Raw genomic sequence first — 112,700 nt, 5'->3', positions numbered from 1 at the left:
GAGCTGCGGCACGTAACCAGCTTCAGGAGTGGGGTGGACGCAACCAGGTTGACGTTATTACTCAAGAAGGTGGTGATGCAGCAGCCGTTGCACACGATGCCATTCATGCTGCCATCTCTCGCAAGAACGATATTCTCATCATTGACACTGCAGGCCGTCTCGCCACCCAGGACAACCTCATGGAAGAGCTCAAGAAAGTAAAACGTGTCATTGGTAAAGCACTTCCTGGGGCGCCTCACCACACCCTGCTTGTTTTAGATGGCAATACTGGGCAGAACGGCTTGAGCCAAGTAAAGGCATTTCATGCCGCTCTTGGCCTGACTGGAATCATCGTTACCAAGCTTGATGGCACCGCTAAGGGCGGCGTGATCTGTGCCTTAGCCCACACCCTACAGGATGGCCCAAAACCCGCTGTTCTAGCCCTAGGCAAGGGCGAAGGAATTGAGGATTTAGCCCCCTTCACCGCAGGGCAATATTCATCTGAATTATTCAATTAAATCAATAGCTTACAGTTCATTAAAACCATTAGCACTCTCTTGACAAGAGTGCTAAAATAGATCTCTATTAACACCTCACCTTTATAAGAAAAAATGGTTCAAAAGAAATCCGACAACCCGAATTTGCAAACGCTGCCAGTCGCGCAGACTGCGTCTGCGCCTGCATTTCAGATGTTGCCAACTCTTGGGGTTGGCACTCTCGATTCATACATTTCGTATGTTAATCGAGTGCCGATGCTTAGTGCTGCGGAAGAGTTACATCTTGCGCAGGAATTTCGTCGTACTGAAAATGTCGATGCCGCCAAAACTTTAGTGCTCTCTCATTTACGCTTAGTCGTTTCTATTGCTCGCCAATATCTTGGCTATGGAATCCCGCATGCTGACTTAATTCAAGAAGGCAATATTGGCTTGATGAAAGCTGTTAAACGCTATGACCCAGACAATGGCGCACGTTTAGTGTCATATGCAATACATTGGATCAAAGCAGAGATTCATGAGTACATTCTCAAGAATTGGCGCCTAGTAAAAACTGCAACCACCAAAGCACAACGCAAATTATTCTTTAACTTACGCAGCAACAAGCCTACCTTGAGTGCGCTTACACCTAGTGAGGTTGACGCCTTGGCTAAAGCACTTGATGTCAAAGGTTCTGATGTTAAAGAAATGGAAATGCGCCTTGCTGGTGGCGATGTCGCTCTAGAGGGCGATGACAGCGATGATGAATCTGCTTACGCCCCTATTCAATGGCTAGCGGATAACTCACAAGAGCCTACTGCTCGCATTGCCAGCGCTGAAGCAGATGCCTTGCAAGGTCCCAAACTAGACCAGGCACTCATGGCTTTAGATGAGCGTAGTCGCAATATTGTGCAATCTCGTTGGCTGGCTATGGATGCCGAAGGCAATGGTACTAAGACGTTACATGATCTTGCTAGCGAATATGGCATCTCCGCAGAACGCGTTCGTCAAATTGAAACCGCTGCTCTAAAAAAGATGCGCGGCCTGTTGCAAGCAGCTTAATCAATCAAGAAGTTTGCAGGTAGAAAACTTCTTTAATTCCCTCACTTTAATAGTTCTTTTAAATCATGCGCCAAGGTCTCTGGACCTTGAGCGTGCTTGATATACAAACGTAGATGACCCTCAGGATCAAATGCATAGCTACCCGCTGTGTGATCCATGGTGTAAGAGCCTGGCTTAGATCCTGGAACCTTCTTGTAATAAATCTTGAAGTCTTTCGTCACCTTCTCCAAAGCTGCCTCATCTGCGGGACGCAAACCCAAGAAACGAGGATCAAAGGCAGGGACATACTGCTTGAGAATCTCTGCAGTATCGCGCTCAGGATCTACAGTGACAAAAAGTACTTGCACCTTATCGGACTGAGACCCCAAGAGCGTCATAACTTGCTGCATTTCAGTTAAGGTGGTCGGGCAAACATCAGGGCACTGGGTATACCCAAAAAACATCACCACTACTTTTCCCTTAAAGTCCGCCAAGGTTCTGACCTTGCCGTCGGGATCCACCAAACTAAAGTCTTTTCCGAAAGCGGTGCTGCCAGTGATATCAATATTTTTAAACTCTGGTTTTGGGCTGCAAGCAGTCAATACGAAACAAAGAATTGCTAAAAAGCAAATGCGCAGAAAATTCATATGATTCTCAGAGGAAATAATGGTCTATCAAAAGCGCCGCAAAGAGTAGCGAAAGATAGGTAATAGAAAAGCGGAAGGTCTTTTTGGCTAAAGCATCGCTATAGGAAATAAACAAGGCAATGACATAGGCCAGGAACATTAAGCCCAAGATGATTGCTGAAACTAAATAGACCATACCGCTCATGCCATAGATATAAGGCAGCATCGTAGCTGCAATTAATATAAGGGTATAGAGAACGATATTCAGCAGTGTGAAACGCTCGCCATGAGTCACTGGCAGCATTGGTAAACCCGATTGAACGTAGTCATCACGACGATACAAAGCAAGTGCCCAGAAATGTGGAGGGGTCCACACAAAAATAATCAGAACCAAAAGCCAGGCTTCTGCAGAAAGGGTATTGGTCACTGCAGCCCAGCCCAAGGCTGGTGGCATCGCACCAGATAAACCGCCAATCACAATATTCTGTGGCGTGGCAGGCTTTAGTAACCAGGTATAAATCACTGCATAACCAACGAAGGTAGCAAGTGTTAACCACATCGTTAATGGGTTACAAAAATTCCACAAAATAATCATTCCGAGCGAACCCAGAACAATTGAGAAAATAATGATGTGAAAAGGCGTCACTTCGCCGGTGGCTGATGGACGCCAAGCAGTGCGCTTCATCTTGGCATCAACGGCTTGCTCAATCAAACAGTTCACTGCAAATGCAGCGCCAGCTAAAAGCCAGATCCCAACAATGCCACCAAAGAGCACTGGATACGGAACCATGCCAGGCGTTGCCAAGAACATACCAATCACTGCACAAAAAACGGCGAGCTGAGTCACTCGGGGTTTAGTTAAAACCCAATATTGACGCCAACGTGGCATAGCCACTGGTGCGCTTGTTTTAGAGTCGCTCATATTTACGCCATCTTCTTTTGAATGAAAGGCTTCCAAGAAGCCCAATAACTCATTCTGACCAAACAGAATACCAAAGCCGCAGAGCCGGCAGTGTGCAATAAAGCCGCCAATAACGGCCACTGAAACACCACATTAGAAATACCAGTGATGACTTGCAATAAAAGCACTCCTAGCAATAGCTTGGCCACTTGACTAAGGCCTGATAGAACTGGGGTTGCCAGTGCGAGAGCACTCCAGCCCAGAGTACCAAGCACGACCAATACCAGCATGGCAAAAAGGCGGTGCGCCCAGTGGATTGTTTGCAAGGCCTCTGGAGAGATGAATTCTCCTTGCGCATTCAGGCCTAACTGACGCCAAAGAGTAAAGCCCTCACTCCAATTGGTCTCAGGCCAAGCACCTCCTAAACACATCGGGAAATCAGGGCACGCTAATACAGCGTAATTAGTACTCACCCACGCACCTAGAAAAATTTGGATGAATAAAACCATAAAAGAAAGGGTGAGGAGTTGCGCAGAAAGCGGCCGTACCCGAATGGTGCGAATTGCAGAGGACCTACCCTCCCATGACTGCTGCGCATACGCCGTTAAGCAAGCCAACAAGACTAAGGCCAACATCAGGTGTGTTGTAACAATGATTGGCTGCAATTTCAGGGTGACAGTCCAAGCACCAAAGGCGCCTTGAATGCAGACCAATAAAAGCAAGCCCAAGCTGCCGAGCAAAGGATTTTTTCCCAAGGACTTTAGTTTAGAAAATGCAATAGCCACTTGTACCAAAATCAATGTACCTACTGTCATGGCTAAATAGCGATGAATCATCTCAATCCAGGCTTTAATAATTGTGACCGGCCCAGTAGGCCAAGCAATCTGTGCCTGTTGTATATCGGTTAGCGCATGAAAAGGATTGGAAGTACCGTAGCATCCAGGCCAATCAGGGCAGCCCAGCCCAGAGTCAGTGAGGCGTGTAAATGCGCCAAATACAATTAGATCAAAGGTCATGAAGACCAAGACCCAATTGAGTTTTTGCAACAAGCTATAGCCAGGCTTTTTCCAAATGAAGAAGAGTGGTAGGCCAGCAAAAATAATAGCGATGGCTGCCAGTTCCAGAAATAAAAGGAAACTGGGCATTACAAATTCTCGCCTTTGTGATTTAACTTCAGAAGCTTTTCCAAGTCTTTCTTCATACTAGAAAATTCTTTAGGTGAATTGGTCACTGGGAAATACATCATCTTTGCCGGGCTTGGATCAATCAACTGAATTTGCTGTCCTACGCCCTCTTTATTTAACCAAGCCTCAAAATCCGCCTTTTGCTTTGGGTCTGAAGGCAATGTAAGCACCTTAAGCCCTGCCGTCTTTTCGTCATAAATCTTGAGAACTTGAGGGTCAACAGGCTTACCATCTGTATTAACCCAGATTAACTGCAAGCGTTCGCTTTCTCTACCCATGGCAACTTTGGTTTGGCGCATCAGAAATAAAGCTTCAATACATTTCTCATCTTTGATGTGGCATTCACCAGCTGGACGAGCAACCAAGAGAGTCCATTTACCCTGGAGGGGGGCGTCAAGCCACGCCGCATTGAACTCTTGGGCTGGATATACGAGTGTTCCGAAATTGGTTTTTCCACCCTCAGGTTTGATTACGTAATAAGCAAAGTAAGAGGCGAGAACTGGTGAGGCACAGGCAAGCAATAACAACAACATCTGAATACGGCCACGACGCGTACGCGCATTAATCTCAGATGCATCCACCTGTGAAGCTGGAATTAATAACTCTTTATCACTCACTCTTGATCCCCATTCACTAATCCCTGTCGTTTGTATTGCCGCAGGCCACTTAGCAACCAAAATAAAAATCCAGCAAAAGCCAAAGCAAACCACTGGAATGCATAAGCATAATGGCGATCGACCCCACTTGTCAGAGGCGCCCAATCGCGGATTAAGCCATCCTCTATGCCAATCTCAATCTCACGCAAGATAAAGGGCGCTTGACTCCAGCCATGTAACTTGCCTTCAGTTGTTAAATCAAAATTTTGCTCAATTCTTGGTTTGTTTATATCAGCAGAAATCTTGCTGCTCCCAAGCTCATAGACTTTTCCGGGATGAGCAAATACAACGCCTTCAATATTGACTACTGTATTTGGGGTTTGCACGGGTGGAAGGGTTTCGCGATTTTCATTGTTGCGCGGCGCCCAACCCCGATTCACCCAAAGAACCTTGTCTTTCCCCTCAAGCCTCAATGGCATCATCAGGTAAAAGCCGGACTGTGCAGTGGCGCTACCAACAGGAGGAATGGGTCTTGGCCTGTTATCCAGCCAAATTGCTGCCTCAGGAACATATCGCCCACGAGCAATCATACGGCGCTCACTAGCCTCTTCCAAAGTCCATGGTGTTGCATTGGCACTTAAGATGGGCATTTGTTGGCGAGCCTGTAAATTCGCTGCCAAGGCAATTTTGGTATCAGCCCTGCTTAATTGCCAGACCCCAGCACCACAGCCGATCCCAATCACCAGCAAGGCTGATAAAGTAGCGACTATGCGCTTGGCAACGAGGGCAAAAAACAGCTTATTCAATTGAGGGATTTGAGATGAAGTGGATTATTCCTATTGTCCTACTAATGATTGTTTTTAGCTTAGGATCGGCTTTGTATTACATGATGAAAGATAGGGGGAATAGCTCCCGTATGGTTCATTCACTGATGCTACGCATTGGGTTGTCCGTCGCGCTATTTTTAGGAATTTTGCTAGCCCACTACTTTGGCCTCATTGAAGCTACCGGCATCAGGGTGGGAACAAACTAGTCGCTAGCGAACAACACAAGAGCGCTGAAACAAATCGGGGCTTTAAAGCCCCGATTTTTTATTCAAACTACATCCAGTAAACAGCGATGTACAGTCCAAGCCAGACTACGTCAACGAAGTGCCAGTACCAAGCAGCGCCTTCAAAAGCAAAGTGGTGTTTAGCAGTAAAGTCGCCACGAATCATACGGCGCAATACGATGGCCAGCATAGTGCCGCCAAGGAATACGTGGAAACCATGGAATCCAGTCAACATAAAGAATGTAGAGCCGTAGATACCTGATGTGAGCTTCAAATTGAGCTCATGGTAAGCGTGGTAGTACTCAAAAACCTGGAAGCACAAGAAGATAAAACCCAGGCCAACAGTTGCAGCCAAGCCAATAATGGCCTTCTTCATGTGGTTCGCTACCAATGCATGGTGAGCAATAGTAATCGTCACGCCAGAGCTCAATAACAATAATGTGTTGATAGTTGGAATCGGCCATGGGCCCATGGTGGTGAACTTCTCAACCAATCCAGCAGGACCATCATTTGGCCAGACAGCCTGGAAATTAGGCCAAAGTAATTTGCTCGTAACGTCACCCATCCAAGGCATTGCAATATTGCGTGCGTAAAAGAGGGCCGCAAAGAATGCGCCGAAGAACATGATTTCTGAGAAGATGAACCAAGCCATTGACCAGCGATAAGAAATATCAACGTTGATACCATTCTTACCAGCATTGGACTCAGCAATCGTATCGCCGAACCAGTTATACAGCACGTATATAACAAATACCACGCCCGCAAGGGTAAGAGGGGCGCCCCAAGAAGCATGATTTACCCATCCAGAGATACCAAAGCCAAAAGCAACTAAGCCAAGTGCGGCCATTGCTGGATGTCTAGATAGTCCAGGGACGAAATAGTATGGGGTTGAATTGGATGACATCTTATTCTCTCTATTCAATCAAAAAATAATCAATGGGAAACAACTGCTTTCACTATCAACAGGAGAACACCCATAAAAATCAAGGCGCCAACAACACCTGCAATGATAATGTGAACAAAACTAAGTGAAGCGACATCTTCCTGCAAACCTGATTGTTTACGCACCCCCAAGAAACCCCACATTACGGCTTTCATAGACTGCATAAAACTACTTTTTTTCTTCACGACACCACCTTTGATTTTGGAGCCGGTGGTGTACCACCCGCGCCCAACTCAAAGAAGGTATACGACAAAGTAATGGTTTTCACATCTTCCGGGAGACCCGCATCGATCACAAAAACTACCGGCATCTTTTTTGTCTCATTTGCCGCTAATGTCTGCTCTTGAAAACAAAAACACTCTAACTTTGTAAAAAACTCTGTTGCGCTTTTAGGCGCATAACTTGGTATTGCCTGTGCTCGCACTTGGCGATTTTGATTATTGGTGACTTCATAAACAATCTCAGTCATTTCACCAGGATGCACTTCTAAAAAATTTTTTACTGGTTTGAAAGTAAACGGGCCACGGCTATTGGAGTCAAACTCAACCATCACCGTGCGAGCATACTTAACCTGGGTATTACCAACCCTATTTGGGCTGAAAGCTCTAACGCCATAGTCATTTTTGCTCGTTACAACATTAATCCCGGTAGCTTCACACAAGGCTTTATACATTGGGACTAGTGCGTAACCAAATCCAAACATCATTACCGCTGCAATTAAGAGCTTTAATAAAATCTGGCGATTTAGTGATTGAGTTGAAACCATCGTCATTGCGGGATTAACCCAACATACTCCGTTTAATCACAATACCAATAAAAAATATCAGTGACACACTCAAAAGAATGAGGCCCATCCTGCGATTCTTCGCAGCAAGGGCTTGTTTCTCTGAAGAATTAAATTCCTGCTTCATGCATTTGCTCAGCACTAGGCGGAGTTTCAAAAGTGTGGTGTGGTGCTGGAGAAGGAATAGTCCACTCCAAACCTTTAGCTCCATCCCATGGCTTCATTGGTGCTTTTTCACCTTGACCACGGTATGCAGGAAGCACAACGAAGAACAAGAAATAGACCTGCGACAAGCCAAAGCCCAATGCGCCGATTGAAGCAACCATATTGAAATCAGCAAACTGGGTTGGATAGTCGGCATAGCGACGTGGCATACCAGCTAAACCCAAGAAATGCATCGGGAAGAATGTGATGTTAAAGAAAATCATGGAAGTCCAGAAGTGGATCTTGCCGCGAGTTTCACTAGCCATGCGACCTGTCCACTTGGGGCACCAGTAGTAGAAACCGGCGAACATGGCAAACAATGAACCTGCTACCAGTACATAGTGGAAGTGAGCCACAACATAGTAGGTATCTTGCAAACCGATATCAATTGGCGCCATTGCTAAGATCAAACCAGTAAAGCCACCCATCGTAAATACGAAGATGAAACCAATGGCCCACAACATTGGGGTTTCGAAAGTCATCGAACCTTTCCACATTGTTGCTACCCAGTTAAAAATCTTTACACCAGTTGGAACAGCGATCAACATAGTTGCGTACATAAAGAAAAGCTGGCCAGTGACAGGCATACCAGTTGCAAACATGTGGTGAGCCCAAACGATGAATGACAAGATCGCAATAGATGCGGTTGCATAAACCATTGAGCTGTAACCAAACAATGTTTTTCTGGAGAAAGCAGGAATAATTTCACTCACGATTCCAAATGCTGGAAGAATCATGATGTAAACCTCTGGGTGACCAAAGAACCAGAAAATATGCTGGAACATGATTGGGTCGCCACCGCCAACTGCGGAGAAGAATGAGGTACCAAAGTGACGATCAGTCAAAGTCATCGTGATCGCACCAGCCAGTACAGGCATCACAGCAATCAACAAATAAGCAGTAATCAACCAAGTCCAGCAGAACATTGGCATCTTCATCAAAGTCATGCCCGGAGCGCGCATATTCAAGATGGTCACGATGATATTGATCGAACCCATAATGGAAGAAGCACCCAATAAGTGGAGGGCAAAAATTGCCATGTCCATGCCAGGACCCATTTGTGAGGTCAGCGGAGCATACATAGTCCAACCGCCTGCTGGAGCACCACCAGGGACAAGGAATGAGCTCAATAACAAGGTTGCAGCCACCGGCAGAATCCAGAAGCTAAAGTTGTTCATACGAGCAAATGCCATATCGGATGCGCCAATTTGCAAAGGCACCATCCAGTTCGCGAAACCAACGAATGCCGGCATGATCGCACCGAATACCATTACCAAGCCATGCATGGTTGTCAGCTGATTAAAGAACTCAGGGCGGAAGAATTGCAAACCAGGCTGGAATAATTCCAGGCGAATACCCAAAGCCATCGCGCCACCAGCTAATAGGCTGATGAATGAGAAGAGCAAATACATCGTGCCAATATCTTTGTGGTTGGTTGCAAACAACCAACGACGCCATCCGTGTGGCATATGATCATCATGCGCGTGGTCGTGTGCGTGATCGTGGGTAGTAGAGACTGTACTCATGGATTACTCCGGTTTCGTTTTTATCTGTATTAGTTAATCTGGATTACTTGCCGCCATGTGCGGTCATGATTTCTTGGGTCTGAATCACTTCGCCTGTCTTATTGCCCCAGGAGTTACGGGTATAAGTAATTACAGCAGCAATATCGGCATCAGAAAGAACACCACCCCATTTCGGCATTGCATTTTTACCATTGAGCAAGATATTGAACTGACCCTCCTTAGGACCGTTCACTACTTTACTGCCATCCAATGCAGGGAATGCACCCGCGCCCTTACCATTCGGCTGGTGACAAGCTGCACAGTTTGCTGCATAAACTTTAGCGCCGCGCTCTTTTTGTTCATCCAAGGTATAAACCTTTGATGGATCGTCACCGCCAGCACCCATTGCTTTTTTCTTCTCAGCAACCCAAGCGGTGTAGTCCTCTTGTGACACTACTCTCACAACGATAGGCATGAATGCATGCTCTGCACCGCATAGCTCAGAACACTGACCGCGAAATGTACCAATCTTGTCAGCTCTAAACCAAGTGTCACGAACGAAGCCCGGGATCGCATCTTGCTTTACGCCAAATGCTGGGATAGTCCAAGCATGAATAACGTCGTTAGCAGTAGTAATTAAACGAATTTTTTTGCCAACTGGCACAACCATTTCGTTATCCACTTCCATCAAATAAGTATCTGACTTAGGTGCTAAGTTATTGATTGCTTCACGTGATGTTGCCAAAGTGGAAATAAAATTGATGCCTTCACCCTCACCCTTAATGTAATCGTAACCCCACTTCCACTGATAACCAGTGGTCTTAATAGTGATGTCAGAGTTGGTAGTGTCTTTCATCGCCACAACAGTTTTTGTTGCTGGCAATGCCATGCCGATAACAATCAGCAATGGAACAACTGTCCAAATAATTTCAACAGTTGTGCTCTCGTGAAAAGAAGCGGATTTGTGACCCAATGATTTACGGTGCTTCAAGATGGAATAAAACATCACCCCAAAAACGCCAATAAAAATCACTGCGCAAATGACCAGCATCATCCAATGCAACCAATGGATTTCTTGCATGATTTTGGTAGCAGGAGGCGCAAAATTCAGCTGATTAACAGCTGGGCCACCAGGCATATTCTCTGCTGCATGAGCAAATGCAGTACCAAAAGCTACTGCGAAATAGAGCGAAGCCCTAGTGACTTTTCCAAATAAATTCATCTTATTCTCTGTTTATTGTCGTGAGCAAAGCAGCAAAAATGCCACAAAATGCCCAAAAAACGGTCTTAAGCTAATACTTACAGCCGTGATTATAGGGTGAATTAAGCGCAAGAACAAACCGGGTTAACCCAGCTTGAACCAATCTTGGTCGAGGTTTAAATGATAGTAAGCACTTACACTTAGGCAGAATCTGGCCTAGTCTTGTGCCCAATTTGATTTAGATCAATGTAGGCGACGTTGTCCTTTGCCTTTGCGAGGTGCTTTCCGAGTGCCCATGCATGCCCATAAACCACCTCTAAGGTGATTTTTTGCGGCAAAACCTCTTTTTCAGTGACTTCAGGAGGGGTGGAATGCACCAATTTCAGCGCACTCATATCGGCCAGCAATAAAGCAGGCTTCTCGTAATCCAAAGTGAGGCACTCCATGTCCATTACAGGATCAGAAAACCGCTCGCCAAGCAAAGCATCTCCCATATCGTGCATATCCCAAGGACTTAATAAATTCTTCAGCTTTACGTCCGAAAGCTCTAAGGCGCGCAACTCTTTTCCGGTATCAGGCCCTAAATAGCTAAATGTGATTAAGCCGCCCTCGCGCAGAACGCGCCAACACTCCTGCAAAAAATGCTTCGGATCAGGCAAATCGTGCAGCAAAAGATCGCTGAACACTAAATCAACAGAATTATCGGGAATATCGAATCTTCCAGACGAGGCATAGCTTGTCAAGGAGCTAGTGTTACTCGCAAATAAAGAACGCCAATTACTCAGCGCTTTAGCGCGCCACATTTGAAATCCTGAAACACCTTTTTCGGTGATGCTAAAAATGCGCGCCTTTGGATAGCGCTGAGCGAGCGTATCTAAATGCTTACCAGCAAAATCGGGCACCACTAAGATGTCTTTTACATCAAGCTTAACAATGTCTAATTTCTGCAGCATGCGAGCTGCAATTTCGTCTTGTAACCATCTAAGGGGCTGGGTCATTGACTCAGTATACTCAGCGCCCCATGCGATTTCCAGAGAACATTTTTCAAGCCATTTGTGAACAGCTTTTGCCGACAGCTTGTATTGCTTGTCAGGGGTTCCAAAAATCATCCCTATGCGATCGCTGTCTCAATCAATTACGCGATGAAGGTTTATTGAACTATCAATGTTGCTACCAATGTGGCATAACACTTCAGGTTTCAGAAATTGCACAACAACGCTGTATGCAATGCCAAACCTTTCAACCATGCTTTGATGAAACCTATTGCTTAGATCGCTACGATGGATTGTTACAAACTCCGCTACATGAATTGAAGTATCAAAAACGCATTGCATTTGCTAATGCCCTTGGCAGAACATGGAACTTAATTTTTAGTCGGGAATTTGAAGATATCTCTGCTGATTATTTACTGCCAGTGCCGCTTAGTATTGAGAAGTTAGCGCAGCGTGGTTTCAATCAAAGTTGGGAAATTGCTAAACGGATTCAGTGTGGAGTGCATATTCAAAAATCACCTTATGTGCTGCAGCGCCATCATTATGCAGAGCGACAGGCCGGAAGCACCTTAAGCAATCGCCACCTAGCCATTCAGGGAATGTTTTACCTTGAAGAGCGTTATATTGATCAGCTCGCAAACAAGACTGTGATTGTGTTTGATGATGTGATGACAAGTGGCGCAACTCTTAATGAAATTGCGCGCGTTCTGAAGGACAATGGTGTATCTCGCGTCATTAATTGGGTAGTACTTCGAGCTGCGCGACCAATCTAAAGAGTGCCGTATGTTTAATATTGTTTTATTCGAACCCGAGATTCCACCTAACACTGGAAACATTATTCGTTTGTGTGCAAACACTGGCGCCAAGCTGCATTTAATTGAGCCGCTTGGGTTTCCGATGGAAGATGCTAAGTTGCGTAGAGCGGGCCTGGACTACCACGAGTTTGCACGAGTCAAAGTACATAAAAATTGGGCACAGTTTTTAAAGGATGAGCAACCCGATCCTCAGCATCTCTTTGCATTGACTACCAAGGGCTCGGGCAAGTTTCATGAAGGCAAATACGGGCCCGATGATTACTTTGTATTTGGCTCTGAAACCAAAGGTATTGCGGATGAAGTCAGAGACTCGATTCCGAATGAGAATCGCATGCGTCTGGCAATGCAAGATAGTAGTCGCAGTCTGAACCTATCAAATACTGTAGCAATCGTAGTTTATGAAGCATGGCGCCAGAATGGCCTTGCTGGCGGTCAATAAGAAATTGACCCAGATGCTGTAATTACGATTCGATTTTAGGATCACGCCCCATAAGTTTTTTAACGGCAACATGTGGCTTCAATTTTCCAGAGAGCACTTCACCCATCATCGTAGTGATCGGCATGTCAACCCCTAAGCGTTTTGCCAAGTCGCCAACCGCCTCTGCACAAAGCACACCCTCAGCAACGTGACCAAGACTGGCAAGAACCTCAGGCAGCGACTTACCAGCAGCAAGCTCAAGACCAACGCGCCGATTACGCGATAGATCTCCAGTGGCGGTCAAGATCAAGTCCCCAACCCCAGTAAGACCCATGCAAGTTTCGGATTTACCGCCTGCGGCTTTCACAATTCGCATCATCTCTGCTAAACCGCGTGTGAGAACAGCAGCGCGTGCGTTCAAGCCCAAATCTAAGCCATCACCAATACCTGCAGCAATCGCCAAGACATTCTTAATAGCGCCGCCTAACTCCACACCAATCAAATCATCACTTGAATACACACGCATATTGCCGTGATGGAAAGCGGTTTGCACTGCTTCACATAACTTAGGAGATTTGCTAGCAACAGTTAAAGCGCAAGGCATACCCGCACCAACCTCACGTGCAAAGCTCGGGCCGGATAAGGCACCATACGAATGCGTTATTCCATGAGAATGCATCTTGCTCTCACGCTCTACTACCTGGTGGGGCAATAGGGCGGTATTCGGCTCAAGCCCTTTGCAGAGCCAAATAATATTAAGTGGGTGCTCAGCAATCTTTAAAGCTTGGGCGATTGTTTCTGAAAGCCCTGACATTGGTGTAGCAATGACCAATAAATCATTGCTCGAAAGTCGCTTGATGGCAGCAGAAAAGTTGCTCTCAAACTTAAGGCTTGCAGGCAACTGAATGCCTGAAAGATAAGCGCGATTTTCAGCGCTCTCTTCAATTTCTTTTAGCTGTTGTTTGCTACGAGACCATAAAACAACATCACCTTCTTGGAGAAAGCGAGCTGCTTGTGCAGCCATCGCCGTTCCCCAGGCACCAGCACCAAGCAGCGTCACCTTCATGATCTGTGGGCTCGCTCGTTGATCTTAGTGAGGCTTGCTCTCAGCGGCTGCGCCATCCTTGGCGGCAGCTTCTTGTTGAGCTTGCATCAAACGATGTTCGTACATGCCGTGGAAATTAATCTCATTCAAATGAATTGGCTGGAAGCCTGCGCGACTAATAATATCGGCAATATTTGAACGTAAATACGGATACAAAATTGTTGGGCAAGCAATGCCAAGCATAGGATCAATTTGCTCAACCGGAATGTTGCTAAATTCAAAGATGCCGGCTTGTTTTGCTTCTACCAAGAATAGTACTTTGGTATCGACTTTAGCAGTCACAGTGGAGCTTAGAGCTACCTCAAAGATACCTTCACTTAAGGGTGCAACGGAGATATCAATCTCAACCTGGACTTGTGGCTCAGACGCAACCAACAAAATTTGCGGAGCATTTGGTTGCTCAAGAGATACATCTTTTAAGTAAATTCGCTGAATACGAAATCCAGGTTCTTTAGCTTGATCGGTGCCTGCCTGAGGTGCTGGGGTTTGTTCAGTCATTGCTAACTTTCTTTGAATGTTAAATCTATTAAGCTAATAAAGGATCAAGCTTTCCAGCGCGATCTAATGCCACTAAGTCGTCGTAACCACCAACATGCGTATCACCAATATAGATTTGTGGAACAGTGCGGCGGCCAGTGCGTGTCATCATAACTTCGCGTTGGGCCGGATCACGATCAATCAAAATCTTTTCGAGATTAGCAACGCCTTTTTTAGTCAGCAACTTTTCCGCCATGACGCAGTAAGGGCAAACTTGGGTGCTATACATTGTTACTGGAGGCATCGATTTCTCCTTATTTCACTAATGGCAGAGCTGCTGCTTTCCAAGCCTGCACACCGCCATCTAAGGCGCCTACTTCGGCAAAGCCCAACTTTTGAGCTTCGGCCACGAGTTTGCGTGACTGAGATCCGGTTTCACAAACCAGGACTACTGGGTGCTTACGGTCAAGCTTGAGCCTTTCAATCGCTGCCGTTAAACCAGCAGCATTAGCGAATTTGGCGCCAGGTAAATGACCCGATTTAAAGGCCTCTTCCGAGCGCAGGTCCAAGACATAGGCTTTGCGTCGATTAATCCAAATCGTCGCTTCGGTAGGCGACAAGCCTTTTCCGCCAATAAGCGTAGATAATGAGGGTAGGAAAAGCGCTATGCCTGAAACCAACAACAGGGCAATAAGCGCTAAATTATCAATTTGCGTGAGAAAGTTCATCACCGGATTATAGAATGGCTCTATGAAACAACTTGTCCTTATTCGTCATGGCGAATCCGCCTGGAACCTTGAAAACCGCTTTACTGGCTGGGCGGACGTTGACTTAACCCCTAAAGGCGCAGAACAAGCCATCGCAGCAGGTGAAAACCTCAAAAATGCAGGTTATGAATTTGATATCGCCTATACCTCTGTTTTAAGGCGTGCCATTCGCACTCTTTGGCACGTTCAAGATGCCATGGATTTGATGTGGCTTCCTGTTGTTCATAGCTGGCGCTTAAATGAACGTCACTATGGCGCACTCACCGGATTGAATAAAGCTGAAACGGCAACTAAATATGGCGATGAACAAGTTCATATTTGGCGTCGCTCCTATGATGTACGTCCACCGCTACTTGAGCATGATGATGAGCGTCACCCCAAAAATGATCCCCGTTACTCAAAGCTCAATCCTTCCGATATTCCTTTGGGCGAATGCCTGAAAGATAATGTTGAGCGAGTATTACCCTTGTGGAATGAATCTATTGCACCCGCACTCAAAGCTGGCAAACGCGTTTTATTAGTGGCGCACGGCAACAGTATTCGCTCACTCATTAAGTATTTAGATCAAATGTCTGATGAAGCCATCATGGAAGTGAATGTACCTAATGGTGTGCCACTTGTTTATGAGTTAGACGACAACCTCAAACCCATTCAACACTTTTATTTGGATTAAAGCAAAAGAGATATGCGCCAATTTCTAAAGAATTTCGCCCTGATAGCCGTTGGCCTTATCGCCGGCGTAGCAGCCACGATCCAGCTCTCCGCGACCGCCCAGCAAAGCCCTCAGCTACCGCTGGATGAGCTCCGCACGCTCTCCAATGTCTTTGCCCAAATTAAGCGTGAATATGTTGAGCCCATAGAAGATAAGCAACTACTAACAGATGCCGTTAAAGGAATGGTCAGTAGTCTTGATCCTCATTCCACTTTCTTAGATAAAAAAGATTTTGCAGAAATGCAAGAGATGACCTCTGGAAAGTTTGCTGGACTTGGCATTGAAATCACTTCTGAAGATGGTGTAGTGAAAGTACTCAATCCAATTGAAGATAGTCCTGCTGCTCGCGCAGGCCTTCAAGCTGGAGACCTCATTACACGCCTTGATGACAAACCTGTTCGTGGTATGTCTCTAGACAAAGCTGTGCGGACTATGCGCGGCGAACCTGGAACCAAAATTACTTTGACGGTATTTCGTAAGAGTGAGGAGCGTAGCTTTCCGGTCACAATCACTCGCGCAGAGATTAAAGTTCAATCAGTCAAAACAAAAATTCTGGATAACGATATTGCTTGGGTACGCATCACAAGCTTTCAAGAGCGCACCGTTCCCGATCTTGCCAAGAAACTAACTGATATTGCCAATCAAGATCCAAAACTCAAAGGTATCATTCTTGATCTTCGCAACAATGGCGGCGGTCTATTACAAGGAGCTGTGGGTGTGGCTGCAGCATTCTTGCCTGCTGACGCAGTCATTGTCTCCACTAAGGGCCAGTCCCCAGATTCAAAACAGGTATTTAATGCAACGCCAGCGATGTATCGCCTAAATGAGTCTGGCGACCCTTTGGCGGGTGTTCCAGCGATATTTAAGAAATTGCCTATGGTGGTCTTGGTAAACGCTTATTCCGCCTCAGCTTCCGAGATTGTGGCTGGCGCACTCCAAGACTATAAACGCGCAACCATTATTGGAAAAACGACCTTTGGTAAGGGCTCTGTCCAAACCGTTCGCCCCCTGACCAATGATTCAGCACTGAAGATTACTACCGCTTATTACTACACCCCAAGTGGCAAGTCGATTCAGGCTTTTGGTGTGAAACCAGATATCCCAGTAGATCAAAACAAAGATGGTGATCCAGATGATGTATTAATCACTCGTGAGATTGATAGCGAAAAACATCTCCGCAATAAGCAGTCTGCCGAAGATAAGTTGATTAAAGATCGGGAACAACGTCGTATCGAAGAGTTGCAGCGCATTGAAGAAAAAAATGCCAAGAAGACTCCTGAAGAAAAAGAGAAAGATAAAAATAAGAAGCCTACAGAACTAGGTAGTGCGGATGACTTCATGCTTTCTCAAGCGGTGGCCTTTATTAATGGCCAGCCTGTGAAGCGCTCTTCATCCAAACTCGAATAACCTTTTAATCTCTGCGGCTGGCACATGAATGACGAGCAGTTACTTCGATACTCCAGGCATTTACTGCTTGACGAGATTGATGTTGCTGGCCAAGAGAAGCTTCTCCAATCACATGCTTTAGTCATCGGTGCCGGCGGCTTAGGTAGTGCTGCCGCCCCCTATTTAGCTGCTGCCGGAGTTGGACTCATCACCTTAGTAGATCATGATGATGTAGAGCTCACCAATTTGCAGCGCCAAATCATGCATGCCGAAAGTAGCGTTGGCAAAAGTAAAGTTGTCTCAGGAAAAGAATTTTTACAACGTCTTAACTCCAGCATTCAGATTGAAACCATTCAGGCTAAAGCCACAGCTTCGCTATTAGATGGAATATTGCCAAGCGTTGATGTTGTTCTCGATTGCACGGATAACTTTACAACTCGGCACCTCATTAATGCCGCCTGCGTTAAACATCAAATTCCTCTAGTTTCTGGATCAGCACTCAAGTTTGATGGTCAAGTGAGTGTCTTTGATCTGCGAAATCCAAGCTCACCATGCTATGCCTGCATCTTTTCTCCAGATGAATTATTTGAAGAAGTCAGTTGCTCCAGCATGGGCATCTTCTCGCCTCTAGTAGGGATCATTGGAGCCATACAAGCCGCTCAAGTCCTGCAGGTATTAATTGGTTTTGGAGAGCCCTTGGTGGGCCGCATGTTGCTTTGGAATGGGCGTACGACCCAAATCGATGAAATCCGTATTAGCCGTAATTCCGAGTGCTCGGTATGCGGCTCAGCCCACTAAGCAACGCGCTAAGTAGTTAAGACAGCAGTCGCTCTAGAGCCTTTGCCTGCTCTTCGGGCTCATACGCCTTCAAGACCCTATTAACGCGGGCTTTTAATAAACCGACATTGGCCTGAAGAATTTCCCGCTTGACCAGCAATAACTGGCTGAAGTGCATTGAGAAATCCGTTAAGCCCAAGGCAAGCAATAACTTCGTTAATGCAGGATCACCAGCCATCTCGCCACAAACAGCCACAGGTACATTGGCGCGTTTAGCTTGCTCAATGATATTAGCCAATAAATTCAATATCGCTGGATGTAATGGGTCGTATAAATGGGCAACTGCATGATCTGCGCGATCAATCGCCAGCGTGTACTGGATTAAATCATTCGTTCCAATAGAAAGAAAATCGAATCGATTAATAAACAAAGGCAAGACTAAAGCGGCAGCCGGAATCTCAATCATCGCGCCAATCTGAATATTCGGATTAAATGCTTTGCCACGCTGATGCAACTGTTGTTTGGCTTTTTCAATCAGCCTAAAAGTTTCATCGATCTCTTTAGCATGCGCCAACATAGGAATCATGATGCGCGCTTGACCATGGGCTGATGCGCGCAAGATTGCTCTGAGCTGCGTTAAAAAGATTTCAGGCTCCGTTAAAGACCAGCGGATTGCCCGCAATCCCAGTGGTGAAGTTCCTGTTTGAGAAATATCGCCACCGCCGCCCAATGCTTTATCTGCACCAACATCAATGGTTCTAATGTTGACAGGTAAGCCCTGCATTAAATCGACTACGCGACGGTATTCTTGATATTGCTGCTCTTCATCTGGCAAAGCCTGTTTACGGTCCATGAATAAAAATTCAGAACGGAATAAACCAACCCCTACAGCCCCTAGCTTTACCGCCTGAATAGCATCTTCTGGTAATTCAATATTGGCAAACAACTCAATCTCAACACGGTCAGCTGTTTCTGTTTTTGCATGCTTTAACTGCTGGAGCTTACGAGCTTCTTTCAGAACCTGCGTTTGTAGTTTGCGATATTCGGCTAGCAGTTGCTCATCTGGGGCAACTACTACAACTCCTCGATCGCCATCTAGTACCAACCAATCGCCATGGCGAATCATTTCGCTCGCGTGACGTACGCCAACTACTGCGGGTATTTCCATGCTGCGCGCCACGATAGCAGTATGGGAGGTCTTGCCGCCAAGATCCGTTACAAATCCGGTAAACGCATGCTCTTTAAAACGCAGCATGTCGTGCGGAGCAATATCGTGAGCAACAATAATTGACTCAATACCAATATCGCTTGTTGGCAAAAAATCAGAATCATTTAATGGATCTTTTTTCTGGGAATTTAATGCCTTAATGACTCGTTCAGCAACCTGCCGAATATCGTTAGCACGCTCCTTTAAATAAGCGTCCTCAATATCTGCAAATTGCTCTAGAAGATCATTGAGCTCAGTGGTTAAAGCCCATGCTGCATTTAATCGTTGCGTACGAATGAGTTTAATGGGCTTCTCAGCCAATGCTGGATCCGCCAATATCATACCGTGGACGTCTAAGAATGCAGCCATCTCTTGTGGGGCATCTTTTGGCAACCCTTGGCGCAATTGTTCAAGCTCTAGGCGAACCTGATCAAATGCGTCTAATAGCTTTTGTGCTTCAGCCTCTTCTTTACCAGCTTCAATCAGGTGATGACTCACTTCTAATGCTGCACGAGAAATCAGTACCGCCTTGCCAATGGCAATGCCTTTCGATACTGGAATTCCGTGCAATGCAAAAGTCATGCTATTTACTCACCCTCACCAAATCGGTCATTAATTAAGGCAGTGAGTGCCTGCATAGCTTCATCCGCTTTTTCGCCCACAGTCTCAAGGGTCACAGTGCTGCCGATACCGGCCGCCAACATCATCACACCCATAATGCTCTTCGCATTAATTTGACGCCCATTACGTGACAACAATATTTCACAAGGAAACTGAGCCGCTAATTGAGACAGTTTGGCAGATGCGCGCGCATGCAAGCCTAATTTATTGATGATTTCGATTTCTGCCGAAGGCATAGTGTGCTGGACCTTATCTATTCTTGATTTACTTTTGTACCTAAGCGTAAGATGCCATTCTGCCCACCGGCAAGGGCTTTTTGCGCTAACTCTTCTAGATTCTCACCGCGATGAGAAATGCAACGCATCAGCATAGGAAGGTTTAATCCCGCTAAGACGATGACAGGAGCATTTAGGCCTGATAAAGGCCCTAAGGCCTCAAGCTTAGAGGCCACATTAGCGGGGGTTGCGCCCATAACATCTGTCAGGATCAGGACGCCATTGCCTGTGTTCACAGCATAAGCCGCCTTCATTACGCGATCAAAGCTTGCCTTGGTATCTTCATGAGGAGGGATATCCACTGCTCGAACACGCTCAGGCAATACACCAAAAGTATGCTCAGCAAACCCCAGCATTGCGCTGGCAACCGGTGTGTGAGCAACGATGACAATTCCAACCATATTTATGCCAATGCTTTCTCTAGCGCTGCTAACCAAAATTGCGCAACATTAAAGTTGCTTTGGTCAGTAATTTCTACAAAACAAGTAGGGCTCGTCACATTAATTTCAGTGAGATAACCACCAATTAAATCCAGCCCAACTAAGAATAATCCACGCTGATTTAAAACAGGTGCTAATTTTTCAGCAATCCTTTTTTCAGTCTCGGTTAAAGGCATCGCTACGCCTTTGCCGCCGGCAGCCAAATTACCCCGAATTTCGCTACCCTGCGGAATGCGGGCTAGCGCAAATGGCACCACCTCTCCACCAATTAAAAGTACCCGTTTATCACCCTGGGCAATTTCTGGAAGAAAGCGTTGAACCATCAGGGTTCTTGCGCCATTCTCACCAAGGGTTTCTACAATGCTCGCAAGGTTAAGGCCATCAGCCCCAACTCTAAATACACCCATGCCGCCCATGCCGTCTAACGGTTTAATCACGATATCGCGATGTTCTTGATGAAAAAGCTCTACTGCAGCTAATTCACGCGTGACTAAGGTAGGCGGAATCAGCTCTGGAAACTCTGTGATGGATAGTTTTTCTGAATGATCTCGAACAGCGCTTGGCTCATTAAATACTTTCGCGCCCTGACGTGCTGCGGCCGATAACAACCAAGTGGTATTGAGATATTCAATATCAAAAGGAGGATCTGTGCGCATAAGCACAGCAGAAAAAGACTTGAGTGTTCGAGACTCAATATCACCTAACTCAAACCAGTGAGTGGAGCTGGGCTTAATCACTAAAGATTGGCAATCAGCCACTACGAAATCATCTCTCCACAACACATTGCGACTTTGACAAAACCACAAATGGTGGCCTGCCTCTTGCGCTGCTCGCATCATTGCGAGTGTGGAATCTTTTTGAATCTTAAAAGATTCAAGGGGATCTGCAATAAAAAGAAGGTTCATTATTTCTATTGAGAGATTAGTGATTTATTTATGCGGTTTCAGCATTGGGATCAGTTCGCTCTAGCTCCAATGATGCAGCAAGCAGCGCTAAGCGAGCAACCACACCATATAGATAGAAGCGATTTGGAGCGGCACTACCCGGCTTAGCTCCGAGATCAGGCATCGAGTTTTGCTCGAAGGCTAGAGGCACAAAATGCATACCTGGAGCATTCAGGTTCTCATCTGGTCCACGGTCAGTATGAACGCGATAGAAGCCGCCAATGACATAACGATCGATCATGTACACCACCGGTTCAGCAACCGCTTCATTGACCTTCTCGAAGGTATACACACCCTCCTGAATCAATACATCGCTGACCTCAAGACCTTCCTTGACCACACTCATCTTATTGCGGTCTTTACGATTCAAGCCCTTTAACTGCGAGGGATCATTCACTACCATCACGCCCATGCCGTAAGTACCGGCATCAGCTTTTACGACAACATAAGGCTTCTCTTTAATACCGTATTCACGATACTTCTTAGCGGTCTTTTTTAAAACTTGCTCTACAGCAGTTTGAAGTTTGTCTTCACCCTTACGCTCGTGGAAATTAATATTGGAGCAACTAGTAAAGTAAGGATTAATCATCCATGGATCGATATCCACTACTTTGGCAAATTTCTTTGCCACCTCTTCATATGCGGCAAAGTGATTAGATTTACGACGCACATGCCAACCAGCGTGTAAGCCTGGCAGCAAGTACTGCTCATAGATATTTTCCAAAATCGGAGGGATGCCTGCGGATAAGTCGTTATTTAATAGGATCGAGCAAGGATCAAAATCTTTTAGGCCTAAGCGTTGCTTCTTGAGACCCAATCGAGAAAGCGGCTCCATCAACAAGCGATTGCCATCAGGCAAGTCAATCCAGGTTGGCTTTTTAATTTCTTCGGAGAAGGTACCTAGTCGAACATTCAATCCAGCTTGACGCAAAATCGAAGACAAGCGCGCAATATTCTGCAAATAGAAAGTATTGCGTGTATGTCGTTCTGGTATCAGCAATAAGTTTTTAGCCTCAGGACAAATCTTCTCAATGGCAGCCATGGCAGCTTGAACAGCAAGCGGCAACATCTGTGGTGAAAGGTTATTAAACCCTCCAGGGAAAAGATTGGTGTCAACTGGGGCTAACTTAAAACCAGAATTGCGTAAATCGACAGAACAGTAGAAAGGCGGGGTATGTTCTTGCCACTCCAGCCTGAACCAACGCTCAATGGTTGGGGTCGCTTCTAGAACCTTTGACTCTAATTCGAGCAAAGGGCCGGTAAGTGCAGTAATGAGATGTGGAACCATTCCACCATTGTAAGATTATTAAAAGAAAGACGCGGGATCCGAGGATCCCGCGCTTAAAACTAGGCAGCCAACTAGGGCAGCCCAGTGAGGGGTAAATCTACTGATTAAGACTCGTAAGCAGTCTCACCGTGTGAGCTGATGTCCAAGCCTTCGCGCTCTTCTTCTTCCTTAACGCGCAAACCAATCACGATATCGATCAATTTGAAGGCTACGAAAGAAACTACGCCAGACCAAATTACAGTGGTAATCACGCCTTGAGCCTGGATCCACAATTGGCTAGCAATTGAGTAATCAGGAGCAACAGCGTTAGCCACATAATCCCAAATACCAGATCCGCCTAATGCTGGGTCAGCAAATACACCGGTCAACAATGCACCAGTAATACCGCCTACGCCGTGAACACCAAATACGTCCAAACTGTCGTCTGAGCCCAAAATCTTCTTGAGACCAGTAACACCCCAGAGGCAAACTACACCAGCAACTAAGCCAATGATGATTGAACCCATTGGGCCAGCAAATCCAGCCGCAGGAGTAATTGCAACCAAACCAGCTACGCAACCAGATGCAGCACCTAACATTGATGGCTTACCTTTGAGAACCCACTCAGCAACTGACCAACCCAATACAGCAGCAGCAGTAGCTAAATAAGTATTCACGAATGCCAAGGCAGCACTACCGTTTGCTTCAAGAGCTGAACCAGCATTGAAACCAAACCAGCCGAACCACAAGAGAGCAGCGCCAGCCATTACATAAACTAAGTTATGTGGCTTCATTGCTTCTTTGCCGTAGCCCAAACGCTTGCCGATAACAAAGGAGCCAACCAAACCAGCGATCGCAGCATTGATATGCACAACAGTTCCGCCAGCAAAGTCGAGAACACCTTTTTGCCACAACCAACCAGCACGAGCAGTAATTGCTTCGAGTGATGCAGCATCTTTGATGTCATCTGGACCAGGCCAGAACCAAACCATGTGAGCGATTGGTAAGTAGCTGAAAGTAAACCAAATCACCATAAACACTAAGATTGCAGAAAACTTAGCGCGTTCAGCAAAAGAACCAATGATCAAGCAGCAAGTGATTGTTGCGAACACTGCTTGGAAAGCCATAAAGACATACTCAGGAATCACAACACCCTTACTAAAGGTTGCCGCTACTGAGTCTGGATTCATGCCGCCCAAGAAGAGACGATCTAATCCACCGATGAATGCTCCGCCTTCCGTGAATGCAAAGCTATAGCCATAAATCGCCCATAGCACTGAAATCAAAGAGAAGACCATGAAACATTGCATACAGATAGACAAGATGTTCTTGCTACGTGTCAAACCGCCGTAGAACAACGCCAAGCCAGGAAGAGTCATCAACAGCACTAATGCTGTACAGACCATCATCCAAGCAGTGTCACCTTTATTGCACTTTTCAGAGCAAAGAACAGGAGCAGGTTCTGTAGCAGCAGGAGTAGCAGCAGGAGCTGTTACAGCTGGTTTTTTTACTTCATCAGCATGCGCTGGCGAAGTAACCATTACACCAGTAGCGCCAATAGCCAAAGCCATAGCACCACCAGCAACGAGTCGTTTCATCCAAGTTAACATTTTGAACCTCTCTTTAAAGTGCTGACGCGCCGGTTTCACCGGTACGAATACGAATGACGTGCTCAACTGGAGAGACAAAAATCTTGCCATCACCAATTTTGCCAGTACGTGCTGATTTTTCAATTGCTTCAATCGCACGCTCCAAGATGCCATCTTCAACAGCAGCTTCAATTTTTACTTTAGGTAAAAAGTCGACAACATACTCAGCACCACGATACAGCTCGGTGTGGCCTTTTTGACGACCAAAGCCTTTAACTTCAGTGACGGTAATGCCCGAAACTCCCACTTCCGAGAGAGCTTCGCGCACTTCGTCAAGCTTGAAGGGCTTGATGATTGCGGTAATTAATTTCATGTGTTTCTCCGTTCAGAGTGGAAATTAGAAAGTTTTTGTAAGGTTAAGTACGCCTGTTGAGCCACCCAAGTTTTTACCTGATGGGCTTGAGTAAGCGTATGTGCTTCCGCTCTTGGCTGCATTGGTGCCAATATATGCAGCAGCCAAAGATAAACCGCCGCCGAAGTCTTTAGTTAGGCCTAACTTCCAGTCTGTATAGCTAGCAGTTGGGACACCAGCAACAACTTGTTGACCGGCAATCTTCTGGTAGCCAACGTGCGCGTTTACTGCAAGACCCCAAATTCCTGTGTCATAGTTTGCAGTCAAATCAGGATAGTAAGATCCGCTACTTTGGTTGTATCCAAATGTATTGGTCACTGCATAAGAAAATTTCAAGAAACCAGTAACTGGGCCAAATGTATAGTTCTGAGCAGCATAGATCTCAGTAGTATTTGGATTAACGTTAGGGCTTACGAAGTTGCCACTAGTTGGATAGTAATATTGCAGTACGCCGATATCGCTAGCAAAACCTTCTGCAATCAACTCTTTCTTAAAGCCAGCATAAAAGTCCATCTCGATGCCAGAAGAAACTGAAGGGCTAAGGTTATTAACCCAGGTAATGGAGCTATTCCAGTTACCAATGTACAAACCGCTCTCATGTGCGTAGTCAAATCCACCTTGAATAGCTGGTCTTAAATTTGACTGAGAAATACCACGATAGCGATAGTCACTTACAAGACTTACGTTCGCTGTAATTGGGCTTACTTCTACCTCAGCTGCTGGCTCATCAGCCGCGAATGCTACAGTCGAAAGACCTGCCAACAAAGCTACTGCTGCTGCAGAGATTGCTGTCTTTTGCAAAGTTTTCATGAACTACTCCTTACTGGTTGTAATAAAAAATGGGTTGAATGCTTATTGCATGGGGTGATATTGAATCCCCAGGGGTTCATAGCTTTGCCACAAATCCCCCAAATAAGGCAAATGCCCTTTTTTGATGCTAAATAATGCACCTCAAAGGTGAATATGGGGCATTTATCGGGCTTTAACCCCTTTTTGGGCAGTTTTACGCATACAACTTAAAATACGAATGTGTATCTTTTCTGCAACTCTCAATAGAACTGCGATCTCTCATCATGCAAAAACCAGGCGAAATCCTCGAACAAATCCAACGTATCGCTAACGATATGCAGAACAAAGTTGGTGATGCGATCCGCAATTCGCCAGCTCAAGAAATTGAAAAGAATGTACGCGCCATGATGAACCAAGGATTTCAGAAAATGGACTTGGTTACACGCGAAGAGTTTGAGCTACAAACTAAAGTGCTCGCCAAGACACGTGAAAAGTTAGAAGCGCTTGAAGCTAAAGTTACTGCACTAGAAAAACAATAATTAAATGATCTTCTCTTCAGACTACTCTGGAGAAAAATCACTAAAGAAGTTTTCATACTCTTCTTTAGACAACAAAGTTTTTGCATTCTCCGTGCCTGCATTCATATGCAGCACTGATATTTGATAAACCCAGATATCACCATTCGGCGCAACTCGATTGATCCAACGAACGCGCATGAGTTGCTGTGATGTACCGCTGGATTTCAAATCCAGAAAATAATCTTTGATCGGCAAACGCTGTCGGTCTGCTATTTTATAAAAAGCATCCTCAACAGTGACAACGCCACCAGATGCTTTTGCCCTGTCAATTAAGTTAGCCTGTAATTGTGAAAGTAACTTACTTAGTGAGGCACTTTGATTGGCCGGCAACTGGATAGTGCTAACCGAGTAAATATCATCATCAATTTTTACCGCCTCAAGTGTCTGTAAGAGTTCTTGATCAAGATAAGGAATGCGGCGCTCTAATTTATCTGGCTTGCCAGGAAATAAAGCGGTATATCTTTCTTGCGGCGCTTGGACTGTACGCCAATCTAATTTAGGACTACATGCAATGAGAAAAATGAAAGCCGCTAGTACGGTGGCGGCCTTAGAAACCCGTCTAAACAACCCCAGCTCCGTGCGCCTGTTGATCTGCGTGATAGCTTGAGCGCACCATAGCGCCTACAGCCGCATGAGAGAAGCCCATTTCATACGCCTTTTCCTCAAACATCTTAAAGACGTCGGGATGAACGTAACGCGTAACAGGTAGATGATGTCCTGACGGGGCCAGATACTGACCAATAGTGAGCATGTCGATATTGTGCTCACGCATATCGCGCATCACTTCTAAGATTTCTTCATCTGTTTCACCAAGGCCAACCATCAAACCGCTTTTAGTAGGGACATGTGGGAAACGCTCTTTAAAGTCTTTCAAGAGCTTCAACGAATGCAAGTAATCTGCACCCGGTCTAGCCTGTTTGTATAAACGAGGCACCGTTTCGAGGTTGTGATTCATCACATCAGGCAACCCACTAGGTGCATGCTCAGAAAAAATATCTAACGCTTTATCTAGGCGGCCACGAAAATCTGGGACCAATACTTCAATACGAGTATTCGGGGAGAGTTCACGTGATTGAGAAATGCAATCAACATAGTGCATTGCACCGCCATCACGCAGATCATCACGATCTACGCTCGTAATCACCACATAGTTCAGTTTGAGCGCAGCAATAGTACGCGCTAAATTAGCAGGCTCTTTTGTATCAAGAGGATCTGGTCTGCCATGGCCTACGTCACAGAAAGGGCAGCGACGCGTGCACTTGTCACCCATAATCATGAATGTAGCAGTTCCTTTACCAAAGCATTCACCAATATTGGGACAGCTGGCTTCTTCGCAAACGGTTACCAACTCGTTCTCGCGCAAAATCTTTTTGATTTCAGAAAAGCGGGAGTTATTTGAGGCCGCCTTCACCCGAATCCAATCAGGCTTTTTCAATACCTCTGTTAAAGGAATGATTTTGATCGGAATGCGCGCAGTCTTCTCGCTCGATTTTTGTTTACGTGATGCGTCGTAATTGAGGTCTTGGCGCGCCTCGATGGGTGTCTTGGTGTCAGGCTTATTTGTGGTCATGATGGCATCAGTTGCTTTTGTAAATGCTGCAAAAGCCTTTGGCTAATAGTGTCTACATTGTCCTTGATCCCAAGAGTTTGCATGTCGACTGTCTTTAAACCCTCATACCCACAGGGGTGGATACGCTGAAAGGCCTCTAAATCGGTAGCGACATTCAGGGCTAGACCATGATAGGAGCAGCTTTTGGAGACTTTGAGGCCCAAGGCCGCCACCTTAGCGCCAATCCATTCTGAGGGTACTCCTGGCTGCTGAGAGACGTAAATTCCTGGAGCCCCCTGATGCCTTTCAGCCTTAATCCCAAAATCTGCGAGCGTATCTATCAGCGCTTGCTCTATACGAGAGACCAATTCTTTTACGAAAATCCCCAAACGCTTTAGATCTAGCAAAAGATAAACCACGATTTGGCCTGGCCCGTGATAGGTGATCTCTCCACCCCGATCTACTTGCACGAGTGGAATTTGATTGCTGGGTGAATGCAAGTTACCCGCATCACCCGCCAAACCTAAAGTGAAAACAGGAGGATGCTCTAGGACCCAAATTTCATCGGGCGTTTCGTTAGTGCGCTCTTTAGTAAAGAGTTTCATCGCCTCATACGTAGAGGCGTAATCTGCTAAACCCAATTGTTTTACTAAAGCTGCCATGAATTAATTACAGAACAACACTAACCAATGGATGGGTAGACAAGGTTCTGTACAGCTCATCTAACTGTTCACGACTAGTCGCAGTAATTGGCAAAGTAATGCCGAGGTAATTTCCATCCTTAGAAGGGCGCTGCTCAACTTTACTCTCATCAAACGTAGGATCAAATTGTTTGGCAATATGCACTATCGCTGGAAGATATTCTGGGTTTGCTTTACCCATGACCTTGATGGGAAATAAGGATGGGTACTCGATTAATGATTTTTCTTCGGCCATATTGTCTTTCTATTTCTAATTACTTACGATGATCTGGCATGCCCAACCACGCGCCAGTAATGATGTTGCGAATGCAATGCAAGCGGCGATGGAAAAAGTGATCTGCGCCAGGCACTACTTGCACAGTCAACTCTTGCGGACGCGCCCAATCTAAAACATCAATCAAAGGAATGGTTTCATCCAACTCCCCATGAATCAAAATCGTATCCGCGGGCACTGGCGCCAGAGTCCATTTGCCTGCGGCGCTACCCACCATTACCAGGCGCTCAGCTGGACGGCCTAATTCTGAAAGCCTTTGCACTAAGTGACTACCAACAAAGCTTCCAAAAGAAAAACCTGAAACTACTAGCGGCAGAGTATTCGCCCCTCCTATCCAGGATTGATTCGCAGTTGCTTCAAATTGACTCCAGCTTGATGGTGTTCGCATCCAATCGGTTACATGAAGCAAGTCCTCTAACTCACCAACGCCATCGTCATGAACGCCTTCGGTTCCGCCTACACCACGAAAGTTTGGGCGCACGCTCACGTAACCCAACTGGTTAAAAGCACGTGCCATGGTTTGCGCTACCTTGTTATCCATCGTTCCACCCATCAATGGATGGGGATGTGCAATAAGGGCTAAGCCACGAACGGCAAATGCAGGATCATTTTTTAATTCATCTGGCAGATCAATAGACATTTCCATTGATCCAACAATCCCTTCAATCTGAATTACTTTTGTACGGCTATTCATAAAAAACTTTCAACTCTCTGTAATGGCTAGACTAATTGCAAGCGCTCTACTGGACGCCCTGCGATTAAATGAGACTGGATGATTTCTTCAACATCATCCACATCAACCATGGTGTACCAGACGCCGTCTGGGTAGACGACCATGACAGGACCGTCAGCACAGCGATCTAGGCAACCCGCCTTATTCACGCGTATTTTCCCTGGGCCCGCAAGACCAAGCTCTTTCACTCTTTTCTTGGCATAGTCAAATAAGGCAAAAGCATTGTGCTGATCACAACAATCCTCACCATTGGCGCGCTGATTGAGACAAAAAAATAGGTGGTGTGAAAAACTCATAGAAAAATTATATTCATCAATGTTTCGGTTTAAATTCAACGGCACTTCGAACCATCCAAATCAGCGCCAAAGGTAACCATACTACGGAAACCCATTGCATCAACTCATTAAAGTGCAATAGGCGTCCTTGATACCAGTGTCTGAGCGTCAGAATGAAATATGGATTGTCTGGCAAAACATTGACCGCTATTGTGGTTCCCAGCAAGCAAATCAAAGCTAACCAAAACTTAGTCATTTGCTTGAGCCTTAAGGTCCATCTTAGTAAGATGCTGCCCAGTACCATTCCCCATAGAGCTCCAGCGGTAAACCAGATCAAACTAAACTCAGTGCCAAATTGAAGGGCGGTAAATAAAGTCTTTACCATCACTGTTAGGCCAAGCAGTCCATTGAGAATGCGCCACTGGGGAGCTTTGGTGCGCAAACCCAGAGAGAGCAACAAGGCCACTCCAAGCCAGCTTAGCGAGGTAATTGCCGCCTCTTGAATGACCTGATTAATCACCACAGTACCCCAATCAACGGAGCCAAAGATGGCATGCCCCCATACGCCCGTGCCAAGCCAAGAGCTTTGTGGATAAATTTGTGACCAGGGAAATAATAAGAACAGGGCACATGCTGCCCAATTAAGGCCAAACCATTGATCAAAGCGCCGACGAATTGCGCTTCCAGAAAGCCATTGTGGCCCCAGAGGAATCGCTAATAAGCCGCCTAACAGTCCTCCCAATATATTGGCCCACCAGTCCATCTGACTCGGTATGCGAGTAGGCAGCCAAGACTGCAGAGTTTCTACACCTAGTGCCAGGCCAGCACTCAAGCTAAGGGCCATTCCAAGAGCTACGTAGTTACGCCAACGAGGATAGGCAGCAAACACTACCAAAAATCCAAAGGGAATATAAGCCAAGATATTGACCGATACATCAAATAAAGTCATAAAACGTGGCAAGGGAGCATCCAACCACGCCCAAGCAGAGATCCCATTCTGAAAATCAAAGTCAAAGGGGTTCAAGCTTACATAGATGATCAAAAGTGCGTAGCTTAAGCTCATAGCCCTCGCTAAAGGCATAGCCTGTAGTGGCCATACTAGCTTCCGAGGTCGTTGGTCTTTTTGATCCATCCCACAATTCTAGGTCAGACCTTTCTACAATGGCGGAATGACTGCAAATTGCATCCTTGAGCGCGTTACCGAGACTAGATCCACCAATGACGATCTGATGAGTCGCTGGCGTGCAGGGGAACTCATTGATCCGGTGGCTCGGATTGCCCACAAACAAACTGCGGGCAAAGGCAGGGCAGGCCGAGCATGGCTAGCCAACCCCGAGGACTCTCTTTGCTTCTCTCTCGCATTTTCATTTAAAAGAACTCCGGCCGAACTCAGCGGACTCAGCTTATTAGTTGGCCTTGCAGTGATAGAAGGTATTGCACAAGCTTGCAACCTGAGCGAGGAAGAACTTCAAGAGGCTGGCCTGCAACTGAAATGGCCCAATGACTTATTGCTGAACATGCACAAACTCGGCGGCATCCTGATTGAAGGCGGCCAAGCAAAAGCGGGTGATCCTACTTGGATGATTATTGGGGTTGGTATTAACTTGCGCAATCCAGAAGCAATTGAAGCAAATCTAGACACTGGCCTGAAAGTGGGCTCACTTGCTCAACTGACGCATTCACTCCCCGATACCGAATATCTCTGGCTCAAATTGATCGCCTCACTCGAACACAGTCTTGCCGAATTTGATCTGCATGGATTTAAGCCTTGTAAAGAACGTTGGATGGACTGGGATGCGTATCGAGATCAAGCGGTGTGTATTTCGGGCGCTGGCAAAGATCCTATTCATGGCATTGCAAAAGGTGTAGATGGGACGGGGGCATTACTATTGCAAAAAGAAAACAAAATCATCGCCATTCATGCGGGTGATGTTTCATTGCGGATTCAATCATGAGCCTTTATTTATTTTTTGATGTTGGTAATACGCGCCTGAAGTGGGCGGCTGTGGAGTCAACACAAAATCCTAGCGCTCAACAAAAAAAATTGTGGGCATACTCGGGCTCCATTAGTAGCAAGTCTTTGCAATCAGCAGAACATCGAGCTGAGTTGGCTGACTATATTGCTAAAACCTTACCGAAACCTACAGCTATTGGTTTTGCCTGCGTTGCTGGCCAAGCAGCCATGGCCAATCTCAAATCACTATTTCCGCAATGGAGTGATTTGGATTGGAGGCAGCTCAAAGGGGATAGCGCTTATGCTGGGATGCGTAGCCTGTATCAAGATCCCAGAAAGCTCGGCGCTGACCGCTGGGCCGCGCTGATTGGGGCACGCGTCTTATCGAATAAAAACACCTTGCTTGTGAATACCGGTACTGCTACTACCATTGATTTACTCGGTTCTAACGGCGTACATTACGGTGGATGGATTTTGCCTGGTCTTGGATTAATGCAAGAAAGTTTGGCAAACAATACTGCGCAGCTAGGCTTGGCTACACGCGCAGAACATCATGGGTTTGGACTCTCCACTAACGACGCAATCATTGGAGGTTGCGATGCAGCGCAAATTGGTGCAATTCTGTATGGCATACAACATGCAAAAGAGTTAAATTTTCCCATCGAAAAAATTTGGCTTGATGGCGGTAATGCCAAGGTCCTAGCGCAAGAAATTACAAAAAATAATTTACCAATCAAGCGGGCCGTGGAAGTAACCGAAGGATTAGTACTTCGAGGTATTTGGGCGTGGTTACTGCAAAACCTTTAAGAGCGGATCTTACCCAATAAGCTTGTAGTTGAGCGCTCGTATAGGAAAGGGATCGCAACTGCTTTACCACCCCAACTTTTTACCAGATGGGTTTCTGCCAAAGTATCGATATCGTAATCACCACCCTTGACGTAAATATCAGGACGAATTTTTTCAATCAAATTGACTGGTGTTTGTTCAGTAAACAACATCGTCATATCCACGCTTTCCAATGCAGCCAATAATGCCTGGCGATCAGCCTCTGAATTAATAGGCCTGTCGTCGCCTTTACCCAACATTTTCACTGAGGCATCAGAATTCACACCCACGACCAAGCTAGCCCCCAAGGCGCGGGCCTGGGCCAAATAGCTGGCATGGCCACGGTGCAGGATATCGAAGACTCCATTAGTAAATACCAATGGTCTAGGAAGATTTTCCAGGCGAGCAGCAAGCTGTTCTGGTGAGCAGACTTTTGCTTCAAAAGAGGGGGGTGGCAAATGACTCATAACCCAATATTAATGGCAATCTTGCGAGGCCAGCGATATTACCCAGAATGTCTTAGACTTGGCTTCTCACTCGTGAATAAAAAAGGTGCAATATGCCTCGTTTTGTAATGAACTGCCTATTTGGTCTATTTGCATTCTTGCCTGGATTTCAGCTTGCCAATGCTGCGCCCACTTGCAGCCCCCTGCTCTCCCATACTTTTCCTCGCTTGCAAGATGAAGCGCCGCAAAACCTTTGCCAATATCAAGGAAAAGTCATATTGGTAGTAAATACTGCCAGCTTTTGCGGCTTTACAAGCCAATATGAAGGTCTTGAGAAGATTTACGCCAAATACAAAGATCAAGGCTTTGTCATTCTGGGCTTTCCTTCTAATGACTTCGGGCAACAGGAGCCTGGCAGCAATAAAGAGATTGCCGATTTCTGCAAGAACACCTATGACGTGAAATTTCCAATGTTTGCTAAGAGCACGGTTTCTGGCGGTAACCCAAACCCCCTATTTAAGATGTTGATTGCTAAAACTGGCACAACTCCAAAATGGAATTTTTATAAATATTTAATCGATCGAAATGGTAATGTGGTTGATTCGTTTGGAAGCGTTACCAAACCCACCAGTAGCAGCATTACAAATGAAATTGAAAAGCTTTTAGGAGAAAAAGCTCAGTGAGTAAAAAAAGAATTGCCATTATTGGCGCAGGCATCTCTGGATTAGGCTGCGCCTATGCCTTAAGACAACATCCTGAATTTGAAATTACCTTATATGAAGCTGGCGATCACATTGGCGGCCACAGTAATACCGTTGATATCACTTGCAATATCGATGGAAAAGAAATCACACACGGTGTAGACACTGGGTTTCTGGTATTTAACCGTAAGACTTATCCACGTCTCGTTCGTTTATTCGAAGAAATTCAAGCACCAGTAGCCCCCTCAGAAATGTCTTTTTCTGTATCGATTGATACCGCCAGTAAATCTGGGGCGGGGAAAAAGATTGAATGGGCTGGCAACGACATCAATTCTTTTTTTGGACAAAGATCCAATCTGCTGTCTCCATCATTTTGGAGAATGGCCTATGACATCATGCGTTTTAATCGTTTGGCCACTCAGTTAGCGCATGACCAAATTGAAGCTGGTCATCAATACAAAGAGCCTGATGAAAAAATTGCCGATTTTTTAAAGCGCCATCGCTTTAGCCAAAGCTTTAAAGAAAATTACTTTCTACCGATGATCGGCGCCATCTGGTCTTGTTCAGTCGAACAGATGCTCGAGTTCCCTATTCAAACCATGGTGCGCTTTTGCCATAACCACGGCCTTTTGCAAATCCAAAATCGTCCGCAATGGTTGACTATCAAGGGTGGTTCACGAGAATATGTAAAGCGCCTTGTGACAGCACTAGAAAAGCATGGGGTGGCCATTAAAGGGGAATGTGTCCTGAGAGTGAATACAGGTCATGATGGCGGGCCAGTTGAGGTTATCAGTCAGGCTGGTTCGGCCCATTTCGATGAAGTCATCATGGCTTGCCATAGCGACCAAACATTAGATCTGGTTCATGGCATTGACCAACAATCAAGAAATATCCTGGCATCAGTTCCATACCAAAAGAATCGAGCAATATTACATACCGATATTCGTTTCTTGCCAGATGCAAAACGTTGCTGGGCTGCCTGGAATTACACCGCTAAATCCGGTGCCAAAACAAACACAAAGCAACATGTCAGCGTTAACTACTTAATTAATCGTCTACAACCTCTACCAGCTCAACTTCAAGCTACCCAGATTATTGTGAGCTTAAATCCCTCGGAAGAGCCAGATCCAAAATTTGTACATCAAGAGATTCACTATTCACACCCTGTCTTTGATATGAGTGCGATACAAGCTCAGAAGGAGCTACCCTTAATTCAGGGCACATCCTCCATTTGGTATTGTGGTGCCTGGACAGGATTTGGGTTTCATGAAGATGGTTTACGCTCCGGAGAATTAGTGGCAGAAGCTTTAATTGAAAGCATTCGTCAACCGATCAAAACCAAACAAGATGTGTAGTTGATGTCAGGCGCCAAGATTAACTTTGGAGTAGTAAAACACCAGCGCTTAAGGCCGGCTAAGAATGCCTTTGGTTATGGGGTTTTCACCATCTCCATCCCTATGCGTACTCGCAATGCCAACCCGAATTTACTGAATCAAAATGGCTTAAGTGATAACCGTTGGGGTCTTTGTGCATTTTTTGATAAAGACCACGGCCTCGGAGAATCCAATAGCCTTGCTTGGATCGAAAAGATTCTTGCAGACAATCATGTGCAACATGTCGATGGAGAAATTTGGCTACAGACCTTTCCTAGGGTATTGGGTTACGTCTTTAATCCAGTGAGCTTTTGGATCTGCACGCGCGCCGATGGCAAAGTACAGGCGGTACTGGCTGAAGTTAACAATACCTTTGGTGAGCGTCATTGCTATTTACTTCACAAAGATTCGGGTGAAGCATTGCACTCGGGCGAAACACTCAGTAGTAAAAAGGTATTTCACGTTTCACCATTTTGTGCAGTACGTGGTGATTACCATTTCCGCTTTTTATTTCCGCAAGATAGTAGTAGCGGCAAGAATAATGTCTGTCGCATTGAGCTTCATGAGGACGGCCAACCCCTCATTAACACCAGCATTAGCGGCACCAGCCGCCCACTCAGTCGCACCAATATCATGCTGGCGCTACTACGCTACCCATTAATGAGCTTGGGTGTCATTTTCCGAATACATTGGCAAGCATTGAAATTGTGGGTAAAAGGTGTACCCTTTCACTCAAAGCCTAAACCACCAGAACTTGAAGTTAGCAGATGAATCGCCCAGGACAATCCCTTCTCTCCAGACTCAATTTTTCTCGTCCACAAGGGCGGGATAGCGCTTCGCCGCAACACCAAATTAAGGCTAAGGCACTCCTAACTCTTCTGACGAAGCTCAGCAGTGGCCATTTAAAACTTACCCTTCCCAATGGCGAGAAGCGCGAGTTTGGTATTCAAAGTGATCAATTACATGCTGAAATTCATATCTTGGAATGGTCTGTATTTAAGGAGATCATGTCCCATGGTGATATTGGTTTTGCCGAGAGCTATATTCAAGGCAAATGGAATACTCCCGACCTCAAAGCGCTGCTTGAGTTAGCCATACGCAACCGAACTATTTTAGAAAAAGCCATTTATGGCAATTGGTATGGCTCGATTTTTTATCGACTAAAGCATTGGTTGCGTGATAACAGCAAAGCAGGAAGCCGCAAGAATATTCATGCGCACTATGACCTAGGCAATGCTTTTTATACGCTGTGGCTAGATCCTACGATGAGCTACTCGAGCGCCTGGTTTTCTGAAGGTAATCAGCAAGTCTTAACTGATGCTCAGCGTGCAAAGATTGGACGCATTCTAGATTCCTTAAAGACGGCGCCAGGGGAGCACATACTTGAAATTGGTTGTGGCTGGGGTGGCGTTATGGAGGAATCTCTTCGTAATAAGAGATCCATTACTGGCCTAACTCTATCTACAGAGCAAAAAGCATTTGCAGAGAAACGTTTACTAGCAGTGCAAGGTCAAATTGCTAACCCTCCTGGATTTGAAGTGCGCCTTCAAGACTATCGCGATTGCCAAGAAAAATTTGATGGCATTGCTTCCGTCGAAATGTTTGAAGCAGTTGGTGAGAAACATTGGCCAGAGTATTTTGAAACGATTGCCCACTGTCTAAAATCGGGCGGCAAAGCTTGCATTCAGACGATTGTAATTGCTGAAGATCTCTTTGATCGCTACAGACGCAACACTGACTTTATTCAACAGTATGTATTTCCTGGAGGTATGCTGCCCTCTAGAGCAAGCTTTAAAGCAAGCGCTGCTAAAGCTGGATTGCGAATTGATGACGAGTTCGCCTTTGGCGGAGATTACGCAAGAACTCTTTGCTTGTGGCGCGATAGCTTTAATCAAAAACTGCAAGAAGTACGTCAGCTTGGCTTTGATGAAGCATTCATACGCCTTTGGAACTTCTACCTCATGTATTGCGCCGCCGGCTTTACTGAGCGTAATATCGACGTAGTGCAATTCACTCTGAGTCATCAACCATCACCAGCATCTTCTGATGCACTAGGCACATGAAACAAAGCGGAATGGACCACTTTTCAGGCAAAAGAGTCTGGGTCATAGGCGCATCCAGCGGCATTGGCGAAGCTTGTGCGAAAACCCTTCTTCTCAAGGGCGCTAAAGTAGCACTTTCCAGCCGAAGAGCTGAACGATTAAATGAAATTGCCCTCACTGGAACGATTGAACAAAGCCTAGTCATTCCTATCGACGTTACCGATGATGCGCAACTCCAGGATGGCTATAAAACAATTTTGAACGCCTGGGACGGAATTGATCTCCTGCTCTTTGTATCGGGCGTATACACCCCATTGCGAGCAGCTTATTTTGATTTCAAGATTGCTGAAAAAACAATCGATGCAAATCTTCTGGGGCCTATGAGAGCAGTTGCATTAGTAATGCCAGAGATGCTAAAGGCTCGCTCGGGACATATTGCCATCGTGGGTAGCGTTGCAGGGTATAGCGGCCTGCCAAAAGCCTTGGCATATGGCCCAAGTAAAGCCGCCATCATTAATTTTTGCGAGAATTTATATTACGACTTGTTGCCGACAGGAGTCAGTGTGCACATGATCTCGCCAGGATTTGTGGCTACTGAGGCTACTGCAAAAAATGACTTTGAAATGCCAGCCTTAATTAGTGCCGAGGAAGCAGCCAGTGAGATATTGGCCGGCATTCAGAAGGGAGAGTTTGATATTCACTTCCCTAAGCGATTCACAAGATTCTTAAAGTTTCTGAGAATCTTGCCTTACCCAATCTACTTTTGGATTGTGCGCCGCTTCGTCAAAATTTAAGCGGCGCTAAAGTGTTAAGTAGCAAGCTGTTTCGAATTTACTACTTGTACTTATCTTTACGAATTTTCTCTTCTAGATAACCCATTACTGCGATTGCTTTAGCCTTAGATCCAGCAATGGATGGTGATGTTACGTACTTGCCTTGCATCACAACGGTTGGCACTCCATCAATACGATAGGCTTCCGTCAATTGCTTGGCAGCACGTGCTTTAGAAACTACTGCAAAAGAGCGATAGGTCGCCAAGAAGGTATTGCGATCAATGCCTTGAGACGCAACCCAATCTGCGATCTCCGTCTCCGTGAGGAGATGTTTATTTTCTTTGTGTATTGCGTACATGACTTTTTCATTTAGAGCATCAGCTTTGCCCATCGACTCTAGAGCGTAGTACATCTGACTATGCGGCAAAAAGTCATCGCGAAAGGCTACAGGGACTCTTTTGAAAACAACGTCTTTAGGTTGACGCTTTACCCAGCTACTGAGCTCAGGCTCAAAGTCATAGCAATGTGGGCAGCCGTACCAAAAGAATTCAATAACTTCTACTTTTCCCTTGGTTTCGACCGGCTGTGCAACAGGCAATATGCGGTAATCAAAGCCTTCTTCGATTTTTTGAGTTTGTGCACTAACAAAGCCACTTAAAGAAAGCAGCGCTAATAAAGTAATGAATCTTTTGCTGAATGAAATCATGATTTACTGGATTTGATTAAAGTTGGTTTAATGCCAATGCTACTCAATTTGTCTCGCACTGAGTTGCTCTCTTCAACGCTGTTATATGGACCTACCCGCACGCGCCAGAGGGTATTGCCATCACTCGTAACTTCGCTAAGCTGAGCCTGAATTCCCTGGATTGCTAAATTCGCTTTTTGCGCATCTGCATCAGCACGCTTTGTAAACGCGCCCACTTGCAAGAAATACATGGCGTCTGATTTGCTTGCAGGGGATGCGTCCGCTGGCTTATCAGCAGTTTTCTTGCCATTTACCAAATCTCCAATCGGATCGGGTGACGCAGGGGCGGGTGATTTACCCTGGAGCGGCTTATTCAAATCTACAGGCTCAGCAGGGGCGCCCGCTTCACCCTCCGCAGGTGCTGTAGAAGGCTTAATCATCAAAGGCAGACTTGGGGCACGCATCCCCGGTCTTTCTTGAGGGGTATTTTTAGAAAGATAAAAGGCAATGACAAAGGCGATTCCAAGGCCGACGCCCAAACCCAAAATAAAGCCGAGAATAGTGCCGCCGTATTGGGAGTTTTGTTGATTCGGTGTTTTCATCATTTCCTCATCTTACATCTTCACTTAATACCTCGCTATTACATCTTTATTGGCGCAGATACCCCGAGTACTTTTAAGCCATTTTGTAGAACTTGTCGGGTTGCTAGCAGCAATGCAAGACGCGCTTGCTTTAAGTTTTGATCGTCAACCAAGACACGATCCGCGTTATAGAAGGTATGGAAATCACCAGCCAAGTCACGCAGGTAAAAAGCCAATGCATGGGGCGCTAATTCTTCGGCAGCGGCCGTCAGAACCTCTGGGTATTCTGCCAAACGACGCAGCAAATGATCCGATGCTTTACTTTGTAAGAGCGATAAATCAGCCGTAGCCAAATCCGATACTTGGCCACCCCACTGTTGCAAGATTGAATTAATTCGCGCATGCGCATACTGAACATAGAACACTGGGTTCTCATCGTTTTGCTGCAAGGCTAAATCAATATCAAAGACGAACTCGGTATCTGCTTTACGCGAAATCAAGAAAAAGCGCACGGCATCGCGACCGCGCTGCAAAGCCAATTCCTTCTTTTCTGGCGTCATCTCTGGAGTAACGCCGCCTGACCATTCAACCAAATCACGCACAGTGACATATGAGCCCGCACGCTTAGAAATTTTGACTTCTTCACCATGGCGCATAACCGTAACCATCTTATGCAGCACATACTCTGGATACGTTTTAGGAATATCCCAGCCACGCTTCTGTGCTACGCCTTGCAGGCCTGAGCGGACACGGGCAATGGTGCCGTGGTGATCGCTACCCTGCACATTAATTACTTTCTGAAAGCCGCGATTCCACTTGCTGGTGTGATAGGCCACATCAGGCACAAAGTAGGTAAAGCTACCATCAGACTTACGCATCACGCGATCTTTATCATCGCCATCATCCGTACTCTTCAACCAGAGCGCACCTTCGGATTCATAGGTCTTACCAATGCTCTGTAAATCGCTAACGATTTGCGCAACGCTACCGTCGGTATATAGAGAAGACTCTAAGTAATAGCAATCAAATTTCACACCAAAAGTTTTCAAATCAATGTCTTGTTCATTACGCAAATAAGCAACCGCAAATTGGCGAATGGCTTCAAGATCATCTTTAAATTCTGGAGAAGTTTTAAATGCGCTAGCAATCTCCGCAATATATTCACCGTTATATGCCTGCTCAGGCCACTTGGCATCACCAGGCTTCAAACCCTGTAAGCGAGCTTGAACAGACAAGGCTAAATTCGCAATCTGCACACCGGCATCGTTGTAATAAAACTCACGATGAACTTTGATTCCCTGGGTGGCTAATAAATTAGCTAAGGCATCACCCAGGGCAGCCTGCCTTCCATGCCCGACATGCAATGGGCCGGTTGGATTGGCAGAGACAAACTCAATCATGGCGTTTGGAACAGACTCACCGGCTTGCACAGACTCGCCAAAATGGGTGCCTGCGGAAAGAATCTCCTGAACTACGGCAGTCTTAGCAGCATTACTAAGACGGAAATTAATAAAGCCTGGGCCAGCGATGTCAAAAGATGCAATGAGTTCATTGAAGCCAGTTTGTTGCTGAAGACGCTCGACCAAGGCTTGCGCCAGCTCGCGCGGATTCAACTTCCAAGCCTTTGCTAGCTGGAGAGCGATATTGCAAGCGACATCTCCATGATCAATAGCCTTAGGACGCTCTAGACGGGGGGTGGGAGCCTCTCCTAGACCGCGTTCCTGAGCCAAGCCCGCAAGTGCAGCACTCAGCATTTGAATTAAACGATTTTTATTGGTTAACAACATAGATTAGTGAGTTTATCAGGTGGTAAGCTATCGAAATGATCTATCAATTTCGCTCAAAGGCTGGTCCAGATGTCATCATGCTGGCGGATCTGACTAAACGAATTTTTGATATTTTGGGGCGCCCCCTGGAGCCTCGCGGAATTTTGACCGTTGAGCAACTTCCTGACCTCATCACTGCCCTAGAAACTGCCATCCTCAAAGATCTTGAGGAGCGGGCTAAAGCAAATGACGAGTCCGAGAAGGGTGCTGAGAAGCCTAAGCTGGCCGATCGCCTTGGACAGCGAGCCTACCCATTCCTGGAGTTGATGAAGCAATCCAAAGCCACAGACGAACCCGTCATGTGGGGCGTCTAATCTAGCAAGCTCGCCAGCTGGCGACGGGTGTCTTCAATACTTTGACCGCGGCGTTTAGCCAAGTCTTCAACCTGATCATCCGATAGCTTGCCCACATTAAAGTAGCGCGCATCCGGATGGGCTAAATAGAAACCGCTCACGCTTGAAGCTGGATTCATGGCCATTGACTCGGTCAGAGTCATGCCAATATCTTCAGAGCCAATGACTCGTAATAGATCTTCTTTAACTTCATGTGCAGGACAGGCTGGGTAACCAGGTGCCGGACGAATACCGCGGTATTCCTCATTAATCATCTGATCATTGGTCAAAATCTCATCTGTTGCATAGCCCCACAGATCAGTGCGCACACGATGGTGCATGAGTTCAGCAAACGCTTCTGCCAATCGGTCAGCTAAGGCCTTCAACATAATGGCACTGTAGTCATCGTGCTTTGCCTGAAACTCAGCTACTTTCTTTTCAACACCATGACCGGTGGTCACTGCAAAACAACCCAGGTAATCAGCAACGCCAGAATCTTTTGGCGCAACGTAATCAGCCAGACAACGATTAGGTCTGCGCACACCCTCTACAACTGGACGCTCGGATTGTTGACGCAAGTTATGCCAAACAAACAAAGGATGCTCGCGTGCTTCATCGCTATACAAAACGATATCGTCGCCAACGGTATTAGCGGGATAGAAAGCCACCACCGCATCGGCTTGTAGCCATTGCCCTTTAATCAGCTTATCGAGTAAGGCTTGGGCGTCAGCAAATACTTTGCGAGCTTCTACACCAACAATTTCATCATCCAGAATTGCTGGGAATTTACCTGCAAGGTCCCAAGTCTGAAAGAATGGTGTCCAGTCAATATATTTAGCAATATCACTCAATGCAAAGTTTTTAAATACACGACGGCCAATGAACTTTGGCTTCTCTGGAACATAAGCAGACCAGTCGATCATTTCGCGATTCTTGCGCGCCGCCTCTAAAGAAATCGTTGGCGCCGCCTTCTTATTGGCATGCTGTTCACGAATGCGTACATAGTCATCGCGCAAATCTTGAATAAATTTCTTGGCACTCTCATCAGACAGTAAGCTGGAAGCTACTGAAACTGAACGAGATGCGTCAGGCACATACACCACAGGGCCATCGTAGTGTGGGGCAATCTTTACCGCTGTATGAACGCGCGAAGTCGTTGCGCCACCAATCATCAGCGGAATTTGGCGTTCGCGGAACCAATCATCGCGTTGCATCTCTTGCGCAACATAAGTCATCTCTTCTAGCGAAGGTGTAATCAATCCAGATAAACCAACAATATCTGCATTCTCTTCTTTGGCACGCTTGAGAATCTCTGCACAAGGAACCATCACACCCATATTGGCTACTTCAAAGTTATTACATTGCAGAACAACAGTCACAATATTTTTACCGATATCGTGTACGTCGCCCTTCACGGTTGCCATGACAATCTTGCCCTTAGCTTTGGCTTCACCGCCTGCTGCAATATGTTGGCGCTTTTCTTCTTCGATATACGGAATCAAGATGGCAACTGCTTGCTTCATCACACGCGCACTCTTAACCACTTGAGGTAAGAACATCTTGCCCGCACCAAACAAGTCGCCCACGACATTCATACCATCCATCAGCGGGCCTTCAATGACCTCAATCGGCCTGCCGCCAGCGCCCATAATTTCTGCGCGCAACTCTTCGGTGTCTTCTTCGATAAAGGTGGTGATGCCATGCACTAGGGCATGCGTTAGACGCTCACGTACAGGCGCTTCACGCCACACTAGGTTCTCGACCTGCTTAGCGCCACCACCCTTAAATTGGTCAGCAATATCGAGCAAACGCTCGGTAGGTGTTTTGCCATCTTTTTCTTTAAAGCGATTGAGAACAACGTCCTCAACACGCTCACGCAACTCTGGATCTAAATCAGCGTACACACCTAATTGACCAGCATTCACAATGCCCATATCCATACCAGCTTGGACAGCGTGATACAAGAACACTGTATGAATTGCTTCACGAACACGGTCATTACCGCGGAACGAGAAGCTCACATTGGAAACGCCGCCGCTAACCTTAGCACCCGGTAGGTTTTCTTTAATCCAGCGGGTGGCATTAATAAAGTCGACCGCATAGTTGTCGTGCTCTTCAATGCCGGTAGCAATTGCAAAAATATTCGGATCAAAAATAATGTCTTCTGCTGGGAAGCCAATCTCGTTTACCAAGATCTCATAGCAGCGCTGACAGATTTCTGTCTTACGCTTAAAGGTATCAGCTTGCCCTACCTCGTCAAAAGCCATCACCACTGAGGCAGCACCATAACGACGGATTAAACGCGCTTGCTTTCTGAAGGACTCCTCACCCTCTTTTAAGGAGATCGAGTTCACAATTGGCTTACCTTGAATACACTTCAGACCCGCTTCAATCACGCTCCACTTGGAGGAGTCGATCATGATGGGAACACGAGCAATATCAGGCTCAGAAGCGATTAAGTTGAGGAAGCGTGTCATAGCCGCCTCAGAATCCAACATCGCTTCATCCATATTGATGTCGATGACCTGTGCGCCATTCTCAACCTGCTGACGCGCCACTACGAGCGCCTCATCAAATTGATTATTCAAAATCATTCTAGAAAATGCTTTTGACCCAGTGACATTGGTGCGCTCACCAATATTGACGAAGCCAACATCTGCTGTAACATTAAATGGCTCAAGACCAGAAAGCTTCATTGCTGGCATCGCTTTTTTCTCTATCTTGCTCATGCTGGTACCTCCGCATTCTCGCGATAGAAAGCGCGTGGCTTCCGTTTGGCAACCGCATTAGCAATTGCACGAATGTGATCGGGTGTCGTGCCGCAGCAGCCGCCTACTAAATTAACTAAGCCATCTTTAGCAAAACCATCTACTAGGCTAGAAGTGATTTCTGGGGTCTCATCAAAACCCGTATCACTCATCGGATTAGGCAAGCCCGCATTGGGGTAACAAGACACTGCCGCATCGCAAATTCTTGCTAGCTCTGCAATATAAGGGCGCATTAAAGCAGCGCCTAATGCACAGTTCAAACCAAAGGTGAGTGGCTTGATGTGACGCAAACTATTCCAGAACGCCTCAACTGTTTGACCAGACAAAATACGTCCTGATGCATCTGTCACCGTTCCAGAAATCATTACCGGCAAACGCTCACCGGTCTCTTCAAAAAATTCATCGAGGGCAAAGAGTGCCGCTTTAGCATTGAGCGTATCGAAAATGGTTTCAACCAAAAATAAGTCAACGCCACCCGCAAATAATCCTTCAATCTGCTCACGATACGAAGCACGTAATACATCAAAGGTCACATTGCGTGCACCCGGGTCATTAACATCCGGCGAAATACTCGCTGTCTTTGGTGTAGGGCCAATTGCGCCAGCAGCAAAACGAGGTCTTTCTGGGGTGCTGTATTTTTCACAAGCTGCGCGCGCTAATTTGGCGGAGACTTCATTCATCTCACGAGCCAAGCCAGCCATTTTGTAGTCCTCTTGCGCCACTGAGGTTGCACCAAAAGTATTGGTTTCAATAATGTCAGCGCCAGCATCCAAATACTGCTCATGGATCTTGCTAATAATTTGTGGTTGCGTCAGAACTAGCAGCTCGTTATTGCCTTTGATGTCGCCGGGATGATCGGCAAATCGGGTATTTCCCGGCAAACCACGATAGTCGGCCTCGGTCAACTTATATTGCTGAATCATGGTGCCCATGGCGCCATCCAAAATGAGGATGCGCTGCTTCAAAAGCTCGGGAAGCTTTTGACCACGGGTATAAGGCTGGGACAAACCATTAGATTGCATTGTTAAACCGGGATTAATCTCTAGAATCCCTTATTCTATTGGAAAAGCCACTTTTCATTCACCCCGGAGCCCTTATGTTTGGAACCATTCCAGAATTCAATCAAAGCCTAGATATGTTTAAAACCATCTGGGGACAAGGCGCTGCAGGTCAGGCCGGACAGTTCCCCTTCACGGCAGACGCCTCTAAGGCTGCTGGCGGCTTTGCATCGGCTTTTCCTGGCTTGGATGTAGATGAGCTTGAAAAGCGCATCAAGGACCTGAAAAGCGTTGAAAACTGGCTCAATTTGAACCTCAACATCCTCAAATCAACTATTCAGGGTCTTGAAGTTCAGCATGCCACCATGATGGCGCTCAAATCCTTTGGTGATGCCGTCTCAGCGGCTGGCGCTGCAGCCAGCTCAACAAGCGCCCCAAAGGAAGAATCCAAGACTAAAACGACTAGCGCTAAACCACGGAAAACCGCAACACGCCGTCCTCGCAAAGCTGGCGACGCAACTTTCCTCGACGAAGTAGGTAATTCAGATGAGCAATAGCCTCACCCATTGCAAATGTGAGTTGATGAATATCTAATTCACGTTTAAACAAGACCGGCACAATCTCTCTGGCATGTGCCGGTTTTTTACATGCGGCCAAAGTATCCGCCAAGCGATCATCATGATGCGCTTTGAGTTGCGCAACACGCGGCCTAATTCCAGTAAATGGTTTGCCGTGTGAAGGAAGTACCAATGCATCCTCAGGCAATACTAAATATTTTTCAATAGAATCAAGATATAAGCCTAGCGGATCTGCATCTGGATCTGCATCATAGACACTTACATTGGTAGAGATGCGAGGCAACAACATGTCTCCAGAGATTAATACTCCAAGCTCTTTACAGAAGAGAGAAGCATGCTCTGGGGCGTGTCCATAACCCATGATGACTTGCCACGCACGACCACCAATTAAAATAGACTCGCCATCAATAATGCGACGATATTGACGCGGCACTCCAGGAACCATATTGCTGTAGTAATTGGAGCGCCCGCGAATTTTTTCTAAATCTTCTGAGCCCGTTAAACCATGTCTTTGAAAGTGATCTGCAGAACCGCCACTGCCAGCGCGTGAACCAACTGCAGCACCACCCTCTTTGCAACTTAACCATTGAGCAGTTAAGTAATCTGTCATGGAAATCCACATAGGGACCTTCCATTTTTCACAGAGCCATTGGGATAGACCCACATGGTCAGGATGCATATGCGTCACTATCACGCGCAAGACTGGTAAGCCTTCAAGCTGAGTAGCAAACACTTGCTCCCAAGAGTTTCTTGTCTCTTCATTAGCAATACCGCAGTCCACAATCGTCCAACCCGCAACGCCATCAATTTCATCGCGCAGCAGCCAAAGATTGATGTGATCTAAAGCAAAGGGCAGGCGCATTCTGATCCAGCGAACACCTGGCGCAACCTCTAAGCTGCTACCCACTTCCGGAAGATTGTCTCCTAAGGGATAATGAATTGCAGCTTCAGCACTTGCTTTGTTTTGAGTATTCATGGCTTAGTGTTATTGATTGATTTTTTACTTCTAGGTTTGCTTTGACAACAGTTCCATCGCCTTGCATTAATTGGTGTGACATTAATCCTGAAAATGGTTACTGTCGTGGCTGCTATCGTACCTTGACTGAAATTGCTGATTGGTCAGATCTCACGAATCCTGAGAAGCTTGAGGTTTGGACACAACTTCCAAGTCGCAAACCCCAAGCACCGCAGTAATACCAATCTTTACTTCTTTTTTATTTATTGACGTCGACAATCAAACGTCCACGTACGTTACCCGCCATTAATTCTTGCGCGTATTTGATTGACTCCTCAAGCGTGATCTCATGAGAGATTTCATCTAAGGTATTCAGATCCACTAACTTGCTCAATTGCTCATAGGCAGCAATGCGTTTTGCACGTGGCACAGTCACACTATTAATGCCGTACAAAGTAACGCCGCGCAAAATAAATGGTGCAACACTTGAAGGAAAATCCATGCCCTGAGCCAAGCCACAAGCAGCTACAGCACCATCGCTCTTGGTCTGTGCACAAGCATTAGCCAAAGTATGGCTACCTACGCTATCGACTACCGCAGCCCATCGTTCTTTTGCCAATGGCTTACCAGGAGCAGATAAAGTAGCACGATCAATTACTTCAGTTGCACCCAATTTCTTCAGGTAATCCGCTTCAGCCATACGGCCAGTGCTCGCGACAACAGTAAAACCTAGCTTGCTGAGAAGTGTGATGGCAAAGCTGCCAACGCCGCCTGCAGCACCAGTGACCAAAACCTCACCATCACTTGGCTTAAGCCCATGCTTTTGTAGTGCCATGACGCAGAGCATAGCGGTATAACCTGCGGTGCCAATGGCTAATGCTTGTTTAGCAGTAAATCCCTTGTGTAGCGGAATCAACCAATCGGCCTTCACACGAGCCTGCTGACCTAAGCCACCCCAATGCCCTTCCCCAACTCCCCAGCCGTTGAGAAGCACCATGTCGCCAGTCTTGAAGTCGGGGTTGGTACTCTCCATCACTTCACCGGCAAAATCGATGCCCGGCACCATTGGGAAGCTGCGAACCACCGGACCTTTGCCCGTGATAGCCAGGCCATCCTTGTAATTGAGGGTGGAATACAGGACCTTTACGCGAACATCTCCCTCTGGGAGGTTAGCCTCATCGACCTGGGCTAATTCTGCGCGATACCCTTGGTCATCCTTATTTACCAATATTGCTTTAAACATGTCTCTTCCTTTTAGAGCGAGGTATTTCCCCGCAGCAATTGCTTAATAGGTTTATCCTAACGAGCATTGCTGATTATGGAGGTTTCCATGAAAAAAATTCTACTATTAACTACGATTTCTGGCTTGGCGCTGTCTGGCTGCTATTCCACCCAAATTAATATGTCCATGGGCAATATGCGTCTGATCACCTCTAGCGCTGCACCGCAGGATGTCATGGATTTCGCCACTAAGACCTGTAAAGATGATTTTTATGAAGGCGCCAGCTTTCTGTCCAAGGCAGGCAAAGAATATCGCTTCAAGTGCGTAAAAGCTGAAGAGAATGAAGTTTTAAATCCCGTTCCCGGCACAACACTGACCGCTACAGCAAAAGCTGAAGCTAAATAAGTAAAGATTAATGACCCCATTTACTTCACAAGAGCTACGCAAAGGTTTCGCATCATTTGCAACTGGGGTCACTGTTATCACCTGCCTGGATGAGGAAAACAATTCTCACGGCATTACGATTAGCTCCTTCAACACTGTCTCACTCGAGCCACCACTCATTCTTTGGAGTCTCAAGAAGCATTCACGTCTAATGCCTTGGGTTGAGCTTGGCAAGAAACATCTGATTCATGTGCTAGAGCGCTCGCAAGAGAATCTGGCAATGCATTTCGCTACCGTGAAGACAGATCAATTCAAGGGAATTGATCACAAGCCAGCAGCTAGTGGACTAACGCAAATAGATCATTGCGTTGCTTACTATGAATGTGAAACTGTATGTGTTCATATAGGCGGCGATCACAACATCATTGTTGCCAAAGTAATTAACTTAAAAAATCATCCTGAACGAGAGCCGCTCATTTTTGCGCGCAGTCAGTTTGTTGGTCTCGATTTCACAGAAACTAAAGCTAGCTAATACCAATTCTTCTTTGTAAGGAAATGCCATGATGCGTTTATGGGGTCGCAAAAGTTCTATTAACGTTCAAAAAGTATTGTGGTGTCTTGCTGAGCTTGGACTAAAAGAAGGCAAAGACTTTGAGCGCATCGATGCTGGCCTACAATTTGGAATCAATAACACTCCAGAGTTTTTAAAACTCAATCCCAATGGCTTAGTACCGACGCTACAAGACGGTGCAATTGTGCTGTGGGAATCCAATACCATCATGCGCTACTTAAGCCATCAGCATGATCAAGCTGGGCGCTTTACAGCAGATATTAAGACTCATTACGAATCCGAGAAATGGATGGATTGGCAGTTGGGCACAATGTGGCCAGCGCTGCGCATAGCATTTCTGGGTCTTACTAGAACACCCGAGGTAGAACGTCAATACGAATCGATTCTCAAGGGATATCAAGAAACTAATCGGCTGCTTGGATTGCTAGATCAAACATTGTCTAAGCAAAGCTATTGCGCGGGTAATCAATTTCAGCCTGGAGATATTGTTTTAGCCCTTTGTGTCAGCCGTTGGATTCTTCTGAATCAAGCCTTCCCGCAGCAAACTGGCGAGCGTGCGCCTCTTAAGAATATCGATGCCTGGTTGCAGCGGCTAGAAATAGAAACCTACTTTAACGATATTGTTGAAAAAGAACTCAATATCGTTAAATAGTTTTTCTGTCTTTCATTTTTACTGCTGCTTAAATTTCTTGGCGTGGTGATCGGCACCAATAAATAAGTACATTGCCGGCACTACAAAGAGTGTGAACAGCGTACCAATTGATAGGCCAGTGAAAATCACAATGCCCATAGATTTGCGTCCTGCGGCACCCGCGCCAGAAGCAATCACCAAAGGCAATACGCCTAAAACCATTGCTGCAGTTGTCATCAAAATCGGGCGCAAACGAACGCTACTTGCTTCAACGATGGCATCGAGCTTACTGCGCCCTGCTTCCTGAAGTTCATTCGCAAACTCCACGATCAAAATACCGTGCTTACTAATCAAGCCCATGAGTGTGACTAGGCCAACTTGGGTATAGACGTTTAAGGTCGTGAACCCCAAATTAATAAATATCAAGGCGCCAAATAAGGCTAGCGGCACAGAAACCAAAATTACAATGGGATCGCGGAAACTTTCAAACTGTGCTGCAAGCACCAAGAACACAATCAGAATCGCAAAGAACATGGTAACTAAGAAGCCGCCAGATTCAGCCATAAATTGGCGTGACGGACCTGCGTAGTCCATGGTGTAACCATTAGGCGCAACCTCTTTCAGAGTCTGACGCATGTACTCCAATAAATCTGCTTGCGAAATAAATGGTGTGCTTACACCCGAGATCGTTGCTGAATTTAATTGCTGGAAGTGATTAATAGACTGCGGCACCACCCTTTGTTTAATCGTTGCGATAGTGCGCGCTTGAACCATCGCGCCACTTGGTGTACGTATGTAGTAATCCAATATTTGATCTGGATTGAGACGATCCACTTGCTTTACTTGTGGAATCACACGATAAGAGCGTCCGGCCACCGAGAAGTAATTCACATATCCACCTCCTAAAGCAGCAGATAAGGCTGAACCGACTTGTTGCTGAGTCATGCCTAGGGCAGCAACTTTTTCTCGATCAATCTCTAAAACATCTTGTGGCTTATCAATCTTGAGGTCAGAATCTACGAAGAAGAAATTGCCACTGCGGCGCGCTTTATCAAGTACTGCTTGTGAGACTTCATTTAACGCTGCATAAGACTCCGTTGTATTAATAACAACCTGTACAGGCAAGCCTTGAGCGCCAGGTAAGGCTGGAAACTGGAACGCAGCAACGCGCGCGCCTGCAATAGAGTTCCACTTTTGCTGCATATCTTCTTGGAACTTGGTTGCGTTACGACTGCGCTCACCCCAGTCTTTCAGCAAGATACCACCAAAGCTCGAAGTTGGGCTCGTGATCTGGAAAGCCTGTTCATATTCTGGTTCTGCAGCTGCAATTGCGTAAATTTGATCTGCATAAGTCTGCATTTGCGTCACCGTACTATTAGGGGGTCCTGATGCTTGCATCAAAACAATGCCCTGGTCTTCGGTTGGCGCTAATTCAGCACGCGCAGTTGAATATAAATAAGCTACGCCCCCCAGCAAGATGACTCCCATCACGATAATGACCTGCCAAGTGCTGAGCAAATCACGTAAAGTAGTTTGATAGCTGTGATGCACCTTCTCAAATATGCGATCAATCTTCTGCACAAAAGGTGACGCCTCTTGCTCCTCTGTGAAGATGCGAGAACACATCATGGGCGAGAGTGTTAAGGCAATTAATCCTGAAACAGCTACGGCACTAGCCAAAGTAAAGGCAAACTCAGTAAATAGCGCACCCGTCAAGCCACCCTGAAAGCCAATCGGGATATACACCGCAATCAGTACCACTGTCATTGCCAAAATAGGTCCGCCTAATTCGCGGGCAGCAATTAAAGATGCCTCTAGCGGTGACTTACCTTCTTTCATGTGGCGGTCAACGTTTTCCACCACGATGATGGCGTCGTCCACCACTAATCCAATTGCCAACACTAAAGCCAATAGGGTAAGCAAATTAATCGAGTAGCCCAGCACTTGCATGAGGAAGAAAGTACCAATGAGCGATAAAGGCATTGCAATCACTGGAACAGCAACCGCACGAGCACTACCCAAGAAGAGGTAGATCACCACAGTCACAATCACCAAGGCCTCTATTAAGGTGGACACTACCTCATCAATAGAGCTGGTAATAAATTTAGTAGAGTCGTAAACAATCTTGCCTGTCATGCCAATGGGTAATTGCTTCTGAATATCTGGTACGACATCGCGGACCCTTTGTGCCACGTCTAACAGGTTGGCCTGCGGCGCAACCTTAATAGCAATAAACACTGACCTCTTACCGCTAAAGGCAACGTTCGTGTTGTAGTCCTCAGACCCCATGGTGACATTAGCCACCTGGTCTAAATACACAATATTCACGCCATCTTTTTTAATGACTAACTTGCGAAACTCATCCAGAGTATGTAAGTCGGTACCGGCAACCAAGTCAACCGAGACCATCTCGCCTTTAGTGCTTCCAACTGCTGATAAATAGTTGTTGGCTGACATGGCGTTATACACATCATCGGCGCCCACACCAAGACCGGCCATCTTCTCTCGATCCAACCAGGCGCGTAAGGCGAATTTACGTCCGCCAGTGATCTCTGCATTCTGAACCCCTTCAACAGAATCCAGCTTTGGCTTTACAACTCGCAGTAGATAGTCGGTGATAGCATTGTTGGGGATGTCATCGCTATAGAAACCCATGTACATTGCGGCAGTAGATTGCCCTACCTGCACTGTCAAAATAGGTTGTTGCGCCTGTGGTGGCAACTGATTCTTTACCGCACTAATTTGAGTCTGTATCTGCGTTAATGCCGCGTTTGAGTCATAGTTCAGTTTGAGCGTTGCAGTAATGGTGGAGACTCCACTCACGCTGGCAGAAGATAAGTAATCAATCCCTTGCGCCTGAGCTATAGATGCCTCAAGAGGCTGAGTAATAAAGCCTGCAATCGTTTCAGGATCGGCACCATAGTAGGCCGTAGTGATGGTCACAATCGCATTTTGCGTTTGCGGATATTGATTTACAGGTAAAGAGCCAATTGCCTTCAAACCAAAAATCAATACAAGAGCGCTCACCACCATGGAGAGCACTGGCCTACGGATGAATATGTCAGTCCAATTCATCTGCTATTTATTCCTGCGGCTTTGGATCGGGTGAGTTAGCTGGCTGCAATTTGTTGTTAATAATCAACGGCGTGCCATTCTTGAGTTTGAGCTGGCCACTAGTAACCACCGTTGCGCCTTCATCAACACCCTTCAAAATAGCCACTTGATCACCACGAGTTAATCCAGTCGTTACAAATACCTGTTGTGCCTCAAGGGCTGGATTGCCTTGCTTATCTTTCTTGCCGGTAGGTTTAGCAATAAAGATGGTCGAGCCATATGGGTTATAAGTAACTGCTGTCTGAGGCAGGGTCAGGTATTTCACTTGATCACCTAGCTTGATATTCACATTAGCAAACATGCCCGGCAAAATTTTCTTATCCGGATTAGCGAGTTGCGCCTCCACTTGAATATTGCGTGTATTGGTATCGACCTTTGGACTAACAGCAGTAATCTTGCCTGTGAAGCTTGCATCCTTAAATGCATCGGTAGTCACCTCAACCTCTTGGCCAACCTGAATGAGTTCGGCATTGTTTTGCGGTAAGTTGAAATCTACAAAAATAGGATCCAAGGTTTGTAGCGTTAGTAACTTATCGCCAGGGTTTACATACTGCCCTGGATTGATAGAAACAATACCTACACGACCACTAAATGGCGCTTTGAGGTTTTTCTTGGCTACTAAAGCAGTTTGTTGCTCAACCTGCGCTTGTTTTGATTTGGAATCAGCAGCGCTCGTATCAAATACGTTCTTACTAATTGCCTGAATTGCTAACTGCTGTCTATCTCGCTCATTAATGACTTTAGCTAGATCAGCCATTGCTTTTAAAGAATTCAGCTGAGCTACATCAGATGCATCGTTTAATTTAATGAGGAGTTCCCCCTCTTTAACGTCTTGACCTGACTTAATGGGTACAGTCTGCACTAAGCCGCCAATCTCAGTGCTGAGCTCAACACCCCTAAATGCACGGACATTACCTACGCTGGTTAATTTAGGCTGCCATTCTGCATTTGTAATCACCAGGGTGGATACCGTTGCAGGAGGCAATCCCATGCCCGCAATGAAATGCTTAATCATGAAAGTCTTCAGCTGATTGAAAGCGAAGATCAGGCCCAATAATAAAAATACAGCGCAAAGCATGATGGTCATACGACGTTGCAAGGGCTCCATTGCCATGAGCTTTTCATGAGCCTTGGTACCGCGCCATTTTTGACCCATGCTCGCCCAAAAGGCCCTGGTCTTTTCCCACAGAGCAATTGCTCTCTCACGTAATTTCCATTCAATTGCTTTACGTTGCGTCCATGCCCACAAGGCAAGAACCAAAGCAACGATCTTGTTCTTAATTTGTTCCAGAAGTTTCATTTTGATCTTTGTTCGCTATGTCTTTTGGTTTAAAAGCAGGGCCTTCACGATTCCACCAGCCGCCACCTAATGCTGCAAATAAAGCTGCCGTATCTGAGAAGCGAGTTGCTTGTGCTGCAACAGATTTCACTTTTGCTTGCTGATACTGATTTTGGTAATAGAGCACTGCTAAATAACTGGCTGTACCGAGTTTGTACTGTTGCTGCACTAAGTCCAGAGTTTCGTAGGCATAACGCTCTGCATCTGAAGCTGCCTTGAGTGCCTGTGCACCAGTCTCTAGTGCGCGTAATGCATTGGCTACTTCTTGGAATGCATTTAAGACGGTTGCTTGATATTGAAATGCTGCTAGCTCGTAGTTCGCAATCGCGCCACGACGTTGCGCCAGCAAAGCACCACCCTGAAATAAAGGCTGCAAGATGCCGCCACCCAAACTCCATAAGGCAGAGTTCGGCCCAAACAGCCCACTAGATGTCAGCGCGGCCGCACCAATAGATCCCGTGATATTAAATTGCGGCAATAAATTGGCAGTTGCAACACCCACGAAAGCATTCTGCGCTTTTAACTGGGCTTCGGCTGCCCGCACATCAGGGCGCTGACGCACTAAGCTAGATGGGACCGATAGAGGCAGCTTCTCTGGCAAATGCAAATTAGCCAAATCAAACTTTGCAATATTGGCGTTGCTCGGAATCTCTCCCACTAATACTGCCAATTGATTGCGTGCAAATGCGAGATTTCTTTCGTAGTTAAAGAGATCCACTTGAGAGTTCGATACCAAGGTACGCTGTGAAGTGACGTCTACTCTAGAAACCGTACCAATGATTAACTGCTTTTCAGTGACTTCAGCAAGATTCGTTTGAGCCTTCAGAATTTCTTCTGTGGCCTGCATTTGTGCACGAAGCGCAGCCTCTTTAACGGCGCTTGTTACTACGTTAGCCGTTAACGAAAGATAAGCGCCCTCTAATTGAAACTGTGCAACTTCTGCTTGCGCGCGCGCACCTTCAACCGCTCTCCGAGCTCCGCCAAACACATCTAACTTGTAAGTCACATTAACTGTGGCGTTGTAGAGGTTATAAGTATCAGAACCGTAGTTCATGCCATATACGGCTGAAGGTTGTTTCTGTCTTATGGCATTTGCACCAACACCAATCGCTGGAAAGTATTGGCCGCCAATCTGTGCGTTGACATTTTCTTGCGCAGCACGCAATGCTGCGTCTGCTGCACCTAAATTTGGATTTTGCTCAAGCGCTCTTTTAATCAGCGCATCAAGCTCAGGAGATTTATAAAGCCCCCACCATTGCGCCCCTATATCTGCACCTTCAACAAACTCTTGATCTGTACCACCTGGCACACCAGGCGCAGTAGCGAGCTTCTTAGCTAGAGGGGTTTCAGTATAGGAAGATGTGTTGGGCGCCTCGGGTTGCTTAAAGTCTGGACCGACCGCGCATGCAGAGAGAGCTAGCGCACAAATTAGCGGAAGCAATTTCAAACCTGAAAGATGGGGTATCGACAGAAACATAAGTTACAACAAATATCCTCTTTTACAAGGGTTATTTGACCACAGAAATGCAATCAGAGCTTCGTAAAGCCCTGATTTATCTACTGAATTTTGTCCACAACTTTAGATGAAAGTCAAACAATCGAAAATTATTCGACCGTAACACTCTTTGCAAGGTTTCTGGGTTTATCAACATCAGTGCCGCGTACACAGGCTGTGTGATAAGCCAATAGCTGCAGGGGAACTACATGAAGGATAGGCGAGAGATTGCCGTAGTGCTCTGGCAATCGAATGACATGAATGCCATCGCCATTAACAATCTCAGTATCTTGATCGGCGAATACATAGAGCATGCCACCACGCGCTTTGACTTCCTGCATATTAGACTTTAACTTTTCAAGCAACTCGTCTTTAGGTGCAACCGTTACCACCGGCATCTTGTCTGTAACTAGAGCAAGCGGCCCATGCTTTAACTCACCTGCTGGATATGCCTCAGCATGAATATAAGAAATTTCTTTGAGCTTCAGTGCACCCTCAAGCGCAATTGGATAGTGCATTCCACGACCAAGGAATAATGCATTTTCACACTTAGAAAAAGCATCGCTCCAGGCAATGATTTGTGGCTCAAGCGCCAGTACTGCATGCAATGCTTTTGGCAGGTGACGCAATTCACGCAGGAGCTCTTTCTCTTTTTCTGGAGAAATTCTGCCATCGCGCTTAGCAATGGAAACCGCCAAGAGATAAAGCGCTAAAAGCTGCGTAGTAAATGCCTTTGTTGAGGCCACTCCAATTTCAGCACCAGCCTTGGTCAAGAAATGCCAATCGGTTTCACGGACCATGGCGCTACTAGCTACATTACAAATAGCCAATGTAAAGCGGTGACCCAAACTCTTAGCATGACGCAATGCCGCCAAGGTATCTGCTGTCTCACCAGATTGCGAAACTACCACAATGAGTGTTTTTGGGTTGGGCACAGTGGTGCGATAGCGATACTCACTAGCAATTTCTACTTGCGTTGGAATACCAGCTATATCTTCTAGCCAATATTTAGCAACACATGCGGAGTAATAACTTGTGCCACATGCCAATATTAAAATCTGCTCAAAAGCTTTCCAATCTTCTGGCTTTGCTTCAAATAGCCCAGGACCAAAGTCAGCGATATTGGCAAGCGTGTCGCCAATTGCTCTAGGCTGCTCAAAGATTTCTTTTTGCATGTAATGCTGATAAGGGCCAAGATCAACTGAGTCAGCTTGAGCAGGCATAGGCTTCAGCTCTCTTTGAGCGCCCTTACCAGCTTGATCAATTACCTCAACGGAATCTGCCTTAAGCACGGCGACATCACCCTCTTCCAGATACATCATGGAATGAGCACGTCCTGCTAAAGCCAAAGCATCAGAGGCTAAGAAGTGCTCATGGTCGCCAATAGCAACCACTAGAGGGGATCCAACGCGAGCGCCTACTAAAGTGCTTGGATTATCTTGTGCGATCACACCAATAGCGTATGCACCATGCAACTGAGGAAGCACTGCTCTTACTGATGCCGCAATATCCTTTTGACCACTAGCGACATATTGCTGGTGAATTAAATGGGCGATAACTTCGGTATCTGTTTCAGAGGTAAACACATATCCAGCAGCTTTTAAATCTGAACGCAGAACTTCATAGTTCTCAATAATGCCGTTATGTACGACAGCAATTAAGTCATTTGAAGTATGTGGGTGTGCATTTTGGGTATCTGGCTTGCCATGGGTAGCCCAACGTGTGTGTGCAATACCCAGGGTGCCGAAAAAATCTTTACCTTGCTCACCTAATTCAGAAACACGTGCGGTAGTTCGAGCTCTTTCGATGGGGTGCTTGGCATCCTCGCCATTAATGACCGCAAAACCACAAGAGTCATAACCACGGTACTCTAGGCGACGTAAACCCTCAACCAAAACATCAACAATATTTTTATGGGAGGCCGCGCCAACAATACCGCACATTATTTTTTACCCTTTGCAGTTTTTTTAACCGTCTTCTTGACGGGCTTATCCACAGCCGTCTTTACTGCTGATTTTTTAGAGGTTGCTTTCTTGATGGCAACTTTTTTCACTGGTTTCTTTTCTTGCTTTACAGGGCGTTGCCACTGTAAGGAAATTTGTTTTGCTCTGGATACTGTAAGCTGATTGGCAGGCGCATCTTTAGTCAAGGTTGTTCCTGCGCCCAATGTGGCACCACGGCCAACACGCACTGGTGCAACCAACTGAGTATCAGAGCCAATGAAGACATCATCTTCAATAATGGTCTGGTGTTTGTTAACGCCATCGTAGTTACAAGTAATGGTGCCAGCACCAATATTGACTCGTGAACCAACAATGGAGTCACCAACATAAGCTAAATGATTAGCCTTGCTATTGGCTGCAATTTTGCTGTTCTTCACTTCCACAAAATTACCAATATGCACATCATTTGATAAATCTGCGCCAGGACGCAAACGAGCATAGGGGCCAATCAATGATTGATTGCCGACTCTTGCGCCGTCCACATGGCTATATGCATGAATAGCTACACCTTTGCCGATCACGCTATTGCGAATAACGCAATATGGCCCCACCTTCGTACCAGTATCTAGAGTGACACAACCTTCAAATACGCACCCCACGTCAATTGATACATCAGTGCCGCACTCTAAGGTACCGCGCACATCAATACGTGCAGGGTCAGCAAGCGATACGCCAGCATCCATTAATTGATGGGCAATATTGAGTTGATGCACACGCTCTAATGCGGCGAGTTGATCACGACTATTGACACCAATCGTTTCAAACTCATCATCAGCTTGCGTTGTGCGAATCGGCACGCCATCTTTAACAGCCATGGCAATCACGTCAGTCAAGTAGTACTCGCCCTGTGCATTGCTGGCGCGTAAAGACTTGAGCCACTTCTTTAATGAGTTCGTTGGCAATACCATGATGCCGGTATTAATTTCTTGAATCGATTTTTGTGCAGGCGTCGCATCCTTCTCTTCGATGATCTCTTTCACAGAACCATCTGCATCACGAACAATCCGGCCGTATCCAGTTGGATTGGCAAGGTTTTGAGTTAGGAGCGCGAGTGCACTGTCTTGACCGCGAACACCATCAGCTAACTTCGCTAATTTGGCTAGTGTCTTTTTTGTAGTGAGGGGAACATCGCCATATAAAACTAAAGTTGGCTCTTGAACATCTAATTTAGGCAAGGCTTGCAATAGCGCATGACCCGTTCCTTTTTGTTCAGCTTGCAGCGCAGTGCTTACTTTGTCAAAGCTTGGGTCTTCCTTGCTTGTGTTTAGCAAGAATGTTTTTACATCTGCTGCGCCATGACCAATCACTACAACGGGGCCAGATTTAGACTTCTTGTCTTGTAGTGAAAGCGCGGTATTGAGAACGTGTTGGAGCAGGGGCTTGCCTGCGAGAATTTGCAGGACCTTGGGCAGCGCGGATTTCATCCGCTTTCCTTGCCCAGCAGCCAAAATGACGATATTCATAAAGGGGGATTATAAGTCCCCTGAATCATGGTTCCACAGGCTAATTCATCCAATTCGGCCTCATCAATTGCCCTGTCGCCAGAAGATCTAGCAGCAATACCCGCTAACTCGGTGGAAATCTCCAGATTTTTGAAATCAAAAGCTTCGCCATCCATCAAATGGGAGGGGACAATGTGATGCATAGAGCGAAATAAGTTCTCTACCCGTCCTGGATGCTTTTTTTCCCAATCGCGCAGCATTTCTTTCATGACCTGACGCTGCAAATTAGGCTGACTTCCACATAAATCACACGGAATAATCGGGAAGTTCATGTCTGCCGCATAACGTTCAAGCAGTTTCTCGGGGACATATGCCAAGGGGCGAATCACTATATGTTTGCCATCATCTGAGCGCAACTTGGGCGGCATCCCTTTTAGCTTGCCCGCATAAAACATATTGAGCATCAAAGTTTCTAGAATGTCATCACGATGATGACCTAAAGCAATCTTCGTTGCGCCCAACTCATCCGCCACACGATACAAAATGCCACGACGCAAGCGTGAGCACAATCCACAAGTGGTTTTACCCTCTGGAATAACGCGCTTCACAATGCTGTAAGTATCTTGTTCTTCAATGTGATACTGAACACCTAAACTCTTCAAATAATTGGGCAAGATTTCAGCGGGGAAATTAGGCTGCTTCTGATCTAAGTTCACTGCAATAATTTCAAAATTGATCGGTGCGCGCTCTCGCAACTTCATCAGGATATCGAGCATGGCATAGCTATCTTTGCCACCCGATACACACACCATCACTTTGTCGCCCTCTTCAATCATGCCAAAGTCGCCAATGGCCTGACCTACCAAGCGACAGAGTTTTTTCTCTAGCTTATTTTCTTCGAAGACCACTTTACGAATATCGCCCATAAGAGTTCTTTTCTAAATTCTATTTAAGAAGTCTTGATACGAAATACTTCAACACCCACAGAGTGGCAATCAGGATAGACATCCGGCTTAGCAGTGCTCACACGCGCAGCCAACACCTTTGGGTGTAACAACATTGCCGTCACGATGTCATCGCAAAAGGTTTCCTGTAAATGAATATGCCCCTGAAAGGCCCGAGCCTTAATAGTTTCACGCATGAAGTCGTAATCGACCACCTCATCCAACTGATCATTGGTTGGCGTATTCATTTCAAGGGGAATATATAAGTCCACATTGAGTATGACGCGCTGCTCTGCTTTTTTCTCAAAGTCATGAACTCCGATGTTGATATAAATCTCATAGTCCCGGAGAAATAAACGGCGACAGTCGACAAGGGCGGGATGAGAAAGAATAGCGTGCATGTATATTTGCTTTTTAAAATACTTAATTAGTTTTGAACATCACATCACGTGATGATGGCAATAAATGTTGCCCGCCGTCTACATATAAGGTAGTTCCGGTGATGGCACTAGAGTCAGCCAAAAATACGGCTGCCTTTGCAATATCTGCAGGCGATGAGGATCTACCTAGCGGCGTCATTTGATGGGCCTTGGAAAAACCATCCATTGTTTGATCACCTGATGGCAAAGAGATTCCGGGCGCTAATCCAACGACTCTTAGATGAGGCGCAAAATCCATTGCCAATAATTCAACGGAAGAAAGTAACGCTGCTTTAGACAATGTGTAAGACAAATAATCTGGATTAGGGTTAATCAACTTTTGATCTAGCAATTGAATTACTACTGGAATCAATGCTGAGATCGTATCGGATGTATTTGGCTTACTTTTTTGAAACTCAAACATCATCTGAGACAACAAAATTGGTGTAGTCAAATTGACTTGCATATGGTCTTGCAAACTTTTCCCACTTAACGGGGTGCTGGAGTTGGCGCGGTCATATTCAAAGATAGACGCGCTATTTACTAAGCAGGCCAAATTAGGGAATATCTTGCTGACAGCCAAAAAAAGATTTTTAGTGGCAGCCTCATCAGCCAAGTCCGCCTGGAAAGCTTGGGCTTTCACACCCATCATTTCGATTTCTCTGATGGTTTCTTGGGCCTCTTGCTCAGATCGCCCATAATGAACGGCAACATCCCAGCCCTGACGGGCAAACTGCAAGGCAATTTCTCGACCCAGGCGCTTGGCGGCGCCAGTCACTAAAACTGCTTTTCCTTGCTGGGATGGGGGCGTTGAACTAGGGTTCAATTAAATTCTCTTAGACTAGCGAGCTATGGATATTACCTTGACCAGCCTTGAAACGGAGCATAGTGCACTTCTAAAGGCCCAAATAGCCCCTCAAATCGCCTTACAGGGCGGCTGGCTGACATTCTCTCGCTATATGGAGATGGCTTTATATGAGCCCGGCATGGGCTATTACAGCGCTGGCGCTCACAAATTAGGTGCCGGCGGCGATTTCACTACTGCCCCTGAATTAAGCCCTCTCTTTGGCGCAGCCATTTGCTCCACTCTCCTACCGGTACTTGAGGGACTCAAGGAAAAAGGCCTTCCCACTCAAATCTTGGAGTTTGGCGCTGGGACAGGAAATCTTGCTACCTCAATACTGACCCGCCTCAATGATCTTGGCTTTCATTTGGATCGTTACGACATTATCGAAATTTCACCAGACTTAGCACAGCGCCAACAAGAAAGAATTAGAAATACTGTTGGACAACTTCATCTTAAGACCCAATGCAATTGGTTAACGGAGTTACCCGAAAATTTCAAAGGCATCATTCTGGCCAACGAAGTGATTGATGCGATTCCTTGTGATGCCATCATTTATCAAAATGGATTTTGGTATTGGTACGGTGTTGCATTTGAGAATGACAAACTGATCTGGAAAGTAGGCCCTCCAGTCGAACAACAATTACTTCCTGAAAGCCTTCTCAGCGGCAACTTCTCTGAAGGTTATGTCACCGAACTACACGCGCCAGCAAATGCATGGATGCAACAAGTTGCAAAACATTTAGATGCTGGCCTATTCCTCACGTTTGACTATGGATTTCCTGAGAGCGAGTACTATCACCCGCAAAGGCTTGAGGGCACCCTCATGGCCCATCATCGCCACCATGCAATTCAAGATCCATTTCATCTACCTGGTCTTTGCGATTTAACAACGCACGTTGAATGGTCCCAAATTGCTCGTAGCGCGTTGGCTGAAAATGTGGATGATGTATACCTTACCAACCAGGCTGCGTATCTATTAGATGCTGGCATTGGTGACATTGCTTTAGAAATTGGCGACCCAAGTGATCCAGAAACCTTCCTGCCGATCTCCAATTCTTTGCAAAAATTATTGTCTGAAGCAGAGATGGGCGAACTCTTTAAAGCTTTTGCATTTTCAAAGAAATTAGAAAGTTTGCTACCGGGATATGTACTCGAAGATCTGCCGGGCCTACGCGGCAGAAATAGGCTGTAGGCGCTCGTTTTAAGAAGCTAGAGCCATAGTAATTGCAGACAACCTGGCAGATTCAAATGCGCTGCCAATCCGCTCGCCGTTGGATCGATCTTCTGCAGCTACGCCAGCAATAATTTCGGCTGTATTGATGGCTTGAGTAGTACGCATTGCATTGGTCAAAGGGGAAACAGGCATTCCCAATTTATCCGCAAGATTCAAAAGTGCTTGTGCTCGATCTGGCTTACGCCAAACATCTGCACGGTTGAACCAATTCAAAACGTCAACCGCCTGATAAGAAGCATTGGGATACTTGTTTATCAAGGCCCTAAGATCGCTGAATATTTCACTGAAATCTCGCACATCAATTGGCATGCGTACACATTCAGCCCATGAACGAATTTCATTTGCAGGTAAATTCATTAAGACAATTGCGCAGCGCTCTTCAATACTATTTCCAGCTAAGGAAAAACAGACGATGAGCTCTTCGCGAAACGATTCCTCAGACAGCTCGGCAGTCAATCTAGGCGCCAATACTGTTTTGGCTGCGTCAGCATCTAATAAGACTTGAAACAAGCGCATCGGCCTAGAGGCAACCAAGCCTCTAGCCAGCTCCTGCCAAATACGCTCTGCGGATAAAGCATTTAACTCACCTGATTGAGCGATCGCTTTTAAAGCACTGAGCGTTTCAGCAGCAACACTAAATTCGGGGAAGCGCGCAGCAAAGCGAGCAATACGCAAGAGACGCAATGGATCTTCTGCAAATGCATCTGACACGTGACGAAATACTTTGGCAGCTAAATCTTCTTGGCCGTTATAAGGATCAATAATCGGCCCAAATGGCTTTCCATCAGCACCTACTTCTTGCGCCATCGCATTGATTGTTAAATCACGACGCTCTAAGTCTTGCTCCAGAGTGACGGAAGGATCGGCATGGAAGTTAAAGCCTTTATAGCCCTTACCAGTCTTGCGCTCAGTGCGCGCCAGTGCATATTCAGCCTGCGTCTCTGGATGCAAAAACACTGGGAAATCTTTGCCCACCGGACGAAAGCCCTTAGCAATCATCTCTTCTACGCTGGAGCCCACCACAACATAATCAATGTCGTGCACAGGCAAACCCATGAGGGTGTCCCTAATGGCTCCGCCTACTGCGTAGATTTTCATTACTGCATACCCTCTAGGCTGCGACGACTCATTTTGAATACTTCCAGCAACGCATCAACACTATTCACTGGCAAAGTATTGGGCACTTGCATAGAGGCAATATTGTCACGAGACATCAATGTAGGGCCGGGCAAGTATTCAAATGCCAATGCTTGCAGATAACCCACAAAAGCTGGTACAGGAATAATGAGGCACGAGGTTTTAGCCTTACTTGCAGCAAACTCAACAATCTCTTTCATGGTGTAAACCGTTGGGCCAACTAAGTCATAGGAATGACGAATTGTTTGAGGCATCGATAAGGATTTAACAAATGCACTTGCAACATCATCTACGCTCACCGGCTGAAACTGCGCCTGGGAATTGGCCAAAGGCATGGCCGGAAATAACTTAGTCAACTTAGAAAACAAATTAATAAATTGATCTTGGGCGCCAAAGATGACAGAAGGTCTAAAGATGGTCCAATCTAAATTGCTGGCCTTCACTGCAGCCTCGCCATCACCTTTGCTGCGCTGATACATCGATGGGCCATGAGAATCGGCACCCAATGCACTCATATGTAAGTAGCGTTTTAAGCCATGCAACTGCATTGCGGTAATAATATTTTTAGGAAGCTCCACATGGGCAGCCTTAAATACTTTTCCATAAGGCTTGGCAGGCTTATCGTGTAGCACGCCGACCAAATTGATCACAGCACCATTTTGCTTAATGCGCCCACAAAGGCTCTGCAGCTCATCAAACTCATGAACATCAGCCTCTTCGACGTGTACCTGGGGCAACATACGCAATTCACGTGCAGCACCCAAATGACCCGTTGGAACCAGCGCGGAATAACCAGCTAGCTGAAGCTGTGCAGCAATTACACGCCCCACAAATCCATTGCCCCCGATTAAAAGGATGTCATATTTCATAAGAAGCTTTCTTTGCTTAGCTAGGTGATTGATTGTTTAAGGAAGCTCAGATTGAGTAGCAGCCTTCGGTGTAATGACACCCAAGCGCTGCTTTAAAGATTGCGGCTGACCACTCATCACCGATGAATAGTAATTTGCATTAGAGAGTACGTTCTTCACGTATACACGTGTCTCAGTTAATGGAATAGTTTCAGCAAAAATAGCCCCCTCTGTTGGGCCAGATAATTTTTCCCGCCAAGCCTTTGAACGCGAAGGGCCTGCGTTATAGGCTGCGGAAGCCAAAACCCAAGATCCATCTAAATCGATCAAAACCATATTGAGGTAATTACTACCTAAAGTTAAATTGGTATTCGTATCGCTCAATTTGTCATTGGTGTAATTGGCCATCCCAATTTTCTTGGCTACGTACTTTGCAGTATTCGGCATCACCTGCATTAAGCCAGAAGCACCCACAGAAGAGGCAGCATTCATAATGAAGCGCGACTCTTGACGGATCAAGCCATAAGCCCATGCAAGATTGAGATCAATTTGGCGCGCAATCGGAGATAGCTCCTCTTTGTACGGAGTTGGGTAGCGCAAGCTAAAGTCGTGCTCTTGCTTGGTACGATCGGCAGTGTTGACGACGCGGTCATATAAATTGATTCGCTTTGCATACTCGGCAGCGGCCAACAATTGCTTGTCAGTCATATTGCGTAATTCCCAATTCCACTCACGATTACCCTCAAATCGAAGATTCATGGCATATAAGCGTTCGCCCCGAATAAAGCCTTTGCGGCTGGCCATCGCATCTATCTCCTGCTCAGTCACTTTCGTTTTAGCAGGCGCATTATTGGATTTTCCTAATTCTTCGCGCGCAAGCTGGCCATAAAAATTGTATTGGTCAGCAATCATTTCAAAACTGTCTTTAGCCTTTGCATCTTGGCCTTCGGCCTTTAATGCACGACCATACCAATAGGTCCATGCGGGATCTTTAGCACGCACTGCCAGGTTCATGCCATCAATCGCATTTTTAATTAAGGTCCAATCTTTAGCACGCAAGCCTGCGCGCACTTTCCACTCTTGTGACTCGACTGAAAGAAGCTCGTTATAGCCTAGCTCTTGTTGCAAGCGGTAGGCATCATCCGCATTAGGATCTAATTTCTTGGCTAAAAATTGTCCAATCACGCCCCAAGCAACGGCCTGGTTTTCTTTGCTATAGCGTGAAGCGTTTTGAGAAAAGTCGCGATAGGCCTTTGCTGGATCAGCCTTTGCAGCTTTAACAATATCGGCTATCGGATCTTCACCACCAAGACGTCGTGCCATGGTGTCGTAGCCTTTCTCACTCGCCGCACGCCCAATAGCTTTGGCCTCACTTGGGGATATACCACCTGCAGCAACTAAAGATGGAACCAATTCTTGGCATGCTTGTCCAAAATAGCTTGGGTCCAATAACACTGCTCGTGCATCAATGGCTAATTTAGCTGGGTTTTCGCCTTGAGATAATTTAGACAACAAGGAATAGCACTTCACTTGTGTATCGTCATCCAATACAAACTTAGCGTACTCCACATCAAAGCGTGCCCAGTCTCTACGCTTACCCAAAACCAATAACCAATCATTGCGCATACGGTCAGCCAATGCTGTACCTTGGTATTGATTTAAGAATGCGACTACTTGAGCATCTGCGCCATAGTCATTACGTGCACCGCCAGCACCATCAAATAATTGCGGCTTGATTCGGAAGTAGGCTACATAGTCATCAAATGGGTAATTAGCCAAATTAGATGAAAGTTGCTGCGTACGAAATACATCATTCTTTTTTGCAGCTTCGCGCAAATCGATAAATATCCGATCGGTATCGGTAATTTCAGCAGGGGCTACCTTGCTTTCATAAGACTTAGGCAGGCTTGGCTTCTTCAGCTTTTCGGCATAGGAATTGAACGCGCCTAGGGCTAGGCCCAAAACCAGAATTTTGGCCCATCCAAGGTATTTGCTGTTTACTGTTACAAACTTCATTCTTCCAATCCAACCCTATCTCTATTTGCAAGGCTAGAGGCCTGGCAGCACTTGATTACTATATCCTTTAATTTTCGCCTGATAATGGTCGATATGCACGGTAATTCACCAAAAACTCTTCGCCAGGATTTATTAAAACAACGCAAAGAATTTACTTCTGGGAATAGCTACGCCTCTGCAAAAGTAGGTCTAATTGCAGGTCTCAATCATTTTTTAGTCGATGAGGGCAAATCCATTCACTCAATCGCCCTTTATTGGCCCATTCAAGATGAAATTGATTTACGCCCAACTTTATTAAGCTGGATGAAGAATGCCCCACAGCGTCGCTTAGCACTGCCCTATGCGCGTCCAGATAAGCATCTTGATTTCTACGAGTGGCAAGAGGGGGATGCATTAATTCCAAGCGCGCACGGCGTGCCTGAGCCCAGTCCAGAAAACACCGCCAGGCCACAACTTATTCCTGACTGCATCCTAATTCCGTGCGTAGGCTGGTCTAGCTCTGTTGTGAGCGGAAAAGCAAACTACTGGCGACTAGGCTATGGCGGCGGGTATTTTGATCGAACCCTAGCCCAACTACGAAAAGATAATCCAAGCCTCATTTGCATGGGGATTGGATTTGATTGGCAAAAATTAGATGATTCTCAATGGGCCGCTCAAACACATGACGAGCCCTTGGATATGCTATTGACGGAGTCTGGCTTACTTAGTTGATTTACTTCGTTAAGTCCAAATTGTCTGCAATCGCTAAAACTGCATCAGCCTGATTTAGCGAGTAGAAATGAATGCCAGGTGCACCGGCAGTTAACAACTGATCACACAAGTCGGTCACTACTTCTTCACCAAATGCACGAATAGACGCAATGTCATCACCGTAGGATTGAAGACGTAAACGAATCCAGCGTGGAATTTCTGCGCCACAGGCATCAGAGAATCGCAATAATTGGCTGCTATTGGTAATCGGCATAATGCCAGCAATGATTGGCTGTGTAACGCCTAATTCATAAGCCTCGTCGACAAAGCGGAAGTAAGCATCGCTGTTGTAAAAATACTGGGTAACCGCAGAGTTTGCACCCGCCTTCATCTTTTGCACAAAGAAATCGATATCACTAGCAGGCGACTTTGCCTGTGGATGCGTTTCTGGATAAGCAGCTACATCAATATGAAACCAATCGCCTGTTTCTGTGCGAATAAATTCAACCAATTCATTGGCATGATGAAACTCACCATACTGACCCATGCCAGATGGCAAATCACCGCGTAAAGCCACAATGCGTTTCACACCTAAGGCTTGATATTGCTTGAGCATCTCGCGCACGCTTTCACGTGAGCTACCGACACAAGACAAATGGGGAGCAACAGCCGCACCAGCAGCATGAATATCGCTCACCACTTTTAATGTGCCAGACTGAGTAGAGCCACCGGCACCAAAGGTCACGGAATAAAAGGCGGGCTTGAGCGTTTCAGAAAAACGCTCGCGCACCAGGTGCAACTTACTCTCACCTTCAGGTGTTTTTGGAGGAAAGAATTCGACGCTTAATTCCATGATTTTGGGCCTAGGTTTCTATGTGACTGGATTAATAACGATAGTGGTCAGCCTTGTATGGGCCTTCCTTCGTTACGCCAATGTAAGAAGCTTGCTGATCAGACAACACTGTTAACTCTGCATTCAGAGTCTTGAGCTGTAAACGGGCAACCTTCTCATCCAAATGCTTAGGCAATGTGTAAACGCCGACTGGGTATTTATCTGTACCGACTGCATTCCACAATTCGATTTGAGCAATCACTTGGTTTGCAAATGAAGAGCTCATTACGTATGAAGGATGTCCTGTACCGCAACCAAGGTTAACCAAGCGACCTTTGGCCAAAATGATGATGCGCTTTTCAGGCTTGCCATTAGCGGCTGGGAAAATCACATGGTCAACTTGTGGCTTGATCTCTTCCCACTTGTATTTCTCAATACCAGCAACATCAATCTCATTATCAAAGTGGCCAATGTTACAAACGATAGCTTGATTCTTCATCTTTGCCATGTGGTCATGTGTAATCACATGATAGTTGCCCGTTGCAGAAACAAAAATGTCCGCTTTATCAGCAGCGTAATCCATCGTCACAACACGGTAGCCTTCCATTGCAGCTTGCAATGCGCAGATTGGATCTACTTCAGTCACCCAAACCTGAGCTGATAAAGCGCGCAATGCTTGGGCTGAGCCCTTACCCACGTCGCCATAACCGCAAACTACAGCAACCTTACCGGCCACCATTACGTCAGTAGCGCGCTTAATTGCATCAACCAAGGACTCGCGGCAACCATAGAGATTATCGAACTTGCTCTTGGTAACAGAGTCATTTACGTTGATTGCAGGGAACTTCAAGTCGCCCTTAGCAAACATTTGATACAGGCGATGTACGCCAGTAGTGGTTTCTTCTGTAACGCCTTTAACTTTTTCTAAGCGTGTTGAATACCAAGTTGGATCTTGCTCTAATTTTTTCTTAATGGCTGCGAACAAAATAGTTTCTTCTTCGCTAGTTGGATTATTCAAGCAAGCTTGATCTTTCTCAGCGCGTGCACCAAGGTGCAACAACAAAGTAGCATCGCCGCCATCATCCAAAATCATATTGGTGTAGCCGCCATCAGCCCACTCAAAAATGCGGTGAGTAAAGTCCCAATACTGCTCAAGGGTTTCGCCCTTGATCGCAAATACTGGCGTGCCATTAGCAGCGATTGCAGCGGCAGCATGGTCTTGTGTAGAGAAAATATTGCAAGACGCCCATTGAACTTCAGCACCGAGCGCTTCAAGCGTCTCGATCAATACCGCAGTTTGAATAGTCATGTGCAAAGAGCCAGTAATGCGTGCGCCACGCAATGGCTGTTGTGCAGCAAATTCATCGCGAATGGCAATCAAGCCAGGCATCTCAGTTTCAGCAATAGCGATTTCTTTGCGGCCAAAGTCAGCCAAAGAAATATCAGCAATTGCGCAACGAGTTGCAACAAAGTTATTTAAGTCAGTTACGGTATTCATTAATGCTCCAGCTAAATACGATCCAATGCTGGAGTAGAAACTCGCTAGCCATTGAATCATGGGTTAGCGAGCGCGGTTGCAATTAGCAAACTCTGGGGGTTACCTTAGAGCCCACTCCCTTCAAGCCTGGGGAAGTGCTGGGTCTCAGCATTCCTTGCAACGCTCCTTGAAGGTATGCCGTAATTGTAAACAATTACGGCATATTTCGCCTTAATACACCTACAAACTGCGTATTTCCTACTTACAGACCAGCTGCAGCACGTAATGCGGCTGCTTTGTCTGTTTGCTCCCAAGTAAATTCTGGCTCTTCACGACCAAAGTGGCCATAAGCAGCAGTCTTTTTATAAATTGGGCGTAAGAGGTTAAGCATCTTCACAATTCCTTTAGGACGCAAGTCAAAGTGCTCAGAAACCAATTGAGCAATCTTCTCATCCGAAATCTTGCCTGTACCGAAAGTGCTCACCATCACTGAAGTTGGTTTAGCAACACCAATCGCGTAAGAGATCTGAATCAAGCACTTGCTTGCCAAACCAGCAGCAACCACGTTCTTCGCAACATAACGCCCAGCGTATGCAGCACAACGGTCAACCTTTGATGGATCTTTACCAGAGAATGCGCCGCCGCCGTGAGGGGCTGCACCACCGTAGGTATCCACAATAATTTTGCGCCCAGTTAAACCACAATCACCCTGTGGGCCGCCGATAACAAAACGTCCAGTTGGGTTTACCAAGAAATTAATAGCGCCTTTGATTAAATGCTTAGGCAATACTGGTTTGATGATTTCTTCGATGACTGCTTCACGTAATTTTTCGAGAGAAATTTCTTCATCGTGTTGAGTAGACAACACAACAGTATCAATAGAATCCGGCTTGCCATCCACATAGCGCAAGGTCACTTGTGACTTTGCATCCGGGCGCAACCAGTTCAAACGGCCATCGCGACGCAATTGTGATTGGCGCTCAACCAAGCGGTGTGATAAGTGAATTGGCAAAGGCATGAGCTCTGCGGTTTCATCACAAGCGTAACCAAACATGAGGCCCTGGTCCCCGGCGCCTTGATCTAAGCCGTCATCATGGGCTTTATCAACACCTTGAGCGATATCAGGACTTTGCTTGTCGTAAGCAACCAATACCGCACAACCTTTGTAGTCGATACCGTAGTCAGTGTTGTCGTAACCAATTTCACGCAAAGTATTGCGTGCAACTTGGATGTAATCAACGTTAGCGTTTGTAGTGATTTCACCAGCCAAAACGACTAAGCCGGTGTTGCACAAAGTTTCTGCTGCAACACGCGCAGTCGGATCTTGAGCCAAGATGGCATCGAGAATCGAATCAGAGATTTGGTCTGCTACTTTATCGGGGTGACCTTCAGAAACGGATTCTGAGGTAAAGAAGTAATCATTTGCCATTGCATATTCCTTGAATAATTAACACGATCATTGGGACAACTCGACGTGCCAGGAACTACAACGGCGACGCTTTAGCAGAATTTATGAATCGCCCTGCAAGTTGCCTTAACTCAGCGATAGGGTAATTTTATCTGAAAAGTGCTTAATTCAGCAAATCAACCTGAAATCCACACACTGAGAGCGGCATTGAATATCATTAGGGGGTGCGAAAACTCCTTCTCAAGCTCTGCCTTAATGCGATTGCCGTGCTTCCCCTTGCGCTAGTGCAAGTGATGGGGGCCTTTTTAGGCATGCTGGCTTACCTTGGCTCCAAGCAATATCGCTCACTCTTTAAACCCCAATACGAAGCGGTAGTGAATGTATGGGGCCTGCCATTCAAGCTTTGGGATGCTGTAAGGGCCTCTGGAATGCTGTTTTCAGACAGCTTGTGGATTTGGCGCAACCCTGCAAAAGCACTGAAATTAGTGGAAGTGCAAAACTGGGATGTGGTTGAGGCAGCGATCGGCGAAGGGCACGGCTTAGTGATGCTGACTCCTCACCTTGGTGGCTTTGAGATCATTCCACGTGTTCTCGCACAGCATTTCCCAGCAACGATTCTCTATCGACCTTCGCGCCAAGAATGGCTCAATGAAGTAGTAGAAGAAGGTCGCGCCTATCCGAATATGCATTTCGTGCCGACCAACCTCAATGGCGTGCGCCAAATGACTAGAGCGCTCACCCGAGGCGAAGCGATTGGCATTCTTCCAGATCAAGTGCCCAGTGGTGGCGAAGGCGTTTGGGTCCCATTCTTTGGGCGTCCAGCCTACACAACGCCATTACCAGCGCGTCTAGCTAATAGGAATAACACGCCAGTAGTCATGTTTACCGCTAAGCGCAAAGGTATTGGCCAAGGATGGCTCATGCAGGCTACTCGTCTTGTGCCTTTATCTGAAGATGCCAATCTTGCCGCCACAGAACTCAACGTTGCAATTGAAAATGCAGTTCTGGTCGCGCCAGAACAATTCATTTGGTCATACAACCGCTATAAGCATCCTGCCGGTGCAGAATTGCCTCCAAGCAATTAAATAAATTCGCTATCATTTTTGAAATGACCTGGTTACAAAACCTCTTCAATTTCTTGGCGCTCAGTCTTTTGCGTCTCTTTGCCTTCCTGCCTTATACGATTACCGTCCATGTGGGCTATGGCCTAGGCTGGCTTGCCGCCCATATCCCAAACAGTCGCACCCATGTAGTGAAGACTAATTTACGTTTGTGCTTTCCCAATCTCAGTGAAAAAGAACTTGATGATCTGGCGATTGAGCATTGGAAATTATTTGGCCGCAGCGTATTAGAGAGAAGTCGCATTTGGCTGGGTAGTGGCAAACAAATTAGCGATATCGTCACCATTGAATCAGCGATTACTTTGGGAGATCGCAAGCCACGCCTACTGATTAATCCACACTTTGTTGGGCTTGAAGGTGGCTTTATGGCGCTGTCAGTATTGGCCAATCAACACGACTGGCCCCGTGGCGCAGGCCTTTATCAAAACATGAAGAATCCCTTCTTCAATCAAAAAATGATTGAGTGGAGAAATCGTTTTGGTGGGAAGTCCATTGAGCGACAGAGCCGCTTACGTGACCTGATTCGTGAAATTCAAACGGGTAACTTTATTTTCATTGCCCCTGATATTGACTTGGGTCCACGTGACTCTGTCTTTGTCCCTTTCTTTGGCATACAGACCAACACCATTACCTCAGTCTCGCGCCTGGCAAGACTCAGTGGCGCTGAGGTATGTTTGATGACAACTACCTTAAACAAAGACCGTAAAGGCTATACCTGCCATATTAGTGAGCCATTGCCAAACTTCCCTAGCGATGATGTTGAAAAAGATACTGCTCGCCTAAATCAATATATCGAGGAACTTGTTCAAGAAAGACCAGCAGAGTACTATTGGGTTCATAAGCGTTTTAAACACAGGCCCGAAGGCGAACCGAGTCTTTACGATTAAACGGAATTATTTTGAGCACCAATACCAACAATCCAGTACGCAAGCTTCGCTTCACCAAAATGCATGGTGCCGGCAATGATTTCATTGTGCTCAATGGTATCGACCAAGACTTAAGCGGTATCTCCAAGGAGCAATGGCAAGCCTTAGCCCATCGTCAATTTGGCATTGGCGCCGATCAAATTCTCCTAGTTGAAAAAGCCACGCGCCCTGATGCTGATTTTCGGTACCGCATTTTTAATTCGGATGGCGGTGAAGTTGAACAATGCGGTAATGGCTCGCGCTGCTTTGTACGATTTGTGCAAGACCAGGGCCTATCCAATAAGAATCCATTACGCGTGGAAGTGGCACACACCGTTCTGACTCTCAAGTCCCATCCGGATGGCCAGGTGGAGGTGGATATGGGTGCGCCAATTTTTGAACACAGCCATATTCCATTTAATGCGACTAGTTTGGCAAGCGTTCAAGAATTTCAAGAAACCCTCTATGCACTCCCTTTGAATTACCCAGCTACTCACGATAGTTTGGTGGGCGTCCTCTCAATGGGGAATCCACATGCCGTCCAAGTAGTTGGTGATGTCGATAGCGCACCCGTTTTAGAAGAGGGTCCTGAAATTGAAAAGTTTGCTGCGTTTCCTAAAAAAGTAAATGTGGGTTACCTGCAGGCGCTTAATCGCAATGAAATCAAACTTCGCGTCTTTGAACGGGGCGCTGGAGAAACCTTGGCCTGCGGTACCGGCGCTTGTGCAGCCGTGGTTTCAGGGATTCGCAGAGGCTTGCTAGACTCGCCAGTAAAAGTACATACCCGCGGTGGAGATTTGCAGATTGCTTGGGGCGGGGTAATTGATGGTGTTGCTCAGCCCGTCATCATGACCGGGCCTGCCGTTACTGTCTTTGAGGGTGAAACAACAATCTAAAAGCGGTTGCTCTTAGATTCCGTATTTCTCACGATAGGCCTTTACTGAGGGCAAGTGGTTTGTTAACTGCACATCGCTTGATGAAGTTAAGAAAGACATTAAGCCGGCTAAATTCGCAATTGCAATCACCGGTAAACCAAATTCTTGCTCTACGGCCTGCACTGCAGACTTGTCTCCAATTTCAACAGCATTGCCTGAGCGCTCCATACGATCCAAAGCGATCAATACCGCTGCAGGCTCTCCTCCCGCTTTGCGAATAAGATCAACGGATTCCCTAACTGAAGTGCCAGCAGAAATTACATCATCAATGATAACAACCCTGCCCTTTACTGGCGCACCAACCAGCATGCCACCTTCACCATGATCCTTAGCTTCTTTACGGTTGTAAGCATATGGAACGTTAATCCCATCATCTGCCAGCGCAATGGCTGTTGCCGCTGCAAGTGTGATTCCCTTGTATGCCGGTCCATAAAGCATATCGAACTGAATGCCCGATTCCTGCAAGGCTTTGGCGTAATAACGACCCAAGGCGCTTAGACGAGCTCCATCATTAAATTCACCCGCATTAAAGAAATAAGGTGAGAGTCTTCCCGCTTTGGTTTTAAACTCCCCGAAGGACAAAACCTTTGCCTCTAAGGCAAAACGAATAAAGTTATCTTGATTTGAATTATTTGAGCTCATAGGCCTACATGTTACGCATCATTTCCGCGAACCTCAACGGTATCCGTTCCGCAGTCAAAAAAGGCTTTCTGCCATGGGCTGTGAAGCAAAAGGCTGATTTCATTTGTATGCAGGAGCTTAAGGCTCAGCGCGATGATCTAGAGGACGCCATTCTGAATCCCGACGGCATGCATGGCTACTTCCATCATGCGGAGAAAAAGGGCTACAGCGGTTGCGGTATTTATACGCCCCATAAGCCAGATGAGGTCTTGTACGGCTATGGCAATGAAGAGTTTGATGCTGAAGGGCGCTATGTTGAAGCCCGCTTTAAAGGTATATCAGTGATATCTGTTTATATGCCCTCAGGCTCAAGCTCCCCCGAGCGCCAAGAAGCTAAATATCGCTACCTCGACAGCTTTCTGCCGCATCTCATCTCCCTCAAAAAATCAGGTCGTGAAATTGTCCTATGCGGCGATGTCAATATTGCCCATCAAGAAATTGATCTGAAGAACTGGAAAGGCAATCTCAAAAATTCTGGCTTCTTGCCCGAAGAGCGCGCATGGCTTACCAACTTATTTAGCAAAGTAGGTTATGTCGATGTCTATCGCCAGTTAGAGCCAGAGGCAACTGAAACTTGCTACACCTGGTGGAGCAATCGTGGTCAAGCCTATACCAAGAATGTTGGGTGGCGCATTGACTATCACATCACCACTCCTAGCATTGCCGCTACCGCCAAGAAAACTGCGGTGTACAAAGAAGAGAAGTTTTCAGACCACGCACCACTTACCGTAGATTACGACTGGAAGCTTTAAGCGTTAATAAAAGTCGCCAGGGAAGTTACTCCCCTTTCTTTTTGATCTGAACGATCTTGAAATGAATCGTTGCCCAAATAAGTAGTAGGACTGGGGCGCCAATAATGGCGGTGCCATAGAAGAATGCCTGATATCCAAAGTTATCAACAAACACTCCAGAGAAGCCCGCCAACCATTTGGGTAGCAGCAACATCATCGAACTAAACAAAGCGTACTGAGTGGCTGAGTAGCGGATATTGGTAAGCGAAGACAAGAAAGCAATAAAGGCGGCACTGGCAATGCCAGAGCTTAAGTTATCTGCGGAGATCACCCAAATCAAACCATGCAGATCATGACCTTGTGTAGCTAGCCAAGCAAATAGCAAGTTACTGACAGCCGAAAGAATTGCACCTACAAACAGAATGCGTAGGACGCCAAAACGAAGTGTCAGCACGCCACCAACAAAAGCACCAACTAAGGTCATCACTACACCAAACACTTTGCTTACTGCAGCAACCTCATCTTTGGTGTAACCCATATCTACATAAAAGGGGTTTGCCATAATGCCCATCACGACATCACTAATACGGTAGATGGCAATTAATGACAAGATCAAAATAGCATGCCAGCGATAGCGTGTAATAAATTCTGCAAAAGGCTCAACTAAGGTCTGATATAGCCATGCTTTGGCAGTACGGACCTTTGCTAACTCATACTTCACAGGCTCTTTGCTTAAAAGGGTTGTAATTACACCTACCCCAATTGAGGCCGCCATACAAAGATAGGCAAATTGCCATGCACCCGCATCGTAACCACTACCTGTTTCAGCACGAGCAGCAAGCCAAAGCACACCGGCGCCGGCCCAAATTAAGGCAAGACGATATCCAGTTTGATATGTAGCAGCAAGGGCTGCTTGATGGTCACCATTGGCCGACTCAATACGGAAAGCATCTAATGCGATATCTTGAGTGGCAGATCCAAAAGCCACCAAGAGCGCACACCAAACAATGGAATTGAGTGCCAGCTTGGGATCTAAAGTCGACATACCGACCAGACCCAAAATGATGAGTGCTTGCGCAAAGAGTAACCAGCTGCGACGGCGACCAAACAATTGCGTTAAGAGCGGGATTTGTAAGCGATCAACAAGCGGAGCCCAAACCCACTTAAAAGCATATATCAAACCAACCCAAGTTAAGTAACCAATGGTGCTGCGATCAATGCCGGCTTCACGCAGCCAAAAGCTCAGAGTTCCTAGAATAAGTAATAGAGGAAGTCCTGCGGAAAAGCCCAAGAACAACATGCGCAAACAAGACCATTCGAGATAAACCCGAAAGTCTTGAAGCCAGGACTTCACTACATGGAGTTGCTTGTTAGGCACGACGAATGCGGAATAAAGCGAGACTACCAAATAAATTTGGCATCAAAGTCACCTGGCGACCCTCATGCAAGATGCATTGATCGATTACCTTCAGGCCAAGGCTTGAGGCTAACTTCTCAAAGTCAGCAACCGTGAGCACTCGTACGTTAGGCGTGTTGTACCACTGATATGGCAAGCTCTTAGAAACTGGCATGCGACCAAGACCAACAGCCAATCGATGAGACCAATGTCCGAAGTTTGGAAAGGAGATCACCGACTCTTTACCTACCCGCACTACCTCACGCAAAATCTTTTCAGTTTGATGAATAGTTTGCAGAGTTTGTGACAGCACAACTGTGTCAAAACTACCATCTTCAAAGAGTGCTAAGCCACCCTCTAAATCTTGCTGAATGACATTCAAGCCCTTTTGCACGCAAGAGAGTACGCGTGAATCATCAATCTCAACGCCATAAGCGTGAACCGGTTTTTGTTTCTGTAAAAACTCTAAGAAACTACCATCGCCACAACCGAGATCCAAGACTTGAGTATTGGGTGCAATCCAATTAGCTATGGCAGCAAAGTCGGCACGCTTATTAAAATTGCTCATGCTTGAACCTCACGCATTTGCTTAAAGTAGGCGCGGACCAGGTTGTGATAACGCTCGTCATCTAATAGGAAAGCATCATGTCCATGGGGCGCATCGATCTCAGCATAGGTCACTTCACTCTTATTGCTCAGCAAAGATTGCACAATCTCGCGACTGCGATCAGGCGGGAAGCGCCAGTCGGTTGAAAAGCTGACAACCAAAAACTTAGCTTGTACTTCCGCTAAAGCGCGATTCAGACTGCCATCGTAACGACGTGCCGGATCAAAATAATCTAGTGCACGCGTAATCAATAAATAAGTATTGGCGTCAAAGTAGGTGGAAAACTTATCACCTTGATGACGTAAATAACTCTCAACCTCAAACTCAACATCAAAGCTGAAGCGATAGTCATTTGACTCGCCATTAGGACGCTGTAACTCTCGTCCAAATTTTTCTGCCATGTCATCATCAGACAAATAGGTGATGTGACCAACCATGCGCGCCAAACGTAAACCCCGTTTTGGTACAACACCATGCTCGTAGTAGTTGCCGCCATGAAAATCAGGATCAGACAGAATGGCATTACGAGCCACTTCATTGAAGGCAATGTTTTGTGCGCTCAGCCTTGGGGTAGATGCCACCACCACACAATGGTCTATGCGCTTAGGAAACTGAATAGCCCAAGCCATAGCTTGCATGCCACCCAGGCTTCCACCCATTACAGCAGCAAATTTACGAATACCCAACTTATCCGCCAAGCGGGCTTGAGTATTCACCCAATCCTCAACCGTGACCACCGGAAAATCTGCGCCATATGGCTTGCCATTAGTAGGATTGATGCTCATTGGCCCAGTAGAACCAAAACAAGAGCCTAAATTATTGACGCCAATGACAAAAAAGTGATCGGTATCCACTGGCTTACCAGGACCAATCATGTTGTCCCACCAACCAATGTCTTCTGGATTATCTGGGCTTGGGCCAGCTACATGATGAGATGCATTGAGAGCATGACAAACAAGAACAGCATTACTTTTATCGGCATTGAGTTTGCCGTAGGTCTCAATCACTAAATCGTAGCCAGACAAAATGGCGCCACTCTGCAAAGGCAGGGGCTCGGCAAAATGAATAGTATTTCTAGAGAGGTGTAGCTCGCTCATTCTGACAGGAGAAGGCGCAGGCTAACATCGGAGGCTTCAGTTGGCAGCTTCTTAAATCCGCTACGGGCAAAGCGATGCCAACGACCCAAAACAAAACTCATCAACATGGCCGCACGAATGCTGACCTCTTCTTGGCCTAGCTGAGCCCAATTACCGCCTTGGGTTTGGGCAATACGTAGAGCTTGCTTAAGAGATGCTTCGACACGATCAAGTACTTGAGTAATGCGCTCTTGAAGACGATCATCCTCTTGCAATAAAGCATCGCCCAATAAAACGCGAGTCATGCCAGGATTCTTTTCAGCAAAGAATAAAAGCATTTGCAAGATACCGCGCGCCTGAGCAAGGCCAGATTCTTCTTTTTGATTAATTTGATTAATCAATCCAAAAACGGTTTGCTCTATAAAAGAAATGAGGCCTTCAAACATCTGCGCCTTGCTGGCGAAGTGCCGATAAAGAGCTGCTTCTGAAACCTCAATCTTGGCCGCTAAAGCGGCTGTAGTGACACGCTCAGCCTTTGGGTTTTGCAACATCTCAGCAAGCACTTGCAGAATCTGTAAGCGGCGTTCACCTGGGCGAGGGCGCTTACGAGCTACACCAGCGTCAGCGTTGCTGTCGTTGATGTTTACTGGCTCTAAAGATTCGCTCATGGTTATCTGCTTATCTAGAGCGAATCATCGTGCCGAATGCTTGCTCGGTCAGAATTTCTAACAATAATGAATGCTCAATGCGGCCATCAATAATGTGCACTGAATTGACACCGCTCTTAGCGGCATCTAATGCGGAAGAAATCTTGGGCAACATACCGCCAGAAATAGTGCCATCAGCAAAGAGCGCATCAATTTCTCGCGCAGTTAAATCTGTCAGTAACTTACCGTCTTTATCCATCACGCCCGGAATGTTAGTCATCATGACCAACTTCTCCGCGTGAAGAATTTCAGCCATCTTGCCAGCCACCAAGTCAGCGTTAATGTTGTAAGCCTGGCCTTCTGCACTAAAGCCAATAGGAGAAATTACCGGAATAAACGCATCGTCTTGCAAAGCTTTAACCACCGCAGGATTAATTGCCTCGATCTCACCAACAAAACCGATATCCACCATCTTGCCCGGCTCTGTATCACTAGGAATCTTCATTTTCTTAGCGTGAATCAATCCGCCGTCTTTACCAGTCAAGCCAACAGCCTGGCCGCCAAAGTGGTTAATCAACATCACAATATCCTGCTGCACCTCGCCGCCTAGAACCCATTCCACTACTTCCATGGTTTCTTCATCGGTTACGCGCATACCTTGAATAAAAGTACCGGTCTTACCAATCTTCTTCAAGGCCTCATCAATTTGTGGGCCTCCCCCATGAACTACTACTGGATTCATGCCAACAAGCTTTAACAAGATCACGTCACGCGCAAAACTTTCCTTGAGACGTTCTTCCACCATGGCATTTCCGCCATACTTAATCACAATAGTCTTGCCGTGATACGCACGAATATAAGGCAAAGCCTCAGCAAGAATCTCCGCCTTTAATAAAGGAGAGATATCACTAATAGTTGGTAAATGCTTAGTCATCGCTACTTAAAATTTATTCGCCAAATAATTTTTGACGGAGTTCACGACGCTCTTGAGCCTCAAGAGATAAATTGGCTGTAGGCCTTGCAATTAAACGGTTCAAGCCGATTGGCTCACCAGTTTCTTCGCACCATCCATAGTCGCCAGATTCAATGCGCGCCAATGCTTGCTCTACTTTTTTGAGCAGCTTGCGCTCACGATCACGCGTGCGCAGTTCCAATGCATGCTCCTCTTCAATCGTTGCACGATCGGCAGGATCAGGAACCAAAATATTTTCACGCAGATGCTCTGTTGTCTCAGAGGCATTCTTTAAAATGTCGTTTTTAAGAGTGAGCAGTTTTTGACGGAAAAAATCTAACTGCGCAGCACTCATGTAGTCCTTGTCGGACATCTTGAGCAACTCTGCCTCAGTTAATGGAGCGCCTTTTGCAACCTTAGCGCTCGCAGCCTTGCTACTAGCTTTTGCAGCGGTTGCTGGTTTTGTTGCTGTTTTTACCGTCATCTCATTCTTTCCTGGTTTGAAGCATTATTGCCTCATTCTGCCAAACTTTTACGGCCCTTTTATTAATATTCATCAATATGGGCCGTGGCGGCGGATTGTACCCGAATCTTGCTAGGCCAAACAGCCCTCAAGCCCTGCCAATAGGGTGTCCTTGGGCAAATCGATGCCTATAAAGACCATACGGGTTTGCTTGGGTTCTGTGCCCCATGGGCCAGCTAAATCACTGCCCATCATCTGGTGAACGCCCTGGAACACTACTTTTCGGCTACTTCCCTTCACATAGAGCACGCCTTTATAGCGCAACATCTTCTCTCCAAAGACCTCCAAAATGCCCCCCAGGAAGTCTTCCAACTTTTTGTGATTAAAGGGTTTATCACTACGAAAAACAAAGGATTGGATGCGATCAGTATGGCCAGCATGGCCATGGTGTTGGTGCTGGTGGTCGTGACTATGATCATGGCCACAGGTACTGTGATCATGATCGTGACTATGGTCATGACCGCAATCAGCATGGTCATGATCGTCCTGCTCTAAGAAATGGGGGTCAATATCCAACTTGGCATTGAGATTGAAGCCCTTGAGGTCTAAGACAGCATTCAAGGGCACCACGCCCTTAGAAATGCCTGCAATAGGCGCTCTTGGGTTCATATGCATCAGGCGATTACGTAAGGCATCTACTTCAGCAGGCGTCACTAAATCGGTCTTAGTAATAAAGATTTGGTCGGCAAAGCCAACTTGGCGCTGAGCCTCTTCATGCTCATTGAGTTGTTGCTGACCGTGCTTGGCATCCACCAGGGTCACTACAGCATCCAAAACATAATGGTCTGCCACATCATCATCCATAAAGAATGTCTGAGCGACGGGGCCAGGATTAGCAACGCCTGTGGTTTCAATCACAACACGCTCAAAGCTAATCTTCTTATCTTTGCGTTGCTCCCAAAGCTCATTTAAAGCCTCCACGAGATCGCCACGAATGGTGCAGCAAATGCAGCCATTACTCATTTGCACAATGTTCTCTTGGTTGTCTTGCACCAAGATGTCGTTATCAATATTCTCTTCACCGAATTCATTCTCAATGACGGCAATTTTTTTGCCATGCTCTTCAGTCAAGATGTGTTTAAGCAAAGTGGTTTTGCCGCTTCCCAAGAAGCCCGTCAAAATCGTTACTGGAATTAATGCCATGGATGATCCAATCAAAATCTAAAAGCCAACAATTCCCAAAGCGGGAAACCTTCTATCTTACCGAGTTCCTCAGCCTTTGCCAGCCTTTGCGCGGGGATGCGCTTTATCGTATGCCTGAGCTAGGTGCTGAAAATCTAAAGACGTATAAATCTGGGTACTAGCAATGCTGGCGTGCCCCAACATCTCCTGCACTGCTCTTAAATCCTGTGAGGATTGCAGCACGTGGCTCGCAAAGCTATGGCGCATCATATGAGGGTGCACATGGGTGGGTAAACCAGCACGCATGGCTAAAGTACGCAATCTTGCTTGCACCGTACGCGGCGATAAGCGCTTACCTGTTGCCGACAAAAACAAGGCGATGGATTCTTCTGGATAAGTTCCACCATCGCGCAGCTCTCGCCACGCAGCAAGTGATTTCATCGCAGGCACACCAACGGGCACTGAACGTCGTTTGCCGCCCTTACCTAAAACCGTTACTTCAGCAGCATCCCAATCTAACCATCCAGCAGATTCCTGTTGGCGATCTTTGCTTTGCATTACATCAATCCCCAATAGCTCTGAAAGGCGCAAGCCAGAGGAATACAACAAATCAATAATGGCAGCATCGCGGATGGATTCCAAATCCTTTTTTTCTTCGGCCTCTTTGACTGCTTGGTTTACCAAGGAAAGCGCCTGCTCGACGGATAAGGCCTTGGGTAAAGACTTCAGACGCTTAGGTGCCTTGACGTCGTCAACCGGATTGGCAATTAAATTGCTTGCTACCTTGCCAGCACGGGCATCGCGCCTGGCATCTTTTTCAGTAAGCCAGTCATACCATCCTCGCCATGCTGAAAGGGCTCTCGCAATACTTCTTGAAGATTTACCTTTGGAATGTAAGCGGCCGGCCCAACGACGTACATGGCCGTTACTCACTCTTAACAACTCAATACTGTCTTCAAGAGCAAAGTTTTGCAGGTCACTCAGGTCCATGCCGTACGCTTTAAGCGTATGCGGCGAAAGTTGACGCAACACATGTAACTCATGCAAATACTCTTGCATGAGAGGATGTAGTTCAGTCGACTTTAATTTCATAAGCCTGGATACGATCCAAAGCTGCAGCAGTTAATTCGGCAATTTGACGCAAATAGAAAGCGCCCATATCCGCCGTAAAGCGGGATTCATCCTTACTGGCTAACAGCAACACCGCGGGCGATTGAGCGGCACCAATACTTTTGCCTAATGGCAACCCAATGGCCACCATGCTTTGCCATTCAGGATTAATGCTTGTCTGGCTTGCTAACAAATCTACGCTAGCTGCTGCCAACTCCTTAGCAGAGCCGCATAACGGGGCATCTACCCAAGGGCCAAAAGCAGAGTTAGGCGATAGTAATTGTGCAGACTCTACTTCGAATACTTCGGCTAAGCCCGAAGTTATCGCAGACTCCACATCAGCCTTATTGTTGGCCTTCATCAAACGCAATAACCAAGCAACCAAACTTTGTTGGGTTTTGTCATTACGACTTCCAAAGTGCAACATCTCACTTAAGCGACGATTGAGCTCTTGGTTCTGTGTACGCAATACCGTCATCTGACGTTCTTGCAAAGAGATCGCACGATCCTCATGTGGATGCTTAATCCGAATCTCATTAAAGAGATCAGCGTAACGCTCAAAGAAGCCTGGGGTTACACGTAACCACTCTGCAACCAATTCTTCTTGTTCGGCTTGCTTTGGATCGATTGCACTCATGTATTTCTTTCTAAATATGTTCTTTGGTTAACCAAGCTTTTTACGTAAGAGCTCGTTTACCTGACCAGGGTTTGCTTTGCCTTGAGAGGCTTTCATGATCTGGCCAACGAGAGCGTTAAACGCCTTCTCTTTGCCTGAGCGGAACTCTTCAACCGATTTCTGGTTAGCCGCTAATACCTGATCAATGATGGCCTCAATAGCACCGCTATCACTAATTTGTTTCAGCCCTTTGGCGTCAATGACTTGATCAACCGTGCTAATAGCTTTACCTGCAATCGCTTCTTCCCAAAGAATGGCAAAGATATCTTTAGCGATCTTGTTGGAGATAGTGCCATCAGCCACACGCGTTAGTAATGGCGCCAAATGCTCCGCTTTTAATGGCGCGTCAGCAGTAGCAATACCTGCACGATTTAAGGATGAAGCAAACTCGCCAGCAATTAAATTGGCTGCGGCTTTTGCCAATGGCTTACCTACAATTACTAATAGCTCTTCAAATACTTTTGCGGTGTCTCGGTCCTGCGTTAGTAGCTGCGCATCGTATGCACTTAAGCCAAACTCGGTTTGCCATTGCTCGCGTAATTGAGCAGGTAATGCGGGCATCTTGCTGCGCACATCTGCAATCCATGCATCATCAATCACAACGGGCAATAAGTCAGGATCGGGGAAGTAGCGATAGTCGTTAGCATCTTCTTTACTGCGCATACTGCGGGTTTCTTGACGATCAGGATCGTAAAGTCGGGTTTCTTGAACAACGGTACCGCCATCCTCAATCAACTCGATTTGACGACGCACTTCGTACTGAATGGCCTCTTCCAAAAAGCGGAAGGAGTTCAAGTTTTTAATTTCGCAACGGGTACCGAATTCAGCCTGGCCTTTAGGGCGAACAGAAACGTTCGCATCGCAACGGAAAGAGCCTTCTTGCATATTGCCGTCACAAACTCCCAGCCACACCACCAAGCCATGCAAAGCCTTGGCATAGGCAACGGCCTCAGCGGCACTGCGCATCACTGGCTCAGTAACAATCTCGAGGAGTGGTGTGCCGGCGCGGTTCAAATCAATCCCGCTAGAGGGCTCGCCATGAGGGCCTGTAAAGCCTTCTTCATGGACTGATTTACCAGCATCCTCCTCCATATGGGCGCGAGTGAGTTCAACTACTTTTATTTCATCCCCGACCAAGATCTCCAGATGACCGCCAACAACCACCGGGATCTCCATCTGGCTGATTTGATAGCCCTTAGGCAGATCAGGATAGAAATAGTTCTTGCGAGCGAAAATACTTGCTGGAGAAATCTTCGCATTTACTGCTAAACCAAATCGAATCGCATGCTCTACCGCTTGACGATTAAGTACAGGCAAAACGCCAGGCAATGCTAAATCCACCGCACACGCTTGCGTGTTTGGCGCGGCGCCAAAGCGCGTACTTGCGCCACTAAAAATCTTGGACTGAGTTTGCAACTGCGCGTGGGTCTCTAGACCAATAACGACTTCCCATTGCATCATGCCACCTCACTTGCTGGACGCAAATGCCAATCAGTGGCTTGCTGATATTGATGAGCCACTTGCAACAAGCGCGCTTCAGAAAAATAATTACCAATGAGCTGCATGCCAATTGGCAAGTTGTTTGTATTAAATCCACAAGGGACACTCATCGCTGGCAAGCCTGCCAAGTTAGTAGAGAGCGTATAAATATCTTCTAAATACATTTGCACGGGATCTTTAGATTTCTCGCCCAAACGCCAAGCCACATCAGGGGCTACAGGCCCCAGGATGACATCGCACTGATTGAATGCAGCTTGAAAATCCGCTGCAATAATGCGACGAATTTTTTGTGCCTGAAGATAGTAAGCATCATAGTAACCATGACATAGCACATAGGTTCCAATCATGATGCGGCGCTTCACTTCTTCACCAAAACCTTCGGTGCGTGACTTGGCATACATATCATTGAGATCACGATACTCATTGGCACGATACCCATAACGCACACCATCAAAGCGACTCAAGTTACTCGATGCTTCTGCTGGCGCTAAAACGTAATACACCGGTATGGATAACTTGGTTTTAGGCAAGCTGACTTCAATTAATGTAGCGCCTAAATTTTCTAAAAGCTTAGTGGCTTCAGTAACGGATTTAGCAACATCAGCGGCTAAACCTTCTGCAAAAAATTCTTTAGGTAAACCAACACGCAAACCCTCCAATGGTTTTGCGGGATTGGCATTGCCTTTCTTCCAATGTTGATTGAGGTAACGACCGTAATCTTCACCAGAGTCAGCCAAAGAGGTGGAGTCACGCGGATCATGCGAAGACATTGCAGACAGCAACAAGGCGCAGTCTTCTGCAGTCTTGCCCATCGGCCCAGCTTGATCGAGCGATGAAGCGTAAGCAATCATGCCGTAGCGTGACACTCGCCCATAACTCGGCTTAATTCCAGTTAAGCCGCAAAAAGCAGCCGGCTGACGAATTGATCCGCCTGTATCTGTTCCGGTAGCGATCGGAGCCAAACCAGCAGCAACAGCTGCAGCAGAGCCCCCTGACGAACCACCAGCTACGTGAGCAGCATTCCAAGGGTTTAAGACCGGCCCAAAGGCGGAGTTTTCATTAGAAGAGCCCATTGCGAACTCATCCATATTGGTTTTGCCAAGACAAACCATGCCAGCGCCATGGGGATTGTCTTCATCTGGAATTCCCAGATTCGCTACTACCGTGGCATCGAAAGGACTCTGATAGCCAGCCAAGATTTTGGAGGCTGCGGTCGAATTCCAACCCCGGGTTACAAAGACATCTTTATGAGCCACAGGAATGCCGGTTAACTTACCAGCTTTACCAGATGAAATTAACTGATCTGCTTTATTTGCTTGCTCTAAGCTTAAGTGAGCATTCACATCAAGATAGGCATTCCACTGTTTTCCAGCCTCAATACGGTCTAAGAAGTACTGGGTTAGCTCTGTACTGGATACCTCTTTTGCAGCAAGTGCTTTTGCCATTAAGGCGATAGGGGTGTTGTGCCAACTCATTCGATCACCTTTGGCACCAAGAAATAGCCGTCATGCTGAGCAGGGGCTGACTGCATATTTTCGGCACGATGATCTGATTCAGTAACTTGATCAACGCGCATGGGCTGGGCCAAATCCCGCAAAAAGAGGATTGGGTGAGCCAATGGCTCAAGACCAGTGGTATCCACGGCCTGCATTTCCTCAACCAAAGAAAAAATGGCCTGTAATTGAGGCAAAACTGCCTCGGCTTCTGCCTGATTTAACTCAAGCCTAGATAGGTGCGCAATGCGCTGGACATCATCAAGTTTCATGGGACGAGAGTATCATTCCTATATATTTTCATTAACACTTTCTATTTTCCCACTACATCATGTTCGGTTTTTTCCGCAGCTACTTTTCCAATGACCTAGCCATCGACCTAGGAACCGCCAACACCTTAATTTATATGCGTGAGCGGGGTATTGTCCTCGATGAACCTTCGGTTGTGGCAATTCGCCAAGAAGGCGGTCCAAACGGCAAAAAGACCATTTTGGCCGTCGGCAAAGAGGCAAAAGCGATGTTGGGTCGGGTTCCAGGGAATATTGAGGCCATTCGCCCAATGAAAGATGGCGTAATTGCCGACTTCACCATCACCGAACAAATGCTCAAGCAATTTATCAAGCTTGTGCACGAAAGCAAATTACTAAAGCCTAGCCCACGCATCATCATTTGCGTTCCTTGTGGTTCTACCCAAGTTGAGCGTCGTGCGATTCGCGAATCTGCATTAGGTGCTGGCGCATCGCAAGTGTTCCTCATTGAAGAACCAATGGCAGCTGCAATTGGTTCTGGCTTGCCTGTCTCAGAAGCTGCGGGTTCGATGGTTGTAGACATCGGCGGCGGTACAACTGAAGTTGGCGTGATGTCATTAGGCGGCATGGTTTACAAAGGCTCTGTTCGTGTTGGTGGCGATAAGTTTGATGAAGCGATTACCAATTACATTCGTCGTAACTACGGGATGTTGATTGGCGAACAAACTGCTGAACTGATTAAGAAAACAATTGGCTCCGCTTTCCCTGGCGCTGAAGTGCGCGAGATGGAAGTTAAAGGTCGCAATCTTTCTGAGGGTATTCCACGTAGCTTCACTGTTACAAGCAATGAAATTCTGGAAGCGTTGACTGATCCATTGAATCAAATCGTGACTGCGGTAAAAGCAGCTCTCGAGCAAATTCCACCAGAGTTGGCGTCCGATATTGCTGAACGCGGCATGATGCTTACTGGCGGCGGAGCCTTATTGCGCGACCTCGATCGCCTCTTGCTTGAAGAAACTGGTTTGCCAATTCATGTGGCAGAAGATCCCTTAACTTGCGTGGCTCGTGGTTGCGGTATCGCACTCGAGCGCATGGATAAGTTAGGCGGAGTGTTCTCGCACGAGTAAGCGACATACACGTCGACCAGGGAATTGCAACATAGCGCTCCACCACTTTTCAGACAGGGCATTCCGGCCTTACTTAAACTGATTGTCTGTCTGTCGATCAGCATCGCTCTGATGCTGATCGATTTTCGTTTCAAAGCACTCGACCCCATTCGCAATAATGTCAACTGGATTTTGCGTCCTCTTGAATATGTGATGATGGCACCGCGTAACGCCTTCGAAGCAACATCAGAATATTTCACCACCCGATCAACTCTTGATCAAGAAAACCAAGTAATGAAAGTACGTCAAGCAGAGCTTTCTTTGCTGGCAAATCAATCTGAATTTTTGATGGTGGAAAACCAAAACCTGCGCGAGCTTATGACTTTGCAAAAACAGGTTCCATTCAAAACATTACCGGTAGAAATTCTATTTAATCCACCCAATCCAATCTCGCAGCGCATCGTAATCAATCGTGGCAGCAATGATGGCCTAAAGCTTGGCAATCCGATTGCCAATGATTCTGGCATTTTGGGTCAAGTGGTTCGCCTCTATGAGCGCTCTGCCGAGGTTTCCCTGCTGGAAGACCGTGATTTTGCGGTTCCAGTTCAAGTGGCCCGCAACGGCCTTCGTGCGGCTGTATTTGGCGCGGGGCGTGGCAATCCATTGGAGCTACGCTATTTACCGGTAGCCAGCGATTTGGAGGTTGGCGATATTTTGCTGACCTCGGGCATTGATGGCGTTTACCCCCCAGGGTTTGCAGTAGCAGTGATTAGCAAAATAGAGCGCAATGTTGATAAGAACTCTTCTAACGTCTTTTGTGTTCCCGTTGCGGCAGTAAATCGCTATCGTCAAGCGCTTGCACTGTTGTACGATCCGCAACTTGATGCCAAAGCGGCAACTGTGAATAGCAAATCCACTTCTGGTGCACCACTAAGCAATACACCCGGCAGACGCCAAACGCGTGCGCGAGGTATGCAATGATCGATTTCCAGAGCGGCTATATTCTGCGCCCGGTAAATCCGGTCTTCATTTATTTCAGCTTATTTTGTGCGCTGCTATTAAACCTATTGCCCATTGGTAATTACGGTTGGGTGCCAGATTGGTTAATCCTGTGTATTGTGTTTTGGAACATTCATCAACATCGCTATGTCAGCGTCATCACCGCCTTCATTTTGGGCTTGATGATCGATGTACATAATTCCGATTTATTAGGATTGCACGCCTTTAGTTATTCCCTAGTCGCCTACCTTGCTATCTCATGGCACAGGCGCATTGTGGCTCTCACCGTTCTTTCGCAAGCCCTACACCTACTTCCCATTTTCTTATTGGTATCGCTATTTCCTGTGCTCGCCCATTGGCTGCTCAGCGGTGAGCTCTATTGGTGGGCTTTAACTGGCGCAATCCAGGCTTTGATTGAAGCGATGCTTTGGCCGCTAGCCACTCGCATCTTGCTTGCGCCGCAACGTCGCCCTATAGATGTTGATCACAATCGACCCCTTTAAGAGGCGGTATGGTTTCTTTTAAAAAACCCGATCTCGACTCCTTTCAAGAGCGCATTCATATTGCGACTCTATTTGTCACATTTTGCTTTTTACTACTCATCACCCGTCTTGTATGGCTACAACTAGTAAGCCACGGGAAATACGCACTTCTGGCTGAAAGCAATCGCATTGCCCTGGTTCCGGCGCCGGCAAATCGCGGACTCATTATTGATCGCAATGGCATCGTGATTGGTCGAAATTATTCTGCCCTTACATTGGATGTGAATGCTGAAGAAGTCAAAGGAAACGTAGATCAGCTCATCAATGAGCTTTCTGAAATCGTTGCTATTTCGCCCCGGGATCGTCGCAACTTCAAGCGTTCCCTAGAAGATTCTCGCAATATGGGCACTTTCCCCCTGCGATCCATGCTCAACGAGACCGAAACTGCACGGTTTATGGCCAATCGCTATCGCTTTCCTGGGGTAGAAATCCGGGCCAGAAGCTTTCGGGAGTATCCATATAACGAATTGGCCTCCCACCTGATTGGCTATATTGGCCGCGTTTCGCAACGCGACAAAGAGCGCATGCAGACTGAAATTGAGGGCGCCAAGGCCGATGATCCCGATGCTTTGCAGGCTTCTTTTTTGCCGGGCATTCAATACGTTGGAAAGATTGGCCTGGAACAAAGTTATGAAAATGTTTTACGTGGCGTGCCTGGTTACGATCAAGTAGAAATTACTGCGGGCGGCAAACCAGTGCGCACGCTTTCTAGCGCACCATCAGTTCCGGGCAAAAATGTAGTTCTCTCAGTTGACATCAAGCTCCAATATTTAGTTGAGCAACTGTATGGAAATTTCCGCGGTGCATTTGTGGCTATTGAACCAGCGACAGGTGATGTATTGGCTTTTGTCTCTAAGCCCAACTTCAACCCGAATGATTTTGTGGAAGGCATTGATTCGGTGACTTGGAAAGAGTTGAATGACTCTCCACAGAAGCCGCTCTATAACCGCCCACTGAAAGGAATCTATCCACCCGGATCTACTTACAAACCTTTCATGGCATTAGCAGCTTTAGAAAATAAAAAGCGCACTCCATCACAAACAATTTCGGATCCTGGCTACTTTGACTTTGGCAACCACACCTTCCGGGATGATAAAAAAGGTGGTCACGGAATAGTCGATATGCAAAAGTCGATTGTTGAATCTTGTGACACGTATTACTACATGCTTGCCCGAGACATGGGCGTAAACATGATTGCTGATTTTATGAAGCCATTGGGCTTTGGTCAAATTACTGGCATTGATTTACAAGGCGAAGCAAGGGGTGTTTTGCCATCTACCGAGTGGAAGAAAAATACTTTCAAAAAACCTGAGCAGCAAAAATGGTACGAGGGTGAAACTATTTCCCTGGGTATTGGACAGGGTTACAACGCTTTCACAATTTTGCAATTAGCCCATGCCATGGCAAACGTAGCTAATAACGGAATTGTGATGAAGCCCCACTTAGTCAAAGCCATTGAAGATCCATTTACTCGCAACAGAGTACTGACAACTCCAAAAGAAAGTTATCGCATCGATCTCAATGCTGAGAATATTGAAGTGATTAAGAAGGCCATGGTCGAGGTTAATAACTCCGGCACATCTGCCGCAGCATTTAAAGGCACTGGATATCAAGTGGGTGGGAAAACTGGAACTGCGCAGGTATTTAGCTTGAACTCCAAAGATTACAAGCATGGATCCACAGCAGAATTTTTGCGCGACCATGCCTTGTATATCGCATTTGCTCCAGCGGATAAACCAACCATTGTGATTGCAATGGTTGTAGAGAACGCAGGCTTCGGCGCACAGTATGCTGCTCCGATTGCACGTCAAGCATTGGACTACTACATTGAGGGCAAGTGGCCCAAGGAGGTTCCTGAATGGAAAAGAGCCCCTTAATCAAAGTTAAAGTATTTTTCTCCAGCATCTTCGCTGGTTTAGACCGTCAGCTAGGCCTTATTCTGCTTGGCTTAGCGGCTGTTGGCTTTTGTACTTTTTTATCTGCAAGTCAAAATACTCCCGTACAAATTACAGATGAATTGCGCAACCTCGCACTCTCGTTTTTAGTGATGTGGATCGTTTCACGTATTCCACCTAAGTGGTTGGAGATGGGTGCAGTTTGGATTTATGGATTTGGTGTTGCCCTCTTAATAGCAGTAGCCGCATTCGGACTCATTAAAAAGGGTGCTCGTCGCTGGCTCAATATTGGAGTTGTCATTCAGCCATCGGAGATCATGAAGATTGCAATGCCACTGATGCTTGCTTGGTACTTTCAAAAGCGAGAAGGCATTCAAAAATCTTGGGACTATGGTATTGCTACTGTGATCTTAGCGATACCCGTTTTTTTAATTGCACGCCAACCGGACCTGGGAACGGCGCTACTCGTTTTTGCGGCAGGACTATACGTCATCATCTTGGCGGGCCTACCGTGGAAATGGATACTGCCGTTTGTTGGCTTGGGTGTTATTGGTATTTTGTTAATCATTATTTTTAGCGGCACTATTTGTGCCCATGATGTAGTGTGGCCATTTGTGCACGACTATCAAAAGCATCGCATATGCACTCTGCTAGATCCGACTAGCGACCCACTTGGAAAGGGCTTTCATACCATTCAATCCATGATTGCAATTGGCTCTGGCGGATTCTTTGGCAAAGGTTGGTTCCAAGGAACGCAAGCACATCTAGAATTTATTCCAGAAAAACATACTGACTTTGTCTTTGCAGTTTTCTCTGAGGAATTTGGCTTATTGGGTAATCTGATATTGATTGCCTTGTTCTTCGCGCTCATTAAAAGAGGTTTAGCGATCTCGGCGAGCGGGCCAAACTTATTTACGCGTCTCTTAGGTGCGTCAGTGACTTTAATTTTCTTTACCTATGCATTTGTCAACATTGGCATGGTGAGTGGTCTCTTGCCAGTAGTTGGTGTGCCACTTCCATTTATTAGTTATGGTGGCACTGCATTAGTGACACTTGGCTTTGGCGCAGGGATATTAATGAGCATCCATCGTCACCGTCGTTTAGTGCAAAGCTAACTCAGCTTAGTGTTGCATCTGATTGATTGAGATTTTTGAAGGAATAAAAAAGCCCGGCATGCCGGGCTTTTTTATCAACAAAGGAAGAATTACTTCTTACGCTTGTTAACTGAATCTTTAAATGCTTTACCAGCAGAAAACTTAACAGTTTTTGCAGCAGCAATTTTGAGTGGCTCGCCAGTTTTTGGGTTACGACCCATACGTGCTGCACGTTTGCCAGAAGCAAAAGTACCAAAGCCGATCAGTTGTACTGAGTCACCTTTAGTAACAGCTTTGATAATTGTGTCGATTGCAGAATTCAATGCGAATTCAGCTTTGGCTTTAGAAATCTCCGCGTCGTCAGCAATCGCTGCGATTAGTTCGGCTTTGTTCAAGTGAAGCTCCTTATAGATATTGATGTCAGCGCACATTACGCTTACATGATTTTAACCACAAAAAATTACAAAAATAAAGTTGCGTTACAGCAATTTTTTACTACGACTACAAATTACTCATCCAAAACAGTAATATCAGAAACAAAATACTCGGTATCGCCAAAACAGGTAGTTGGCAAACCAATGTGTTGCTCATACTTTAGGGCCACCTTTTTACCTAAATTAGCATTGATTTTTTGCGCCACAGCATCTTCGCGCACAGTAAAGAAGAATTTTTCTGACATCGTGCCCGGCATAGAAACCATGGCTAATTCGCCTTCCCAAGTTTTGCATACGTAACCGCGATTAGAGAATTTCTGGACATACCCTGCACGATCACCACTGCCATAGCTCCAAGTTAGCATTCCCCATGTATAGACTGAAATACCCACTAACCCAATTAAAACAAGGCTTAAGAGCCACTTTATAAAGCTATTCATAAGATCATCCTTAGTAAAACTCCACATAAACCCTAGGCCGGTTTTCAAACCCTCTGCTTGAAGTATATGAGCATCCAAGCATAAGAAATAGTCAATTTAGATCTGATATACAAATTAAAATATTAATAATTACCTCACTTAGACAAAACTCATGGAAATTCGCCACATCATCTTTTTTATTTTTATTGCATCGGCCGTTTACGTCTATTTCAGAGGAAAGATTCGTTTTGGAGTCGTTAGATCCCTTACCGACTACCAAGTGCTTTTGGCTCCCGTAAATGCACTTTTGTATTTATTTTCAAAAGTAAAACCTGGTGCTTTTATTCCAGTAAGCCAATTTCCTGAAATGCAGCCCATCCAAGATAACTGGGAAATGATTCGACAAGAAGCGCTTTCACTGCAGGAAGGTGGCTCTATTGCTGCGGCAACTGGATACAACGATATTGGCTTTAACTCCTTTTTTCGCACTGGATGGAAGCGTTTTCACCTCTGCTGGTATGGAAAAGAAGTGCCCTCGGCCCAAGCAGGTTGCCCCAAAACGGTTGCACTGCTTAAATCAATACCCTCGGTCAAGGCTGCCATGTTCGCCTCTCTGCCGCCTGGAGCAACGCTGGTGCGCCATCGTGACCCCTATGCAGGCTCCTTGCGCTATCACATTGGCCTAGCGACTCCCAACGATCCCAAATGTTTTATTGATGTGGATGGAGAGCGTTATTTCTGGAAAGATGGCGAAGCGGTCATGTTTGATGAAACTTACATTCATTTCGCTGCCAATGAAACAGATCAGCAAAGAATCATCTTATTTTGCGATGTCGAACGCCCGGTTCACACTAAGGCAGTCGCTCTATTTAATCGCTGGTTTGGGCGGTATGTCATGAGCGCTGCATCATCTCAAAATGTTGAAGGCGAGAAAATAGGCTTTGTAAATATTCTGTTTACCTATTTTTACCATCTCCGCGCACAAGCCAAAAAGCTCAAAGCAAAACATCGCTCAGTTTATTACGTAGGTAAGTGGGTGCTTATTTTGGGAATCTTATGGGCAATATTTTGGTAAGCGCCGACCTTTAAATCAAGGGCTCAACAACTGCACAATTTGCTCGGGACTAATAGGCCCCCAAATTTCTACTCGTTTCTTGCGGCTATTCTGGCCAGAAACGAATTGAATTTGTTTTTGAGGCACTCTTAATTGCTTAGAAAGCCAGGCTAATAAGAGCTCGTTAGCCTTATTTTCTAAGGCAGGTGCCTGTAAAGAAATCTTTAAGCAACCATCATGCAGGCCAACGACCTTGGTCACCTTGGCTCCTGGCTGGCAATGTAAATTTAAGGTAATTCCGGTGGGGGTTTGTTTTAACCAATTGGGCATCATTAAAGTACTTTAAACTGAAAGCATGACGATGAAGAATTCTCAAGCGCTAGAACAGCTATTTGCCAATAATCGTACCTGGGCCGAAAGCATGGTGGCGGAAGATGCCAATTTCTTTAAGCGCCTCGTTTCTCAACAAGCCCCTGAATATCTATGGATTGGTTGCTCCGATAGTCGAGTGCCAGCGAATGAAATCGTGAACCTACTACCTGGTGAATTATTCGTTCACCGAAATGTTGCAAATGTAGTTGTTCACACCGATTTAAATTGTTTATCCGTTATCCAATTTGCGATTGACCTTCTCAAGGTCAAACACATCCTGGTAGTCGGCCACTATGGTTGCTCAGGCGTCCATGCAGCACTAACTGATAAACGCATAGGCCTTGCAGATAACTGGTTGCGTCACGTTAAGGATGTGCATCAAAAACATGGGCGGTATTTAGGCGAGACTATTCCAACCCCTAAGCGTCAAGATCGCCTTTGCGAACTCAATGTCATTGAGCAAGTAGTTAACGTATGCGAAACAACCATCGTGCAAGATGCTTGGGCACGCGGGCAAGATCTCACTGTTCATGGCTGGGCTTATCGCCTTGAAACTGGCCTAGTAAATGATTTGGGAATGTCAAGTAGCTCTATTGAAGAAATGGCAGAGCGCTATGCTAAATCCGTAAAGCGTTACGAATCAGAGCAAAACTAATTTGCTGAAGTCTTTCTCCAATCAAGTAGTCGTCGTTCTACTCAAGCTGCTTACCCTTTTGCCATACAGGCTTCTGGTTGCGCTGGGCTACGGCCTTGGATATATTGCGGCTCGAATTCCAAGCGATAGAAGTCGAGTGGTCAAAACAAATCTCCATTTATGCTTTCCAAGCTTAAGTCCGGCTGAAATCGACGGTCTTGCCAAAGAGCATTGGCGCTTGCTTGGGCGTAGTCTGGTAGAGAAAAGCATTATCTGGTGCGGCAGCTCTAAACAACTGAGCAATATGATTGAGGTGAAATCAGCGGTTGACCTCTCAAGCAAAAAACCGCGCATCTTAGTAAACATGCATTTCACAGGGATTGAGGGCAGCATTATTTTGAGCGCGCTCTCCAAAACAAAACATTGGCCGCGCACTTCAGGATTTTTTCAGAGAATGAAGAATCCATTCTTTAACAAACGAATTGTCGAATGGCGTAATCGCTTTGGCGGGAATTCAATTGATCGCCAAGGCAACGCAAAGGCGATCATCCGAGAAATTCGCAACGGGGACTTCATCATCATTGCGCCGGATCTTGATTTAGGTCTTAAGGATTCTGAATTTGTACCATTTTTTGGAATTCAAACAAATACCATCACCACCATTTCTCGCTTAGCAAAAATTACTGGCGCAGACGTATGCTTAATGACCACCACATTAAAAGCAGATGAGTCAGGTTACCTTTGCGAAATTGGGAAGCCTTTAGAGAATTTTCCTGGGGCAGACCCCAAGTCAGACACCGCACGCCTTAATCAATGCTTTGAGGAAGAAATTCGACTTCGGCCGGCGGAATACTACTGGGTTCACAAGCGCTTTAAAAATCGCCCAGATAATGGTCCGAGCCCCTATAACCCTTCTAACTAGGGGCCTTTTGTCCTATCATTAAGAGATGACTGAACGTATTGGGCTATTTGCCGATCTCCACAGCAATTTAGAAGCTTTTGATGCCTGCATGGCTCGCGCCGAGGAACTTGGCGTTACTCGCATGGTGTTTCTGGGTGATCTCGTGGGTTATAACGCTGATCCTGTTGCGCTGCTTGAACGCGTTGCCGCGCTCGTAGAAAACAAAAAAGCGATTGCCATTCTTGGCAACCATGATGAGGCTGTTTTTAAAGATAGCCGCAATCAAATGAACGCCAGTGCCAATGCCGCCATTGAGTGGACTAAATCTCAACTAAATAATGACCATGTAGGCTTCCTTAAAAATCTTCCTCTGATGGTTCAAGAAGATCAGATTTGTTTTGTGCATGCCTCCGCTTACAATCCAGCAGAGTGGAATTACATTACTGACAGCATGAGTGCATGGCGTTGTGTACAAAGCTCTGGGAAAAACTACACTTTTGTTGGTCATGCGCATGAGCAAGCGCTTTTTTATCAAAGCGCTGTTGGGAAACTCATTCGATTTGCACCACACCCTGGTGATGAAATTCCGGTACTACCTCATCGCCAATGGGTAGGTGTTGTCGGCTCTCTTGGTCAGCCCAGAGATGGCAATCCAGAAGCCTGCTTTGCTGTTTTTGAGCCCGCTTCAGAAGTACTTACATTTCATCGTACGCCCTACGATCACTATACTGCCGCAGAGAAAGTACGTCGCGCTGGCCTGCCAGAAGACCTGGCAAACCGCCTCATCACTGGCAAATAAACAATGCCAATCAATACCGACATTCAAGCAGTAGACGATATATTTCAAGAAGGCAAAGTAGTAGATGGATTTGTCTTAGGCAAGGAAGTTCACCGCGGTGGAATGGCTAGTCTTTTTTCAGCAACTAAAGAGGGAATAAATGTCCCTATCTTGCTAAAAATCCCGCGTGTTGGCAGAGATCAACCGGTTGAAAGTTTGATTGGCTTTGAAACCGAACTCACCATCCTGCGGTCCCTAAAAAGTCCTTATGTTCCTCAATATTTAGGTTCGGGCAATATGGCCACGCGTCCTTATATTGCAATGGAAAGGGTTGGGGGCCGGCCATTAGAGGATTACATCAAAGAAGGCAAGGTATTTACGATTGATGAGGTAGTGCGCATTGGCGCAGATTTGGCGCAAGCCGTTCAATCACTTCACTCGCAGGACGCCATTCATCTCGACGTCAAACCTGAAAATATTTTGATTGATGAGAAGGGAAAGTTAACGCTCATTGATTTTGGTTTGTCGCACCACGCTCGATACCCAGACTTGCTTGCAGAAGAGATGCGAAAAGGTATCGGCTCTGCACCTTATATTTCTCCTGAACAAGTAGCCGGTATTCGCTCTGATTCGCGAAGTGATATTTTTTCTATTGGCGTGATCATGTACGAGCTGCTGACTGGCGAACTGCCATTTGGCAACCCCCAAACAATGAGTGGTCTACGCAAACGGATGTGGGCAGAGCCCTTTCCACCACGCGCTATTCGCAGAGAAATTCCTCGCTGGTTACAAGAGGTAGTACTGAGATGTCTAGAGCCACGCGCTGCCGATCGCTATCAAAGCGCTGCGCGATTACGTCAAGTATTGCGAGACCCCGAGGGCGTTACGCTCACCGAACGCGCCGACCGCGTTGAGCCACCTAGCTTTTGGGAAAACCTCAAAGGTATGTTCAAAGCCGCTGGTTACGAGCCCTCTCCCAGCCCCCGGCCTAGTATGGGCAGCCTTGATGCACCCCTCATGATTGCTGCGATAGATACACGTCAATCCGATGAAGCTCTGCGTGAGCGCATGCAAATTACGGCAAAAAATTTATTACAGGCCCATCCTGAAAGTCGCCTAATTTGCTTGAGCACGATTGCCAGCACACCAACCTATGAAGGCAATCATGAAAGTCAAACAGCTAGCGGCATCGTCCGCGGCCACTTAGTACAGCTGATGGAGTGGGCTAAGCCACTCAAATTACCGCCCGAAAGAATTTCCTATCATGTACTTGAGGCACTTGATCCCGCCTCTCGAATCGTTGAATTTGCCAAAGACAATGATGCCTCCCTCATTTTAATTGGAGCATCACATAAGCTACCTAATAAGGTAACGCCTTGGAGAACCTCAATGACCAAAATCGTCGAAGAGGCTCCCTGTAGCGTTCACATTGTGCGCACTTAATTCTCAGCGCATTTTGTCCTGCTTTTGATCTAAGATTAGTTCCGGCTCTTGTGCCTCAATCCAATTGTCGCGATTTAGCACACTAGTTAATTGCTTTTGGTCTAGCTCGCCAGTCCACTTGGCAACCACAATCGTAGCCACACCATTGCCAACTAAATTCGTCAGCGCTCGTGCTTCAGACATAAAGCGGTCGATGCCCAAGATGATGGCTAAACCAGCAACAGGAACATCTCCGACAGCAGAAAGAGTAGCTGCCAAAACGATAAAACCACTACCAGTAACACCCGCTGCACCTTTAGACGTCAGCAACAGCACCAGCAAGAGTGTGACCTCCTGCATGAGTGTCATTGGCGTATTGGTTGCTTGTGCGATAAATACTGCGGCCATTGTTAGATAAATAGAAGTACCGTCTAAGTTGAATGAATAACCCGTTGGAATAACGAGGCCAACACAAGTTTTCTTGGCGCCCAACAGCTCCATTTTTTCCATCATGCGTGGCAAGACGGATTCGGATGATGAAGTACCTAAAACAATTAACAACTCTTCTTTAATGTAGCGCACGAATTTAAAAATATTGAACCCATTAATTCGCGCGATGATTCCTAAGACAATGAACACAAAGAGCAGGCAGGTTAAATAAAACGCGCCCATGAGTTTGCCCAAAGAGAACAAGGAGACTATGCCGTATTTGCCAATAGTGAATGACATTGCGCCGAATGCGCCAATAGGCGCGAACTTCATAATCACACCAATCATGTCAAAAAGAACATGGGATGTTTTTTCAATTAAGTCGAACACCATAGTTCCACGACCACCGAACTTATGCAATGCAAATCCAAACAAGATTGCAATAAAAAGGACCTGCAAAATTTCACCCTTAGCAAATGCATCAACCGCACTGCTCGGGATAATATTCATTAAGAAATCCGTAGTAGTGCCCATTTTTCCGGGCCCGGTATACGCAACAATTCCTTTGGTGTCTAAGCTTGCTGGATCGATGTTCATGCCAGCGCCAGGCTGAAGCACATTTACCACAACCAAGCCGACCATCAAAGCAATCGTGCTCACAATCTCAAAGTACAACAGTGCTAGCCCACCAGTTTTGCCTACCTTCTTCATGTCTTCCATGCCGGCAATACCGAGAACCACCGTACAAAAAATAATGGGGGCAATTAACATCTTGATGCCTTTAATAAAGGCATCTCCAAATGGTTTCATTTCCGTACCCAAGCTTGGGTAAAAGTGGCCCAGTAGAACGCCAATTACAACAGCTGTAAGTACTTGAAAATAAAGGATTTTATAGATTGGTGGTTTTTTTAATGCAACAGTCATTTGGTCATCTTTTATTAAATTATGAGCAGGCGTTTTTATTTCGTCTGCCCTCATATTAACTCCAGGCCAGTATTTAGCGCTGATACCGGATAATGCAAGCATGGAAGAAAAAGTACGCGTCTCAAAATTACTCTCTGAGCTTGGCCTTTGCTCCCGTCGTGAAGCGGATTCATATATTGAGCAAGGCTTAGTCACAGTAGATGGCGAAGTGGTGAATGAATTAGGTGTTCGCGCCTACCGTCATCAAAAAATTGAGTTGCAATCTGGCGCCAAAGCACAGCAAGCCTCTCGCATTACCGTCATTCTAAATAAACCCGTTGGCTATATTTCTCACTATGACGATGAGCAGGAATATCAACCGGCGGCTTCTTTGATTACCCCTGAAAACTACTTTGCCAGCCCGCTTGATAGAGGTAGAAGTCCTCGCTTTAACACGAAAGGGCTAGCACCGGCAGGCAGGCTAGATATTGACTCTACGGGCATGCTAGTTCTAACTCAAGATGGCCGCATTGCCAAATTATTGATTGGTGAAAACAGCCCAATCGAAAAAGAATATTTAGTGCGCGTAGAGGGGGCTCTCTCTTTTGAAGATTTAGATCGCTTAAAACATGGTCTCTCTCTTGATGGGGTAGAACTCAAACCTGCACAGGTTAGCTGGCAGAATGAAGATCAGCTTCGCTTTGTGTTGCGTGAAGGTCGTAAGCGCCAAATTCGTCGAATGTGTGAGATGGTGGGCCTCAAAGTGATAGGCCTCAAACGCGTCAGAATGGGTCGCATCTCATTGGGGCCGCTTCCTCCCGGGCAATGGCGCTACGTAGGGGCTCATGAGCAGTTCTGAAGCACCTTGGCACGCTTATAATGGCCTCCGAACCTAGATACTCAACGCAGAATTATCATCGAAACTCTTACCTCCAGCACTCCAGGCGTAGAAGTACTTAGACGTCGCAGCTTTGCGATCATCTCCCACCCAGATGCGGGTAAAACTACGCTTACAGAAAAGTTACTGCTGTATGCGGGAGCCATTCAGATCGCAGGAAGTGTTAAAGCACGCAAAGCCAGCCGTCATGCAACATCTGACTGGATGGAAATTGAAAAGCAGCGCGGCATCTCTGTAGCAAGCTCGGTGATGCAAATGGAATACCGCGATTGCGTCATTAATTTATTAGATACGCCAGGCCACCAAGACTTCTCCGAGGACACCTATCGTGTGTTGACTGCGGTCGACTCCGCTCTCATGGTGATTGATGCGGCCAATGGTGTTGAATCTCAAACATTGCGCTTGCTTGAAGTTTGCCGTGCACGCAATACACCTATCGTGACATTCATTAATAAGATGGACCGCGAAGTTAAGCCTCCAATGGAATTAATGGATGAGATTGAAACTGCGCTTGGCATAGAAGTAGTGCCCTTCACTTGGCCAGTTGGCATGGGTAAATCCTTTGCTGGAGTGATTGATATCGCCCATGCTCGTATGCGCATGTTCAAAGCAGGTGAAGATCGCGTGACCGAAGACTCACATGCAGTAGTTGCTATAAATGATCCAGCCCTTAAAGAGCGTCTGGGCACAGACTTAGAAAATGCCCTGGCTGAAGTGGATCTGATCAAAGAAGCAATGCCAGCCTTTGATCTCGAAGCCTTTCTAGCTGGCCGCCAGTCACCGGTCTTCTTTGGTTCAGCCATCAACAATTTTGGTGTGCGCGAAATTCTCAATACATTGGTTGAGCTTGCACCATCGCCAGGCTCACGTAAAGCCTTGCAACGTGAGGTCAGCCCTGCCGAGAACAAGTTCTCAGCGGTTGTATTCAAGATTCAGGCCAACATGGATCCCGCACATCGTGACCGTGTAGCTTTTTTACGCATCTGTTCTGGCCATTTTCAGCGCGGTATGAAACTCAAGATTTGTCGCAACGGCAAAGAAGTTCGAACGAATAATGCGCTCTCTTTCTTATCGCAAAGACGCGATATTTTGGATGAGGCCTTTCCAGGCGACATCATTGGCTTGCCAAATCATGGTTTGCTGCGCTTGGGTGACACCTTAACCGAAGGTGAGCAATTGCAATTTACGGGGCTCCCATTCTTTGCACCAGAAATTTTCCGCATGGTTGAATCTGCCGACCCTTTGCGCTCTAAGCAACTGCGTACTGGACTCATGCAATTGGGTGAAGAGGGCGCTATTCAGGTCTTTAGGCCAATGGCTGGGGGCACCATGCTACTTGGCGCCTTTGGTCAACTTCAATTTGAGGTGGTAAGCCATCGCCTCCAAACTGAATACGGTGCAGAAGTGCGTCTTCTACCTGCCCGCTATAGCCTGGCTCGCTGGGTTAGCTCAGACGATCCTGTGGCCCTGAAAAAATTTACCCAAGAAAATATCCACCGTATGGCAGAAGACGTGGTGGGCGCATCCGTTTTCTTGGCATCACATAAATCAGAACTGGATGTTGCCCAACAACGTTGGGAGTCTATTCAATTCCATGCCCTCAGAGAGCATGCTGGCTTAATTTATCAATCCGATTTGGCAGGCTAATTCGTCCAGCGGTTGTACTAAATTAGCGTGTTGTTTTGCAATCAAAAACGACAACTAACTGCGTATCACTACTTCTAAACGAGGCAATCTTGCCGTACTGCGCACAATAGGCGCCGGCCTTCTGAGTTAATTGCTCAATTGATTCACCACTACTATTTAGAAAAGTAACGTGATTAGAATCTGATGCATCGGTATATACCGCAGCACAAGCGCTCAAAATAGATGCGCAACATATAGTCAAAATAGAAGACTTCATCAATACATTCATTTAATCATTCCTCATCTGTAAGCTAGAGCTTATTGAGCTCCAGCACCTTCATAATCTTTGCAGTGATTTTGCTAGCAAATGGCCTGTAAATCAGAATACAAACAATGGCCACTGGGTAAGCTACTGACCAAACTTCAAACCATACCCAGAAGAAATTTTCTGCAAGGCCAATACGAACAAATGTAGTAGCAAGCGTAATGCTTGAGGACATTAAGAATCCCATAACCAGGGCAAAAATGAGATTGGGTAGGCTGATCATGGCTACATCATAGCTTCTAGACTTGTTAACTGTTATTCTGGACTATGATCACTATTGTGCGCCCTAGACAGGGGAATCTCTTGCGAAAGTCATTGAGATTCATCATTCCATTACCCTAGGAAAACTCCATGGCTGTAGGCCAAAATCAAAGAACCAGAAAAAATGACTCTATGCTCACCAAAACGGGAAAAGCGCGCTTAGGCCCCCTGAATACCGCTCAACTTACTAAGTTACTAGAATCGAGCACCAAACCCAAAGAGAAAAGCAAAATCTTGCGCGCACTCAGCAAACACAAAGTTGTTGCCGCATAATTAAATAGCCCCGTTTAATCGGGGCTTTTTAATTTCATGGTTACAAATAAAACTACGCTCTTTTTACCAACATTCTTTTCCCAAGGATGACAGTAGACACAACCAATATAGCAAAGATTAAATTCATCGCCGTGAGTGAATCGCCCAACAAAATACTTGCTGCTACTAAAGTGCAAAACGGCTGAATTAGCTGCACTTGACTGACGCGTGCAATGCCACCAATCGCAAGTCCCTCATACCAAAAAAAGAAGCCAAGAAACATGGGGAATAAACTTAGATAGACAAAGCTAGTCCATGCCACGGCATCCGCATGAATATATTCTGGGCTATAAGTGAACCAAGTCATTACAATATTCAGCGGCAAGGAAATGACCAAGGCCCAAGAAATGACCGCGCGTGGATTCATTTTTCTGGAGAGTTCGCCGCCCTCTACATAACCAATGCAAGCGCTAATCCCGCCAAGCACTAAAAGGCCATCAATATACGTAAAGCTGCCGGAACTCTTTAATAGAGCGTACAGAATGACCAGCCCCGCACCCAATAAAGATACCAGCCAAAACCCCAGGGAAGGCCGCTCTTTAAAGCGCAGCACGCCAATAACGGTAGTAGCAAGCGGCATCATCCCTAAAATCACTGCCCCATGTGACGATGAGCCTTGAGTCATAGCGACGGTGGTAAATATGGGAAAACCAAATACGACGCCCAAAGCTATGACAACAAATTTGACAAAATCTACTTTAGTTGGTGTGCGCTCTTTTTTGTACGCAAGATAGACTAGTGCAACCAACCCCGCTAAGGTTGCTCTGCCAAAAGCAATGAAATACGGGTTAAAGCTTAAAACAGCAATCTTACTTACTGGTAGCGTTAAGCTAAAAATTAGAATGCCAATAAAGCCAATCAGCATTCCCTTACTTTCTTTATTCACCGTTGCCCTTTGTCTTGTGTTGTATTTATTGTATTAACAATCATCAAAGCATGAGTTGTAATATGTAAACACTCCTTATGAAATTCAACGCCTATATTCAAGCCATCTATCTAGCAGCGTCTGCTGGCAAGCAGATGCGATCCGTCAGCACTGCCAAAGTCATAGTTGGCAGTGGCCTTGAAGGTGACCGTTATGCACTAGGTACGGGCGCCTATTCAGCCATCGAGCCAACTAAAGTGCGTCACGTCAGTATCATCGCCCTATCTGCTATCGATACAGCAAATGATTGGTTAACAGCTGGAGATGAACCGACTTTTGATGGCTCTGAAACACGCCGTAATATTGCACTTGCAGGAATTACGGCATCTGAACTCAATGCGCTCGTGGGCCAACGATTTCAGCTAGGTGACATTCAACTACTTGGCACAGAACTATGCACCCCCTGTGAAAGACCGGCGCAATTACTCGGCAAACCAAGTTTCATGGAGGCATTCGAAGGGCGCGGCGGCATTCGGGCCGAAGTTTTAAATTCTGGAGCTCTTGCTGTGGGTGATAAGCTCTTCGCATGAGAAGAGGAATGACATGATTCAATATCGCGACAACGCCACGATTACTGTGGAGCAAGCCATCGATCTTTACAAGCGCTCCACCCTTGGGGAGCGACGCCCTATTCATAATGTTCAAACATTTGAGGACATGCTCAAGAATGCCAACCTCACCATTACCGCATGGGACGGCGAAGCTTTGGTGGGCATTTCGCGTTCGCTAACCGACTTTTCTTATGTGACTTACCTTGCGGATTTAGCCGTTGATGAAAAATATCAACGCTCTGGAATTGGCAAGCAACTCATTGAGGAAACCAAAGCGCGCCTTGGTCCTGAATGCATGATCGTACTTTTAGCAGCGCCTAAAGCAAATGAATATTATGGGCATATTGGCTTTGAACACAATCCACGCGCCTGGACTCTCAAAAAGTAATTCAGTCTTTATCATTGCCATATGACTATTACTAGATTTTGCTTAGTTCGCCATGGTGAAACTGACTGGAATGCCGCACGACGCCTTCAAGGCCATACTGATATTGGCCTCAATGCCAGGGGCTTAGCTCAGGCAGGGCAAATGGCGCGCGCCCTCAAAAATATGGAGCTTCAATTTGATGTTCTATATACCAGCGATCTTCAACGAGCAGCAAAGACTGCACAAGCGATTGAAGTTATATTCGAAACCTCTGCGATACCCAATGCCGGGCTCAGAGAGCGTCATCTTGGCGCTCTACAGGGACTCACTATCGATGAAGCCTCGATAAGTGAGCCAGAACTTTGGAAATCTCATCTCAGCAGAAATATTGAGGAGAACTTACGTGATGGCGAAAGCATTCAACAATTTGCAGATCGAATTAAAACTGCGCTTGTGGAAATCTGCGAAGAACATTCAGGTAAAACTATTTTGCTGGTCAGCCATGGGGGTGCCTTGGATATGATGTACAGAATTGCGAGCAATCAAGCCCTGGATGCAGAAAAGGCCGTTACCGTACCTAACGCCTCTCTCAATTGGATCAGTCATGATGGACTTGCCTGGAAGGTGAATAAGTGGGCAGATACGAGCCACCTTCAGGATTTGGCCCTAGATAATCTAGACCTCTAGTGGCCCGTAAGGGCTTATGATGCGTACATGAAATCGATTTTTCGCATAACGGTTCTTTTAATTGCCACTGCAATCCATATTCCCGCCTACGCGTTGGATGATATTCCGGATGCGCTTCCGGATCGCATCGTTGGCGATATCGGTGCGGCCGTTTATACCTCTAATTTACATATTGGCACCGAAGGGACTCAATCCTTAGCTCTGCCCTATGCCTTTTTTGACTATCAGCGTTTTTTCGCTCGCATTGATGAAGTGGGCATTAAGACTTTCAAGATGGGTTACGGCTATTTTGAAGTAATCGGAAAAATTAATTTAGACACCTACAAAGTAAAGTCGTCAATCAATGGCAACTCTATCAACCGAAGCGACCCAATACCCCTTGGCCTAGGAACTTTTCAAGAGACGCCGATTGGGGGATTTTTTGTTAATGCCTATCATGACTTCGGCAAATCAAAAGGAGCGCTTTATGAATTTTTATACTTCGCCGAAATTGAAACCTATAAAAAAGTAATCATCTATCCGCAAATTGGTATAGAACGACAGTCAAGTCAATATGCTAATTACTACTATGGCATCAGCTCTGGGGAGTCGGCAGCTACTGGTTATGTGGCTTATAGCGCCCCCGCAACAAGCAATCTTCTAGCGGGGCTCATGGTAGAGATTCCAGTAGTGGATAACTGGTACATCAATCTGTATGGCAAACGCAAATGGATGGGTGGCGGAATTAATAATAGCCCAGTCATGAATCGCTCATTCCAAGACAATGTCTTTATGGCACTTGCGTATCGCTTTAAGTAAGAAGATAGAAGCTGGCTTACTCTAGATGGCGACTTTAGAAAGACATGGCCAAGATCGACAAGCCTGAAATTAACATCACCAGCTCCATCAGCAGCAAAAATTTCTTTTCCGGTAACGCCAGAACAATTTTCTTAGAAAAGATCGAGCCCACCAAAACACAGCCTCCAATAAGAAGCCCCTGAATGATTGCGGTTACATTGAGAAAGCCTAGCTGATGAAATGTAATTCCCTTGGTAAACAGAATAGATAGGGTGCTTGCCGCCTCTATTCCCAAGAAGGCGCCCTTCGTGAGGCCGTAGGCTAAAAAGAAGGGGGTGTTGATAGCGCCAGTAGTCGCAACAATCCCAGTCAAATAGCCAATAACAGCCCCAACCAGGGCCATCTGCCAAAGTTTTAGATAAAAATTTTGGTTGCGCATCCAGCGACGAATCGGAATTAACGCGATTAAAAATATTCCTAAAGTTATTTCAATTAATCGCTCATTAAGTTGTACGAGCATATTCACGCCCAATATCGTGAATGGTATTGCAGCTAGACTATATACAAAACATACACGCCATTGAATTACGTTCCACCACAAAAAAATGCGAGATAGATTGGCTACGGTGGCAACCAAAGCTATGACGGGAATTGCCTGAATGGGCCCATAAAAATAGACCAAAGCGGGCATCAATATGATGGTGGTACCAAAACCAATGACGCCGCCTAAAACCCCAGCGCCCAGGCCCAGCGAACCGAGGACTAAGGCCTGAAGAATCAGGTCAGACAAAGTCGCCCATCTGGATTAAATTTTGTATTGGCATATTAACGTCCTTGACAAGCCAAAGGCATTTCCCACATAGGCTTGCCTTGGCTGAAATCACAATTCACTCCGTCTGGAGAGGTGGTGCTGGCAAGGCAACCGCTCAAGACGAGAGCAAATAAAGTCACAGTCAAAGCTAGGAATATTTTGTTCATTTGCGGTGCCTCACTGGAAATACAGTTTTATAAATAATTTTGTATTAGGCCCAAAATGCTTTCATCATTGCAACATCAGCAATGCCCCTATCGTTTCCATACTTCAAATAGGGCGCAATCCATTTTGGATCAAGAAGATTCTCTACCTTAGATAAACCAGGCGGAAGACCAACAACAATGTGCTTGGTCTTTGTGCCACTGCCCTCCAAATCCTTCACCTCTTGATTAATCGTATTGGGCAGAGAAGATAAACGCAATCCCTGCTTTTGCTCATTGATCGTTCCATCGCCCAAAGAAATCACAATGGCTCGTTTAACGCCGGCAATAACATCGCTATGCGTGCTACTTTGGCTCATGCCGCCATCCATACATAACCTATCTTTTATGAATGTAGGACCAACCTGGCCTGGTGCTGAAGAGCTTGCGGCACAAGCAACGTTAATAGGAACATTATCGGCTTTTGACACAACAATACGCTGTCCCGTAAAGCAATCAATAGCCGTAGTAAACATTCCATCTGAAGGCCAAGCAGAAGCCGTTAGCAGCTTCTTCATTACCTTGTAGTGATTGGCTACACCATCAGGATTGAACGAAGCCATCGCAGCTTTGCCGATGCGCTGAATAGATGCAAGCGATCCATCACGTACCGTCAACTCGGCACGCTGCGCCCTTAATTGAGAGTCATTAAATTTCAATGCTGGCATCATTTCTGCAAGCAATTTTGGGAAGTCTGCAAAAAGATCTATCTCGTCTACAAGGCGCCACAAGTGTCCAGATGTCAGCATTGCACCAAAGATTGAGCCTGCCGAAGTGCCAACCACAACATCTGCACCACTCAAATCTACGCCAGCCTTCTTAAGCGCATTGCAATACCCGGCATACCAAGCAATCAATGGAGTTCCGCCACCGCCCAACGCCAAACCTCGCTCCTTCCCTTGCGCAAACGGATTCTTAAATGGAGCTGGATGAACCAAACCATCATTCCAACTCGCCGTAGATTCAACATCTTTTTTAGCTGCCAAGGCCTCAACTTCGGCGATGGTTTTTGGTGACAAACTTTGGACCTGGGCTAAAGCTTGTGTACTGGCAACTGCCGCGATGCCAACAGCGGAAGTTTTTAAGAAATTGCGGCGTGATGATGCAGTCATATATTCTCCATAAGTAATACTCGATTTATAGCGGGCCCTTAGAGCAAAGAACCACTTAGACAACAAGCCTGTAGAGAGACCATCCCAAGTTCAATACAACCAATGCAATGAGCGTGAAAAAAGTGAATTTCATTCCAAGCACACGCTTGCTGAAATCTGGCGGTGGAGTATTCATGCCTTTTGCATGAATCAAACGCCCAATGATGAGTGAGACGCCTGGAATAGCTACCAACCACCAGGGGGCGCCATTTAACTCAAGACAAGCAATTAAGATAACTCCCAAAGGAATGTATTCAGCAAAATTTGCCTGGGTACGAATAGCCCTCTCAAGATCTTCGTGACCACCACTTCCTAGACCAACCTTATTTTTTCTTCTTAAGCCAATGACCGCAAAAGAGAGCCTGATAAAAATGATTGTTAGGATGGCGACAATGATGGATGTAATTAAAAGCATTCATATGTCCTTAGATAACTTCTAATACCTTGCTTAAAGAATTGCCTTCATAGTTTGGTTTTTCACCAATCTCCTCAAAAGGGTGACCAAGACGATTGACCCAAAATACATCAAAGCCATACCACTTTGCAGCTAGAGCATCCCAAGCATTGCTCGATACAAAGAGAATTTCTTCTTTCTTGACAGGAAATGCCTTTAATAGCAATTCATAGGCCTGTGGGGCCGTTTTAAATAAGCGCACATCCTCGATAGTGACAACTTTATCCAGGTAAGGCTTCAAGCTATTACTCTCAACTACGGTTGCCAACATTTCTCTGCTGCCGTTAGACAAAATCGCAGTAGAGATTCCTTTCTGTTTTATTGTTTTGAGGACATTAAGACTATCTTCAAAGCCAGTGAGCTTGGCATACTGGTCCATCAGTCGCTTTTCGTATTCTGGGGTGAGATTTAGGTTCATACGCTTACAGACATACCGCAATGAGCGAATGGTTAGCTCCCAAAATGGGAGATAGTGCGAACTGCCATTGGGATTGGGATCACTCATCGTCACCAAGCGGGTGTATTCAATTTGGCGATCGCGCCACATTAAAGCAAAGGCCTGCCCATGACCTGGAAATAATTCTTCTGCCAACTGCCCCATGGAATACACATCAAATAACGTGCCATAGGCATCAAAAGCGATTAGCTTATACATGTGTTTCTTACTTTCTAGTATGAATTTCTATTGTCATTTAATCAGAAAATTTAGCCAACGCATGCCACCCAAAACTGAGAAGGGGAAGCATATCTTTAGCAAAACCAGTGACTTCTTTAATTAACTCTTTAGAGCAAATCGTTGATCTGGGCAACTGCTTTCTAATAATCCAGCCTTTGAGTTTGATTGCTAGCTCAACCTCTGGCGGGACATCATTAAAGCCCCTCGGAATTCGGGCCAATGTGTTGGAATAATCCAGCTCATAGCCTTTTCTTTTTAGAGCCTTCTCAAGAGATAGCCAGGCCTTAGGGTTATCTAAAATTCCCTGTCTGAGCTTTTTTAGATTATGGGCTTCTGGCTGTAAATAACCTGCGGCGCATCTACTGCCCAGGGGGTCTAAACGAAAATACAGAACACCCGGGGAGTGCTTGTCGCCTGTTCGCGTAAAGAGCCCGCTGGCATGCATGTTGTAAGGATGTTTTGCCTTTGAAAACCGAGCGTCTCGATTAATTCTAAAGAGGGATTTTTTGGGATCGCCCCACAACGGTATATCTTTATTTGCGAGACTCTCAGACAGGGCGTTGGTAAAGCACTTCATCGGTTCGCGCACAAACTCTTCATATTCCGAGCGATGCTCAGAAAACCAAACTCTAGTTTGATTATCGGTAAGCTCTTCAAGAAATTTGAAAGCCTTAGGACTAAATCCAATAAAGTCGCTCATTAAAGTAGGGACGAGAATACCAAGTCTAGCCTGGTTGCTTGAACCACTTCTGCTTTTCTTCAGGGCTCATATTTTCCCATTTGGCTCTTCGGGCCTTCATTTCTGCCTGCTCTTCTGGTGTTAAACCATCAAAGAAAGCTTTTCTCTCGGCTTTCATTTTTTCTTTTTGTTCAGGAGTGGTGGATTGCCATTGCGCTTTCATTTTTTCCTGAACCAGCTTGCGATCTTCAGGGCTTAAGGTCTTCATTTGATCGCGCCTCTGATGCCAATACACTTTGCGCTCTTCTGGTGTTGCTTTCAGCAATGCAGCATCTATTTGCTTCATCTGCTCAAAGCGCTGATCAAAGGTGAGATTGATATTAGCCAAAGGATTTGGTGGCTCAGGGATAGCGGCACCAGCGAAGGAAATCACAGAAGCACTAAATAGCGCTCCAACTACCCATTTTTTAGAACTCATCGCCTCATCTCCTGCTGGTTATGAACCATTCTAATCCCGGTCAGGACAGAGTCAACCGGCCCTATCTAGTAAGTTAGACCCGCAATATAAGCGTAAAGCGGAATCCCCAAAATGATATTGAAGGGGAAAGTAATTCCCAACGACATTCCCATATATAAAGCGGGGTTTACTTCCGGAAGTGCGTGTCTTAATACGGCTGGTACAGCAATATAAGAAGCGCTGGCAGCAAGCACCATCAATAGGACGGTATCGCCCAATGGCAAGCCCAATAACTTGCAAAGTGCCAATGCAATAGATGCATGAACCAAAGGAGCGCCGATTGCATAAAGCAAAGTAATGGGTGGCTTACCCTTTAATCCCTCAAAGTTCTTAGCCGCCATCAAACCCATGTCGAGCAAGAAGAAGGCCAGCATTCCCTTGAACAAATCGATTGAAAATGGGGCCATTATTTTTTGCCCGCTGTCGCCACTGACTAAGCCAACCATCATCGAGCCCAAAAGCAGTAGTTGTGCGCCATCAGTAAATGACTCATGAAGAATCTTTGACATGCCTGTGGACTGCGTCGAATTAGTAGCTGATGACCTCGCTTTATTCGCCAACAAAATTGCCAGAATGATTGCCGGCGACTCCATCAAAGCCATAGCGGCCGCCATGTGTCCACCAAACGCAATGCCATATTGATCAAGTGCTTGTGTCGCAGTAATAAACGTAACGGCACTAACCGAACCATAAGTAGCTGCAATGGCTGCTGCATCATAGTTATTGAGTTTGGCTCTTAAAACCATATATCCCATGAGAGGAATGATGGTTGCCAAAAATACTGCGAGCCCAAGCGCCAAACCTATCTCAAGAGTAAATCCTGATTTATGCAGAGCAAAGCCGCCCTTCAAACCCAACGCCATCAATAGATAGAGCGATAAAAACCTAGCAATGGGCTGAGGAATTTCTAGATTGGACTTAACAGCACCAGCAAAAGCACCAAAGACAAAAAAGAGAATTGCTGGATCCAAAAAATTATTCATATCAATATCTTAGGTAATTTTAGAAGTTCTTGTATTAGCCCTACAGTGCCTGAGGGCTATACAGGATCGATATGCGTCATGACATTGAGTACCGGCAATTGCTTCTTGATTTCATTGCCCGCGTTTAAAGCAATGTCGTGCCCAACCTTGACGGTAGCATTGGCATCCACATCGATATGGACGTCTACCAAAATCATATCGCCCATCTTGCGAGTACGCAGATCATGAAAGCCTCTAACGCCAACGGTAGATTTAATGATGTCCTCTATCTGACGATGCTCTTCCTCTGATACTGCCCTATCCATTAAGTCATGCAGTGCATCCCAACCAAACTTCCAACCCATTTTTGCCACCATTAAGCCAACCACTAAAGCACCAATAGCGTCAAAGATTGGGTGCCCAAATAGAGCGCCAACAATACCAATAGAAACGACTAATGAAGAAGCTGCGTCAGATCTGGCATGCCAAGCATTGGCTACCAACATCGAAGATCGCACACGCTGAGCTACTGCCAGCATGTATCTAAAAAGCAGCTCCTTTGCAACCAAAGAGGCCAACGCAACATACAAAGCTAGGATTTGAATTTGTCCGGCCGCCACTGGATTGATAATCTTTTCCCCGGCCTTAAAAAGCATGCCCGCACCAACAGCCAATAAAGAGATTCCTAAAAATAGAGAAGCGGCAGTTTCGTATCGTTGATGGCCATAGCGGTGATCTTCATCCGCATCTTTAGCGCTATGGTGATTGGCAAAAAGCACTACAAAGTCTGCAACTAAATCTGTCGCGGAGTGAATACCATCCGCAATCAAGCCCTGAGAGCCAGACACAATACCCGCAAATACTTGAGAAACTGTCAGGCCGATATTAACCAGGACGCTGACCAATGTGCTCTTCTTCGCGGCCTGTTGCTTGGCAGGCGTTTGTGATTCGTGATCTTCTATCTCTTTATCCATTTGCCCATGCTACCAAGTATTTATGAAATATTGGCATATATGTGTGCTGCAGAACACTTCAATTGAAATAAAGCTTATAAAGTGAACCGAGGAATGGTCAAGCAGACATTAGAGGATGCGATAAGTAAGAAGTTTTTCTGCTTTCCAGACCCTGTAAATATTTCTGTGTAAGTTCACCGCGGGGCTATTGGTGAGCGCTGATGCGTTCACCAAATTCTATATCAAATCGATTGAGCGCTGCTCTCCAGTTCCGAATCGGCATCGTCCATCTCTTTGATGCTTGCAAGATGGCCAAGTAAATCACTTTAGTTGCCGCTGTGTCGTTAGGGAATAACTTTCTACGCTTGGTGGCAGACCG

General features: G+C 46.2%; 127 protein-coding genes, 1 pseudogene and 1 riboswitch (1 of these 129 running past the window's edge). Of the genes and pseudogenes, 45 read left to right on the top strand and 83 right to left on the bottom strand.

Translation table 11 applies throughout. From position 1 onward, the window contains the following. Together ftsY and rpoH are read left to right on the top strand one after the other, a co-directional pair. Positions 1-497: the 3' portion of a signal recognition particle-docking protein FtsY gene (ftsY, locus tag VC188_RS00635; RefSeq protein WP_323482708.1), read on the top strand. The gene continues 394 nt to the left of window position 1, outside the view; only the last 497 of its 891 coding nucleotides appear in the window; the start codon falls outside the window, past its left edge; it ends in the stop codon at positions 495-497. A gap of 93 nt (positions 498-590) precedes the next feature. Beyond that, the gene (rpoH, locus tag VC188_RS00630) at positions 591-1,514 is read left to right on the top strand and encodes an RNA polymerase sigma factor RpoH (protein ID WP_323482707.1); all 924 of its coding nucleotides are present in this window, start codon (positions 591-593) and stop codon (positions 1,512-1,514) included. 41 nt (positions 1,515-1,555) lie between these two features. Here rpoH and VC188_RS00625 read toward each other — a convergent pair whose 3' ends face one another. Genes VC188_RS00625 through VC188_RS00605 form a run of 5 tightly spaced genes read right to left on the bottom strand, consistent with a single transcriptional unit; the run spans position 1,556 to position 5,606 of the window. Next, positions 1,556-2,140 (bottom strand): SCO family protein, encoded by a 585-nt coding sequence (locus tag VC188_RS00625; RefSeq protein WP_072582683.1) that lies wholly within the window; start codon positions 2,138-2,140, stop codon positions 1,556-1,558. A 7-nt stretch (positions 2,141-2,147) separates the two neighbouring features. Continuing rightward, positions 2,148-3,041 (bottom strand): heme o synthase, encoded by an 894-nt coding sequence (gene cyoE, locus VC188_RS00620; protein ID WP_215321086.1) that lies wholly within the window; start codon positions 3,039-3,041, stop codon positions 2,148-2,150. A gap of 2 nt (positions 3,042-3,043) precedes the next feature. Next, complete coding sequence (locus VC188_RS00615; protein WP_323482706.1) at positions 3,044-4,165, bottom strand: COX15/CtaA family protein; 1,122 nt, start codon at positions 4,163-4,165, stop codon at positions 3,044-3,046. Continuing rightward, positions 4,165-4,821, bottom strand: coding sequence for a hypothetical protein (locus VC188_RS00610; RefSeq protein WP_323482705.1), 657 nt, complete (start codon positions 4,819-4,821; stop codon positions 4,165-4,167). Before VC188_RS00610 ends, VC188_RS00615 begins: the two co-directional genes overlap by 1 nt. Further along, complete coding sequence (locus VC188_RS00605; RefSeq protein ID WP_323482704.1) at positions 4,818-5,606, bottom strand: SURF1 family protein; 789 nt, start codon at positions 5,604-5,606, stop codon at positions 4,818-4,820. The genes VC188_RS00610 and VC188_RS00605 overlap by 4 nt, the downstream gene beginning before the upstream one ends. A 14-nt stretch (positions 5,607-5,620) precedes the next feature. On the opposite strand from VC188_RS00605, the gene VC188_RS00600 reads away from it, so the two are divergent. Then, the gene (locus tag VC188_RS00600; protein WP_072582679.1) at positions 5,621-5,833 is read left to right on the top strand and encodes a twin transmembrane helix small protein; all 213 of its coding nucleotides are present in this window, start codon (positions 5,621-5,623) and stop codon (positions 5,831-5,833) included. 67 nt (positions 5,834-5,900) lie between these two features. Here VC188_RS00600 and VC188_RS00595 read toward each other — a convergent pair whose 3' ends face one another. The 7 genes from VC188_RS00595 to VC188_RS00570 form a co-directional block, all read right to left on the bottom strand. Continuing rightward, a complete protein-coding gene (locus VC188_RS00595) occupies positions 5,901-6,755 on the bottom strand; it encodes a cytochrome c oxidase subunit 3 (protein WP_323482703.1) in 855 nt (284 codons plus the stop codon). Positions 6,756-6,784: 29 nt separating this feature from the next. Then, positions 6,785-6,958, bottom strand: coding sequence for a DUF2970 domain-containing protein (locus VC188_RS00590; protein ID WP_083564235.1), 174 nt, complete (start codon positions 6,956-6,958; stop codon positions 6,785-6,787). 17 nt (positions 6,959-6,975) lie between these two features. Beyond that, positions 6,976-7,560, bottom strand: coding sequence for a cytochrome c oxidase assembly protein (locus VC188_RS00585; protein ID WP_323482827.1), 585 nt, complete (start codon positions 7,558-7,560; stop codon positions 6,976-6,978). Between the two features lie 13 nt (positions 7,561-7,573). Further along, positions 7,574-7,705 (bottom strand): cytochrome oxidase small assembly protein, encoded by a 132-nt coding sequence (locus tag VC188_RS12035; protein ID WP_216155384.1) that lies wholly within the window; start codon positions 7,703-7,705, stop codon positions 7,574-7,576. Continuing rightward, positions 7,689-9,308 carry a cytochrome c oxidase subunit I gene (gene ctaD / locus VC188_RS00580; RefSeq protein WP_323482702.1) on the bottom strand — a complete coding sequence of 540 codons (1,620 nt, stop codon included), beginning with the start codon at positions 9,306-9,308 and terminating at the stop codon, positions 7,689-7,691. The genes VC188_RS12035 and ctaD overlap by 17 nt, the downstream gene beginning before the upstream one ends. Before the next feature lie 43 nt (positions 9,309-9,351). Continuing rightward, complete coding sequence (coxB, locus tag VC188_RS00575; protein WP_216155381.1) at positions 9,352-10,509, bottom strand: cytochrome c oxidase subunit II; 1,158 nt, start codon at positions 10,507-10,509, stop codon at positions 9,352-9,354. Between the two features lie 179 nt (positions 10,510-10,688). Further along, positions 10,689-11,441 (bottom strand): methyltransferase domain-containing protein, encoded by a 753-nt coding sequence (locus VC188_RS00570; protein WP_323482701.1) that lies wholly within the window; start codon positions 11,439-11,441, stop codon positions 10,689-10,691. A gap of 44 nt (positions 11,442-11,485) precedes the next feature. Here VC188_RS00570 and VC188_RS00565 point away from each other — a divergent pair, with 44 nt between their 5' ends. Together VC188_RS00565 and trmL are read left to right on the top strand one after the other, a co-directional pair. Beyond that, positions 11,486-12,253, top strand: coding sequence for a ComF family protein (locus VC188_RS00565; protein WP_323482700.1), 768 nt, complete (start codon positions 11,486-11,488; stop codon positions 12,251-12,253). A gap of 10 nt (positions 12,254-12,263) precedes the next feature. Next, positions 12,264-12,734, top strand: a complete 471-nt coding sequence (gene trmL / locus VC188_RS00560; RefSeq protein WP_215321095.1) for a tRNA (uridine(34)/cytosine(34)/5-carboxymethylaminomethyluridine(34)-2'-O)-methyltransferase TrmL — start codon at positions 12,264-12,266, stop codon at positions 12,732-12,734. A 22-nt stretch (positions 12,735-12,756) separates the two neighbouring features. On the opposite strand, the gene VC188_RS00555 is transcribed toward trmL, so the two are convergent. From VC188_RS00555 to VC188_RS00540, 4 genes are read right to left on the bottom strand one after another with little or no spacing between them, the layout of a single operon-like run. Beyond that, entirely contained in the window at positions 12,757-13,779 is a 1,023-nt protein-coding gene (locus tag VC188_RS00555) for an NAD(P)H-dependent glycerol-3-phosphate dehydrogenase (protein WP_215321096.1), read from the bottom strand. Positions 13,780-13,803: 24 nt separating this feature from the next. Next, positions 13,804-14,316: a protein-export chaperone SecB gene (secB, locus tag VC188_RS00550; RefSeq protein WP_215321097.1), complete on the bottom strand. Its 513-nt coding sequence runs from the start codon at positions 14,314-14,316 to the stop codon at positions 13,804-13,806. Between the two features lie 28 nt (positions 14,317-14,344). Continuing rightward, positions 14,345-14,599, bottom strand: coding sequence for a glutaredoxin 3 (grxC, locus tag VC188_RS00545; protein ID WP_215362291.1), 255 nt, complete (start codon positions 14,597-14,599; stop codon positions 14,345-14,347). Between the two features lie 10 nt (positions 14,600-14,609). Continuing rightward, positions 14,610-15,023: a rhodanese-like domain-containing protein gene (locus VC188_RS00540; protein WP_215321099.1), complete on the bottom strand. Its 414-nt coding sequence runs from the start codon at positions 15,021-15,023 to the stop codon at positions 14,610-14,612. 22 nt (positions 15,024-15,045) lie between these two features. On the opposite strand from VC188_RS00540, the gene gpmA reads away from it, so the two are divergent. From gpmA to VC188_RS00525, 3 genes are read left to right on the top strand one after another with little or no spacing between them, the layout of a single operon-like run. Beyond that, entirely contained in the window at positions 15,046-15,735 is a 690-nt protein-coding gene (gene gpmA, locus VC188_RS00535) for a 2,3-diphosphoglycerate-dependent phosphoglycerate mutase (RefSeq protein ID WP_215321100.1), read from the top strand. 12 nt (positions 15,736-15,747) lie between these two features. Then, on the top strand, positions 15,748-17,181 hold the full coding sequence (locus VC188_RS00530) for a S41 family peptidase (RefSeq protein WP_216190607.1): 1,434 nt from the start codon (positions 15,748-15,750) through the stop codon (positions 17,179-17,181). Between the two features lie 24 nt (positions 17,182-17,205). Continuing rightward, positions 17,206-17,958, top strand: a complete 753-nt coding sequence (locus VC188_RS00525) for a HesA/MoeB/ThiF family protein (protein WP_323482699.1) — start codon at positions 17,206-17,208, stop codon at positions 17,956-17,958. Between the two features lie 16 nt (positions 17,959-17,974). Here VC188_RS00525 and ptsP read toward each other — a convergent pair whose 3' ends face one another. The 8 genes from ptsP to VC188_RS00485 form a co-directional block, all read right to left on the bottom strand. Then, complete coding sequence (gene ptsP, locus VC188_RS00520; RefSeq protein ID WP_323482698.1) at positions 17,975-19,726, bottom strand: phosphoenolpyruvate--protein phosphotransferase; 1,752 nt, start codon at positions 19,724-19,726, stop codon at positions 17,975-17,977. A 5-nt stretch (positions 19,727-19,731) separates the two neighbouring features. Then, on the bottom strand, positions 19,732-20,001 hold the full coding sequence (locus tag VC188_RS00515) for an HPr family phosphocarrier protein (protein ID WP_215321104.1): 270 nt from the start codon (positions 19,999-20,001) through the stop codon (positions 19,732-19,734). A gap of 17 nt (positions 20,002-20,018) precedes the next feature. Next, entirely contained in the window at positions 20,019-20,441 is a 423-nt protein-coding gene (locus tag VC188_RS00510) for a PTS fructose transporter subunit IIA (RefSeq protein WP_323482697.1), read from the bottom strand. Positions 20,442-20,443: 2 nt separating this feature from the next. Continuing rightward, positions 20,444-21,385 (bottom strand): glutathione synthase, encoded by a 942-nt coding sequence (gene gshB, locus VC188_RS00505; protein WP_216155366.1) that lies wholly within the window; start codon positions 21,383-21,385, stop codon positions 20,444-20,446. Between the two features lie 28 nt (positions 21,386-21,413). Beyond that, on the bottom strand, positions 21,414-22,712 hold the full coding sequence (gshA, locus tag VC188_RS00500) for a glutamate--cysteine ligase (RefSeq protein WP_323482696.1): 1,299 nt from the start codon (positions 22,710-22,712) through the stop codon (positions 21,414-21,416). A gap of 104 nt (positions 22,713-22,816) precedes the next feature. Continuing rightward, positions 22,817-24,301 carry an ammonium transporter gene (locus VC188_RS00495; protein WP_323482695.1) on the bottom strand — a complete coding sequence of 495 codons (1,485 nt, stop codon included), beginning with the start codon at positions 24,299-24,301 and terminating at the stop codon, positions 22,817-22,819. Positions 24,302-24,314: 13 nt separating this feature from the next. After that, complete coding sequence (locus VC188_RS00490) at positions 24,315-24,653, bottom strand: P-II family nitrogen regulator (RefSeq protein ID WP_011903792.1); 339 nt, start codon at positions 24,651-24,653, stop codon at positions 24,315-24,317. A gap of 24 nt (positions 24,654-24,677) precedes the next feature. After that, positions 24,678-25,502, bottom strand: coding sequence for a TorF family putative porin (locus VC188_RS00485; RefSeq protein ID WP_216232585.1), 825 nt, complete (start codon positions 25,500-25,502; stop codon positions 24,678-24,680). Between the two features lie 263 nt (positions 25,503-25,765). Here VC188_RS00485 and VC188_RS00480 point away from each other — a divergent pair, with 263 nt between their 5' ends. Beyond that, a complete protein-coding gene (locus tag VC188_RS00480) occupies positions 25,766-26,020 on the top strand; it encodes an accessory factor UbiK family protein (RefSeq protein WP_323482694.1) in 255 nt (84 codons plus the stop codon). A gap of 21 nt (positions 26,021-26,041) precedes the next feature. On the opposite strand, the gene VC188_RS00475 is transcribed toward VC188_RS00480, so the two are convergent. The 7 genes from VC188_RS00475 to VC188_RS00445 are packed head-to-tail and all read right to left on the bottom strand — an operon-like array spanning position 26,042 to position 30,654. Further along, a complete protein-coding gene (locus tag VC188_RS00475) occupies positions 26,042-26,626 on the bottom strand; it encodes a hypothetical protein (RefSeq protein WP_323482693.1) in 585 nt (194 codons plus the stop codon). Further along, positions 26,619-27,629, bottom strand: coding sequence for a lipoyl synthase (lipA, locus tag VC188_RS00470; protein ID WP_216190610.1), 1,011 nt, complete (start codon positions 27,627-27,629; stop codon positions 26,619-26,621). The genes VC188_RS00475 and lipA overlap by 8 nt, the downstream gene beginning before the upstream one ends. Continuing rightward, positions 27,626-28,270 (bottom strand): lipoyl(octanoyl) transferase LipB, encoded by a 645-nt coding sequence (gene lipB, locus VC188_RS00465; RefSeq protein ID WP_215321112.1) that lies wholly within the window; start codon positions 28,268-28,270, stop codon positions 27,626-27,628. The genes lipA and lipB overlap by 4 nt, the downstream gene beginning before the upstream one ends. 7 nt (positions 28,271-28,277) lie before the next feature. Then, positions 28,278-28,544, bottom strand: a complete 267-nt coding sequence (locus VC188_RS00460; protein WP_072582654.1) for a DUF493 family protein — start codon at positions 28,542-28,544, stop codon at positions 28,278-28,280. Between the two features lie 19 nt (positions 28,545-28,563). Then, on the bottom strand, positions 28,564-29,277 hold the full coding sequence (locus tag VC188_RS00455; protein WP_323482692.1) for an alpha/beta hydrolase: 714 nt from the start codon (positions 29,275-29,277) through the stop codon (positions 28,564-28,566). A gap of 26 nt (positions 29,278-29,303) precedes the next feature. Further along, a complete protein-coding gene (locus VC188_RS00450) occupies positions 29,304-29,612 on the bottom strand; it encodes a (2Fe-2S) ferredoxin domain-containing protein (RefSeq protein ID WP_215321114.1) in 309 nt (102 codons plus the stop codon). Between the two features lie 16 nt (positions 29,613-29,628). Next, entirely contained in the window at positions 29,629-30,654 is a 1,026-nt protein-coding gene (locus VC188_RS00445; protein WP_323482691.1) for a VanZ family protein, read from the bottom strand. 106 nt (positions 30,655-30,760) lie between these two features. Between VC188_RS00445 and VC188_RS00440 the strand changes: the two genes are divergently transcribed. Together VC188_RS00440 and VC188_RS00435 are read left to right on the top strand one after the other, a co-directional pair. Continuing rightward, entirely contained in the window at positions 30,761-31,546 is a 786-nt protein-coding gene (locus VC188_RS00440) for a biotin--[acetyl-CoA-carboxylase] ligase (protein WP_323482690.1), read from the top strand. After that, positions 31,543-32,352 (top strand): type III pantothenate kinase, encoded by an 810-nt coding sequence (locus VC188_RS00435; RefSeq protein ID WP_215321117.1) that lies wholly within the window; start codon positions 31,543-31,545, stop codon positions 32,350-32,352. Before VC188_RS00440 ends, VC188_RS00435 begins: the two co-directional genes overlap by 4 nt. Here VC188_RS00435 and rfaE2 read toward each other — a convergent pair. Then, a complete protein-coding gene (gene rfaE2, locus VC188_RS00430) occupies positions 32,349-32,837 on the bottom strand; it encodes a D-glycero-beta-D-manno-heptose 1-phosphate adenylyltransferase (protein WP_215321118.1) in 489 nt (162 codons plus the stop codon). The genes VC188_RS00435 and rfaE2 overlap by 4 nt on opposite strands. A gap of 107 nt (positions 32,838-32,944) precedes the next feature. Here rfaE2 and VC188_RS00425 point away from each other — a divergent pair, with 107 nt between their 5' ends. Genes VC188_RS00425 through VC188_RS00405 form a run of 5 tightly spaced genes read left to right on the top strand, consistent with a single transcriptional unit; the run spans position 32,945 to position 37,726 of the window. After that, positions 32,945-33,499 carry a glutathione peroxidase gene (locus tag VC188_RS00425; protein ID WP_323482826.1) on the top strand — a complete coding sequence of 185 codons (555 nt, stop codon included), beginning with the start codon at positions 32,945-32,947 and terminating at the stop codon, positions 33,497-33,499. Further along, positions 33,496-34,872, top strand: coding sequence for an NAD(P)/FAD-dependent oxidoreductase (locus tag VC188_RS00420; protein ID WP_323482689.1), 1,377 nt, complete (start codon positions 33,496-33,498; stop codon positions 34,870-34,872). The genes VC188_RS00425 and VC188_RS00420 overlap by 4 nt, the downstream gene beginning before the upstream one ends. A 3-nt stretch (positions 34,873-34,875) precedes the next feature. Continuing rightward, a complete protein-coding gene (locus VC188_RS00415; protein ID WP_323482688.1) occupies positions 34,876-35,661 on the top strand; it encodes a DUF1365 domain-containing protein in 786 nt (261 codons plus the stop codon). Continuing rightward, positions 35,658-36,953: a cyclopropane-fatty-acyl-phospholipid synthase family protein gene (locus VC188_RS00410; protein WP_323482687.1), complete on the top strand. Its 1,296-nt coding sequence runs from the start codon at positions 35,658-35,660 to the stop codon at positions 36,951-36,953. The genes VC188_RS00415 and VC188_RS00410 overlap by 4 nt, the downstream gene beginning before the upstream one ends. Further along, a complete protein-coding gene (locus VC188_RS00405; RefSeq protein WP_323482686.1) occupies positions 36,950-37,726 on the top strand; it encodes an SDR family NAD(P)-dependent oxidoreductase in 777 nt (258 codons plus the stop codon). Before VC188_RS00410 ends, VC188_RS00405 begins: the two co-directional genes overlap by 4 nt. A 40-nt stretch (positions 37,727-37,766) precedes the next feature. On the opposite strand, the gene VC188_RS00400 is transcribed toward VC188_RS00405, so the two are convergent. The 3 genes from VC188_RS00400 to argS are packed head-to-tail and all read right to left on the bottom strand — an operon-like array spanning position 37,767 to position 40,758. After that, complete coding sequence (locus VC188_RS00400; RefSeq protein ID WP_323482685.1) at positions 37,767-38,411, bottom strand: thiol:disulfide interchange protein DsbA/DsbL; 645 nt, start codon at positions 38,409-38,411, stop codon at positions 37,767-37,769. After that, positions 38,408-38,995, bottom strand: coding sequence for an SPOR domain-containing protein (locus tag VC188_RS00395; protein ID WP_323482684.1), 588 nt, complete (start codon positions 38,993-38,995; stop codon positions 38,408-38,410). Before VC188_RS00395 ends, VC188_RS00400 begins: the two co-directional genes overlap by 4 nt. A 35-nt stretch (positions 38,996-39,030) precedes the next feature. Further along, a complete protein-coding gene (argS, locus tag VC188_RS00390; RefSeq protein WP_323482683.1) occupies positions 39,031-40,758 on the bottom strand; it encodes an arginine--tRNA ligase in 1,728 nt (575 codons plus the stop codon). Positions 40,759-40,793: 35 nt separating this feature from the next. On the opposite strand from argS, the gene VC188_RS00385 reads away from it, so the two are divergent. Then, complete coding sequence (locus VC188_RS00385; protein WP_216155335.1) at positions 40,794-41,111, top strand: DUF1840 domain-containing protein; 318 nt, start codon at positions 40,794-40,796, stop codon at positions 41,109-41,111. Here the strand turns inward: VC188_RS00385 and metH are convergent. Beyond that, entirely contained in the window at positions 41,108-43,858 is a 2,751-nt protein-coding gene (gene metH / locus VC188_RS00380) for a methionine synthase (RefSeq protein WP_323482682.1), read from the bottom strand. The genes VC188_RS00385 and metH overlap by 4 nt on opposite strands. After that, the gene (locus VC188_RS00375) at positions 43,855-44,919 is read right to left on the bottom strand and encodes a homocysteine S-methyltransferase family protein (RefSeq protein ID WP_323482681.1); all 1,065 of its coding nucleotides are present in this window, start codon (positions 44,917-44,919) and stop codon (positions 43,855-43,857) included. The genes metH and VC188_RS00375 overlap by 4 nt, the downstream gene beginning before the upstream one ends. A 74-nt stretch (positions 44,920-44,993) precedes the next feature. Between VC188_RS00375 and VC188_RS00370 the strand changes: the two genes are divergently transcribed. Then, the gene (locus VC188_RS00370) at positions 44,994-45,452 is read left to right on the top strand and encodes a PhaM family polyhydroxyalkanoate granule multifunctional regulatory protein (protein ID WP_323482680.1); all 459 of its coding nucleotides are present in this window, start codon (positions 44,994-44,996) and stop codon (positions 45,450-45,452) included. Here the strand turns inward: VC188_RS00370 and VC188_RS00365 are convergent. Continuing rightward, positions 45,364-46,449, bottom strand: a complete 1,086-nt coding sequence (locus VC188_RS00365; protein WP_323482679.1) for an MBL fold metallo-hydrolase — start codon at positions 46,447-46,449, stop codon at positions 45,364-45,366. The two genes, VC188_RS00370 and VC188_RS00365, sit on opposite strands and share 89 nt — an antisense overlap. 41 nt (positions 46,450-46,490) lie before the next feature. On the opposite strand from VC188_RS00365, the gene VC188_RS00360 reads away from it, so the two are divergent. Next, positions 46,491-46,667: a DUF1289 domain-containing protein gene (locus VC188_RS00360; protein ID WP_072582634.1), complete on the top strand. Its 177-nt coding sequence runs from the start codon at positions 46,491-46,493 to the stop codon at positions 46,665-46,667. 20 nt (positions 46,668-46,687) lie between these two features. Here VC188_RS00360 and VC188_RS00355 read toward each other — a convergent pair whose 3' ends face one another. Continuing rightward, on the bottom strand, positions 46,688-47,671 hold the full coding sequence (locus tag VC188_RS00355; protein WP_323482678.1) for an MDR family oxidoreductase: 984 nt from the start codon (positions 47,669-47,671) through the stop codon (positions 46,688-46,690). An 87-nt stretch (positions 47,672-47,758) separates the two neighbouring features. On the opposite strand from VC188_RS00355, the gene VC188_RS00350 reads away from it, so the two are divergent. From VC188_RS00350 to VC188_RS00340, 3 genes are read left to right on the top strand one after another with little or no spacing between them, the layout of a single operon-like run. Continuing rightward, the gene (locus VC188_RS00350; RefSeq protein ID WP_323482677.1) at positions 47,759-48,055 is read left to right on the top strand and encodes a hypothetical protein; all 297 of its coding nucleotides are present in this window, start codon (positions 47,759-47,761) and stop codon (positions 48,053-48,055) included. 10 nt (positions 48,056-48,065) lie between these two features. Next, positions 48,066-48,566, top strand: a complete 501-nt coding sequence (locus VC188_RS00345; RefSeq protein ID WP_323482676.1) for a flavin reductase family protein — start codon at positions 48,066-48,068, stop codon at positions 48,564-48,566. 28 nt (positions 48,567-48,594) lie between these two features. After that, positions 48,595-49,257 (top strand): glutathione S-transferase family protein, encoded by a 663-nt coding sequence (locus VC188_RS00340; RefSeq protein ID WP_215321136.1) that lies wholly within the window; start codon positions 48,595-48,597, stop codon positions 49,255-49,257. 18 nt (positions 49,258-49,275) lie between these two features. Here VC188_RS00340 and VC188_RS00335 read toward each other — a convergent pair whose 3' ends face one another. The 8 genes from VC188_RS00335 to VC188_RS00300 all read right to left on the bottom strand — a co-directional run bounded on the left by VC188_RS00335 (position 49,276) and on the right by VC188_RS00300 (position 60,818). After that, the gene (locus VC188_RS00335; protein ID WP_215321137.1) at positions 49,276-52,311 is read right to left on the bottom strand and encodes an efflux RND transporter permease subunit; all 3,036 of its coding nucleotides are present in this window, start codon (positions 52,309-52,311) and stop codon (positions 49,276-49,278) included. Positions 52,312-52,318: 7 nt separating this feature from the next. Next, positions 52,319-53,458: an efflux RND transporter periplasmic adaptor subunit gene (locus VC188_RS00330; RefSeq protein WP_323482825.1), complete on the bottom strand. Its 1,140-nt coding sequence runs from the start codon at positions 53,456-53,458 to the stop codon at positions 52,319-52,321. A gap of 169 nt (positions 53,459-53,627) precedes the next feature. Further along, positions 53,628-55,130: an efflux transporter outer membrane subunit gene (locus tag VC188_RS00325; RefSeq protein WP_323482675.1), complete on the bottom strand. Its 1,503-nt coding sequence runs from the start codon at positions 55,128-55,130 to the stop codon at positions 53,628-53,630. A 164-nt stretch (positions 55,131-55,294) separates the two neighbouring features. Further along, on the bottom strand, positions 55,295-57,127 hold the full coding sequence (glmS, locus tag VC188_RS00320) for a glutamine--fructose-6-phosphate transaminase (isomerizing) (RefSeq protein ID WP_323482674.1): 1,833 nt from the start codon (positions 57,125-57,127) through the stop codon (positions 55,295-55,297). Next, positions 57,127-58,650 carry a bifunctional UDP-N-acetylglucosamine diphosphorylase/glucosamine-1-phosphate N-acetyltransferase GlmU gene (glmU, locus tag VC188_RS00315; protein ID WP_323482673.1) on the bottom strand — a complete coding sequence of 508 codons (1,524 nt, stop codon included), beginning with the start codon at positions 58,648-58,650 and terminating at the stop codon, positions 57,127-57,129. The genes glmS and glmU overlap by 1 nt, the downstream gene beginning before the upstream one ends. Continuing rightward, positions 58,647-59,555, bottom strand: coding sequence for a tRNA 2-thiocytidine(32) synthetase TtcA (ttcA, locus tag VC188_RS00310; protein WP_215321141.1), 909 nt, complete (start codon positions 59,553-59,555; stop codon positions 58,647-58,649). Before ttcA ends, glmU begins: the two co-directional genes overlap by 4 nt. Before the next feature lie 23 nt (positions 59,556-59,578). Next, positions 59,579-59,974, bottom strand: coding sequence for a dihydroneopterin aldolase (locus VC188_RS00305; RefSeq protein ID WP_215321142.1), 396 nt, complete (start codon positions 59,972-59,974; stop codon positions 59,579-59,581). 22 nt (positions 59,975-59,996) lie between these two features. Then, positions 59,997-60,818, bottom strand: a complete 822-nt coding sequence (locus VC188_RS00300; protein WP_323482672.1) for an SDR family oxidoreductase — start codon at positions 60,816-60,818, stop codon at positions 59,997-59,999. Positions 60,819-60,855: 37 nt separating this feature from the next. Between VC188_RS00300 and VC188_RS00295 the strand changes: the two genes are divergently transcribed. Further along, the gene (locus VC188_RS00295) at positions 60,856-62,031 is read left to right on the top strand and encodes a class I SAM-dependent methyltransferase (protein WP_323482671.1); all 1,176 of its coding nucleotides are present in this window, start codon (positions 60,856-60,858) and stop codon (positions 62,029-62,031) included. Positions 62,032-62,040: 9 nt separating this feature from the next. On the opposite strand, the gene VC188_RS00290 is transcribed toward VC188_RS00295, so the two are convergent. From VC188_RS00290 to VC188_RS00280, 3 genes are read right to left on the bottom strand one after another with little or no spacing between them, the layout of a single operon-like run. Continuing rightward, positions 62,041-63,171, bottom strand: a complete 1,131-nt coding sequence (locus VC188_RS00290) for a polynucleotide adenylyltransferase (protein ID WP_323482670.1) — start codon at positions 63,169-63,171, stop codon at positions 62,041-62,043. Further along, positions 63,171-64,079, bottom strand: coding sequence for a complex I NDUFA9 subunit family protein (locus VC188_RS00285; protein ID WP_216190628.1), 909 nt, complete (start codon positions 64,077-64,079; stop codon positions 63,171-63,173). Before VC188_RS00285 ends, VC188_RS00290 begins: the two co-directional genes overlap by 1 nt. A gap of 36 nt (positions 64,080-64,115) precedes the next feature. Continuing rightward, a complete protein-coding gene (locus tag VC188_RS00280) occupies positions 64,116-66,074 on the bottom strand; it encodes a transglycosylase SLT domain-containing protein (RefSeq protein ID WP_323482669.1) in 1,959 nt (652 codons plus the stop codon). 93 nt (positions 66,075-66,167) lie between these two features. On the opposite strand from VC188_RS00280, the gene VC188_RS00275 reads away from it, so the two are divergent. Beyond that, positions 66,168-66,785: a 5-formyltetrahydrofolate cyclo-ligase gene (locus VC188_RS00275; RefSeq protein WP_323482668.1), complete on the top strand. Its 618-nt coding sequence runs from the start codon at positions 66,168-66,170 to the stop codon at positions 66,783-66,785. A gap of 1 nt (position 66,786) precedes the next feature. On the opposite strand, the gene metF is transcribed toward VC188_RS00275, so the two are convergent. The 3 genes from metF to metK form a co-directional block, all read right to left on the bottom strand. After that, positions 66,787-67,617, bottom strand: a complete 831-nt coding sequence (gene metF / locus VC188_RS00270; RefSeq protein ID WP_216190631.1) for a methylenetetrahydrofolate reductase [NAD(P)H] — start codon at positions 67,615-67,617, stop codon at positions 66,787-66,789. Positions 67,618-67,648: 31 nt separating this feature from the next. After that, on the bottom strand, positions 67,649-69,094 hold the full coding sequence (ahcY, locus tag VC188_RS00265; protein ID WP_215322366.1) for an adenosylhomocysteinase: 1,446 nt from the start codon (positions 69,092-69,094) through the stop codon (positions 67,649-67,651). A gap of 61 nt (positions 69,095-69,155) precedes the next feature. Then, a riboswitch (S-adenosyl-L-homocysteine riboswitch) is annotated at positions 69,156-69,268 on the bottom strand. Between the two features lie 67 nt (positions 69,269-69,335). Beyond that, on the bottom strand, positions 69,336-70,502 hold the full coding sequence (gene metK / locus VC188_RS00260; RefSeq protein WP_323482667.1) for a methionine adenosyltransferase: 1,167 nt from the start codon (positions 70,500-70,502) through the stop codon (positions 69,336-69,338). A 203-nt stretch (positions 70,503-70,705) separates the two neighbouring features. Between metK and VC188_RS00255 the strand changes: the two genes are divergently transcribed. Genes VC188_RS00255 through dapF form a run of 3 tightly spaced genes read left to right on the top strand, consistent with a single transcriptional unit; the run spans position 70,706 to position 73,403 of the window. After that, positions 70,706-71,566 carry a lysophospholipid acyltransferase family protein gene (locus tag VC188_RS00255; protein ID WP_323482666.1) on the top strand — a complete coding sequence of 287 codons (861 nt, stop codon included), beginning with the start codon at positions 70,706-70,708 and terminating at the stop codon, positions 71,564-71,566. A 23-nt stretch (positions 71,567-71,589) separates the two neighbouring features. Beyond that, positions 71,590-72,489 (top strand): lipid A biosynthesis acyltransferase, encoded by a 900-nt coding sequence (locus VC188_RS00250; RefSeq protein ID WP_323482665.1) that lies wholly within the window; start codon positions 71,590-71,592, stop codon positions 72,487-72,489. Positions 72,490-72,548: 59 nt separating this feature from the next. After that, positions 72,549-73,403, top strand: a complete 855-nt coding sequence (dapF, locus tag VC188_RS00245) for a diaminopimelate epimerase (protein WP_323482824.1) — start codon at positions 72,549-72,551, stop codon at positions 73,401-73,403. A 12-nt stretch (positions 73,404-73,415) separates the two neighbouring features. Here dapF and pyrE read toward each other — a convergent pair whose 3' ends face one another. Then, positions 73,416-74,084, bottom strand: coding sequence for an orotate phosphoribosyltransferase (gene pyrE / locus VC188_RS00240; protein WP_323482664.1), 669 nt, complete (start codon positions 74,082-74,084; stop codon positions 73,416-73,418). An 8-nt stretch (positions 74,085-74,092) separates the two neighbouring features. Between pyrE and VC188_RS00235 the strand changes: the two genes are divergently transcribed. Then, the gene (locus tag VC188_RS00235) at positions 74,093-74,875 is read left to right on the top strand and encodes an exodeoxyribonuclease III (RefSeq protein ID WP_323482663.1); all 783 of its coding nucleotides are present in this window, start codon (positions 74,093-74,095) and stop codon (positions 74,873-74,875) included. Positions 74,876-74,900: 25 nt separating this feature from the next. Here VC188_RS00235 and VC188_RS00230 read toward each other — a convergent pair whose 3' ends face one another. The 12 genes from VC188_RS00230 to gatC form a co-directional block, all read right to left on the bottom strand. Next, a complete protein-coding gene (locus tag VC188_RS00230) occupies positions 74,901-76,232 on the bottom strand; it encodes an AmpG family muropeptide MFS transporter (protein ID WP_323482662.1) in 1,332 nt (443 codons plus the stop codon). Further along, complete coding sequence (gene metW / locus VC188_RS00225; RefSeq protein WP_072582609.1) at positions 76,225-76,818, bottom strand: methionine biosynthesis protein MetW; 594 nt, start codon at positions 76,816-76,818, stop codon at positions 76,225-76,227. The genes VC188_RS00230 and metW overlap by 8 nt, the downstream gene beginning before the upstream one ends. Next, positions 76,815-77,954, bottom strand: a complete 1,140-nt coding sequence (metX, locus tag VC188_RS00220; RefSeq protein ID WP_323482661.1) for a homoserine O-succinyltransferase MetX — start codon at positions 77,952-77,954, stop codon at positions 76,815-76,817. Before metX ends, metW begins: the two co-directional genes overlap by 4 nt. After that, a complete protein-coding gene (gene slmA / locus VC188_RS00215; RefSeq protein ID WP_216190635.1) occupies positions 77,951-78,601 on the bottom strand; it encodes a nucleoid occlusion factor SlmA in 651 nt (216 codons plus the stop codon). Before slmA ends, metX begins: the two co-directional genes overlap by 4 nt. A 10-nt stretch (positions 78,602-78,611) precedes the next feature. Then, entirely contained in the window at positions 78,612-79,514 is a 903-nt protein-coding gene (gene argB / locus VC188_RS00210) for an acetylglutamate kinase (RefSeq protein ID WP_215321158.1), read from the bottom strand. A gap of 13 nt (positions 79,515-79,527) precedes the next feature. Further along, positions 79,528-79,905, bottom strand: a complete 378-nt coding sequence (gene dksA / locus VC188_RS00205) for an RNA polymerase-binding protein DksA (protein ID WP_072582887.1) — start codon at positions 79,903-79,905, stop codon at positions 79,528-79,530. A 222-nt stretch (positions 79,906-80,127) separates the two neighbouring features. Then, a complete protein-coding gene (locus VC188_RS00200; RefSeq protein WP_323482660.1) occupies positions 80,128-81,198 on the bottom strand; it encodes a GTP-binding protein in 1,071 nt (356 codons plus the stop codon). Positions 81,199-81,267: 69 nt separating this feature from the next. Further along, positions 81,268-82,269, bottom strand: coding sequence for a tyrosine recombinase XerC (locus tag VC188_RS00195; protein ID WP_323482659.1), 1,002 nt, complete (start codon positions 82,267-82,269; stop codon positions 81,268-81,270). Beyond that, the gene (locus tag VC188_RS00190; RefSeq protein WP_323482658.1) at positions 82,250-82,924 is read right to left on the bottom strand and encodes a DUF484 family protein; all 675 of its coding nucleotides are present in this window, start codon (positions 82,922-82,924) and stop codon (positions 82,250-82,252) included. The genes VC188_RS00195 and VC188_RS00190 overlap by 20 nt, the downstream gene beginning before the upstream one ends. 27 nt (positions 82,925-82,951) lie before the next feature. Then, positions 82,952-84,421: an Asp-tRNA(Asn)/Glu-tRNA(Gln) amidotransferase subunit GatB gene (gatB, locus tag VC188_RS00185; RefSeq protein ID WP_323482823.1), complete on the bottom strand. Its 1,470-nt coding sequence runs from the start codon at positions 84,419-84,421 to the stop codon at positions 82,952-82,954. Beyond that, positions 84,421-85,938, bottom strand: coding sequence for an Asp-tRNA(Asn)/Glu-tRNA(Gln) amidotransferase subunit GatA (gene gatA, locus VC188_RS00180; RefSeq protein WP_323482657.1), 1,518 nt, complete (start codon positions 85,936-85,938; stop codon positions 84,421-84,423). Before gatA ends, gatB begins: the two co-directional genes overlap by 1 nt. Beyond that, positions 85,935-86,228: an Asp-tRNA(Asn)/Glu-tRNA(Gln) amidotransferase subunit GatC gene (gene gatC, locus VC188_RS00175; RefSeq protein ID WP_215321163.1), complete on the bottom strand. Its 294-nt coding sequence runs from the start codon at positions 86,226-86,228 to the stop codon at positions 85,935-85,937. Before gatC ends, gatA begins: the two co-directional genes overlap by 4 nt. A gap of 59 nt (positions 86,229-86,287) precedes the next feature. On the opposite strand from gatC, the gene VC188_RS00170 reads away from it, so the two are divergent. Genes VC188_RS00170 through rodA form a run of 5 tightly spaced genes read left to right on the top strand, consistent with a single transcriptional unit; the run spans position 86,288 to position 91,861 of the window. Continuing rightward, entirely contained in the window at positions 86,288-87,331 is a 1,044-nt protein-coding gene (locus tag VC188_RS00170; RefSeq protein WP_068319852.1) for a rod shape-determining protein, read from the top strand. A 24-nt stretch (positions 87,332-87,355) separates the two neighbouring features. After that, on the top strand, positions 87,356-88,291 hold the full coding sequence (gene mreC / locus VC188_RS00165; protein ID WP_216155289.1) for a rod shape-determining protein MreC: 936 nt from the start codon (positions 87,356-87,358) through the stop codon (positions 88,289-88,291). Further along, positions 88,288-88,812 (top strand): rod shape-determining protein MreD, encoded by a 525-nt coding sequence (gene mreD, locus VC188_RS00160; protein ID WP_215321165.1) that lies wholly within the window; start codon positions 88,288-88,290, stop codon positions 88,810-88,812. Before mreC ends, mreD begins: the two co-directional genes overlap by 4 nt. 8 nt (positions 88,813-88,820) lie before the next feature. Then, positions 88,821-90,728, top strand: coding sequence for a penicillin-binding protein 2 (gene mrdA, locus VC188_RS00155; RefSeq protein WP_323482656.1), 1,908 nt, complete (start codon positions 88,821-88,823; stop codon positions 90,726-90,728). Continuing rightward, positions 90,710-91,861, top strand: a complete 1,152-nt coding sequence (gene rodA / locus VC188_RS00150) for a rod shape-determining protein RodA (RefSeq protein WP_323482655.1) — start codon at positions 90,710-90,712, stop codon at positions 91,859-91,861. The genes mrdA and rodA overlap by 19 nt, the downstream gene beginning before the upstream one ends. 89 nt (positions 91,862-91,950) lie before the next feature. Here rodA and VC188_RS00145 read toward each other — a convergent pair whose 3' ends face one another. Then, the gene (locus VC188_RS00145; RefSeq protein ID WP_011903860.1) at positions 91,951-92,271 is read right to left on the bottom strand and encodes an HU family DNA-binding protein; all 321 of its coding nucleotides are present in this window, start codon (positions 92,269-92,271) and stop codon (positions 91,951-91,953) included. Positions 92,272-92,348: 77 nt separating this feature from the next. Further along, positions 92,349-92,714, bottom strand: coding sequence for a hypothetical protein (locus VC188_RS00140; RefSeq protein WP_323482654.1), 366 nt, complete (start codon positions 92,712-92,714; stop codon positions 92,349-92,351). A 157-nt stretch (positions 92,715-92,871) separates the two neighbouring features. Between VC188_RS00140 and VC188_RS00135 the strand changes: the two genes are divergently transcribed. After that, positions 92,872-93,768, top strand: a complete 897-nt coding sequence (locus tag VC188_RS00135) for an aspartyl/asparaginyl beta-hydroxylase domain-containing protein (protein ID WP_215322369.1) — start codon at positions 92,872-92,874, stop codon at positions 93,766-93,768. 15 nt (positions 93,769-93,783) lie between these two features. Here VC188_RS00135 and VC188_RS00130 read toward each other — a convergent pair whose 3' ends face one another. Beyond that, positions 93,784-94,080, bottom strand: a complete 297-nt coding sequence (locus VC188_RS00130) for a DUF167 domain-containing protein (RefSeq protein WP_215321168.1) — start codon at positions 94,078-94,080, stop codon at positions 93,784-93,786. 22 nt (positions 94,081-94,102) lie between these two features. Between VC188_RS00130 and can the strand changes: the two genes are divergently transcribed. The 4 genes from can to VC188_RS00110 are packed head-to-tail and all read left to right on the top strand — an operon-like array spanning position 94,103 to position 97,875. Then, positions 94,103-94,774, top strand: coding sequence for a carbonate dehydratase (can, locus tag VC188_RS00125; RefSeq protein WP_215321169.1), 672 nt, complete (start codon positions 94,103-94,105; stop codon positions 94,772-94,774). 1 nt (position 94,775) lies between these two features. Further along, positions 94,776-95,675 (top strand): lipid A biosynthesis acyltransferase, encoded by a 900-nt coding sequence (locus VC188_RS00120; protein WP_323482653.1) that lies wholly within the window; start codon positions 94,776-94,778, stop codon positions 95,673-95,675. 25 nt (positions 95,676-95,700) lie between these two features. Beyond that, positions 95,701-96,453 carry a metallophosphoesterase family protein gene (locus tag VC188_RS00115; protein WP_215321171.1) on the top strand — a complete coding sequence of 251 codons (753 nt, stop codon included), beginning with the start codon at positions 95,701-95,703 and terminating at the stop codon, positions 96,451-96,453. Between the two features lie 3 nt (positions 96,454-96,456). Further along, entirely contained in the window at positions 96,457-97,875 is a 1,419-nt protein-coding gene (locus tag VC188_RS00110; RefSeq protein WP_215321172.1) for a serine/threonine protein kinase, read from the top strand. Positions 97,876-97,878: 3 nt separating this feature from the next. Here the strand turns inward: VC188_RS00110 and VC188_RS00105 are convergent, their stop codons facing one another. Further along, a complete protein-coding gene (locus VC188_RS00105) occupies positions 97,879-99,207 on the bottom strand; it encodes a dicarboxylate/amino acid:cation symporter (RefSeq protein WP_323482652.1) in 1,329 nt (442 codons plus the stop codon). 100 nt (positions 99,208-99,307) lie between these two features. On the opposite strand from VC188_RS00105, the gene VC188_RS00100 reads away from it, so the two are divergent. Continuing rightward, complete coding sequence (locus VC188_RS00100; protein ID WP_215321174.1) at positions 99,308-100,045, top strand: pseudouridine synthase; 738 nt, start codon at positions 99,308-99,310, stop codon at positions 100,043-100,045. Between the two features lie 57 nt (positions 100,046-100,102). Beyond that, positions 100,103-101,731 carry a peptide chain release factor 3 gene (locus tag VC188_RS00095; protein ID WP_215322370.1) on the top strand — a complete coding sequence of 543 codons (1,629 nt, stop codon included), beginning with the start codon at positions 100,103-100,105 and terminating at the stop codon, positions 101,729-101,731. A gap of 22 nt (positions 101,732-101,753) precedes the next feature. Here VC188_RS00095 and VC188_RS00090 read toward each other — a convergent pair whose 3' ends face one another. Together VC188_RS00090 and VC188_RS00085 are read right to left on the bottom strand one after the other, a co-directional pair. Next, the gene (locus VC188_RS00090) at positions 101,754-101,999 is read right to left on the bottom strand and encodes a hypothetical protein (protein WP_215321175.1); all 246 of its coding nucleotides are present in this window, start codon (positions 101,997-101,999) and stop codon (positions 101,754-101,756) included. 22 nt (positions 102,000-102,021) lie between these two features. Next, positions 102,022-102,222 carry a DUF2798 domain-containing protein gene (locus VC188_RS00085; RefSeq protein ID WP_323482822.1) on the bottom strand — a complete coding sequence of 67 codons (201 nt, stop codon included), beginning with the start codon at positions 102,220-102,222 and terminating at the stop codon, positions 102,022-102,024. Between the two features lie 164 nt (positions 102,223-102,386). Between VC188_RS00085 and VC188_RS00080 the strand changes: the two genes are divergently transcribed. Then, positions 102,387-102,569 carry a hypothetical protein gene (locus VC188_RS00080; protein WP_072582586.1) on the top strand — a complete coding sequence of 61 codons (183 nt, stop codon included), beginning with the start codon at positions 102,387-102,389 and terminating at the stop codon, positions 102,567-102,569. 52 nt (positions 102,570-102,621) lie between these two features. Here the strand turns inward: VC188_RS00080 and VC188_RS00075 are convergent, their stop codons facing one another. Beyond that, on the bottom strand, positions 102,622-103,494 hold the full coding sequence (locus VC188_RS00075) for a DMT family transporter (RefSeq protein WP_323482651.1): 873 nt from the start codon (positions 103,492-103,494) through the stop codon (positions 102,622-102,624). Between the two features lie 77 nt (positions 103,495-103,571). Between VC188_RS00075 and VC188_RS00070 the strand changes: the two genes are divergently transcribed. From VC188_RS00070 to VC188_RS00055, 4 genes are read left to right on the top strand one after another with little or no spacing between them, the layout of a single operon-like run. Then, positions 103,572-104,063: an MOSC domain-containing protein gene (locus tag VC188_RS00070; RefSeq protein ID WP_323472404.1), complete on the top strand. Its 492-nt coding sequence runs from the start codon at positions 103,572-103,574 to the stop codon at positions 104,061-104,063. 13 nt (positions 104,064-104,076) lie between these two features. Further along, entirely contained in the window at positions 104,077-104,472 is a 396-nt protein-coding gene (locus VC188_RS00065) for a GNAT family N-acetyltransferase (protein WP_323482650.1), read from the top strand. A 21-nt stretch (positions 104,473-104,493) separates the two neighbouring features. Continuing rightward, on the top strand, positions 104,494-105,138 hold the full coding sequence (locus VC188_RS00060; RefSeq protein WP_323482649.1) for a histidine phosphatase family protein: 645 nt from the start codon (positions 104,494-104,496) through the stop codon (positions 105,136-105,138). Positions 105,139-105,165: 27 nt separating this feature from the next. Then, positions 105,166-105,936 (top strand): MipA/OmpV family protein, encoded by a 771-nt coding sequence (locus tag VC188_RS00055; protein ID WP_323482648.1) that lies wholly within the window; start codon positions 105,166-105,168, stop codon positions 105,934-105,936. A gap of 34 nt (positions 105,937-105,970) precedes the next feature. On the opposite strand, the gene VC188_RS00050 is transcribed toward VC188_RS00055, so the two are convergent. The 10 genes and pseudogenes from VC188_RS00050 to VC188_RS00005 all read right to left on the bottom strand — a co-directional run. Continuing rightward, positions 105,971-106,705, bottom strand: a complete 735-nt coding sequence (locus tag VC188_RS00050) for a sulfite exporter TauE/SafE family protein (RefSeq protein WP_323482647.1) — start codon at positions 106,703-106,705, stop codon at positions 105,971-105,973. Between the two features lie 35 nt (positions 106,706-106,740). Next, positions 106,741-106,893: a hypothetical protein gene (locus VC188_RS00045; protein WP_323482646.1), complete on the bottom strand. Its 153-nt coding sequence runs from the start codon at positions 106,891-106,893 to the stop codon at positions 106,741-106,743. A gap of 44 nt (positions 106,894-106,937) precedes the next feature. Beyond that, positions 106,938-108,041, bottom strand: a complete 1,104-nt coding sequence (locus VC188_RS00040) for a patatin-like phospholipase family protein (RefSeq protein ID WP_323482645.1) — start codon at positions 108,039-108,041, stop codon at positions 106,938-106,940. A gap of 55 nt (positions 108,042-108,096) precedes the next feature. After that, positions 108,097-108,495, bottom strand: coding sequence for an MAPEG family protein (locus VC188_RS00035; RefSeq protein ID WP_323482644.1), 399 nt, complete (start codon positions 108,493-108,495; stop codon positions 108,097-108,099). 10 nt (positions 108,496-108,505) lie between these two features. Further along, positions 108,506-109,189 (bottom strand): haloacid dehalogenase type II, encoded by a 684-nt coding sequence (locus VC188_RS00030; protein WP_323482643.1) that lies wholly within the window; start codon positions 109,187-109,189, stop codon positions 108,506-108,508. 37 nt (positions 109,190-109,226) lie between these two features. Next, the gene (locus VC188_RS00025) at positions 109,227-109,910 is read right to left on the bottom strand and encodes a DUF2461 domain-containing protein (RefSeq protein WP_323482642.1); all 684 of its coding nucleotides are present in this window, start codon (positions 109,908-109,910) and stop codon (positions 109,227-109,229) included. A gap of 25 nt (positions 109,911-109,935) precedes the next feature. After that, positions 109,936-110,367, bottom strand: a complete 432-nt coding sequence (locus tag VC188_RS00020; RefSeq protein ID WP_323482641.1) for a DUF3106 domain-containing protein — start codon at positions 110,365-110,367, stop codon at positions 109,936-109,938. A gap of 65 nt (positions 110,368-110,432) precedes the next feature. Then, complete coding sequence (locus VC188_RS00015; protein WP_323482640.1) at positions 110,433-111,389, bottom strand: sodium-dependent bicarbonate transport family permease; 957 nt, start codon at positions 111,387-111,389, stop codon at positions 110,433-110,435. Positions 111,390-111,445: 56 nt separating this feature from the next. Then, complete coding sequence (locus tag VC188_RS00010) at positions 111,446-112,342, bottom strand: cation diffusion facilitator family transporter (RefSeq protein ID WP_323482639.1); 897 nt, start codon at positions 112,340-112,342, stop codon at positions 111,446-111,448. 184 nt (positions 112,343-112,526) lie between these two features. Then, positions 112,527-112,700 (bottom strand): annotated as a pseudogene (locus VC188_RS00005) (IS256 family transposase); the annotation flags it as partial.

The organism is Polynucleobacter sp. MG-28-Ekke-A2 (genome assembly GCF_035012985.1).
Classification (GTDB): domain Bacteria; phylum Pseudomonadota; class Gammaproteobacteria; order Burkholderiales; family Burkholderiaceae; genus Polynucleobacter.
Note: the sequence above shows the minus strand (reverse complement) of the source record. Positions and strands in the feature narration are given on the sequence as shown.

Excerpts from the sequence above, each read along its gene's own strand:
- rpoH (WP_323482707.1), top strand. The coding sequence starts at position 591 with ATGGTTCAAAAGAAATCCGACAACCCGAATTTGCAAACGCTGCCAGTC.
- VC188_RS00625 (WP_072582683.1), bottom strand. The coding sequence starts at position 2,140 with ATGAATTTTCTGCGCATTTGCTTTTTAGCAATTCTTTGTTTCGTATTG.
- cyoE (WP_215321086.1), bottom strand. The coding sequence starts at position 3,041 with ATGAGCGACTCTAAAACAAGCGCACCAGTGGCTATGCCACGTTGGCGT.
- VC188_RS00615 (WP_323482706.1), bottom strand. The coding sequence starts at position 4,165 with ATGCCCAGTTTCCTTTTATTTCTGGAACTGGCAGCCATCGCTATTATT.
- VC188_RS00600 (WP_072582679.1), top strand. The coding sequence starts at position 5,621 with ATGAAGTGGATTATTCCTATTGTCCTACTAATGATTGTTTTTAGCTTA.
- VC188_RS00595 (WP_323482703.1), bottom strand. The coding sequence starts at position 6,755 with ATGTCATCCAATTCAACCCCATACTATTTCGTCCCTGGACTATCTAGA.
- VC188_RS00590 (WP_083564235.1), bottom strand. The coding sequence starts at position 6,958 with ATGCAGTCTATGAAAGCCGTAATGTGGGGTTTCTTGGGGGTGCGTAAA.
- VC188_RS00585 (WP_323482827.1), bottom strand. The coding sequence starts at position 7,560 with ATGGTTTCAACTCAATCACTAAATCGCCAGATTTTATTAAAGCTCTTA.
- VC188_RS12035 (WP_216155384.1), bottom strand. The coding sequence starts at position 7,705 with ATGAAGCAGGAATTTAATTCTTCAGAGAAACAAGCCCTTGCTGCGAAG.
- ctaD (WP_323482702.1), bottom strand. The coding sequence starts at position 9,308 with ATGAGTACAGTCTCTACTACCCACGATCACGCACACGACCACGCGCAT.
- coxB (WP_216155381.1), bottom strand. The coding sequence starts at position 10,509 with ATGAATTTATTTGGAAAAGTCACTAGGGCTTCGCTCTATTTCGCAGTA.
- VC188_RS00570 (WP_323482701.1), bottom strand. The coding sequence starts at position 11,441 with ATGCTGCAGAAATTAGACATTGTTAAGCTTGATGTAAAAGACATCTTA.
- trmL (WP_215321095.1), top strand. The coding sequence starts at position 12,264 with ATGTTTAATATTGTTTTATTCGAACCCGAGATTCCACCTAACACTGGA.
- VC188_RS00555 (WP_215321096.1), bottom strand. The coding sequence starts at position 13,779 with ATGAAGGTGACGCTGCTTGGTGCTGGTGCCTGGGGAACGGCGATGGCT.
- secB (WP_215321097.1), bottom strand. The coding sequence starts at position 14,316 with ATGACTGAACAAACCCCAGCACCTCAGGCAGGCACCGATCAAGCTAAA.
- grxC (WP_215362291.1), bottom strand. The coding sequence starts at position 14,599 with ATGCCTCCAGTAACAATGTATAGCACCCAAGTTTGCCCTTACTGCGTC.
- VC188_RS00540 (WP_215321099.1), bottom strand. The coding sequence starts at position 15,023 with ATGAACTTTCTCACGCAAATTGATAATTTAGCGCTTATTGCCCTGTTG.
- gpmA (WP_215321100.1), top strand. The coding sequence starts at position 15,046 with ATGAAACAACTTGTCCTTATTCGTCATGGCGAATCCGCCTGGAACCTT.
- VC188_RS00530 (WP_216190607.1), top strand. The coding sequence starts at position 15,748 with ATGCGCCAATTTCTAAAGAATTTCGCCCTGATAGCCGTTGGCCTTATC.
- VC188_RS00525 (WP_323482699.1), top strand. The coding sequence starts at position 17,206 with ATGAATGACGAGCAGTTACTTCGATACTCCAGGCATTTACTGCTTGAC.
- ptsP (WP_323482698.1), bottom strand. The coding sequence starts at position 19,726 with ATGACTTTTGCATTGCACGGAATTCCAGTATCGAAAGGCATTGCCATT.
- VC188_RS00515 (WP_215321104.1), bottom strand. The coding sequence starts at position 20,001 with ATGCCTTCGGCAGAAATCGAAATCATCAATAAATTAGGCTTGCATGCG.
- VC188_RS00510 (WP_323482697.1), bottom strand. The coding sequence starts at position 20,441 with ATGGTTGGAATTGTCATCGTTGCTCACACACCGGTTGCCAGCGCAATG.
- gshB (WP_216155366.1), bottom strand. The coding sequence starts at position 21,385 with ATGAACCTTCTTTTTATTGCAGATCCCCTTGAATCTTTTAAGATTCAA.
- gshA (WP_323482696.1), bottom strand. The coding sequence starts at position 22,712 with ATGGTTCCACATCTCATTACTGCACTTACCGGCCCTTTGCTCGAATTA.
- VC188_RS00495 (WP_323482695.1), bottom strand. The coding sequence starts at position 24,301 with ATGTTAACTTGGATGAAACGACTCGTTGCTGGTGGTGCTATGGCTTTG.
- VC188_RS00490 (WP_011903792.1), bottom strand. The coding sequence starts at position 24,653 with ATGAAATTAATTACCGCAATCATCAAGCCCTTCAAGCTTGACGAAGTG.
- VC188_RS00485 (WP_216232585.1), bottom strand. The coding sequence starts at position 25,502 with ATGAAAACTTTGCAAAAGACAGCAATCTCTGCAGCAGCAGTAGCTTTG.
- VC188_RS00480 (WP_323482694.1), top strand. The coding sequence starts at position 25,766 with ATGCAAAAACCAGGCGAAATCCTCGAACAAATCCAACGTATCGCTAAC.
- lipA (WP_216190610.1), bottom strand. The coding sequence starts at position 27,629 with ATGACCACAAATAAGCCTGACACCAAGACACCCATCGAGGCGCGCCAA.
- lipB (WP_215321112.1), bottom strand. The coding sequence starts at position 28,270 with ATGGCAGCTTTAGTAAAACAATTGGGTTTAGCAGATTACGCCTCTACG.
- VC188_RS00460 (WP_072582654.1), bottom strand. The coding sequence starts at position 28,544 with ATGGCCGAAGAAAAATCATTAATCGAGTACCCATCCTTATTTCCCATC.
- VC188_RS00455 (WP_323482692.1), bottom strand. The coding sequence starts at position 29,277 with ATGAATAGCCGTACAAAAGTAATTCAGATTGAAGGGATTGTTGGATCA.
- VC188_RS00450 (WP_215321114.1), bottom strand. The coding sequence starts at position 29,612 with ATGAGTTTTTCACACCACCTATTTTTTTGTCTCAATCAGCGCGCCAAT.
- VC188_RS00445 (WP_323482691.1), bottom strand. The coding sequence starts at position 30,654 with ATGAGCTTAAGCTACGCACTTTTGATCATCTATGTAAGCTTGAACCCC.
- VC188_RS00440 (WP_323482690.1), top strand. The coding sequence starts at position 30,761 with ATGACTGCAAATTGCATCCTTGAGCGCGTTACCGAGACTAGATCCACC.
- VC188_RS00435 (WP_215321117.1), top strand. The coding sequence starts at position 31,543 with ATGAGCCTTTATTTATTTTTTGATGTTGGTAATACGCGCCTGAAGTGG.
- rfaE2 (WP_215321118.1), bottom strand. The coding sequence starts at position 32,837 with ATGAGTCATTTGCCACCCCCCTCTTTTGAAGCAAAAGTCTGCTCACCA.
- VC188_RS00425 (WP_323482826.1), top strand. The coding sequence starts at position 32,945 with ATGAACTGCCTATTTGGTCTATTTGCATTCTTGCCTGGATTTCAGCTT.
- VC188_RS00415 (WP_323482688.1), top strand. The coding sequence starts at position 34,876 with ATGTCAGGCGCCAAGATTAACTTTGGAGTAGTAAAACACCAGCGCTTA.
- VC188_RS00410 (WP_323482687.1), top strand. The coding sequence starts at position 35,658 with ATGAATCGCCCAGGACAATCCCTTCTCTCCAGACTCAATTTTTCTCGT.
- VC188_RS00405 (WP_323482686.1), top strand. The coding sequence starts at position 36,950 with ATGAAACAAAGCGGAATGGACCACTTTTCAGGCAAAAGAGTCTGGGTC.
- VC188_RS00400 (WP_323482685.1), bottom strand. The coding sequence starts at position 38,411 with ATGATTTCATTCAGCAAAAGATTCATTACTTTATTAGCGCTGCTTTCT.
- VC188_RS00395 (WP_323482684.1), bottom strand. The coding sequence starts at position 38,995 with ATGATGAAAACACCGAATCAACAAAACTCCCAATACGGCGGCACTATT.
- argS (WP_323482683.1), bottom strand. The coding sequence starts at position 40,758 with ATGTTGTTAACCAATAAAAATCGTTTAATTCAAATGCTGAGTGCTGCA.
- VC188_RS00385 (WP_216155335.1), top strand. The coding sequence starts at position 40,794 with ATGATCTATCAATTTCGCTCAAAGGCTGGTCCAGATGTCATCATGCTG.
- metH (WP_323482682.1), bottom strand. The coding sequence starts at position 43,858 with ATGAGCAAGATAGAGAAAAAAGCGATGCCAGCAATGAAGCTTTCTGGT.
- VC188_RS00375 (WP_323482681.1), bottom strand. The coding sequence starts at position 44,919 with ATGCAATCTAATGGTTTGTCCCAGCCTTATACCCGTGGTCAAAAGCTT.
- VC188_RS00370 (WP_323482680.1), top strand. The coding sequence starts at position 44,994 with ATGTTTGGAACCATTCCAGAATTCAATCAAAGCCTAGATATGTTTAAA.
- VC188_RS00365 (WP_323482679.1), bottom strand. The coding sequence starts at position 46,449 with ATGAATACTCAAAACAAAGCAAGTGCTGAAGCTGCAATTCATTATCCC.
- VC188_RS00355 (WP_323482678.1), bottom strand. The coding sequence starts at position 47,671 with ATGTTTAAAGCAATATTGGTAAATAAGGATGACCAAGGGTATCGCGCA.
- VC188_RS00350 (WP_323482677.1), top strand. The coding sequence starts at position 47,759 with ATGAAAAAAATTCTACTATTAACTACGATTTCTGGCTTGGCGCTGTCT.
- VC188_RS00345 (WP_323482676.1), top strand. The coding sequence starts at position 48,066 with ATGACCCCATTTACTTCACAAGAGCTACGCAAAGGTTTCGCATCATTT.
- VC188_RS00340 (WP_215321136.1), top strand. The coding sequence starts at position 48,595 with ATGATGCGTTTATGGGGTCGCAAAAGTTCTATTAACGTTCAAAAAGTA.
- VC188_RS00335 (WP_215321137.1), bottom strand. The coding sequence starts at position 52,311 with ATGAATTGGACTGACATATTCATCCGTAGGCCAGTGCTCTCCATGGTG.
- VC188_RS00330 (WP_323482825.1), bottom strand. The coding sequence starts at position 53,458 with ATGGAGCCCTTGCAACGTCGTATGACCATCATGCTTTGCGCTGTATTT.
- glmS (WP_323482674.1), bottom strand. The coding sequence starts at position 57,127 with ATGTGCGGTATTGTTGGCGCGGCCTCCCATAAAAATATTGTTGATGTT.
- glmU (WP_323482673.1), bottom strand. The coding sequence starts at position 58,650 with ATGAATATCGTCATTTTGGCTGCTGGGCAAGGAAAGCGGATGAAATCC.
- ttcA (WP_215321141.1), bottom strand. The coding sequence starts at position 59,555 with ATGGGCGATATTCGTAAAGTGGTCTTCGAAGAAAATAAGCTAGAGAAA.
- VC188_RS00305 (WP_215321142.1), bottom strand. The coding sequence starts at position 59,974 with ATGCACGCTATTCTTTCTCATCCCGCCCTTGTCGACTGTCGCCGTTTA.
- VC188_RS00290 (WP_323482670.1), bottom strand. The coding sequence starts at position 63,171 with ATGAAAATCTACGCAGTAGGCGGAGCCATTAGGGACACCCTCATGGGT.
- VC188_RS00285 (WP_216190628.1), bottom strand. The coding sequence starts at position 64,079 with ATGAAATATGACATCCTTTTAATCGGGGGCAATGGATTTGTGGGGCGT.
- VC188_RS00280 (WP_323482669.1), bottom strand. The coding sequence starts at position 66,074 with ATGAAGTTTGTAACAGTAAACAGCAAATACCTTGGATGGGCCAAAATT.
- VC188_RS00275 (WP_323482668.1), top strand. The coding sequence starts at position 66,168 with ATGCACGGTAATTCACCAAAAACTCTTCGCCAGGATTTATTAAAACAA.
- metF (WP_216190631.1), bottom strand. The coding sequence starts at position 67,617 with ATGGAATTAAGCGTCGAATTCTTTCCTCCAAAAACACCTGAAGGTGAG.
- ahcY (WP_215322366.1), bottom strand. The coding sequence starts at position 69,094 with ATGAATACCGTAACTGACTTAAATAACTTTGTTGCAACTCGTTGCGCA.
- metK (WP_323482667.1), bottom strand. The coding sequence starts at position 70,502 with ATGGCAAATGATTACTTCTTTACCTCAGAATCCGTTTCTGAAGGTCAC.
- VC188_RS00250 (WP_323482665.1), top strand. The coding sequence starts at position 71,590 with ATGACCTGGTTACAAAACCTCTTCAATTTCTTGGCGCTCAGTCTTTTG.
- dapF (WP_323482824.1), top strand. The coding sequence starts at position 72,549 with ATGCATGGTGCCGGCAATGATTTCATTGTGCTCAATGGTATCGACCAA.
- pyrE (WP_323482664.1), bottom strand. The coding sequence starts at position 74,084 with ATGAGCTCAAATAATTCAAATCAAGATAACTTTATTCGTTTTGCCTTA.
- VC188_RS00235 (WP_323482663.1), top strand. The coding sequence starts at position 74,093 with ATGTTACGCATCATTTCCGCGAACCTCAACGGTATCCGTTCCGCAGTC.
- metW (WP_072582609.1), bottom strand. The coding sequence starts at position 76,818 with ATGAGCAATTTTAATAAGCGTGCCGACTTTGCTGCCATAGCTAATTGG.
- metX (WP_323482661.1), bottom strand. The coding sequence starts at position 77,954 with ATGAGCGAGCTACACCTCTCTAGAAATACTATTCATTTTGCCGAGCCC.
- slmA (WP_216190635.1), bottom strand. The coding sequence starts at position 78,601 with ATGAGCGAATCTTTAGAGCCAGTAAACATCAACGACAGCAACGCTGAC.
- argB (WP_215321158.1), bottom strand. The coding sequence starts at position 79,514 with ATGACTAAGCATTTACCAACTATTAGTGATATCTCTCCTTTATTAAAG.
- dksA (WP_072582887.1), bottom strand. The coding sequence starts at position 79,905 with ATGTCCGACAAGGACTACATGAGTGCTGCGCAGTTAGATTTTTTCCGT.
- VC188_RS00200 (WP_323482660.1), bottom strand. The coding sequence starts at position 81,198 with ATGGCATTAATTCCAGTAACGATTTTGACGGGCTTCTTGGGAAGCGGC.
- VC188_RS00195 (WP_323482659.1), bottom strand. The coding sequence starts at position 82,269 with ATGAAATTAAAGTCGACTGAACTACATCCTCTCATGCAAGAGTATTTG.
- VC188_RS00190 (WP_323482658.1), bottom strand. The coding sequence starts at position 82,924 with ATGAGTGCAATCGATCCAAAGCAAGCCGAACAAGAAGAATTGGTTGCA.
- gatB (WP_323482823.1), bottom strand. The coding sequence starts at position 84,421 with ATGCAATGGGAAGTCGTTATTGGTCTAGAGACCCACGCGCAGTTGCAA.
- gatA (WP_323482657.1), bottom strand. The coding sequence starts at position 85,938 with ATGAGTTGGCACAACACCCCTATCGCCTTAATGGCAAAAGCACTTGCT.
- gatC (WP_215321163.1), bottom strand. The coding sequence starts at position 86,228 with ATGAAACTTGATGATGTCCAGCGCATTGCGCACCTATCTAGGCTTGAG.
- VC188_RS00170 (WP_068319852.1), top strand. The coding sequence starts at position 86,288 with ATGTTCGGTTTTTTCCGCAGCTACTTTTCCAATGACCTAGCCATCGAC.
- mreD (WP_215321165.1), top strand. The coding sequence starts at position 88,288 with ATGATCGATTTCCAGAGCGGCTATATTCTGCGCCCGGTAAATCCGGTC.
- mrdA (WP_323482656.1), top strand. The coding sequence starts at position 88,821 with ATGGTTTCTTTTAAAAAACCCGATCTCGACTCCTTTCAAGAGCGCATT.
- rodA (WP_323482655.1), top strand. The coding sequence starts at position 90,710 with ATGGAAAAGAGCCCCTTAATCAAAGTTAAAGTATTTTTCTCCAGCATC.
- VC188_RS00145 (WP_011903860.1), bottom strand. The coding sequence starts at position 92,271 with ATGTGCGCTGACATCAATATCTATAAGGAGCTTCACTTGAACAAAGCC.
- VC188_RS00140 (WP_323482654.1), bottom strand. The coding sequence starts at position 92,714 with ATGAATAGCTTTATAAAGTGGCTCTTAAGCCTTGTTTTAATTGGGTTA.
- VC188_RS00130 (WP_215321168.1), bottom strand. The coding sequence starts at position 94,080 with ATGATGCCCAATTGGTTAAAACAAACCCCCACCGGAATTACCTTAAAT.
- can (WP_215321169.1), top strand. The coding sequence starts at position 94,103 with ATGACGATGAAGAATTCTCAAGCGCTAGAACAGCTATTTGCCAATAAT.
- VC188_RS00115 (WP_215321171.1), top strand. The coding sequence starts at position 95,701 with ATGACTGAACGTATTGGGCTATTTGCCGATCTCCACAGCAATTTAGAA.
- VC188_RS00110 (WP_215321172.1), top strand. The coding sequence starts at position 96,457 with ATGCCAATCAATACCGACATTCAAGCAGTAGACGATATATTTCAAGAA.
- VC188_RS00105 (WP_323482652.1), bottom strand. The coding sequence starts at position 99,207 with ATGACTGTTGCATTAAAAAAACCACCAATCTATAAAATCCTTTATTTT.
- VC188_RS00100 (WP_215321174.1), top strand. The coding sequence starts at position 99,308 with ATGGAAGAAAAAGTACGCGTCTCAAAATTACTCTCTGAGCTTGGCCTT.
- VC188_RS00090 (WP_215321175.1), bottom strand. The coding sequence starts at position 101,999 with ATGAATGTATTGATGAAGTCTTCTATTTTGACTATATGTTGCGCATCT.
- VC188_RS00085 (WP_323482822.1), bottom strand. The coding sequence starts at position 102,222 with ATGGGATTCTTAATGTCCTCAAGCATTACGCTTGCTACTACATTTGTT.
- VC188_RS00080 (WP_072582586.1), top strand. The coding sequence starts at position 102,387 with ATGGCTGTAGGCCAAAATCAAAGAACCAGAAAAAATGACTCTATGCTC.
- VC188_RS00070 (WP_323472404.1), top strand. The coding sequence starts at position 103,572 with ATGAAATTCAACGCCTATATTCAAGCCATCTATCTAGCAGCGTCTGCT.
- VC188_RS00065 (WP_323482650.1), top strand. The coding sequence starts at position 104,077 with ATGATTCAATATCGCGACAACGCCACGATTACTGTGGAGCAAGCCATC.
- VC188_RS00060 (WP_323482649.1), top strand. The coding sequence starts at position 104,494 with ATGACTATTACTAGATTTTGCTTAGTTCGCCATGGTGAAACTGACTGG.
- VC188_RS00055 (WP_323482648.1), top strand. The coding sequence starts at position 105,166 with ATGAAATCGATTTTTCGCATAACGGTTCTTTTAATTGCCACTGCAATC.
- VC188_RS00045 (WP_323482646.1), bottom strand. The coding sequence starts at position 106,893 with ATGAACAAAATATTCCTAGCTTTGACTGTGACTTTATTTGCTCTCGTC.
- VC188_RS00040 (WP_323482645.1), bottom strand. The coding sequence starts at position 108,041 with ATGACTGCATCATCACGCCGCAATTTCTTAAAAACTTCCGCTGTTGGC.
- VC188_RS00035 (WP_323482644.1), bottom strand. The coding sequence starts at position 108,495 with ATGCTTTTAATTACATCCATCATTGTCGCCATCCTAACAATCATTTTT.
- VC188_RS00030 (WP_323482643.1), bottom strand. The coding sequence starts at position 109,189 with ATGTATAAGCTAATCGCTTTTGATGCCTATGGCACGTTATTTGATGTG.
- VC188_RS00025 (WP_323482642.1), bottom strand. The coding sequence starts at position 109,910 with ATGAGCGACTTTATTGGATTTAGTCCTAAGGCTTTCAAATTTCTTGAA.
- VC188_RS00020 (WP_323482641.1), bottom strand. The coding sequence starts at position 110,367 with ATGAGTTCTAAAAAATGGGTAGTTGGAGCGCTATTTAGTGCTTCTGTG.
- VC188_RS00015 (WP_323482640.1), bottom strand. The coding sequence starts at position 111,389 with ATGAATAATTTTTTGGATCCAGCAATTCTCTTTTTTGTCTTTGGTGCT.
- VC188_RS00010 (WP_323482639.1), bottom strand. The coding sequence starts at position 112,342 with ATGGATAAAGAGATAGAAGATCACGAATCACAAACGCCTGCCAAGCAA.